Source organism: Bacillus sp. AM 13(2015), assembly GCF_001518755.1.
In the GTDB taxonomy this organism is placed as follows: Bacteria; Bacillota; Bacilli; order Bacillales; family Bacillaceae; genus Bacillus; species Bacillus safensis.
Genome location: NZ_LKCP01000070.1, coordinates 1 through 115,343 on the forward strand (window position 1 = coordinate 1; position 115,343 = coordinate 115,343).

The 115,343-nt window shown below is 41.6% G+C and carries 114 protein-coding genes and 4 pseudogenes (1 of these 118 running past the window's edge); 73 read left to right on the forward strand and 45 right to left on the reverse strand.

Features of this window, described 5'->3' with window-relative positions:
* The 21 genes and pseudogenes from prfA to AOQ70_RS11485 all read left to right on the forward strand — a co-directional run.
* The coding region (gene prfA, locus AOQ70_RS11385) for a peptide chain release factor 1 (protein ID WP_059376354.1) at positions 1–941 on the forward strand (941 nt) is incomplete at its 5' end.
* On the forward strand, positions 931–1,815 hold the full coding sequence (gene prmC / locus AOQ70_RS11390; protein WP_059376361.1) for a peptide chain release factor N(5)-glutamine methyltransferase: 885 nt from the start codon (positions 931–933) through the stop codon (positions 1,813–1,815). The genes prfA and prmC, both read left to right, overlap by 11 nt.
* Positions 1,816–1,956: 141 nt before the next feature.
* On the forward strand, positions 1,957–2,436 hold the full coding sequence (locus AOQ70_RS11395) for a hypothetical protein (RefSeq protein WP_024423739.1): 480 nt from the start codon (positions 1,957–1,959) through the stop codon (positions 2,434–2,436).
* A gap of 122 nt (positions 2,437–2,558) precedes the next feature.
* On the forward strand, positions 2,559–3,212 hold the full coding sequence (spoIIR, locus tag AOQ70_RS11400) for a stage II sporulation protein R (protein WP_024423738.1): 654 nt from the start codon (positions 2,559–2,561) through the stop codon (positions 3,210–3,212).
* Between the two features lie 64 nt (positions 3,213–3,276).
* Positions 3,277–3,720, forward strand: a complete 444-nt coding sequence (locus tag AOQ70_RS11405; RefSeq protein ID WP_059376369.1) for a GNAT family N-acetyltransferase — start codon at positions 3,277–3,279, stop codon at positions 3,718–3,720.
* A gap of 161 nt (positions 3,721–3,881) precedes the next feature.
* A complete protein-coding gene (locus AOQ70_RS11410) occupies positions 3,882–4,934 on the forward strand; it encodes an L-threonylcarbamoyladenylate synthase (RefSeq protein ID WP_082700845.1) in 1,053 nt (350 codons plus the stop codon).
* Between the two features lie 60 nt (positions 4,935–4,994).
* A complete protein-coding gene (locus AOQ70_RS11415; protein ID WP_059376373.1) occupies positions 4,995–5,549 on the forward strand; it encodes a manganese efflux pump MntP in 555 nt (184 codons plus the stop codon).
* Between the two features lie 63 nt (positions 5,550–5,612).
* The gene (locus AOQ70_RS11420; RefSeq protein WP_059376376.1) at positions 5,613–6,071 is read left to right on the forward strand and encodes a low molecular weight protein arginine phosphatase; all 459 of its coding nucleotides are present in this window, start codon (positions 5,613–5,615) and stop codon (positions 6,069–6,071) included.
* Between the two features lie 133 nt (positions 6,072–6,204).
* Positions 6,205–6,654, forward strand: a complete 450-nt coding sequence (rpiB, locus tag AOQ70_RS11425) for a ribose 5-phosphate isomerase B (RefSeq protein ID WP_003214714.1) — start codon at positions 6,205–6,207, stop codon at positions 6,652–6,654.
* 12 nt (positions 6,655–6,666) lie between these two features.
* Positions 6,667–7,206, forward strand: coding sequence for a TIGR01440 family protein (locus AOQ70_RS11430; RefSeq protein ID WP_039182113.1), 540 nt, complete (start codon positions 6,667–6,669; stop codon positions 7,204–7,206).
* A 177-nt stretch (positions 7,207–7,383) separates the two neighbouring features.
* Positions 7,384–8,631 carry a serine hydroxymethyltransferase gene (glyA, locus tag AOQ70_RS11435; RefSeq protein ID WP_034281450.1) on the forward strand — a complete coding sequence of 416 codons (1,248 nt, stop codon included), beginning with the start codon at positions 7,384–7,386 and terminating at the stop codon, positions 8,629–8,631.
* A gap of 147 nt (positions 8,632–8,778) precedes the next feature.
* Entirely contained in the window at positions 8,779–9,408 is a 630-nt protein-coding gene (upp, locus tag AOQ70_RS11440) for a uracil phosphoribosyltransferase (RefSeq protein ID WP_003214553.1), read from the forward strand.
* Positions 9,409–9,907: 499 nt separating this feature from the next.
* Complete coding sequence (locus AOQ70_RS11450) at positions 9,908–10,291, forward strand: ATP synthase subunit I (RefSeq protein WP_024423731.1); 384 nt, start codon at positions 9,908–9,910, stop codon at positions 10,289–10,291.
* Between the two features lie 7 nt (positions 10,292–10,298).
* Positions 10,299–11,033: a F0F1 ATP synthase subunit A gene (atpB, locus tag AOQ70_RS11455; protein ID WP_003215198.1), complete on the forward strand. Its 735-nt coding sequence runs from the start codon at positions 10,299–10,301 to the stop codon at positions 11,031–11,033.
* 48 nt (positions 11,034–11,081) lie between these two features.
* Entirely contained in the window at positions 11,082–11,294 is a 213-nt protein-coding gene (gene atpE, locus AOQ70_RS11460; RefSeq protein ID WP_003214968.1) for a F0F1 ATP synthase subunit C, read from the forward strand.
* A 120-nt stretch (positions 11,295–11,414) separates the two neighbouring features.
* A complete protein-coding gene (gene atpF / locus AOQ70_RS11465; protein ID WP_034281220.1) occupies positions 11,415–11,936 on the forward strand; it encodes a F0F1 ATP synthase subunit B in 522 nt (173 codons plus the stop codon).
* Positions 11,933–12,397: pseudogene (locus AOQ70_RS19960) on the forward strand (F0F1 ATP synthase subunit delta); the annotation flags it as partial. The gene atpF and the pseudogene AOQ70_RS19960, both read left to right, overlap by 4 nt.
* Before the next feature lie 96 nt (positions 12,398–12,493).
* Positions 12,494–14,002: a F0F1 ATP synthase subunit alpha gene (gene atpA, locus AOQ70_RS11470; protein ID WP_039182105.1), complete on the forward strand. Its 1,509-nt coding sequence runs from the start codon at positions 12,494–12,496 to the stop codon at positions 14,000–14,002.
* 88 nt (positions 14,003–14,090) lie between these two features.
* Positions 14,091–14,957, forward strand: coding sequence for a F0F1 ATP synthase subunit gamma (locus AOQ70_RS11475; protein ID WP_024423727.1), 867 nt, complete (start codon positions 14,091–14,093; stop codon positions 14,955–14,957).
* A gap of 24 nt (positions 14,958–14,981) precedes the next feature.
* Positions 14,982–16,403 carry a F0F1 ATP synthase subunit beta gene (gene atpD / locus AOQ70_RS11480; RefSeq protein ID WP_008354929.1) on the forward strand — a complete coding sequence of 474 codons (1,422 nt, stop codon included), beginning with the start codon at positions 14,982–14,984 and terminating at the stop codon, positions 16,401–16,403.
* A 24-nt stretch (positions 16,404–16,427) separates the two neighbouring features.
* On the forward strand, positions 16,428–16,823 hold the full coding sequence (locus AOQ70_RS11485) for a F0F1 ATP synthase subunit epsilon (RefSeq protein ID WP_003214592.1): 396 nt from the start codon (positions 16,428–16,430) through the stop codon (positions 16,821–16,823).
* A gap of 42 nt (positions 16,824–16,865) precedes the next feature.
* Here AOQ70_RS11485 and AOQ70_RS11490 read toward each other — a convergent pair whose 3' ends face one another.
* Positions 16,866–17,342 (reverse strand): hypothetical protein, encoded by a 477-nt coding sequence (locus tag AOQ70_RS11490; RefSeq protein ID WP_059376510.1) that lies wholly within the window; start codon positions 17,340–17,342, stop codon positions 16,866–16,868.
* Between the two features lie 170 nt (positions 17,343–17,512).
* Here AOQ70_RS11490 and AOQ70_RS11495 point away from each other — a divergent pair, with 170 nt between their 5' ends.
* From AOQ70_RS11495 to AOQ70_RS11520, 6 genes are all read left to right on the forward strand, one after another.
* Positions 17,513–17,743: a DUF1146 family protein gene (locus AOQ70_RS11495; RefSeq protein ID WP_024423724.1), complete on the forward strand. Its 231-nt coding sequence runs from the start codon at positions 17,513–17,515 to the stop codon at positions 17,741–17,743.
* 129 nt (positions 17,744–17,872) lie between these two features.
* On the forward strand, positions 17,873–18,607 hold the full coding sequence (locus AOQ70_RS11500) for a YwmB family TATA-box binding protein (protein WP_059376380.1): 735 nt from the start codon (positions 17,873–17,875) through the stop codon (positions 18,605–18,607).
* A 32-nt stretch (positions 18,608–18,639) separates the two neighbouring features.
* Positions 18,640–19,947, forward strand: coding sequence for a UDP-N-acetylglucosamine 1-carboxyvinyltransferase (murA, locus tag AOQ70_RS11505; protein WP_024423722.1), 1,308 nt, complete (start codon positions 18,640–18,642; stop codon positions 19,945–19,947).
* 258 nt (positions 19,948–20,205) lie between these two features.
* Positions 20,206–21,231 (forward strand): stage II sporulation protein D, encoded by a 1,026-nt coding sequence (gene spoIID / locus AOQ70_RS11510; protein WP_041087858.1) that lies wholly within the window; start codon positions 20,206–20,208, stop codon positions 21,229–21,231.
* Positions 21,232–21,553: 322 nt separating this feature from the next.
* Complete coding sequence (locus tag AOQ70_RS11515; protein ID WP_039182096.1) at positions 21,554–22,252, forward strand: VWA domain-containing protein; 699 nt, start codon at positions 21,554–21,556, stop codon at positions 22,250–22,252.
* Between the two features lie 83 nt (positions 22,253–22,335).
* Positions 22,336–23,013 carry a VWA domain-containing protein gene (locus tag AOQ70_RS11520; RefSeq protein WP_059376383.1) on the forward strand — a complete coding sequence of 226 codons (678 nt, stop codon included), beginning with the start codon at positions 22,336–22,338 and terminating at the stop codon, positions 23,011–23,013.
* A 50-nt stretch (positions 23,014–23,063) separates the two neighbouring features.
* Here AOQ70_RS11520 and AOQ70_RS11525 read toward each other — a convergent pair.
* Both AOQ70_RS11525 and AOQ70_RS11530 read right to left on the reverse strand, forming a co-directional pair.
* A pseudogene (locus AOQ70_RS11525) lies at positions 23,064–25,413 on the reverse strand (FdhF/YdeP family oxidoreductase).
* Positions 25,414–25,495: 82 nt separating this feature from the next.
* Positions 25,496–26,761 carry an L-lactate MFS transporter gene (locus AOQ70_RS11530; RefSeq protein ID WP_059376385.1) on the reverse strand — a complete coding sequence of 422 codons (1,266 nt, stop codon included), beginning with the start codon at positions 26,759–26,761 and terminating at the stop codon, positions 25,496–25,498.
* Positions 26,762–26,895: 134 nt separating this feature from the next.
* Between AOQ70_RS11530 and fdhD the strand changes: the two genes are divergently transcribed.
* Positions 26,896–27,684 (forward strand): formate dehydrogenase accessory sulfurtransferase FdhD, encoded by a 789-nt coding sequence (gene fdhD, locus AOQ70_RS11535; RefSeq protein ID WP_047202543.1) that lies wholly within the window; start codon positions 26,896–26,898, stop codon positions 27,682–27,684.
* A 10-nt stretch (positions 27,685–27,694) separates the two neighbouring features.
* On the forward strand, positions 27,695–28,702 hold the full coding sequence (gene moaA / locus AOQ70_RS11540) for a GTP 3',8-cyclase MoaA (RefSeq protein ID WP_059376387.1): 1,008 nt from the start codon (positions 27,695–27,697) through the stop codon (positions 28,700–28,702).
* Between the two features lie 254 nt (positions 28,703–28,956).
* Here moaA and rpsN read toward each other — a convergent pair whose 3' ends face one another.
* The 4 genes from rpsN to AOQ70_RS11560 form a co-directional block, all read right to left on the reverse strand.
* Entirely contained in the window at positions 28,957–29,226 is a 270-nt protein-coding gene (gene rpsN / locus AOQ70_RS11545; protein WP_025093900.1) for a 30S ribosomal protein S14, read from the reverse strand.
* A gap of 16 nt (positions 29,227–29,242) precedes the next feature.
* A complete protein-coding gene (locus tag AOQ70_RS11550; RefSeq protein ID WP_059376388.1) occupies positions 29,243–30,439 on the reverse strand; it encodes a GTP-binding protein in 1,197 nt (398 codons plus the stop codon).
* Positions 30,440–30,521: 82 nt separating this feature from the next.
* A complete protein-coding gene (gene rpmG / locus AOQ70_RS11555; protein ID WP_003214771.1) occupies positions 30,522–30,671 on the reverse strand; it encodes a 50S ribosomal protein L33 in 150 nt (49 codons plus the stop codon).
* A gap of 144 nt (positions 30,672–30,815) precedes the next feature.
* Positions 30,816–31,238: a DUF5362 family protein gene (locus tag AOQ70_RS11560; protein ID WP_039182073.1), complete on the reverse strand. Its 423-nt coding sequence runs from the start codon at positions 31,236–31,238 to the stop codon at positions 30,816–30,818.
* A gap of 525 nt (positions 31,239–31,763) precedes the next feature.
* Here AOQ70_RS11560 and AOQ70_RS11565 point away from each other — a divergent pair.
* Entirely contained in the window at positions 31,764–32,159 is a 396-nt protein-coding gene (locus AOQ70_RS11565) for a hypothetical protein (RefSeq protein WP_058838565.1), read from the forward strand.
* A gap of 46 nt (positions 32,160–32,205) precedes the next feature.
* On the opposite strand, the gene AOQ70_RS11570 is transcribed toward AOQ70_RS11565, so the two are convergent.
* Positions 32,206–32,715 (reverse strand): hypothetical protein, encoded by a 510-nt coding sequence (locus AOQ70_RS11570; protein WP_058838566.1) that lies wholly within the window; start codon positions 32,713–32,715, stop codon positions 32,206–32,208.
* A 98-nt stretch (positions 32,716–32,813) separates the two neighbouring features.
* On the opposite strand from AOQ70_RS11570, the gene AOQ70_RS11575 reads away from it, so the two are divergent.
* From AOQ70_RS11575 to AOQ70_RS11585, 3 genes are read left to right on the forward strand one after another with little or no spacing between them, the layout of a single operon-like run.
* Positions 32,814–34,613, forward strand: coding sequence for an ABC transporter ATP-binding protein (locus AOQ70_RS11575; protein ID WP_059376389.1), 1,800 nt, complete (start codon positions 32,814–32,816; stop codon positions 34,611–34,613).
* A gap of 1 nt (position 34,614) precedes the next feature.
* Entirely contained in the window at positions 34,615–35,172 is a 558-nt protein-coding gene (locus tag AOQ70_RS11580) for a MauE/DoxX family redox-associated membrane protein (RefSeq protein ID WP_059376392.1), read from the forward strand.
* A complete protein-coding gene (locus AOQ70_RS11585) occupies positions 35,169–35,699 on the forward strand; it encodes a TlpA family protein disulfide reductase (protein ID WP_059376394.1) in 531 nt (176 codons plus the stop codon). Before AOQ70_RS11580 ends, AOQ70_RS11585 begins: the two co-directional genes overlap by 4 nt.
* 32 nt (positions 35,700–35,731) lie before the next feature.
* Here AOQ70_RS11585 and AOQ70_RS11590 read toward each other — a convergent pair whose 3' ends face one another.
* Positions 35,732–36,241 carry a GNAT family N-acetyltransferase gene (locus AOQ70_RS11590; RefSeq protein WP_047202534.1) on the reverse strand — a complete coding sequence of 170 codons (510 nt, stop codon included), beginning with the start codon at positions 36,239–36,241 and terminating at the stop codon, positions 35,732–35,734.
* Between the two features lie 116 nt (positions 36,242–36,357).
* On the opposite strand from AOQ70_RS11590, the gene AOQ70_RS11595 reads away from it, so the two are divergent.
* Positions 36,358–37,254 (forward strand): peptidoglycan DD-metalloendopeptidase family protein, encoded by an 897-nt coding sequence (locus AOQ70_RS11595; RefSeq protein ID WP_059376397.1) that lies wholly within the window; start codon positions 36,358–36,360, stop codon positions 37,252–37,254.
* Between the two features lie 87 nt (positions 37,255–37,341).
* Here the strand turns inward: AOQ70_RS11595 and AOQ70_RS11600 are convergent, their stop codons facing one another.
* From AOQ70_RS11600 to AOQ70_RS11620, 5 genes and pseudogenes are all read right to left on the reverse strand, one after another.
* Positions 37,342–37,689 carry a P-II family nitrogen regulator gene (locus AOQ70_RS11600; protein ID WP_039182051.1) on the reverse strand — a complete coding sequence of 116 codons (348 nt, stop codon included), beginning with the start codon at positions 37,687–37,689 and terminating at the stop codon, positions 37,342–37,344.
* A 17-nt stretch (positions 37,690–37,706) separates the two neighbouring features.
* A complete protein-coding gene (locus AOQ70_RS11605) occupies positions 37,707–38,915 on the reverse strand; it encodes an ammonium transporter (protein ID WP_039182048.1) in 1,209 nt (402 codons plus the stop codon).
* 192 nt (positions 38,916–39,107) lie between these two features.
* The gene (locus AOQ70_RS11610) at positions 39,108–39,848 is read right to left on the reverse strand and encodes an amino acid ABC transporter ATP-binding protein (protein WP_059376398.1); all 741 of its coding nucleotides are present in this window, start codon (positions 39,846–39,848) and stop codon (positions 39,108–39,110) included.
* A gap of 10 nt (positions 39,849–39,858) precedes the next feature.
* Positions 39,859–40,537: pseudogene (locus AOQ70_RS11615) on the reverse strand (amino acid ABC transporter permease).
* A 41-nt stretch (positions 40,538–40,578) separates the two neighbouring features.
* Complete coding sequence (locus tag AOQ70_RS11620) at positions 40,579–41,466, reverse strand: transporter substrate-binding domain-containing protein (protein WP_058838573.1); 888 nt, start codon at positions 41,464–41,466, stop codon at positions 40,579–40,581.
* 170 nt (positions 41,467–41,636) lie between these two features.
* Here AOQ70_RS11620 and AOQ70_RS11625 point away from each other — a divergent pair, with 170 nt between their 5' ends.
* The gene (locus tag AOQ70_RS11625) at positions 41,637–43,025 is read left to right on the forward strand and encodes an MFS transporter (protein WP_059376399.1); all 1,389 of its coding nucleotides are present in this window, start codon (positions 41,637–41,639) and stop codon (positions 43,023–43,025) included.
* Positions 43,026–43,063: 38 nt separating this feature from the next.
* Here the strand turns inward: AOQ70_RS11625 and AOQ70_RS11630 are convergent, their stop codons facing one another.
* The 3 genes from AOQ70_RS11630 to AOQ70_RS11640 form a co-directional block, all read right to left on the reverse strand.
* Complete coding sequence (locus tag AOQ70_RS11630; RefSeq protein ID WP_059376403.1) at positions 43,064–43,663, reverse strand: undecaprenyl-diphosphatase; 600 nt, start codon at positions 43,661–43,663, stop codon at positions 43,064–43,066.
* A 114-nt stretch (positions 43,664–43,777) separates the two neighbouring features.
* Positions 43,778–44,965 carry an MFS transporter gene (locus tag AOQ70_RS11635; protein WP_039182032.1) on the reverse strand — a complete coding sequence of 396 codons (1,188 nt, stop codon included), beginning with the start codon at positions 44,963–44,965 and terminating at the stop codon, positions 43,778–43,780.
* A 15-nt stretch (positions 44,966–44,980) separates the two neighbouring features.
* Positions 44,981–45,394 (reverse strand): MarR family winged helix-turn-helix transcriptional regulator, encoded by a 414-nt coding sequence (locus AOQ70_RS11640; RefSeq protein WP_024423697.1) that lies wholly within the window; start codon positions 45,392–45,394, stop codon positions 44,981–44,983.
* A 347-nt stretch (positions 45,395–45,741) separates the two neighbouring features.
* On the opposite strand from AOQ70_RS11640, the gene spoIIID reads away from it, so the two are divergent.
* From spoIIID to AOQ70_RS11660, 4 genes are all read left to right on the forward strand, one after another.
* Positions 45,742–46,020, forward strand: a complete 279-nt coding sequence (spoIIID, locus tag AOQ70_RS11645) for a sporulation transcriptional regulator SpoIIID (protein ID WP_008343327.1) — start codon at positions 45,742–45,744, stop codon at positions 46,018–46,020.
* A 184-nt stretch (positions 46,021–46,204) separates the two neighbouring features.
* The gene (mbl, locus tag AOQ70_RS11650; protein ID WP_059376404.1) at positions 46,205–47,209 is read left to right on the forward strand and encodes a cell shape-determining protein Mbl; all 1,005 of its coding nucleotides are present in this window, start codon (positions 46,205–46,207) and stop codon (positions 47,207–47,209) included.
* Between the two features lie 124 nt (positions 47,210–47,333).
* Positions 47,334–48,173 carry a flagellar hook-basal body protein gene (locus tag AOQ70_RS11655; RefSeq protein WP_039182029.1) on the forward strand — a complete coding sequence of 280 codons (840 nt, stop codon included), beginning with the start codon at positions 47,334–47,336 and terminating at the stop codon, positions 48,171–48,173.
* 29 nt (positions 48,174–48,202) lie between these two features.
* Positions 48,203–49,021 (forward strand): flagellar hook-basal body protein, encoded by an 819-nt coding sequence (locus AOQ70_RS11660; RefSeq protein ID WP_059376406.1) that lies wholly within the window; start codon positions 48,203–48,205, stop codon positions 49,019–49,021.
* 14 nt (positions 49,022–49,035) lie between these two features.
* Here AOQ70_RS11660 and AOQ70_RS11665 read toward each other — a convergent pair whose 3' ends face one another.
* On the reverse strand, positions 49,036–50,091 hold the full coding sequence (locus tag AOQ70_RS11665) for a tetratricopeptide repeat protein (protein WP_059376409.1): 1,056 nt from the start codon (positions 50,089–50,091) through the stop codon (positions 49,036–49,038).
* Between the two features lie 219 nt (positions 50,092–50,310).
* Here AOQ70_RS11665 and fabZ point away from each other — a divergent pair, with 219 nt between their 5' ends.
* Both fabZ and mscL read left to right on the forward strand, forming a co-directional pair.
* Positions 50,311–50,745, forward strand: a complete 435-nt coding sequence (fabZ, locus tag AOQ70_RS11670; protein ID WP_012011512.1) for a 3-hydroxyacyl-ACP dehydratase FabZ — start codon at positions 50,311–50,313, stop codon at positions 50,743–50,745.
* Between the two features lie 127 nt (positions 50,746–50,872).
* Positions 50,873–51,268 (forward strand): large conductance mechanosensitive channel protein MscL, encoded by a 396-nt coding sequence (gene mscL / locus AOQ70_RS11675; RefSeq protein ID WP_024423693.1) that lies wholly within the window; start codon positions 50,873–50,875, stop codon positions 51,266–51,268.
* 26 nt (positions 51,269–51,294) lie between these two features.
* Here mscL and AOQ70_RS11680 read toward each other — a convergent pair whose 3' ends face one another.
* Complete coding sequence (locus AOQ70_RS11680) at positions 51,295–51,705, reverse strand: YwpF-like family protein (RefSeq protein ID WP_024423692.1); 411 nt, start codon at positions 51,703–51,705, stop codon at positions 51,295–51,297.
* Positions 51,706–51,822: 117 nt separating this feature from the next.
* On the opposite strand from AOQ70_RS11680, the gene AOQ70_RS11685 reads away from it, so the two are divergent.
* The 3 genes from AOQ70_RS11685 to AOQ70_RS11695 all read left to right on the forward strand — a co-directional run bounded on the left by AOQ70_RS11685 (position 51,823) and on the right by AOQ70_RS11695 (position 54,384).
* A complete protein-coding gene (locus AOQ70_RS11685) occupies positions 51,823–52,179 on the forward strand; it encodes a hypothetical protein (protein WP_041087904.1) in 357 nt (118 codons plus the stop codon).
* Between the two features lie 402 nt (positions 52,180–52,581).
* Positions 52,582–53,442: a Cof-type HAD-IIB family hydrolase gene (locus AOQ70_RS11690; protein ID WP_218963693.1), complete on the forward strand. Its 861-nt coding sequence runs from the start codon at positions 52,582–52,584 to the stop codon at positions 53,440–53,442.
* A gap of 153 nt (positions 53,443–53,595) precedes the next feature.
* The gene (locus AOQ70_RS11695; protein ID WP_039182012.1) at positions 53,596–54,384 is read left to right on the forward strand and encodes a PAS domain-containing protein; all 789 of its coding nucleotides are present in this window, start codon (positions 53,596–53,598) and stop codon (positions 54,382–54,384) included.
* A gap of 69 nt (positions 54,385–54,453) precedes the next feature.
* Here AOQ70_RS11695 and AOQ70_RS11700 read toward each other — a convergent pair whose 3' ends face one another.
* Together AOQ70_RS11700 and AOQ70_RS11705 are read right to left on the reverse strand one after the other, a co-directional pair.
* Positions 54,454–57,231, reverse strand: a complete 2,778-nt coding sequence (locus AOQ70_RS11700; protein ID WP_039182010.1) for a DEAD/DEAH box helicase — start codon at positions 57,229–57,231, stop codon at positions 54,454–54,456.
* Positions 57,218–58,825, reverse strand: coding sequence for an SWIM zinc finger family protein (locus tag AOQ70_RS11705; protein ID WP_059376411.1), 1,608 nt, complete (start codon positions 58,823–58,825; stop codon positions 57,218–57,220). Before AOQ70_RS11705 ends, AOQ70_RS11700 begins: the two co-directional genes overlap by 14 nt.
* A 186-nt stretch (positions 58,826–59,011) precedes the next feature.
* Between AOQ70_RS11705 and AOQ70_RS19735 the strand changes: the two genes are divergently transcribed.
* Both AOQ70_RS19735 and AOQ70_RS11710 read left to right on the forward strand, forming a co-directional pair.
* The gene (locus tag AOQ70_RS19735; RefSeq protein WP_003214884.1) at positions 59,012–59,155 is read left to right on the forward strand and encodes a hypothetical protein; all 144 of its coding nucleotides are present in this window, start codon (positions 59,012–59,014) and stop codon (positions 59,153–59,155) included.
* 116 nt (positions 59,156–59,271) lie between these two features.
* Positions 59,272–60,591, forward strand: a complete 1,320-nt coding sequence (locus AOQ70_RS11710) for a UDP-glucose dehydrogenase family protein (protein WP_059376412.1) — start codon at positions 59,272–59,274, stop codon at positions 60,589–60,591.
* A gap of 33 nt (positions 60,592–60,624) precedes the next feature.
* Here the strand turns inward: AOQ70_RS11710 and AOQ70_RS11715 are convergent, their stop codons facing one another.
* From AOQ70_RS11715 to alsS, 5 genes are all read right to left on the reverse strand, one after another.
* Positions 60,625–61,164 carry a chromate transporter gene (locus AOQ70_RS11715; RefSeq protein ID WP_249115323.1) on the reverse strand — a complete coding sequence of 180 codons (540 nt, stop codon included), beginning with the start codon at positions 61,162–61,164 and terminating at the stop codon, positions 60,625–60,627.
* Positions 61,161–61,742: a chromate transporter gene (locus AOQ70_RS11720; protein WP_082700847.1), complete on the reverse strand. Its 582-nt coding sequence runs from the start codon at positions 61,740–61,742 to the stop codon at positions 61,161–61,163. Before AOQ70_RS11720 ends, AOQ70_RS11715 begins: the two co-directional genes overlap by 4 nt.
* 16 nt (positions 61,743–61,758) lie before the next feature.
* A complete protein-coding gene (locus tag AOQ70_RS11725; protein WP_039183339.1) occupies positions 61,759–62,235 on the reverse strand; it encodes an Lrp/AsnC family transcriptional regulator in 477 nt (158 codons plus the stop codon).
* Positions 62,236–62,387: 152 nt separating this feature from the next.
* Entirely contained in the window at positions 62,388–63,158 is a 771-nt protein-coding gene (budA, locus tag AOQ70_RS11730; protein ID WP_059376415.1) for an acetolactate decarboxylase, read from the reverse strand.
* Positions 63,159–63,193: 35 nt separating this feature from the next.
* Positions 63,194–64,894: an acetolactate synthase AlsS gene (gene alsS, locus AOQ70_RS11735; RefSeq protein ID WP_059376416.1), complete on the reverse strand. Its 1,701-nt coding sequence runs from the start codon at positions 64,892–64,894 to the stop codon at positions 63,194–63,196.
* Between the two features lie 149 nt (positions 64,895–65,043).
* Between alsS and alsR the strand changes: the two genes are divergently transcribed.
* The 4 genes from alsR to AOQ70_RS11755 all read left to right on the forward strand — a co-directional run bounded on the left by alsR (position 65,044) and on the right by AOQ70_RS11755 (position 68,254).
* Positions 65,044–65,931 (forward strand): acetoin biosynthesis transcriptional regulator AlsR, encoded by an 888-nt coding sequence (alsR, locus tag AOQ70_RS11740; protein ID WP_039181993.1) that lies wholly within the window; start codon positions 65,044–65,046, stop codon positions 65,929–65,931.
* A gap of 74 nt (positions 65,932–66,005) precedes the next feature.
* A complete protein-coding gene (locus AOQ70_RS11745; protein WP_047202606.1) occupies positions 66,006–66,608 on the forward strand; it encodes a flavin reductase family protein in 603 nt (200 codons plus the stop codon).
* A gap of 537 nt (positions 66,609–67,145) precedes the next feature.
* Positions 67,146–67,568: a hypothetical protein gene (locus AOQ70_RS11750; RefSeq protein ID WP_059376417.1), complete on the forward strand. Its 423-nt coding sequence runs from the start codon at positions 67,146–67,148 to the stop codon at positions 67,566–67,568.
* 65 nt (positions 67,569–67,633) lie between these two features.
* A complete protein-coding gene (locus tag AOQ70_RS11755) occupies positions 67,634–68,254 on the forward strand; it encodes a VanZ family protein (RefSeq protein WP_059376420.1) in 621 nt (206 codons plus the stop codon).
* 32 nt (positions 68,255–68,286) lie between these two features.
* Here the strand turns inward: AOQ70_RS11755 and rbsB are convergent, their stop codons facing one another.
* The 9 genes from rbsB to AOQ70_RS11800 all read right to left on the reverse strand — a co-directional run bounded on the left by rbsB (position 68,287) and on the right by AOQ70_RS11800 (position 77,738).
* Entirely contained in the window at positions 68,287–69,204 is a 918-nt protein-coding gene (rbsB, locus tag AOQ70_RS11760; RefSeq protein ID WP_059376423.1) for a ribose ABC transporter substrate-binding protein RbsB, read from the reverse strand.
* A gap of 13 nt (positions 69,205–69,217) precedes the next feature.
* Positions 69,218–70,171 carry a ribose ABC transporter permease RbsC gene (gene rbsC, locus AOQ70_RS11765; RefSeq protein ID WP_024423678.1) on the reverse strand — a complete coding sequence of 318 codons (954 nt, stop codon included), beginning with the start codon at positions 70,169–70,171 and terminating at the stop codon, positions 69,218–69,220.
* A gap of 1 nt (position 70,172) precedes the next feature.
* Positions 70,173–71,654, reverse strand: a complete 1,482-nt coding sequence (locus AOQ70_RS11770) for a sugar ABC transporter ATP-binding protein (RefSeq protein WP_058838585.1) — start codon at positions 71,652–71,654, stop codon at positions 70,173–70,175.
* A 15-nt stretch (positions 71,655–71,669) separates the two neighbouring features.
* Positions 71,670–72,062 carry a D-ribose pyranase gene (gene rbsD, locus AOQ70_RS11775; RefSeq protein WP_039181978.1) on the reverse strand — a complete coding sequence of 131 codons (393 nt, stop codon included), beginning with the start codon at positions 72,060–72,062 and terminating at the stop codon, positions 71,670–71,672.
* Entirely contained in the window at positions 72,059–72,937 is an 879-nt protein-coding gene (gene rbsK, locus AOQ70_RS11780) for a ribokinase (protein WP_059376425.1), read from the reverse strand. Before rbsK ends, rbsD begins: the two co-directional genes overlap by 4 nt.
* Entirely contained in the window at positions 72,934–73,920 is a 987-nt protein-coding gene (locus AOQ70_RS11785) for a LacI family DNA-binding transcriptional regulator (RefSeq protein WP_059376426.1), read from the reverse strand. The genes rbsK and AOQ70_RS11785 overlap by 4 nt, the downstream gene beginning before the upstream one ends.
* A gap of 117 nt (positions 73,921–74,037) precedes the next feature.
* Positions 74,038–75,180: a Ger(x)C family spore germination protein gene (locus tag AOQ70_RS11790; RefSeq protein ID WP_059376428.1), complete on the reverse strand. Its 1,143-nt coding sequence runs from the start codon at positions 75,178–75,180 to the stop codon at positions 74,038–74,040.
* A complete protein-coding gene (locus tag AOQ70_RS11795; protein ID WP_059376431.1) occupies positions 75,170–76,267 on the reverse strand; it encodes a GerAB/ArcD/ProY family transporter in 1,098 nt (365 codons plus the stop codon). The genes AOQ70_RS11790 and AOQ70_RS11795 overlap by 11 nt, the downstream gene beginning before the upstream one ends.
* A complete protein-coding gene (locus AOQ70_RS11800) occupies positions 76,257–77,738 on the reverse strand; it encodes a spore germination protein (RefSeq protein ID WP_059376433.1) in 1,482 nt (493 codons plus the stop codon). The genes AOQ70_RS11795 and AOQ70_RS11800 overlap by 11 nt, the downstream gene beginning before the upstream one ends.
* A gap of 747 nt (positions 77,739–78,485) precedes the next feature.
* Between AOQ70_RS11800 and pgsB the strand changes: the two genes are divergently transcribed.
* The 5 genes from pgsB (at position 78,486) to AOQ70_RS11820 (ending at position 82,816) form a co-directional block, all read left to right on the forward strand.
* A complete protein-coding gene (gene pgsB, locus AOQ70_RS11805) occupies positions 78,486–79,667 on the forward strand; it encodes a poly-gamma-glutamate synthase PgsB (RefSeq protein ID WP_039181962.1) in 1,182 nt (393 codons plus the stop codon).
* A 15-nt stretch (positions 79,668–79,682) separates the two neighbouring features.
* Positions 79,683–80,132, forward strand: coding sequence for a poly-gamma-glutamate biosynthesis protein PgsC (pgsC, locus tag AOQ70_RS11810; protein ID WP_007497520.1), 450 nt, complete (start codon positions 79,683–79,685; stop codon positions 80,130–80,132).
* An 18-nt stretch (positions 80,133–80,150) separates the two neighbouring features.
* Positions 80,151–81,317, forward strand: coding sequence for a CapA family protein (locus AOQ70_RS11815; protein ID WP_059376434.1), 1,167 nt, complete (start codon positions 80,151–80,153; stop codon positions 81,315–81,317).
* On the forward strand, positions 81,314–81,484 hold the full coding sequence (locus AOQ70_RS19740) for a hypothetical protein (protein WP_087976066.1): 171 nt from the start codon (positions 81,314–81,316) through the stop codon (positions 81,482–81,484). Before AOQ70_RS11815 ends, AOQ70_RS19740 begins: the two co-directional genes overlap by 4 nt.
* Before the next feature lie 108 nt (positions 81,485–81,592).
* Positions 81,593–82,816, forward strand: coding sequence for a C40 family peptidase (locus AOQ70_RS11820; RefSeq protein ID WP_039181956.1), 1,224 nt, complete (start codon positions 81,593–81,595; stop codon positions 82,814–82,816).
* Positions 82,817–82,872: 56 nt separating this feature from the next.
* Here the strand turns inward: AOQ70_RS11820 and AOQ70_RS11825 are convergent, their stop codons facing one another.
* On the reverse strand, positions 82,873–83,754 hold the full coding sequence (locus AOQ70_RS11825) for a Cof-type HAD-IIB family hydrolase (RefSeq protein ID WP_180272449.1): 882 nt from the start codon (positions 83,752–83,754) through the stop codon (positions 82,873–82,875).
* Positions 83,755–84,118: 364 nt separating this feature from the next.
* Positions 84,119–85,084, reverse strand: a complete 966-nt coding sequence (locus tag AOQ70_RS11830; RefSeq protein WP_039181951.1) for an LCP family protein — start codon at positions 85,082–85,084, stop codon at positions 84,119–84,121.
* A 257-nt stretch (positions 85,085–85,341) separates the two neighbouring features.
* Between AOQ70_RS11830 and AOQ70_RS11835 the strand changes: the two genes are divergently transcribed.
* Together AOQ70_RS11835 and AOQ70_RS11840 are read left to right on the forward strand one after the other, a co-directional pair.
* Positions 85,342–86,706, forward strand: coding sequence for a sugar porter family MFS transporter (locus AOQ70_RS11835; protein WP_126682393.1), 1,365 nt, complete (start codon positions 85,342–85,344; stop codon positions 86,704–86,706).
* 136 nt (positions 86,707–86,842) lie between these two features.
* Positions 86,843–88,240: a bifunctional glycosyltransferase family 2 protein/class I SAM-dependent methyltransferase gene (locus tag AOQ70_RS11840; RefSeq protein ID WP_039181944.1), complete on the forward strand. Its 1,398-nt coding sequence runs from the start codon at positions 86,843–86,845 to the stop codon at positions 88,238–88,240.
* 186 nt (positions 88,241–88,426) lie between these two features.
* Here the strand turns inward: AOQ70_RS11840 and AOQ70_RS11845 are convergent, their stop codons facing one another.
* The 5 genes from AOQ70_RS11845 to kduI all read right to left on the reverse strand — a co-directional run bounded on the left by AOQ70_RS11845 (position 88,427) and on the right by kduI (position 93,848).
* Positions 88,427–89,572 (reverse strand): Ger(x)C family spore germination protein, encoded by a 1,146-nt coding sequence (locus AOQ70_RS11845; RefSeq protein ID WP_047201907.1) that lies wholly within the window; start codon positions 89,570–89,572, stop codon positions 88,427–88,429.
* The gene (locus tag AOQ70_RS11850) at positions 89,569–90,669 is read right to left on the reverse strand and encodes a GerAB/ArcD/ProY family transporter (protein ID WP_039181939.1); all 1,101 of its coding nucleotides are present in this window, start codon (positions 90,667–90,669) and stop codon (positions 89,569–89,571) included. Before AOQ70_RS11850 ends, AOQ70_RS11845 begins: the two co-directional genes overlap by 4 nt.
* A 3-nt stretch (positions 90,670–90,672) precedes the next feature.
* On the reverse strand, positions 90,673–92,139 hold the full coding sequence (locus AOQ70_RS11855) for a spore germination protein (protein ID WP_059376436.1): 1,467 nt from the start codon (positions 92,137–92,139) through the stop codon (positions 90,673–90,675).
* 102 nt (positions 92,140–92,241) lie between these two features.
* Positions 92,242–93,015: a 2-dehydro-3-deoxy-D-gluconate 5-dehydrogenase KduD gene (gene kduD, locus AOQ70_RS11860; RefSeq protein ID WP_059376439.1), complete on the reverse strand. Its 774-nt coding sequence runs from the start codon at positions 93,013–93,015 to the stop codon at positions 92,242–92,244.
* A 5-nt stretch (positions 93,016–93,020) separates the two neighbouring features.
* Positions 93,021–93,848, reverse strand: a complete 828-nt coding sequence (gene kduI / locus AOQ70_RS11865; protein WP_059376440.1) for a 5-dehydro-4-deoxy-D-glucuronate isomerase — start codon at positions 93,846–93,848, stop codon at positions 93,021–93,023.
* Between the two features lie 258 nt (positions 93,849–94,106).
* On the opposite strand from kduI, the gene AOQ70_RS11870 reads away from it, so the two are divergent.
* The 13 genes from AOQ70_RS11870 (at position 94,107) to AOQ70_RS11925 (ending at position 108,354) form a co-directional block, all read left to right on the forward strand.
* Complete coding sequence (locus AOQ70_RS11870) at positions 94,107–95,117, forward strand: LacI family DNA-binding transcriptional regulator (RefSeq protein ID WP_039181927.1); 1,011 nt, start codon at positions 94,107–94,109, stop codon at positions 95,115–95,117.
* 86 nt (positions 95,118–95,203) lie between these two features.
* Entirely contained in the window at positions 95,204–96,220 is a 1,017-nt protein-coding gene (locus AOQ70_RS11875; protein ID WP_082700848.1) for a sugar kinase, read from the forward strand.
* Positions 96,192–96,791 carry a bifunctional 4-hydroxy-2-oxoglutarate aldolase/2-dehydro-3-deoxy-phosphogluconate aldolase gene (locus tag AOQ70_RS11880; protein WP_047201904.1) on the forward strand — a complete coding sequence of 200 codons (600 nt, stop codon included), beginning with the start codon at positions 96,192–96,194 and terminating at the stop codon, positions 96,789–96,791. The genes AOQ70_RS11875 and AOQ70_RS11880 overlap by 29 nt, the downstream gene beginning before the upstream one ends.
* Positions 96,792–96,912: 121 nt before the next feature.
* Entirely contained in the window at positions 96,913–97,368 is a 456-nt protein-coding gene (locus tag AOQ70_RS11885; protein WP_059376441.1) for a GNAT family N-acetyltransferase, read from the forward strand.
* A gap of 67 nt (positions 97,369–97,435) precedes the next feature.
* Positions 97,436–98,437 (forward strand): sugar-binding protein, encoded by a 1,002-nt coding sequence (locus tag AOQ70_RS11890; protein WP_059376443.1) that lies wholly within the window; start codon positions 97,436–97,438, stop codon positions 98,435–98,437.
* Complete coding sequence (locus AOQ70_RS11895) at positions 98,434–99,876, forward strand: sensor histidine kinase (RefSeq protein WP_059376445.1); 1,443 nt, start codon at positions 98,434–98,436, stop codon at positions 99,874–99,876. The genes AOQ70_RS11890 and AOQ70_RS11895 overlap by 4 nt, the downstream gene beginning before the upstream one ends.
* Positions 99,870–100,310, forward strand: coding sequence for a response regulator (locus AOQ70_RS19965; RefSeq protein WP_231730867.1), 441 nt, complete (start codon positions 99,870–99,872; stop codon positions 100,308–100,310). The genes AOQ70_RS11895 and AOQ70_RS19965 overlap by 7 nt, the downstream gene beginning before the upstream one ends.
* Positions 100,307–101,287 (forward strand): helix-turn-helix domain-containing protein, encoded by a 981-nt coding sequence (locus tag AOQ70_RS11900; protein ID WP_231730868.1) that lies wholly within the window; start codon positions 100,307–100,309, stop codon positions 101,285–101,287. The genes AOQ70_RS19965 and AOQ70_RS11900 overlap by 4 nt, the downstream gene beginning before the upstream one ends.
* A 103-nt stretch (positions 101,288–101,390) precedes the next feature.
* Positions 101,391–102,656 (forward strand): ABC transporter substrate-binding protein, encoded by a 1,266-nt coding sequence (locus AOQ70_RS11905; protein ID WP_047201899.1) that lies wholly within the window; start codon positions 101,391–101,393, stop codon positions 102,654–102,656.
* A gap of 55 nt (positions 102,657–102,711) precedes the next feature.
* On the forward strand, positions 102,712–103,683 hold the full coding sequence (locus tag AOQ70_RS11910) for a carbohydrate ABC transporter permease (RefSeq protein WP_180272448.1): 972 nt from the start codon (positions 102,712–102,714) through the stop codon (positions 103,681–103,683).
* Positions 103,680–104,501 (forward strand): carbohydrate ABC transporter permease, encoded by an 822-nt coding sequence (locus AOQ70_RS11915; protein WP_039181910.1) that lies wholly within the window; start codon positions 103,680–103,682, stop codon positions 104,499–104,501. The genes AOQ70_RS11910 and AOQ70_RS11915 overlap by 4 nt, the downstream gene beginning before the upstream one ends.
* 147 nt (positions 104,502–104,648) lie before the next feature.
* Entirely contained in the window at positions 104,649–105,599 is a 951-nt protein-coding gene (manA, locus tag AOQ70_RS11920; protein ID WP_059376448.1) for a mannose-6-phosphate isomerase, class I, read from the forward strand.
* A 124-nt stretch (positions 105,600–105,723) separates the two neighbouring features.
* Positions 105,724–108,354 carry a glucosaminidase domain-containing protein gene (locus tag AOQ70_RS11925; protein WP_059376451.1) on the forward strand — a complete coding sequence of 877 codons (2,631 nt, stop codon included), beginning with the start codon at positions 105,724–105,726 and terminating at the stop codon, positions 108,352–108,354.
* 17 nt (positions 108,355–108,371) lie between these two features.
* Here AOQ70_RS11925 and AOQ70_RS11930 read toward each other — a convergent pair whose 3' ends face one another.
* Together AOQ70_RS11930 and AOQ70_RS11935 are read right to left on the reverse strand one after the other, a co-directional pair.
* A complete protein-coding gene (locus AOQ70_RS11930; protein ID WP_082700849.1) occupies positions 108,372–109,562 on the reverse strand; it encodes a CDP-glycerol glycerophosphotransferase family protein in 1,191 nt (396 codons plus the stop codon).
* Between the two features lie 11 nt (positions 109,563–109,573).
* Positions 109,574–110,344, reverse strand: coding sequence for a WecB/TagA/CpsF family glycosyltransferase (locus AOQ70_RS11935; RefSeq protein ID WP_039181899.1), 771 nt, complete (start codon positions 110,342–110,344; stop codon positions 109,574–109,576).
* A gap of 359 nt (positions 110,345–110,703) precedes the next feature.
* Between AOQ70_RS11935 and tagD the strand changes: the two genes are divergently transcribed.
* From tagD to AOQ70_RS11950, 3 genes and pseudogenes are all read left to right on the forward strand, one after another.
* On the forward strand, positions 110,704–111,093 hold the full coding sequence (gene tagD / locus AOQ70_RS11940) for a glycerol-3-phosphate cytidylyltransferase (protein WP_008343212.1): 390 nt from the start codon (positions 110,704–110,706) through the stop codon (positions 111,091–111,093).
* 97 nt (positions 111,094–111,190) lie between these two features.
* Positions 111,191–112,657 (forward strand): alpha-glucosyltransferase N-terminal domain-containing protein, encoded by a 1,467-nt coding sequence (locus AOQ70_RS11945; protein WP_059376454.1) that lies wholly within the window; start codon positions 111,191–111,193, stop codon positions 112,655–112,657.
* 43 nt (positions 112,658–112,700) lie between these two features.
* Positions 112,701–114,991 (forward strand): annotated as a pseudogene (locus AOQ70_RS11950) (CDP-glycerol glycerophosphotransferase family protein).
* 146 nt (positions 114,992–115,137) lie between these two features.
* Here the strand turns inward: AOQ70_RS11950 and AOQ70_RS11955 are convergent.
* Positions 115,138–115,343, reverse strand: partial view of a CDP-glycerol glycerophosphotransferase family protein gene (locus AOQ70_RS11955; RefSeq protein ID WP_059376462.1) — the end only. Its footprint extends 2,800 nt past the window's final position; the window shows 206 of its 3,006 coding nt (coding positions 2,801–3,006); its start codon lies beyond the right edge, outside the window; the stop codon is at positions 115,138–115,140.

The window sequence follows — 115,343 nt, forward strand, 5'->3', positions numbered from 1 at the left end:
AAACTGTTGAGGTATATAGACAATATCGTGCGGCATACGACCAGCTGAATGATGCGAAAGCAATGCTCGAAGAGAAGCTGGATGCCGAGATGCGCGACATGGTCAAAGAAGAAATTTCAGAGCTCACTGAGGAAACGGAACGTTTAGAAGACGAGCTGAAAATTTTGCTGATCCCGAAAGATCCGAATGACAACAAAAACGTTATTGTGGAGGTTCGTGGTGCAGCGGGTGGAGAAGAAGCTGCTCTTTTTGCAGGAAACCTTTACCGCATGTACAGTCGTTATGCTGAAATGCAAGGCTGGAAAACGGAAGTGATGGAAGCGAGTGTCACTGGCACAGGCGGTTATAAAGAGATTATCTTTATGATCAGCGGGAAAGGCGCATACTCCAAACTAAAGTTTGAAAACGGCGCACACCGCGTGCAGCGTGTTCCAGAAACGGAATCAGGCGGACGGATTCATACATCAACTGCGACAGTCGCTGTATTACCTGAGGCTGAGGAAGTTGAAATTGATATCCATGAAAAAGACATCCGTGTCGATACTTTCACATCTAGCGGACCTGGCGGACAAAGTGTCAATACAACCATGTCTGCTGTTCGATTAACTCACCTTCCAACAGGTGTTGTTGTATCCTGTCAGGATGAGAAATCACAAATTAAAAACAAAGAAAAAGCCATGAAAGTACTGCGTGCGAGAATTTATGATAAATTCCAGCGTGAAGCACAGGCTGAATATGATCAAACACGTAAATCTGCGGTTGGAACAGGGGATCGTTCAGAGCGTATCCGTACGTACAACTTCCCGCAAAACCGTGTAACAGACCACCGCATCGGATTGACGATTCAAAAGCTTGATCAAATCTTAGAAGGAAAACTTGACGAGGTCATTGATGCACTAATTATGGAAGACCAAGCAAGAAAGCTTCAAGATGCGAAATAAAGAGCGAACAATCTTCGAAGCCCTTAAATGGGCTTCTTCTTTGTTAACGGAAGCTGGCAGAGACCAAAATGCAGCAGAACTCCTGTTGATGCATGTGCTTGGCTGGAGCAGAAGTGAGCTTCTTGCACGTTTTCATGATGCGCTGCCTGAGGAGCAAGATCAACTGTTCAGCAAATTTGTGACGCAGCATAAGGCAGGTGTTCCTGTTCAGCATTTAACGGGTGTTGAATTCTTTTACGGACGTCCTTTCGAGGTGAATAAGCATGTTCTTATTCCTCGTCCTGAAACGGAAGAAGTTGTGTTGGCGGCGCTCAATTTGGTAGGTGACGTTTTCCCGCCCGATCAGCCGCTCAAAGCAGTTGACGTTGGCACAGGAAGCGGCGCCATTGCGATTACGCTCGCTCTTGAAAAAAAATCACTATCTGTCACAGCGACTGATATCTCACAAGAAGCACTTGCGGTAGCAAAGCGGAATCAACAAGCGCTCGGTGCAGACGTTCATTTTTTACATGGAGATTTACTTGAACCGGTTATAGCTCAAGGTATTAAAGTAGATGTATTTATTTCCAATCCACCTTATATTGCGGCGGAAGAAATGGACAGTCTGTCTGAGGTTGTGACGAAGCATGAGCCGGTGAATGCGCTGACGGACGGACGTGATGGCTTGTGGTTTTATAAACGTCTTGTTCGTGATCTTCACAGCGTGCTGAGTGAACAGGCAGTTGTTGTCTTTGAAATTGGACATACGCAAGGTCAAGATGTCACAGCGCTTCTCGTGCAGGCTTTTCCTAAAGCGCATGTCTACACCGTCAAAGATATTAATGGAAAAGATCGAGCTGTTTGCGCACACATTCAAAACGGAAAGTCCGGCTGAATATAGCCGGACTATTTTATTATGTAAAGATGAAACTTATGGTAAAAGAGAAACGTATATATAGAAGAATGAACATTCTGATCATGATTTTTTACATAAATTTGTTTTGAAGGAGCGAATGGTGTGAACAAAAGGTATGCGATGGTGTTGGTCATCGTCAGTGTACTATTGATTGTGAGTGCTTGTGGTAAACCGAGCTTTAAAAAAGAGGCAGCAGCATTTGGAGAAAGCTATAAAAAAGCACAATACACAGTGAATCGAACGGATGACCTATCTGATATGAAAGAGAAGCTGAAGGTTTATTTAACCGAACATGAATATCAAGAATATACACAAGACAGCATGTTCCCGAGCATATTAGAAGCGGCGAAGGATCAAGATTGTCAAATTAAACTGAAGAAAATTATGTTTACGCCTTCAGATGAAAGCGATGACAGAATTGAATTTAACTATGAAATGGTGATCCAATTTATCGATCAAAAAGGAAAAGTCAAAAAAGAAATCGAGAAAAAAGGGGCCATGACTGTTATTAAAACAGAATCTGGTTTAAAAATCAGCCGAGATTGGGATGGGAGACTGTACCCTTCTGACTACCAATCCTCACTCAAAAGTCGTTCTTAAAGAGAACGGCTTTTTTGTTTTGACTCATAATCTATTAAAAAATTCATATTGACTGTTTATGAAATGAGTTTCCTGGACACAATGTTTGTAGCGAAGAGAAAAAGTGGGGGGAACACTCAATGTTGAAAAGTAAAACGATGATTTGTCTTTATATGTTTCTATTATTATGCGGTGCTTTTGCAAACCTTGGCAGAGAGGAGACAGCGGCTGCTTCTGCAAATCAGCCTGTTGTTATACCAGATGAAGCGATTCGATTACGCATTTTAGCAAATAGTGATCGTTCAGCGGATCAGGATGTGAAAAGAAGTATTCGTGACGAGGTCAATGCGAATATGACGGAGTGGGTCAAAGACCTCACATCCATTGAAGAAGCAAGACGTGTCATTCGATCAAAGCTGCCAGAAATCAATCGTATCGCCAAAGCGAAATTGAAGGAACAGCATATTGATCAATCTGTATCGGTCAGTTTTCAAAAAGCTTCATTTCCAACAAAACTCTATGGAAATTTCGTCTATCCTGCTGGGAAATATGAAGCCATTTTAATTACGCTTGGAGAAGGGGACGGAGCCAACTGGTGGTGTGTGTTATTCCCGCCGCTCTGTTTTATCGATTTTTCAAACGGAGAAGCCATTGCCTCACCAGAAGGCGATGATGATAAACAAGTGACAGCGCAGCAAACGAAAGAGTCTGTCAATGAAGTGGTGAAAGAAGAGGAAGAAGAGACAGGTGAAGTGAAGTTCTTTTTGTTCGAATGGGTCTCTAGTCTTTTCTCTTAAAAAAGGTATAAATCGGTTTTTGCCTCATAGAGTTGAAGTAAGAGATCAAAAAAGAGGTGAAAGCATGTATTATCAATTAAGAATAGCCACAGAGGAAGATGTCCCGTCGATCAATGCTTTTCTTGAAAAGGGACAAGCAAAAGGCGGAGTAACGCTTGCAGAGCGAACGACATTTGTCGTGATGGAAGATGCGGATGGTCAGCTGGCAGGCTGCTTAGGTCTTGAACAGCTCAATGAACAAGAGGGATTGCTGCGGTCGCTTGTCATATCAGATAAGCTCGGTCAGGGGCACATTGTCTCCTTGTTCCAAAGCGTTCAAACGCTCGGAGAAAAAATAGGTGTGGATACTTTTTATGTCGTTGCAAACCATTCCTCTTCCCATGATTTTTTGGCATTAATGGGCTTTACGCCTTTAGAAGAAATCCCAGAAAGCATATGGAGCTCTGCACATGCAAAAGAGACATTGGGGAAAGAACAGGCTGTGGTTCTGCAAAAAAAAGGCAGTTAATCACAAAACGATGGACTTATACACATACTTATCCACTATAAAACAAGCGTTATCCACAAATTGTGGACAACGCTTGTTTTATTGATCATCATCTTTTATACTTTCAAAAGGATAATTGAGATATATCAACAGTTTTATCTTTTTTAAAAGGAGTTTGTATGATGTTAAATACAAAAAGGTGGTCTGTGGATTTAGAAAAGGATTTATCCACATACTATCCACAAATTAAACAGGCGGCCGATCTGCTGCAGCAAAATGAAGTGGTTGCTTTCCCGACAGAGACCGTTTACGGACTCGGGGCAAATGCGAAAGAGACAGAAGCCGTGATGAAAATTTATGAAGCGAAAGGGCGTCCGAGTGATAATCCGTTGATTGTTCACATTGCGGAAGTTCAGCAGCTTCACGAATTTGCACAAATAGAAAGCGAAAAAGCGAAGGCGCTGATGGATGCCTTTTGGCCGGGCGCCTTAACCATCGTTCTTCCGTGTAAGCCGGGCACTTTATCCAAGCAGGTTACAGCAGGTTTATCCACAGTAGGTGTGAGAATGCCTGACCATCCCATTGCGCTTGAGCTCATCCGAGCAGCTGGTCTGCCAATTGCTGCACCAAGTGCGAACCGTTCAGGGAAACCTTCACCAACACAAGCCGACCATGTAGCGAGTGATCTCGAAGGAAGAATCGCTGGAATTGTGGATGGAGGTAAAACTGGAATTGGTGTTGAGTCAACGGTTGTATCCTGTGTCGGTGAGACCCCAGTGATTTTAAGACCGGGCGGAATTACAAAAGAAGCATTAGAAGAGGTTGTGGGGACGGTGAGTGTGGATCCAGGGCTGACAAAAAAGGACGAGGCGCCAGTATCGCCAGGTATGAAATACACACACTATGCACCTGAAGCCCAGATGTATATCTTTCATGGAAGTGATGAAGACATGCAGCGGCACATTCAGAAATACAAAGCTGAAGGTCTAAAAGTCGGAGTACTGACAACAGAAGAAAAGAAATCGCTGTTTGCGGCAGATGTTGTGTACAGCTGTGGATGGAGAGAAAAACCTGAAACGGTTGCTGCAAACCTCTATCGTGTACTGAGACAATTTGATGAAACGGATGTAGACTTGATTATTTCAGAAGCCTTTCCAGAGCAAGGAGTTGGTTCTGCCATTATGAACCGTCTGCAAAAAGCCGCAGGAGGGCGTACACTCCCTTCGTTCCAATAGTTCTAACCTTTCTTGGACAAACATAGGTTAAAGGAGAATGTGTGTCCAAGGGGGATTTACATGAACGAACTAGCTGGCGAATTGCTGACGCTCAGCATCATGGCTTTTGCACTTGGAATGGATGCTTTTTCGGTTGGACTTGGTATGGGGATGATTCAGCTGAGGTTCCGCCAGATCATTTATATTGGATTTGTTATTGGGATATTTCATATGTTTATGCCGCTTTTTGGGATGCTGACAGGTCAGCTCTTATCCGGATGGCTCGGTCTTCTTGCCACCTATATTGGCGGGGCGCTGCTTTTGGTGCTGGGACTGCAAATGATCGTTGCTTCTATCCGCAAAGAGGATAAGCCCTTTATCGCACCTGTTGGGACTGGTCTCGTTCTTTTTGCTACAAGTGTCAGCCTAGACAGCTTCTCTGTTGGTTTAAGCCTCGGGATTTACGGTTCCCAGGTGTGGATGACTATATTATTGTTTGGTTTTTTTAGTATGCTTCTCACATGGCTCGGATTATTACTCGGCAAACAGGTTCGGTCATGGGTGGGTTCATATAGCGGCGCGCTTGGCGGAATCATTTTACTAGCCTTTGGTATCAAATTATTATTTCCGCTCTAGCCAGTCTCCTTACATAACATGTAGAATGAAATGCTATATAATAGAAGAAAAGGAGGGCGAAAGATGAAAATCTTATTTGTTTGTACGGGAAATACATGCAGAAGTCCAATGGCTCAAGCCCTTTTTGCTTCCATTGCAGATGAAAAAGGTTTAGAGGTCACTGTAAAATCAGCGGGCATTTTTGCCTCCGATGAAGGGAAGGCGTCTCCTCAAGCGATCGAAGCATTATTTGAGAAAAGCATTCCACTGAATCACTCATCATCAAAATTGACAGAGGAGCTTCTGCGCGAAGCTCATTACGTCTTCACGATGACTATGCAGCATAAACAGTTGATTACTGAGCAGTATGCGCATGCAAAAGGCAAGGTCTTCACTTTAAAGGAATTTGCGACAGGAACAGAAGGTGATGTTTCCGACCCGTTTGGAGGAAGTCTTTCTGTTTATCAGGAAACTCGTGATGAACTTGAAGCCTTACTGTATCAGCTCGCTGAGAAATTGAAAAAAGATCATCATCATAGATAACCTGTAAAACCGTTGCGTCAACGGTTTTTCTGCTTTTGTTTGCAAATCACTAGGCAGAGGTTAAAATATAACTGTAAATAAAGAATGAATGTAAGATATAACAGATCAACTCACCCTTAGGAGGAATTGCCCGATGAAAGTAGCCATTGCATCCGATCACGGCGGAACGAATATTCGTGAAGAAATCAAACAACTGATGGATGAATTGAAGATTGAATACATTGATATGGGTTGTGAATGCGGATCAGGTTCTGTAGACTACCCAGATTATGCATTCCCTGTAGCCAATATGGTGGCAAACGGAGAAGTCGACCGCGGCATTTTAATTTGCGGGACAGGCATCGGCATGAGCATCTCGGCAAATAAAGTAAAAGGAATTCGCTGTGCATTAGCACATGATACATTTAGTGCTAAAGCAACTAGAGAACACAATGATACGAACGTTCTTGCAATGGGAGAGCGAGTGATTGGACCAGGATTAGCACGTGAGATTGCGCACATTTGGCTGACAACAGAGTTTACAGCAGGACGCCATGCTGTGCGGATTGGCAAAATTGCTGATTACGAAGAAAAGCACCTATAAGGAGCGCTTAATATGAACATTGGTCAAGATTGGCTTGAAATGTTAAAAGAGTTTCATCAAACAGTTGAATTGCGTGCCGGGCAAATCTTAGTTATTGGCTGTAGTACGTCAGAAGTGGCTGGTGAGCATATTGGTACTGCAGGAAGTGAGCAAATTGCTGCGTCCATCTATCAAGAATTGGATCAGTTAAGACGAGAGACCGGCATTGAGCTCGCCTTTCAATGCTGTGAGCATCTAAATCGTGCCCTAGTCGTTGAAGAAGAAGTGGCTTTCCGTTTTAACTTGGAGATTGTAGCTGCAGTACCTGTCCGTAAAGCGGGTGGTTCGATGGCGGCTCACGCGTATCAGCAAATGGAACATCCTGTATTGGTCGAATCCATTGAGGCGCATGCTGGAATTGATATCGGCGATACGTTAATTGGGATGCACTTAAAGAGAGTCGCTGTACCTGTCCGTCTCAGCCGTCATCAATTAGGACATGCACATGTGACTTTTGCGAAAACACGTCCGAAGCTGATTGGCGGAGAAAGAGCGGTTTATACAAGATCATAGCTTCGATATATTTCTAATATAATGTTGAATGATGAAGACGCTTTACCACTTGAATATTCGGGTTTTCATAAAAAAGAAGTCGATTTTCCAAAAAAAACTTTTACATTTTACTCAAAAACCGTGTACAATGAGATGGTGAAAACATCGAATGGAAATAGATTGGAGAGGATTTCGCTGATGAAACATTTACCTGAGCAAGACGCACAAGTATTCAAAGCAATTCAACTAGAGCGGAAACGCCAGCAGGACAAAATCGAATTAATTGCATCAGAAAACTTCGTAAGCGAAGCAGTCATGGAAGCACAGGGCTCTGTATTAACAAATAAATACGCTGAGGGTTATCCTGGTAAACGCTACTATGGCGGCTGTGAACATGTAGACGTTGTGGAAGATATCGCACGTGACCGCGCAAAAGAAATTTTTGGCGCTGAGTATGTGAACGTACAACCTCACTCAGGTGCTCAAGCGAACATGGCTGTTTACTTTACTATTCTTGAGCATGGCGATACAGTGCTGGGCATGAACTTATCACATGGCGGACATTTAACACACGGAAGCCCTGTAAACTTTAGTGGTGTACAGTACAACTTTGTAGAATATGGTGTAGATAAAGAAACTCAGCATATCGACTATCAAGATGTACTTGAAAAAGCACGTGAACATAAGCCGAAACTAATCGTTGCGGGTGCAAGTGCATACCCACGTCAAATTGATTTCAAAAAGTTCCGTGAGATTGCTGATGAAGTCGGTGCTTACTTTATGGTCGACATGGCTCACATTGCTGGTCTTGTTGCAGCAGGTCTTCATCCAAATCCAGTTCCTTACGCAGATTTTGTGACAACAACAACTCACAAAACATTACGCGGACCTCGCGGCGGAATGATTCTTTGCCGTGAAGAGTTTGGTAAAAAGATCGACAAATCGATCTTCCCTGGTATTCAAGGTGGACCACTCATGCATGTCATCTCTGCAAAAGCTGTTTCTTTCGGTGAAGTATTGAACGGAGATTTCAAAACATATGCACAAAACGTCATTGATAATGCAAAACAACTAGCTGAAACTCTTTTATCTGAAGATATTCAGCTTGTATCTGGCGGAACAGATAACCATCTTGTTCTCATTGACTTGCGTTCTCTTGGCATCACAGGAAAAATTGCAGAAAACGTTCTTGATGAAATCGGTATTACAGTGAACAAAAATGCAATTCCTTATGATCCAGAGAAACCATTTGTCACAAGTGGTGTACGTGTAGGGACAGCTGCAGTAACAAGCCGCGGTTTCGATCAAGAAGCGATGAAAGAAGTCGGTTCCATTATTGCACTTGCGCTAAAACATCATGAAGATGAAGCGAAATTAGAAGAGGCGAAAAAGCGTGTATCTGATCTTACGGCTCGTTTCCCTCTATATAACGAATTAGATTATTAAAAAACAGACCCATTTGCCTATTTTTGGCATGTGGGTTTTTTTTGTAGGATTTGCGAATCATATTGAAAGATGATGTCTTTTTATGTAGAATTGTAGGAAGTGTGCAAAGTTCACCGGAAGATGACAGAAAAGGAGTTGTAGCAAGCTATGGCAAAGGTTTATGTATTTGATCACCCGCTTATTCAGCACAAACTTACATATATTCGTGACGTTCATACAGGAACTAAAGAATTTAGAGAGTTAGTGGATGAAGTCGCAACATTAATGGCATTTGAAATCACAAGAGATTTACCGCTTGAAGAGGTAGATGTAGAAACACCTGTACAAGTAGCGAAATCAAACGTGATCTCAGGTAAAAAACTCGGTGTTGTGCCAATTTTAAGAGCAGGTCTTGGAATGGTAGACGGGATTTTGAAACTCATTCCAGCTGCTAAAGTGGGACATGTTGGTTTATACCGCGATCCGAAAACATTAAAGCCTGTTGAATATTATGTGAAGCTTCCATCTGATGTGGAAGAGCGTGAATTTATCGTAGTAGATCCAATGCTTGCAACTGGCGGCTCAGCAGTCGAAGCGTTAAACAGCTTGAAAAAACGCGGTGCGAAAAACATTCGCTTCATGTGTCTGATTGCTGCCCCTGAAGGTGTAGAAGAAATGCAAAAGCATCATCCAGATGTTGATATCTACATTGCAGCATTAGATGAGAAACTAAACGAAAAAGGTTACATCATTCCAGGTCTTGGTGATGCTGGTGACCGTATGTATGGAACGAAATAAGAAAGTCTTAATAAAAGCCCACATGCAAAACGTGCATGTGGGCTTTTTTGAAATATATGACAAACGGTTGATACCGTTCATAGAAAAATCATTGTATACTGAACATTGGCTGTTTTTTTCAATGAATGTCACATCTCTCCTAAAGTTTGATGAAATTGTGAACATTTTGTGTGCTCTATCACTATAGAAAAGTTTTTTAACTTTCAACCGATTGACACATCATAGACGCTATTGTATGCTAAACGAGGGTATTATGGTAAGGTTTTCATAGCCTATAGCACTCTACTAATCCTCATTGTGAACCCTTTAATAATCAGGGTTTGTATCAACGAATGAAGCAGCATCCCATAGATCTAAAGATTTCAAGTCTGATTGTGCAATTAGACCGATGGGTGATTGATTTTTTTCGAATAGGACGGCTTATCATAAGCGTCTTCTACGCAGTTTTCATCACCATTTATCACCTTTTTTACAATATTTTTCATCGGGAGTCAGATGAATGAACGATCCAAACGCGATTTTCCGCAGACAGAGTAAATACATGTTCTATCTATTGGCAATTTTTGTGTTTGGCTATGCCATGCCTGGTTTTAAACCACTGTTTCTTGGTTTCATTATCGGCACAATTTTTGCTTTCTTTAATTTATTCCTACTTATACGGAGAATGCACGCTTTTGATCGAGCGGTTAAAAAAGGAAAATCCATTCGTTCAATGGGAAGTACAGCCAGGTGGGCCAACGCGATTCTCGCAGTAGCGATTGCTTGGCGTTACCCTAATGAAGTTCATCTGGCAGGTGTTGTTATAGGATTAATGACAATATATCCTGTCATTATGATAGATTCCTTCATTCAACTTAAACGTTCTACTATGGAAGAGAGGTGAATACTCTTTGGGTCACAGTTCAAAAACTACAGAATTTTTAGGGTTAACGTTCAACTTATCCAATGTTCTCATGATTACGATTGCTAGTATCATCGTTCTTCTCATAGCGGTGCTGACTACTCGTGTTCTGTCTATTCGTCCGACTAAGGCGCAGAACTTCATGGAATGGATCGTTGATTTTGTTCGAAATATCATAGGTAGTTCGATGGACATGAAAACAGGAGCCCCATTTCTAGCGCTTGGCGTTACATTACTCATGTACATATTTGTTTCAAACATGCTTGGACTGCCATTCTCGATTACGGTCGATCACAACTTGTGGTGGAAATCACCAACTGCTGATCCTGCAATCACAATGACACTAGCAATTATGGTCATGGGTCTCACACACTACTATGGTGTCAAGGCAAAAGGAGTCAAGGAATATACGAAAGACTACTTTAGACCAATTCCGCTTTTAGTACCATTGAAACTTATTGAAGAATTTGCAAACACGCTAACACTTGGTTTGCGTCTTTACGGAAATATTTTCGCTGGAGAGATTCTTCTTGGGTTACTTGCAGGACTTGCGACCAATTTCTACACGCAAAACATTGCGCTTGGTATCGTTGGTACATTAGGTGCCATCGTGCCGATGATTGTATGGCAGGCATTCAGTTTGTTTGTCGGAACAATCCAGGCATTTATCTTCACCATGCTGACAATGGTGTACATTTCCCATAAAGTCAGCGACGAACACTAAAAAATTGAGAGTCCAAAAAGGACGTTATTTTAAAGGAGGAGCTTTTTAATGAATTTAATAGCAGCAGCAATTGCAATCGGTTTAGGAGCACTAGGAGCAGGTATTGGTAACGGTCTAATCGTATCTAAAACAGTTGAAGGAATCGCTCGTCAGCCAGAAGCTGGTAGAGAACTAAGAACACTTATGTTCATCGGGGTCGCTTTAGTTGAGGCACTTCCAATTATCGCTGTCGTTATCGCATTCTTGGCATTCTTTGGTTAATATGTGAGAAGCGTTCTAATATGAATTTTAATGGCGAAGATCAGATTAGTTCGAAACTTCGCCATTCCTTTATGTTTTGTTTCTTAACATATTATTTAAAGAAGGGAGTTGCCGTACTAAATGTCTCAGTTACCAGTGGTTTTAGGAGCAGGGGGCTTAAGCTTCAACGCCGGTGATATGTTATTCCAGCTTATCGCTATGCTCATTTTGCTTGCACTTTTAAAGAAATTTGCGCTTAAACCTTTATTAGGTATTATGAAGCAGCGTGAAGATTATATAGGAAATGAAATTTCAAGTGCTGAAGAAAAGCACGTTCAAGCTGAAAAGCTTCTTGAAGAACAACGTGTCTTATTGAAAGAAGCACGCGAAGAATCACATACACTCATCGAAAATGCGAAAAAGATTGGTGAAAAACAAAAAGAAGAGATCATTCAAGCAGCACGTCAAGAATCAGAGCGCTTGAAAGAGTCTGCTAGAACTGAAATCGTGAAAGAAAAAGAACAAGCTGTGGCTGCACTGCGTGAGCAGGTTGCATCACTATCTGTGCTGATTGCATCTAAAGTGATTGAAAAAGAACTTGATGAGCAGGCACAAGAGAAATTGATTCAAGAGTACCTTAAAGAGGCAGGCGAAAGCCGATGAGCGTAACTATTGTCTCTAAGCGTTACGCTTCTGCTCTTTTTGACATCGTTCTTGCTTCTTCGGCAGTAGACGAAACTGAAAAAGAGCTGAATGAGATCAAAAAAGTTCTAAAGGCTGACCAAGAACTCAATGACTTCCTTGTTCATCCAAAGATTACGGCAGACAAAAAGAAACAGTTGATTGCTGAAGCTTTCAAAGGTGTTTCTACTTATGTATTGCACACAATGTATTTACTGATTGACCGCGGACGCACGAATATTTTCTCTGAAATGACGTCTGAGTTTGTGAAACTTGCAAACCGTACGAAACAAATAGACGATGCGGTCGTGTATTCAGTGAAACCGCTGAGCGGTGCTGAAATCCAATCTTTATCTGAAGTATTTGCCAAAAAAGCCGGAGTCACATCACTGCGTGTTGAAAATGTGATTGACAAGGATCTAATAGGCGGAGTGAAAATCCGTATCGGAAACCGCATTTATGACGGCAGTGTCAGCGGAAGCTTTCCCGCATTGAACGTCAGCTTGCAGGCGAAAATCGTTAGAAGGGGTGAAACCTTAGTGAGTATCAAAGCTGAAGAGATTAGCGCGCTGATAAAGCAGCAAATCCAAAACTATCAATCAGAAATTGAAGTAAAAGATGTCGGTACAGTCATTCAAGTAGGGGACGGTATCGCGCGTGTACATGGCCTTGACAACATTATGGCAGGAGAGCTGGTTGAGTTCTCTAACGGTGTAATGGGTATGGCTCAAAACCTTGAGGAGTCTAACGTAGGTATCGTTATTTTAGGACCTTACAAAGATATCCGCGAAGGTGACGACGTAAAACGTACAGGTCGTATCATGGAGGTTCCAGTAGGTGAAGAGTTAATCGGACGTATTGTGAACCCGCTTGGTCAGCCTGTTGATGGACTAGGTCCAATCTTAACAAGCAAAACACGTCCAATCGAAAGTGAAGCACCTGGCGTTATGGATCGTAAATCTGTACATGAGCCGCTTCAAACAGGAATTAAAGCAATTGATGCCTTGATTCCAATCGGCCGCGGACAGCGTGAATTGATCATTGGTGACCGTCAAACAGGTAAAACATCTGTTGCAATCGATACGATTCTAAACCAAAAAGATCAAGACATGATCTGTATTTATGTAGCCATCGGACAAAAAGAATCAACGGTTCGTGGTGTTGTTGAAACACTTCGTAAGCATGGTGCGCTTGACTACACAATCGTTGTCACAGCTTCTGCATCACAGCCAGCTCCACTTCTTTACCTTGCTCCTTATGCAGGTGTAACGATGGGTGAGGAATTCATGTATAACGGCAAGCACGTACTTGTTGTCTATGATGACCTTTCTAAACAAGCGGCAGCTTACCGTGAGCTTTCATTATTGCTTCGTCGTCCTCCAGGTCGTGAGGCATTCCCTGGTGATGTTTTCTATCTTCACTCTCGTTTATTAGAGCGTGCAGCGAAGCTTAGTGATGAAAAGGGTGGCGGTTCTATCACAGCATTGCCTTTCGTAGAAACGCAAGCTGGTGATATCTCTGCATATATCCCAACAAACGTTATTTCCATCACAGATGGACAGATTTTCTTACAATCTGACCTCTTCTTCTCAGGCGTACGTCCAGCGGTAAACGCAGGATTGTCTGTATCTCGTGTAGGTGGTTCTGCACAAATCAAAGCGATGAAAAAGGTAGCAGGTACACTTCGTCTGGATCTTGCTTCTTATCGTGAGCTTGAAGCGTTCGCTCAGTTTGGATCTGATCTAGACCAAGCAACTCAAGCGAAATTAAACCGTGGTGCAAGAACAGTTGAAGTCTTAAAACAAGACTTAAACAAACCGCTTAAAGTTGAAAAACAAGTAGCGATTCTTTACGCACTAACAAGAGGATACTTAGACGATGTTGCCATTGCTGATGTTAAACGTTTTGAAGCTGAGTTATTCATGTACATTGAAGAAAACCATAAAGGCTTGTTTGACACAATCTCTCAAACAGGAAATATGCCTGCTGATGAAGAGTGGAAGACAGCAATCGAAGGCTTTAAACGTACGTTTGCACCAAGCAACTAATTAGTAATCTTTCCGAGAGAAAAAGATTCTCTTTTTCTCTCTTTTCACGTAAATGAACACGGATTCCTGAAAAAAGGTGGTGAAATCTTTGGCCTCATTACGCGATATAAAGTCAAGGATCACGTCAACGAAAAAATCGAGTCAGATCACAAAAGCGATGCAAATGGTATCAGCTGCGAAACTGAATCGTGCTGAAAACAATGCGAAGTCTTTTGTTCCTTACATGGAGAAAATCCAGGAAGTGGTTGCTGCAATCGCAACTGGAACAAGTGCTAAGCACCCAATGCTTCTTTCAAGACCTGTCAAGAAAACAGGGTATCTCGTCATTACATCTGATCGAGGGCTTGCAGGACCTTTTAACAGCTCGATTTTGCGTGCCGCTTACCAAACCATTCAATCTCGTCATCAATCCGCTGATGAATATGCGGTGATTGTCATTGGTAAAATCGGACGCGACTTCTTCAAAAAGCGTGGTATTCCAGTTATTTCTGAAGTAACAGGGCTTGGAGACGAAGTAGCGTTTGCTGATATTAAAGAATTAGCAAGCAGCACAGTTCAAATGTTCTCTGATGAAGCGTTTGACGAACTTTACATGTTCTACAACCACTTTGTCAGTGCGATTTCACAAGAAGTAACAGAGAAGAAATTATTGCCGCTAACGGACCTTTCGGCCGCAGCGACACCAAATAAACGTTCCGCATCTTATGAGTTTGAGCCTTCTGAAGAAGAAATTCTTGAAGTTCTCCTTCCTCAATATGCAGAGAGTTTGATTTTCGGTGCGCTTCTTGACAGCAAAGCAAGTGAACATGCTGCAAGAATGACAGCAATGAAGAGTGCAACAGACAACGCGAAAGAATTGATCGACAGCCTGACACTCTCTTACAACCGTGCTCGTCAAGCAGCGATTACACAAGAGATTACAGAAATTGTCGGCGGAGCAGCTGCCTTAGAATAGAAATAATTGTCAGGAGGGAATGCAATGAAAACAGGACGCATCAGTCAGATCATGGGACCAGTCGTAGACGTTCGTTTTGAAGACGGTCACTTGCCTGAGATTTATAATGCGATCAAAGTTTCGCATAAAGCGGAAAGCGAAAGTGAAGTTGATATCGACTTAACTTTAGAAGTAGCACTACATTTAGGTGATGATACAGTGAGAACCATCGCGATGGCATCAACAGACGGTGTGAAGCGCGGTATGGAAGCTGTAGACCTTGGAAAACCAATTTCAGTACCAGTTGGTAACGTAACACTTGGACGTGTATTCAACGTACTGGGAGATAACATTGACTTAGATGAGCCACTTGGTGTGGAAGCTCAAAGAGATCCAATCCACAGACAAGCGCCTTCTTTTGATCAACTTTCTACAGAAGTTGAAATTCTTGAAACAGGTATCAAAGTTGTTGACCTGCTTGCTCCTTACATCAAAGGTGGAAAGATCGGTCTATTCGGTGGAGCCGGTGTAGGTAAAACCGTTCTGATTCAAGAATTGATCAACAACATCGCACAAGAACACGGCGGTATTTCTGTATTCGCTGGTGTTGGAGAGCGTACACGTGAAGGAAACGACCTTTACTACGAAATGAAAGATTCTGGCGTTATCGAAAAAACAGCCATGGTCTTCGGCCAAATGAACGAGCCGCCGGGTGCACGTATGCGCGTTGCCCTAACTGGTTTGACAATGGCAGAGCATTTCCGTGATGAACAAGGTCAAGACGTATTGTTCTTCATCGATAACATCTATCGTTTTACACAAGCAGGTTCTGAAGTTTCAGCCCTTCTTGGACGTATGCCTTCAGCGGTAGGTTATCAGCCGACACTTGCAACAGAAATGGGTCAGCTGCAAGAGCGTATCACATCTACAAACGTAGGATCGGTTACATCGATTCAAGCGATCTATGTACCTGCGGATGACTATACAGATCCAGCTCCAGCAACTACGTTCGCTCACCTTGATGCAACGACAAACCTTGAGCGTAAGCTGACTGAAATGGGTATTTACCCAGCGGTTGATCCTCTTGCTTCAACATCTCGTGCACTTGCACCTGAGATCGTTGGCGAAGAGCATTATGCGATTGCACGTGAAGTACAGCAAACATTGCAGCGTTATAAAGAGCTGCAAGATATTATTGCCATTTTAGGTATGGATGAATTATCTGAGGACGATAAGCTTGTGGTACACAGAGCGCGTCGTGTTCAATTCTTCCTATCTCAAAACTTCCACGTAGCAGAGCAGTTCACTGGCCAAAAGGGTTCTTATGTGCCATTGAAAGAAACTGTTAAAGGCTTCAAGGAAATCTTATCTGGTAAATACGATCACCTTCCAGAAGATGCATTCCGTTTAGTTGGACGCATTGAAGAAGTGGTTGAAAAAGCCAAAGAGATGGGTGTAGAGGCCTAATCTGGTCCTTAGGAGGGTAAAAGCATGAAGACCGTTCAAGTCAATATCGTTACTCCCGACGGCCCAGTGTATCAAGCGGATGTGGAAATGGTCAGTGTAAGAGCAGAAAGCGGTGAGCTTGGTATTTTAGCTGGCCACGTTCCAATGGTTGCTCCGCTAAAAATCGGTGCAGTTCGCTTAAAACATAGTGGATCAACTGAATTGGTTGCAGTAAGTGGCGGATTTGTTGAAGTCCGCCCTGAACAAGTAACGATTCTTGCTCAGGCCGCTGAAACATCAGACAAAGTTGATGTTGATCGCGCTAAATCAGCGAAACAGCGTGCTGAAGAGCATTTGAACCACCCGAATGAAAGTGATGTACGCCGGGCGGAACTCGCATTAAAACGGGCGTTAAACCGTTTAAATGTAGCAGGGAAATAAAACAGAAAATCCTTCTTATCACTGTGATAAGAAGGATTTTTTTTAGGATGACATGAGAGATTGATACATCGACACATAAGGATGAGTTGCTTGCTTTTCTAAATATAACTGCTCGCAAAATTGCGTACTGCAGTGCCATGTTTTATTGTTTCTGCGTAAGCCAAGCGTATATTGGTGCGAAGAGTCCATATAAGGCCGCACTACCCAGTCAGCATCTGAATGATGACGGATGACAACCTCTCCTAAATACACACTCATCATCGCTTCTAATGCATCTATTGGCATTTTCCACTCAGCGAACAGCTGCTTGGTCAATGCTTCAAAGTATAGTGATTCTAAATGATACAGGCTTTCCTCAGAGTAATCCAAAGAAATGTTATGAAAATGACACAATTGTGCTAATTCTTCTAGCTGTGTCTGTCTATAATCAAAGTAGAAAGCAATGGCCTCCCATTCATGATCAAATGAGGGAACCAATTCTCCGTACAAATCAACAAAGTCAGGAAAAGAATCTTTCAATGTGTTCAGCTCCTTCCACACGCAGTATATCATCTCCTTGGCATCAGGATAAGAGGGGATTCACACTAAATGTAGCTCTTTTTTCCAAATGATTCATCTTTCCGATTTTCGAGGATATAATGAAAGGGAGTTTTCCTTTACAGAAATAAATAAAAGGAGGATTCAATTGTATGGAAGACGTAGGACAACAAGCAATCGTGGGCATTGTGATTCACCTATTTTTCATCGCGGTTACATGGTGGGCACTGCTTGCTGTAAATATTGATCCACTCATTAAAAAAGGGAAAATCGTTCAAGCAAGGCTGCTGATGATGCTCATTACTATTGCCATCGCATCTGCGGTCAGCAATTTCTTCCTTGATTACTTAAATTTCTCCAGACAAATTCCTTATATGTTCTAACATAAAAGGTTTGGTCACGGCCTTCTGCGGGAACGTAAAAAGAAGGGTCAAAAGGCGCGCCTTTTGTTGACTTTTCCACGTATGCATTGACCTCCTTGCGGCAACACTTGTAGCAAGGGGGAATGACAGGTGAGAAAGTATTTGAAAGGTTGGCCATTATTTGCGTTTATTCTTTTTTTTGTTCTGATGATTCAAGGTGTTCGTGCGGAAGAATCTTCTCCGCTCGCTCAAATAGCAGAAGGTTTGAAAAACCAGCAAATCGAAGTCGATGGATGGACCCTTCATGCCAAAACAAATGTAGATATTTCATCCGAACAATTTTCAAAAAAAGTGAAACGTTTGAAAGACGAACTACGACAGTATGAGTGGACCGAAAAAAAAGAACAACATGTCACCAAAGTCACAGGAATTTACAAAGATGAAAAAAATGATACAGAATCGAAAATTTTACTCGTGAAGACCGACACAAAATCAAATCAAAAGTCGTATTTATTATATGAGCAAAAAGGTGCTCGCCCACTGAATACCTGGGAGCATACATATGATCAGTTCGTACGTCATGCAAAAAGCATATTACAAGAGAAAATTGTAATTTTTACTTGTCTCGATGGTCATGTAAATGGTATGATGGATGTTGTTTTGCAAAAAAAAGCTGAAAAGTTAGCAAATGAATTTCAAGCAAAACCAGTTGAGTATCTCGTTGAGTCTAATTTTGTGTCGCTTTCCGCTTACACAGAGAAGTGGGAACAGTTCATTATGACTTCAAATGATAAAATGAATGTTCAAATTGCCATCAGAAGTTCGGAAATGAACGAAAATCATACGATTACGGTTGGCACACCAATCGTAACGACTGAATATTAATATAGAGAATTTGGGACGCGGAGGGGAAGACCTTGGAAAAAATCATCGTCCGCGGCGGTCAAAAGTTAAACGGCACAGTTAAAGTAGAAGGCGCAAAAAATGCCGTTTTACCAGTTATCGCTGCATCTTTGTTAGCAAGTACAGAAAAAAGCGTAATTTGTGATGTACCTACGCTCTCCGATGTATATACAATCAATGAAGTGTTACGTCATTTAGGAGCAGAAGTACATTTTGAAAATAACGAAGTATCAGTTGATGCATCTCATGCACTAGAAACTGAGGCTCCGTTTGAGTATGTCCGTAAAATGCGAGCATCCGTGCTTGTCATGGGACCACTTTTAGCAAGAACAGGTCATGCAAGAGTTGCATTACCTGGAGGCTGTGCAATTGGTTCAAGACCAATTGATCAGCATTTAAAAGGCTTTGAAGCAATGGGAGCTAAAATTCAAGTAGGTAATGGTTTCATCGAGGCTGAAGTAAAAGGCCGTTTAAAAGGTGCAAAAATCTATTTGGATTTCCCAAGTGTAGGGGCAACTGAAAACATCATCATGGCAGCAGCATTAGCGGAAGGAACAACAATTTTAGAAAACGTAGCAAAAGAACCTGAAATTGTTGATTTAGCAAACTACATCAATGCCATGGGCGGTAAGGTTCGCGGTGCTGGTACTGGTACAATCAAAATCGAAGGTGTGGAAACACTTCACGGTGCAAAACACAACATCATCCCTGACAGAATTGAAGCAGGTACTTTCATGGTGGCAGCAGCCATTACAGAAGGAAATGTTCTTGTAAAAGGCGCAGTGCCAGAGCACATGACATCACTTGTTGCCAAAATGGAAGAAATGGGTATTCAGATCATTGAAGAAGAAGAAGGTTTAAGAGTCATTGGACCATCTGAGCTCAAGCCAATCGATCTAAAAACAATGCCGCATCCTGGGTTCCCAACGGATATGCAATCTCAGATGATGGCGCTATTGCTTCGTGCGAACGGAACAAGCATGATCACAGAAACAGTGTTTGAAAACCGCTTTATGCATGCTGAAGAATTCCGCCGCATGAATGGCGATATTAAAATTGAGGGTCGCTCTGTCATTATCAATGGGCCGGTTCAACTTCAAGGTGCTGAAGTGGCAGCGACTGATTTAAGAGCAGGAGCAGCACTTGTACTTGCTGGATTAGTGGCAGAAGGTCATACACGTGTCACAGAGTTGAAGCATATTGACCGTGGTTATGTGAACTTCCACCAAAAGCTTGCAGCAATCGGTGCAGATATTGAAAGAGTAAACGATGAATCAGCAGATGTGACACAAGAACAAGTTGTATCAGATCTGAACGCGTAATCATAAAGAAATCAGTGTGTCCATTGGGCATGCTGATTTTTTTTTTTAGATTCATAGAATGCCTTATTTCACGAAGCTTATCATTAGTGTATCCAACCATCTTAAATTTTATTCATACAGACGAACAGTAAAATCCAATTGAAGAACAGCCTCATACCTTCATAAAAGACTTGTCCACTAAAAGAAAGAAGCTGTCATATTAGCTTGTCCCTGCCCATAGGATAAAAGAGATTCAATGACAAATGGGGGCAGCCAAATATGAAACCAATGATATGGACAATCGCAGGAATATGCATCATCATTTTAATGATTCCAACATTACTTGTGTTGCCGACATTCCAAGGGAAGCCGGCGGCCAGCCAGCACGTAGCAGCGGAACCATCAGTTAAAAAAGAAGTGAAGGGTTCAGTCAAATTGAAGCAATCACCCGTCGCTATCCCCGTCTATCGCTCTGCTCATCAGCAGGTAGAAAACATCCCCTTAGAAGAGTATGTGATCGGTGTCGTAGCATCTGAAATGCCAGCTGATTTTGAAATGGAAGCACTCAAGGCACAGGCGCTCGCAGCAAGAACGTATATCGTCAGACAAATGATCAGTGATAAGACCGTCAAATCACCTAAGGGCTCGCTTGTAGATGATACCCAAATGTTCCAGGTGTACAAAAACAAACAGGAACTCAAGAAAATTTGGGGGAAAGCGTACAATTGGAAATTAAAAAAAGTCACGGAAGCTGTTGCCAGCACACAAGGAAAAGTGCTGACTTATGACGAGAAACCAATTGATGCTTCATTCTTTTCAACAAGTAACGGAAAAACGGAAAATGCCGAAGCCTATTGGAAAAACGAAATCCCTTATTTGAAAAGTGTCTCAAGTAAATGGGACGAAAAATCGCCAAAATTTCAAAACAAGAAAACCATCTCGGTAAGTGAATTTCAGCAAAAATTAGGTGTGACGCTCACTCAGCAGGCTCAGGTCGGACAGATAGTAGAACGGACACCAGGAAACCAAGTAGCGAAAGCCGTGATCAACGGTAAAACACTGTCAGGACGAGACATTCGAGAATCACTAGGCCTTCATTCAGCGGACTTCACATGGGAACGCCAGGGCCAGCAGATTGTCATTACAACAAAAGGATATGGTCATGGTGTAGGCATGAGTCAATATGGTGCGCATTATATGGCGCAGGCTGGAAAAAAAGTAGATGCCATCGTGAAACATTATTATAAAGGAATTCAAATCGAATCAGCCGATCGTTTTCTCAACACGTATATGGCTAAAAAATAAAGCAAAGGTGCCTCAGAAATGGGGCATTTTTTTGTGTGGTCAAAGAGGTTTGAACAGAATGTGACAAATTGCGACTTAAGACGCACCGAAGGAAAACTTAAACATTTATGTCCCGATAAGAACTGATGGCCGATACAAAGCCCCTCAAAAGGAGGAGAAATCGAGAGGATAAAGGGTCTGTTAGGTGAAAATATCTAGACATCTGACAGAATTTTAGTGATTTTGATGAAAGAGAAAAAGGGACCGAGTCCTATACCATTCCAAGACAGAATATTTTACGATTAAGATGTTTCAATTAAATACATAAGGAGGAAGGAAAATTATGTTGAAAAAAGTATTCTCACTCGTAACCTTAGCTGTATTGACATTATCTATGTCAATCTCTTCACCAGTATTTGCAGAAGCATCTACAGTCAAAAAACATAATAAAGATGTAAGAGTCACAATCTTGCTTGATGCAAGTGGAAGCATGGCAAGAAAAGTTGAGGGAGAGCGCAAATTTGATCTCGCCAAACAAGAGGTATTTAAATTTGCTCAATCACTTCCAAAAGACGCTAAAATTCGTATGAGCTTGTTTGGTTCTGAAGGAAACAACAAAAATTCAGGTAAAGCTCAATCATGTGAAGTCATTAGAGGCGTTTACGGCGTACAGCCTTATGAAAAAGACAGCTTTGAAAATTCTTTAAACGGACTTGGACCAAATGGCTGGACACCAATTGCACGTGCACTTGAAAATGCAAAGCAAGCGGATGAGCAGCTTACTGAAGGAACAAAGCATATTGTGTACTTAATCACTGATGGTGAAGAAACTTGTGGCGGAGATCCAGTAAAAGTAGCAAAAGAATTGCATAACTCAAAAGGATCAACTGTTGTAAATGTGATCGGGTTAGACTTTAACGATGGCTATGAAGGTCAATTGAAGCAAGTAGCCAAAGCTGGTAAAGGCCATTACTACCAAGCAAGCACTGGTAAAGAAATGGGTTCTATCTTATCAGCAGAATCATTAAAACTACACGAATAACTTGCTGAACAAAAGGGAAACGATTGATTCATGCTTTCGTTTCTCTTTTTCTGTACAAAAGTAAAAAATGGAGGTTTTTATTGATGAAAAGAAATATCATATTAACCATTTTGGCTAGTCTTGTCCTGCTTCTTTCTTCACCAGCTCATGCTGTAACAAAACAAGAGCCGCCTGCTCATGTGGTGATATTACTCGATTTAAGCGGTAGCATGGCACAATCAGTTGAAGGTGAAAAGAAAATCGATATCGCCAAACGGTCTATTCAAAGCTTTGCGGGCATTTTATCAGAAGATACACAAGTTCTACTTCGTGTGTTTGGTCATGAAGGAACCAATAAAAATGCAGGGAAAGCCGTTTCTTGTTCAAGTTCTGAAGCTGTTTACGGATTTGGATCATATGAGCCATCAACATTTCAGCAAGCACTAAATGTGTATAAGCCAACCGGCTGGACACCACTTGCAAAAGCATTAACTGATACGAAACAAGATTTTGAAGATCACCAGGCTGAAGGGAAAAATATTGTTTATGTTGTCAGTGATGGTGAAGAAACTTGTGGTGGAAGCCCTTCACAAGCAGCAAAGGAATTACATGAAGAAGGAATAGATACAATCGTCAATATCATTGGGTTCGACGTAAATGAAAAAGAAGCAAAAAGTTTAAAATCTGTTGCAAAAGCGGGTGGAGGACATTATCAACCGGCTGCAAATGCCGAAGAATTGAACCGCATTCTTCAACAAGAAGCGAGCGCTTTTGGTCAGTAGAGAGTGAATGGCAGCTGGGGAAACAACCCCAGCTGTTTTTAAGTTGACGATTAATTCAAAGTCGTTTCTAATTCATCAATTCGTTTCTCCACGTAATGCTGATCCTTTCTTGCATGGAAAGTTTCGGCTTTTTCTAATATGGCAGCCGTATTATACTCGGGAATCTGTGAGTAACTCTCATACACACCTTTAGGAATTAAAACGTTCCCTTCTGGCCAATAAACTGCGATATTGCCACGTCTCAACTCTCCAAATTGAGCCACTCCTTGATAGGATCCATATTGATTAAAGAGAACAACTGGATCACCTTCTTGGACATAAAGCTCTTTTGCATCTTCTTCATTCATTAGGATAGAATGACGTTTTCCACCATTAAAGGCATCCTTTTCACTGTAGATCATGGAGTTGAATTGCTTTCCTCTTCTTGTCGTGATATTGAAATGTCCTTCAGTTTTTCGATATTGAGGCAGCTGAGCAGGAAGCAGATGCCCCTTTCCGTCTGACGTTGGACATACGCCATCTTCACAAAGCCAAGCGCCTCCCCATTGAAACACGTCTCCCTTATGCCGTAAATGCTGGATGCCATCATAGTTTCGATTGGCGATCGCTATCTCACGACGAATGTCTTCAGCTGTTTCAAAATGAATCAGCTCGGCATCATCTGGGCGGACCCTTTTCGCAAGATCAACATAAATGTCCCATTCTGCTCTGGCTTCCTCAATACGAGGTCCTTCAATTTCTGGACTGAAATATACCATGCGTTCTGTACTGGTTGATGTGCCGCCGCCTGGTTGTTCATATCTTGTCATAGCAGGCAGCACAATTACCGCCTCTTCAGCGTCTACCAGCGTAGAGGTATTCAAAATAATATCTTGGTGGACACGGAGTTCTAGTTCAGATAATGCTTTTTCAATCGCTTCTGGGTTTGGCATCGTTTCTAAAAAGTTTCCACCACTCGTAAACAGCATTTTGAGTTTTTGTGGATGATCTTTTGGGAGAGCCATCTTTTCAAAGGATTGCCCAATGGTGTCACCATGCCATTTAGGAATGTCAAATCCCCATATTTGTTCGATTCTTTCAATATTCTCTTCATCAAAATCACTACCCGGCAAAACGAATGGATCAGCGCCCATTTCACCGGAACCTTGGACACCGCTATGCCCCCGAATTGGCATGACACCACAATGTTTTCTGCCAATGAATCCTCGCAGCATGGCAAGGTTGGCAACCTGTGATATATTATCAGTTGCAAAGCGGTGCTGAGTAAGGCCCATACTCCAAATAAATACACCTGAATTAGCATTGGCAAGCAGTGTTGCAAAATCCTTCATTCTTTCTTTTGATAAACCTGATGATGCTTCTAGGTCCTCCCACTTCAACTGTGCGACATGCTGCTTTAAATCCTGTATGCCTGTTGTATGGTTTTGAATAAATTCGTGATCAAGAGCTGAATGGGGAGCATGCTGCTCCATGTCAAACCAATGCTTGATGACGCCGTTCATAAACGCAATATCTCCGCCTATATTGACTTGGTAAAAATCATCCGCAATTTTTGTCCCGAATAAAGCACTCTCTGGAATAGAAGGAACCCAGTACTTTTCCATGGCAGGCTCTTTATACGGATTGATGACGATAATTTTTGTCCCTTTCTTTTTAGCAGCGTACATATATTTAGTGGAAACAGGCTGATTGTTTGCTGCGACAGATCCCCAAAAAATTAATACATCCGTTCCAATCCAATCACTGTAATTACAGCTGGAAGCACCGATGCCAAGGGACCGTTTAAGAGCGGTTTTACTTGGTGAATGGCAAATGCGAGAAGCATTATCAATATGATTCGTCCCTATAAATCGAGCTGCCTTTGCAGCGGTATAATAAACTTCATTTGTAATTCCTCTGGCAGTTAAATAGAAAGCAAGCTGCCGTTTATCAATTGATTGAATTTTAGCTGCGATTTGATCTAGTGCATTATCCCAAGAAATACGTGTAAAGGCATTGTCACCTTTTTTTCGGAGCAATGGATAAGGAATTCGCCCAAGCTTGCGAAGAGAGGTGCTGTCCATTTGCTTTAGCTGATGAATATCTTCAAACCATTTTGGATCAATAGCTGGCATTGTGTTAAGACGAAGTACATTTAGTCTTGTAGTGCATATATGGGGTCCTGTGAGCGTTTGATCATACAGTCCTGAGACTGCCAAGGGCACAGCCGTCACAAACGCCCTGCGTTAAAATACGGTACGCGTAAGGAAGGTTATCTTTGTTCTCCCATGCCACTTTCATCGTATCTCGAATGTGTTTCGGTTTCACTTTGCCAAGCCCCATTGGTGCAAAAGAGGCCCATAGCTTTGGTGAGGGTTTTTTATTGAGTTTAACAGGCCCCTTATGTTTAGTTTTCCCCATGAGATCATCACCCTCCTATTACTTTGTAAAGCGTTTTCATATCTAAAAATTACCTTTAGATTGTGATTCTGTCAAATTCAAATTAAGGTCGGGCTGAGACAGAGGAAGCAGTAGATAGGCTTGTTTTTCTCAGCTGCTGAATATCCTTCCGAATAAGAAGTGATATGATAAAAGCGATGAAAAATAAGCCAGAGAACACCATAAGACTCTGTGTGTAATTACCTGTTATATCTCGGATGAAGGATGAAAATAGGGGTCCTGCTAAACCCGCAGCGGCCCAAGCCGTCAGAATATAACCGTGTATGGCACCAAGCTGCTTTGTACCAAACAAATCCCCAATATAAGCTGGAATTGAAGCAAATCCTCCTCCATAGCACGTATAAATGATCGCCATGACGATTGAAAAGATGAGCGGTTCTTTTAAATAGGGGAGTAAAGGAAAAGCAATGAGCTGGATACTGAAAAAAATCGTGTACGTATTCGGTCTTCCTATATAATCTGAGAACGATGCCCAGCCAATTCGTCCTAACCCATTAAAAGCACCTAAAATGCCCACAAGAGTAGCTGCAGCACCTGCAGTGAACCCAACACTTTCTTGAGCAAGAGGTGACGCTACTGAAATAATAGCAATTCCGCATGTGATATTAATAAAAAGCATAAGCCACAAATAATAAAAACGTCTTGTCTTGATCGCTTCATTTGCAGTAAGCTGTGATAAATCTTGAGGAATTTTTCCTTGCTTTGTTTTGAATGCATCAAATTGCTTGACGTCATCAGGTGTTGGTGGTGATAAATAAAGAGATGAGATCACCATGATGATAAAATAGGAGATTCCAAGAATATAAAAAGTATTTGCGATATTCACTTTTTCAATGAGAAATTGAATAATTGGGCTGCAAATAAGAGAAGCAAATCCAAACCCCATAATGGCTAAGCCGGTTGCAAGCCCTCTTCGATCCGGAAACCATTTGACTAGAGTTGATACAGGTGCAATATAGCCTACTCCTAAACCTATTCCAGCAAGTACACCATAAAATAAATAGAGGAGGGGCAGTGAGGACATGTGGACAGCGAATCCTGATCCAGTCATTCCGATGCCGAAGAAAATAGCTGAGAAGAGCCCCGATGCCTTTGGACCATACCTTTCAACGAAATGTCCCATGAAAGCAGCAGATAAACCTAAAAATAAAATAGCAATACTGAAGGTGAGACTTATTTCTGTTAATGACCACTGAAAGGCTTCATGTAAAGGATTCGTAAAAACACTCCAAGCATAAACAGACCCAATAGATAAATGAATTCCTACAGCACTTGTTGCAATGAGCCAGCGATTTTTCGATTTGTTCATTTTGTTCCCCCCATATAAAGCAATCAAGAAGTTTGATAAGATAGAAATATGTTACATTTTCATGACTTTTTAAAATAATATCACAATTTGATTGGATCATATAACTAAATTTGCATTGAAAGGAAGATCATATAATGAATCCTTCTGTTAAAAAGAAACGAGTCATACACCAATACCGTGAAGGCCAGTTTACATGCAAATCTGATGAAATTGTAGAAGAATTTCCTTTAACTGTGATGGTGAATGGAGAAGAATTTGTGACACTTGTTTGTTCACCAGAGCACTTGAAAGAATTGGTTATCGGCTTTTTGGCTTCAGAAGGGGTCATTCGATTTGAAAATGAGATTAAAAGGTTTACAATAGATGAAAGTATGGGTTTTGCCTATGTTGATTTAGTTCACTCAAGTGGATTTGATTCATCAGATTTTACAAAACGAGTGATTGGTTCATGCTGCGGGAAAGGAAGACACTTTTATTTTCTTCAAGATGTGAAGACGGCAAAAACAGCCATTGATCGAATTAGTATTTCTGCTGAAACCTGTATGCATCTCATGAAATGTTTGCAAGAAGAAAGTCAATTATTTCAACATACTGGCGGAGTGCATAATGCTGGACTGTGTGACACAGAGAAGCTATTCATCACTAGAACTGATATAGGAAGACATAATGCTTTAGATAAAATTTATGGATATTGTTTACTCCAGCGAATCCCACTTAGAGATAAAATTCTTGTGTTTAGCGGCCGGATATCGTCAGAAGTTCTATTGAAGGCAGCAAAACTAGGAGTCTCTATCGTCATTTCAAAATCAGCACCTACTGAGCTAGCGCTTCAAATGGCAGAAGAATTAAATATTACGACAGTTGGATTCGTCAGAGGGAAATCCTTTAATATTTACACTCATCCTCAGCGTATTACAGAATAGGAGGCAAAGTATGGACAGTATTTTAGATAAAAGACATCGACCATTGCGCGATTTAAGAATATCAGTAACTGATCGCTGTAACTTTAGATGTACGTACTGTATGCCTGCTGAAATTTTTGGACCAGATTATCCTTTCTTGAAAAAAGAAGAACTGCTTAGTTTCGAAGAAATTGAACGACTTGCTACCCTTTTTGTAAAGAATCTAGGTGTGGTAAAAATACGCATCACGGGCGGGGAACCTTTAATGCGGAAGGATCTGCCTGTCTTAATAGAAAAGCTCGCAAAAATTCCAGGGATTGAAGACATTGCGATGACAACCAATGGAACGATTTTACCTTTATATGCTGATCAGTTAAAGAGAGCTGGTCTTAATAGAGTCACCATTAGTTTAGATTCATTAAATCCCGATCGTTATAAGCAAATGAACGGAAGGCACATTTCTATCCAAAAAGTGTTTGATGGCATTGAGGCGGCAAAAAAGGCTGGACTTGCTATCAAGATTAATATGGTTGTTCAAAAAGGTGTGAATGATCAGGATGTCCTACCAATGGCGGCTTACTTTAGAAAAGAAGGACACGTTCTCAGGTTTATCGAGTTTATGGATGTCGGTAATACGAATAAATGGAATCTAGAACATGTCATGACAAAGAATGAAATAATTGAATTAATTAATTCAACATATCCTATCAAACCAGAACCTCCTCAATATACAGGTGAAGTAGCCAACCGATTTTTTTACAAAGATGGTTCAGGAGAGATAGGCATTATTTCTTCCGTTTCAGATGCTTTTTGCGGAACATGTAACAGAGCAAGGCTATCTGCACGCGGGGAATTGTTTACATGTCTGTTTGCATCATCGGGTTTTGATCTGAAACGGATGATTCGTACGACAAAAGATAATGAAGAGTTAGCAAACTTGTTAAAGGAACTATGGTCGAATAGACTTGATCAATATTCAGCTGAGAGAGAGCAGAAAAAAGATCAGAAAAAGGTTGAAATGTCATACATCGGTGGATAATGACAACAAAGTATCATGATCAGGTATTTTTGAAAAGAAGGAAAAATGGCGTAATCATTGTTGAAAATCCTTTTTTGCGAACAGGTTATTTTATCTTATGAACTCATTCATTATAAAAAACCAGCAGAGATTCTGCTGGTTTTTAAATGCCTATTTTGAACTTCAAAAAGCATGAGATAAGACTTGAAAATAGATTTTTCATCGTTTTGTGCCGCTTTACTTTTCCGAGTGCTGTGATAAGATCAAATCATTCTTTACCAGCTCGATTTTTTCACCCCAGGGATATGACCCTTATAGGCAAGCTCACGAAAAGCAATCCTAGACATTTTGAATTTCCTTAAGTAACCTCTTGGACGGCCGGTTAATTCACAACGGTTTTTTAAGCGGGTAGGGGAAGAGTCTCTAGGTAATTTCCGTAAAGCTTCATAGTCACCTTTTTCTTTTAACTCTTTCCTTAATTCTGCATACTTCAATACAAGCTGCTGCCGTTTTTTTTCTTTAGCAATCTTAGATTTCTTTGCCAATTAAAACCCTCCTGGCCTAATTTTGTATTTTCCATTGAAAGGGGTCCTCAAATGTAGTCCAATCTTGATCAAATTCCTCAGGTGTGAGCAAGCATTGATCAAGAGTGCGAATAATTTCTGCTTTAGGCAAATCCACACCGATAAACACAAGTTTTGTATGACGATCACCAAACTCTGCGTCCCACTCATCTAGAAGCTCTGGTTCCTGATTTAATATCCGTGTTTTTTCTTGCTCAGGCAAAGCAGCAATCCAGTATGCAATTGGTTCAATCGCAACAGATTTCCCAGCTTGTGAAATTAAAATTGTTAAATCATGATGTGTGGCAAGCCAAGTAAAACCTTTCGCACGAACGATCTGCTCAGGCATTTGATCTAACCAATTATTCAGCCTGCCTGTATGAAAAGGGAGTCTTCTTTCGTAAACAAAGGATGAAATTTGGTATTCTTCTGTTTCCGGCGTATGCTGAGCATGTTCTGCGTTAATCTCTTTGATCCATCCAGCAGAAGCACTTGATTTTTCAAAGTCGAATAAACCAGTATTCAAAATGTCATCTGGCTGTACTTTACCTTGTGAGGTTCTGATGATAGATGCTTCTGGTTGTAGTTTGTTCAGCACATGCTCAAGTCGATCTAACTCTGAGGATGATACTAGATCACATTTATTGATAATGAGCACGTCACAAAATTCAATTTGATCAATGAGTAAATCTGAAATTTCTCGTTCGTCGTCATCGGAAACCGCTTCTTTACGATCTAATAAACTCTCTCCTGACTGGAAATCAGTCCAGAAGCGATTTGCATCTACTACTGTGACCATCGTATCTAGACGGCAAAAGCGGGTCAAATCTATGCCCATTTCTTCATCAATATAAGAAAACGTTTGAGCGACGGGAATTGGTTCACTAATTCCAGTTGATTCAATGACAATATAATCGATATTACCTGCCTTACAAAGGCGTTCTACTTCAATTAACAAGTCTTCTCTCAAAGTGCAGCAAATACAACCGTTAGATAATTCAACTAGTTTCTCATCTGATCGAGAAAGCTCACCGCCTTGTTTGACTAGTTCTGCATCAATATTAATTTCGCTCATGTCATTGACGATCACAGCCACTTTTAATCCTTTGCGATTTTGAAGAACATGATTTAATATCGTTGTTTTTCCTGCTCCTAAAAAGCCACTTAATACTGTAACAGGTATACGCTTATTCATTTGTTTTTGTCCTTTTGAAAACGATCATTTTGTTTTCCGCCTCACTTAAAAAGTAATCATTACGATTTATAGTCTAAAAAATTTATTTTGTTTCTCTATGAAGGGTATATTTCTTTAATCGAGGAGAATATTTTTTTAACTCCAATCGGTCGGGATTCGTTCTTTTATTTTTTGTTGTGATGTAGTTTCTGTCACCTGTTTCAGTACAGGCTAACGTAATTTTCACGCGCATAAGTAATAGGATCCTCCTTTAATTCGTAATGGTTACGATTTGTATTTTAAAATGAACAAGACTGAATGTCAAGCATAGGGGGATAATCCAAGCCAAATGATAAAAACAAAAGGGGTATCGAACGACCATTGATACCCCACCCCATTAATAAAAGTCACCGAGTTCTTGTTCGTAATCACCTTCATACTGCTGGACATCATAAGGAATTTCTTGGAGGAAGGCTAACCCGCCTAGTATAAGCATCAAAACAATAGCAATGAATGAAAGAATAACTGCGGCAATACTTGAAATGGCAAACAGTGTCTGCATTTTCATCATCTTAGCGTATTGTTCTAATAATTCTTCGTAAGAAGTATCAGGAGCCTGAATCAATTGTTCAGCTGCTTTTACAGATTTTTGTACATGGATTCCCATCATAATGAGGAAGACGCCAAGGGCTGCAGGAAGAACAAGCCAAAAACCAATAAGAATAGCCAGACCGCCTGAAATATAGAGAAAGATACTACCAACCTTTCCCCACTTTACGATTGAATGAAGAGATTGAATGATTTTCTCAGTTTGTTGCATTGGTGTTCACTCCTTTATGTATTCACTCTTTATCATACTTGAGTAAGTAGTGCTTTAGGAAGAGTGAATGTTGATTAATGAAAATGTTTCTATCTTCACTTCACTATTTATGGATAAATAAATTATTTTCAAATAAGAAAAAAGTAACATTTACTATTAAAATTATCGACAAATTATGTCATAAATAAGATTGATAGTAAAAAATAATTAGTAAATTTATCAAAATATGTTGTTGGTTGTCTTTTAATTGGTTATTATTGTGTTGTATTACCATAAAAATTGGAAGGTGGAATTCATATGTTAGATCGTTTCTTAAACAAAATGACCAATGTTCAACCTGCAGCTGCAAGATGTATTTTGCAAAAATTAGTCACTTCATGCAAATCAGCACCGACTTGTTTCCTTCAAGGTGTTGGAACTTTCCGTTACTACGTGGATCGTGACACAGGTGAGATTTGTACTAGTCAAGAACGCGTTAGATGTGGCTGCTAAATTTAAGGATCTTATTTAATAGGATGTGAACGCATGAGCATATCTTCAATTTCGTTCTTAACAAATGCTATGCAGACGTCAAATAGGCGTCAAGCGGGTCAATCATCAAATTCTTTTTTAACCCAAGCGGCTCAAATTGTTCAAGGTGACCATTCTCCAGAAGAGAGAAAGGCATTATTTCAACAACTTACTTTAGTTCAGCAAGGTAAAGATTTGGAACTTCATGTTTCTAAATTAAAGGAACTAGAGAAAGAGGCTCAAAAAGAGACGTCTTCTTCGTCTGTTACTGTGAATCAGCATGGTGACCAAGTAGACATTTCAAATGAGGCACGGAGTGAGTTTGAACAAGCCGAGGAACAGGCTTCAGATGAAGCAAGTGAAGCTGCTGCAGGGGAAAAAGATCTAGATATTCACTCAGATCCACAATAAAAAAATGAGGCATGTGTTTGATATTCTTCACATGCCTCATTTATCTTTATTTTGCAGATATCCTTGAATAAAGACCATCCGGAAAAGGTGCTGCATATGAGATGATTTCATCTTCTTCTACCATGATGTAATACGGAAATTCTTCAATTTGGAATGTGTCTATCATTTGTTCGTCCACTGGGATAATTCGCATGTTGGTTTTATTATCACGATATAATTCTTGATCCTCTTTTTGCCCATTCTTTAGCAAAATACTAAATGAAATGTCTAATTTACGCTGCTTTTTCGTTTCTAGGAATTGTTCAAGTGATGGAATGCAATGCGGACATGATGTATCAGTGAAAATAAGCAGCTGCTGCTTACTGTTGGTTTGCAGTAAATCATTCACTGGAATAGGTGATGGTTTATCAAGCAGCGGATGCACTAGTTTTTGTCCAACATGCTGTATCGGTAAAATGATCAGTTCCATTTGTTGTTTTAAATAGATGATGACTCCGATCGTTAATAATAGGCTGCAAAGAATAAGAGTAAGCTGTAAAAGTAAGATTGAATTCATCGTATATCGTCCTCTCAGAGTGAAGTTACGCAAAGCTATCATAATACAAATATCAAAAATATGTCAATTATACTAAATGGTGTAAGGTGGAGCGTTTGATGAGTACAGTGAACCATTGTCTATATGCAATCTCCTATACTTGGAAAAGAAGTCGATCTTATCTTCTTCTGACCTTATTGATCCAAGTAATCGTTGGTTTTATGCCTTTGGCTAGTGTCTGGATTATTCAAACTTTGATTAATGAAATTATTTTATTCATGACGTCTTCAGGAGACATTCAAAAGGTTTTGTGGTTATTTGGACTGCAAATGGTCATCGTGGTTTTAGGATATGGGCTTCAATTCGTTCTTCAGCTTAGCCAGCAGAAAGCGACAAATTTGATTGGTCTGCATTTGAAGGGTGAATTGCTTCAAAAGGCGATCAGGCTGCCGTTTATTACATTTGAACACCCGTCTTTTTACAATGAAAGTCAACGTGTGATGAACAGTCATCAGCATGTTCTGAGTATGGTTAGAAGTATCTTTACAATCATGAGCGCATTGATTACTGTTGTATCACTTCTTATCTATATGATCGGTATCCATTGGGGCTTGGCGGTCATTCTGATCGTGTTTACCCTGCCTGTCTTGTGGATTGAGCTTTTCTTTGGAGGAGCGCGTTATCAATTAAACCGCATGTTAACTGCCAATGACCGCAGAGAAATGTATGTGTCCGATCTTGTCGCGCAACGAGATTCATTGAAGGAGATCCGTTTATATGGAATCGGGGATTATCTTCTTCAGAAATGGAAAGGTCATTATGTAAAAAGTGCAGATGAAAAATATAAACTGCTTAAGCGGCAAGTTCGCTGGGAGATGGCGGGCGGATTGCTTATGACATTTTCCTATGTATGCTGCGGTCTTTTTATTGTCTTTCTTATTTTTCAAAAAAAATTAGCTGCTGGGACATTTGTCGCTGTGCTGCAAGCGGTGCAAAACATCCAAAGTGGTTTTCAGGACTTAACAAGAGAATGTTCTAGTTTATATGAAACAAGTCTTTATATTGATGAAATGAGAGCTTTTCAAAAGAGAAAAGAAGAAATTCATGAGCAGGTAGAAGAGGGGGCATCGCTTCGGAAGATCGAGTCTATTCAGTCCATTACACTTGAAAATCTCTCATTTACTTATCCGAATATGAAAACACCTGCCATTGAGCATATACATTTTCATATCAATAAAGGTGAACGTATTGCATTGGTGGGGGATAACGGATCAGGTAAAACCACCTTGATCAAATGTTTGACCGGTTTATATGATCCAGATCAGCCGAATATGCAAAAAGTCAACGGTGAGTCTATTTCTACCATTCATAAAAAGTCATACCATGCGAGAATGGCTGTTCTTTTTCAAGATTTTATGAAGTACGAGTTCACTGTGAAAGAAAACATCGGGTTTGGCCGTATTGATCATATGGACGAGGAAGAGCGGATGATCTCAGCTGCACGGCAAGCAGGCATAGAGAAAAGAATTCATCAAATGGAAGAAATGTATGATGCGCAGCTTGGCCGATTTTTTGAAGAAGGCCATGAACTGTCTGGCGGACAATGGCAAAAGCTCGCGATGGCTAGAACCTTCTTTAGAGAGAGTGATTTTATCATTTTAGATGAACCGACTTCTGCTCTTGATCCACTCTCGGAAATTTCACTCATTCGAAAGCTATTCGATCACACGCAGGATCAGGGTGTCTTGTTTATCACACATCGAATGGGAGCGGCCCGTTTAGCAGACCGTATAATCGTAATGAAAGATGGTGCTTTCGTTGAAGAGGGGAACCATAATGAACTGATGGTGTTGAACGGAGAGTACAAAAGGCTTTACGAGGCACAATCTCAATTATTTCAACAAAAGGAGATGGCGTAAGGTGAGTGTCTTTTATTATATAGGTGTCTATTTACTAGGGATCATTTTTGCGGGTGCATGGTTTGATAAAGTGAAAAAACAGACGGCACATATGCAGCAGATGGATGCTTATCGGCTGTTGCCTCCTTCTTTCACGGCACCCATGTTTTATTTGTTTTTAACTGCTGAATTGGTTTGTACTGGTTATTTGTTCATATGGCACATGACTCTTGTACCTGCGATTGGTCTTACAGCACTTTTATGTATTTATACTGGAGCGGTGACCTTCAATTTATTGAGAGGACATCGTGATATTTCTTGCGGCTGTGGTGGACTGCTTGATAATGAACGCCTTCACTGGGGAATTGTGATTCGCAATGTGTCGATGCTGGCTCTTGTGATCGGATTGTTTTATGTGCATTCCTATGCAGAAACCATTCCATGGCAATATAACATCATTTGTTTTCTCATTGCCGTGGCTGTCTCTTTCATAATAGCGGTGAGTCAAGAAGTCTTAATGTTTAAAAGAAAATGGATCAATCAATTTGAATTATTTATAGAAGGAGACGATGTGAAATGACAGATATTCTATTGATTATTGTGTTATTCATTGTCATTGCTCAGCTGGCTGTGATATTTTTGCTTGCTCGTTTTATTGGAAAATTTATGAATAAGATTAAAACCCTTGATGGAATTGAATTAAAGGAAGCGGATGTGGGGGATCCTGCACCGTTATTTCGAAGCTATTCCCATTTAGGGGAGAAGGTCATTTTGAAGGAATATTTTCAAAGAGGGAGTGCTGTGATGCTGTTATTTGTAAATTCTACTTGTATGACGTGCAAAAGTATTTTGGCAGATCTGCAGCAGCAAATCGCTGGCGATGATACTCAATTCATTATTATTAATGGAGATGAGCAGGCGGATGATACGCCGATCCTTGAATTGCTTCCGTCCCAAGCTGTGTATACGCGTTCTTCACAAATTATGGAGTTGTATGGGGTAACGGTTGTTCCACAAGCAATTCTCATTGATGAACAAGGTATCATTCTGCAAAGAAAATCTCTTCAAAATGCGAAACAGTTTGAACAGCTGTTACATGCGTCATAAAAAAGCGTCTCTTTGTCAGGGAGACGCTCGTTTTATAATTCTTTTCCTAGGATATCTAAATCGTATCTGCTGCCGTCCATTTCTGCGATGCGTGGCAGGTGGCCCCATGTCTCAAAGCCGTGCTTTTTAAATAGTCGAATGCTGGCTTCGTTGTGCCCGAAAATAAAGGCAAGTAACGTTCGGATGCCTAATGAAGGTGCTAACTCAATGGCTTCTTGTAAGAAAAGTGAGCCTAAGCCTTTTCCACGATAGTCTTGGTTCAAATAGATACTCATTTCAACGGTCCCGTTGTATGCAGGTCTACCGTAAAATGTTTCAAAGCTCAGCCAGCCGTAGATAATTCCATCCTCATCTGTTTTCACATAGAGAGGTCTTTTTTCGGAATGATTCAAAAACCATTGCCGGCGGTCCTCAACAGAAACTGGTTCTGTATCAGCGGTCACTTCTCTTGAAGCAATGGTTGAATTGTAGATATCAACGATCGCTTTGAGGTCATCTTCTGTTGCTATGCGGTTGAAAGTTTTCACAATTAAGTCCCCCATCTTTTTTTCATTTATCATACATATTATTGATGCGATTGCGCAAAATAAAAAGAAAAATGATTTCGTGTGTATATATTTTTTGAAAAGTGTTCAGAATGTTGCTGAGGTGATGAAAAATGAGAGAGGAAGAAAAGAAACGTACTTCCAAAATCACAAAAGTTCAGCAATTTTTCCGTAAGCGCTGGGTATTCCCTGCTATTTACTTGGTCAGCGCAGCGGTCGTGTTAACAGCCGTTCTTTGGTATCAAGCTGTATCAAAAGATGTGAAAGACCAACTATCTGATGGAAATCAAACAGGGCAAGAACAGCACGATGATGCTGTTGAAGTTGGAAAGCCAATTGAAAATGTCGCAATGCCGGTCCAGAATTCTGATAATGTTTCTGTCGTGAAAAAGTTCTATGAAGCAGATGCTGACCAAAAAGAAAAAGAAGCAGCACTTGTAAACTATAATAACACCTATACCTTGAGCAAAGGTATTGATCTTGCAGATAAAGATGGCAAAGTGTTTGATGTCACAGCTGCTCTTAGTGGAACAGTGGTTCAAGCGAAAAAAGATCCAGTTCTTGGTCATGTCGTTGAAATTGAACATGAAGATGGATTATCAACTGTCTATCAATCGTTGTCACAAGTGAGTGTCAAAGAAGGCGATGAAGTGAAGCAGAATGATGTCATTGGTGCTTCTGGTAAAAACCTATATGGCGCTGAAAGCGGCAACCATGTGCATTTTGAAATTCGTATGGAAGGTTTAGCGCTTAATCCGCTTAGCTTCATTGACAAGCCTGTTTCTACGATTGAAAAAGCAGCGCAAGAAGTGACGGAACAAGCAAAAGAACCTGCTCAGCCAAAGACTGAGGAAAAAACGAAGGAACCTGCTGCTGAAGATAAAGCCAAAGAGCCAGCTGGAGAAAAATCAGAAGAAAAGTCTGATGAGAAGGGGAAATCCTCTGATCAAGAAAAGTCTTCTGATTCCTCTAAAGACAGCAGTCAGTCAGAAGAAACTAAACAATCTTAATGTCTTACAAGGTCCTCTGTGTATATAAAAATATGCAGAGGTTTTTTTCTGCTTAAAAAGATCCTCCGCCACTCGGCGGAGGATGAACTATAGGGCGGCAGGTCCTTCTTCACCTGTCCGAATGTTGATTGTATTCGCTATCTCATATATAAAAATTTTCCCATCCCCTGGTTCGCCTGTACGAAGTACCTTTTGAGCTGTTTCAACGACCTGTTCGACAGGTACTTTGCTTAGGACGATTTCGATCTTTAATCGTTCGTACACGTTGCTTTCTCTTTTGACGCCGCGGTATAGCTCTGTATGTCCCTTTTGTAAGCCGCAGCCGTGTACATTTGAAAAGGTAATCGAGGTGACACCAATCTTTCCAAGCTCCACCTTTAATGTTTCAAAATTAGCTGGACGTGTGACAATCTCCACTTTATACATTTTGCTCATAGAGACACCCCTTTTTCTTAATCTTGATAAGCTTTTTCACCGTGCATGGTTAAATCAAGACCCACGGATTCTTCTTCTTCGGTTGCACGAATTTTGAAGAAGACATTGACCAACTTGATGATCACGTATGTCACAACGGCAACAAAAGCGTACGTGGCAACAATCGCGACCACTTGCTTCCAAAGTAAGCTGGGATCTCCGTAAAATAAGCCATTCGCTCCACCGTCATTGACAGAGGTTGTGGCGAAAAGTCCTGTTGCAATTCCTCCCCAAGTACCGCCAATTCCGTGAAGGCCGAATGCGTCTAGTGCGTCATCATAGCCAAATTTGGCTTTGAGTGAAAAGACGCCCCAGAAACAGACGATCCCGCCAATGAATCCTATTATAATAGAAGCAAACGGTGTAACAAAGCCTGCGGCAGGTGTAATGGCGACAAGACCTGCGATGGCTCCAGAGATCGCGCCGAGCATGGTTGGTTTTTTGTTGATCATCCACTCTACTAACAGCCAGCCGATGATTCCTGCAGCAGCGGCTGTATTGGTGTTAATAAAGGCAAACATGGCCACGCTGTCTAATGTAAGAGCACTCCCCACGTTAAAACCAAACCAGCCAAACCAGATGACAGCTCCGCCGAGAAGAGTGTAGATCAAGTTATGCGGAGAAGAGCTTGCTGCGTCTTTACGCTTCCCGAGCACAATCGCCACGACAAGACCCGCAACACCGGATGAGATGTGAACCACGTTTCCGCCTGCGAAGTCAAGCGCACCCATCTCGCCAATCCAACCGCCGCCCCATACCCAGTGTGCGACTGGAGCGTATACAAATGTGACCCAAAGGAGTGTAAATACAACGACTGCTGAGTAGCGAATCCGTTCAGCGAAGGCACCTGAGATGATGGCTGTTGTTAAGACGGCAAAGGTCATTTGGAACATCATGAACAATGAATGTGGAATGGTCTCGCTATAGGAACCGGGTTCAAAGCCTACGCCTTTCAGGCCAACCCAGTCTAATCCTCCGATCCATGCATTGCCTGGTGCAAAAGCTAAGGAATAACCGAATACGATCCATACGATTGAAACGATCGCTAGTGACGTTAAGCTGTGCATGGTTGTGCTTAAAACGTTTTTACTTCTCACGAGTCCTCCGTAGAATAAAGCTAAACCCGGTGTCATTAACCACACGAGTAGTGCGCAGAAGAACATAAATACTGTATCACCCATTTGCATGCTGCATTCCCCCGAATCATTCAGAATTATTGTTTTCTTAATTCTTCATTATAGAGAGAAAAGTCATATATAACATATACGTGTAAGTTTATCTAACATGGTTTTTTGGTTAAGTTCAATATAAATGGATGAAAAGTTCGTAAAAAATGAGCAAAAACGTCAGTTAAGCACTAAAAATGAAGGGCGTTTGACCTATAAAATGGAGCTGAGAAACAGTTTTGTACGTTTCTCCCTAGGAGAATCAAACAATTCCGAAGGGACGCCTTCTTCGACGATGCGGCCCTCGTGCATGTAGACGACACGATCAGCAACTTCTTTCGCAAAGCCCATTTCATGTGTGACAATGACCATGGTCATGCCTTCTTTTGCGAGGCTTTTCATCGTTTGCAGTACCTCGCCTACAAGCTCTGGATCTAGGGCAGACGTAGGTTCGTCAAATAACATGACATCAGGCTTCATAGCGAGAGATCTGGCGATGGCTACACGCTGTTTTTGACCGCCTGATAGTTTAGAAGGATATACGTTGGCTTTATCCGCAAGTCCGACTTTTTCTAACAAGGCGCTGGCTTCGGCGATGGCTTGCTCTTTCTTTGTTTTTTTCACCATAATAGGTGCTTCAATGATATTTTCAAGAACAGTTTTGTGCGGAAAAAGATTAAAATGCTGAAACACCATTCCTATTTTTTGTCTCATTCCGTTCAATTGATCGCGCTTTGGATGAACAGGGCTGCCATCGATGATGATATCTCCGTCATTTTTTATTTCTAAAAAGTTCATACAGCGGAGCAGGGTGCTTTTTCCAGAACCGCTTGCGCCAATTAAGACGACTACATCATTTTCATAAACGGTGAGATCGATATCTTTTAAAACATGAAGCTCTCCAAAGTATTTATTGAGTTTTTCAACACGAATGACTTCCTTTGATTCTGTCATACTACTCCTCCTATTGGTCACTGGCTGATAATTTCTTCTCAAAGGTTTGGACAGCGAATGTTAACAGCAGGACAAGAACTAAGTAATAGACGGCTACAACAAGTAAATACGTCATATTATCAAAGCTGTTGGAGCCTTGCGTGGTGGCGATGTTAAATAGTTCATTCACACTAATAAAGGCGGCGAGTGATGAATCTTTTAAGCCGATAATGAACTGGTTGCCAAGAGGGGGTAGGGCGCGCCGCATCGCTTGTGGGAGAATGATGCGCCTCATGGTTAAAAAAACGACCCATGCCAAGAGAGCGTCCTGCCTCTTTTTGACCTTGATCGATGGATTGGATGGCGCCTCTAAATATTTCAGCTATATAGGCGCCATTATGAAAGGCGAGCGCAATGGATGCAGCCCAGAAGTCGGGTATATTCAATTCTGTGAGACCGAAATATAGGATGAAAATTTGAACAACAAGTGGTGTTCCGCGTACAAGAAAGATATAAGCATTGGCGATATAACCGAAAACGGCTATGCGGGATATTTTCAATAAAGCAAAGAAAAGCCCGATGAACATACCGATGAAGATGCTAATCACCGTGAGCTGTAAGGTGATCAGCATTCCTTCTAAGAAAATGCCTCTAGAATCAATGAGTGTCTGAAAAAAGTGTGCTAAGGTAGGCAAAACAATCATCTCCATTTGAAGAAAGTGCGCCTATAAAAAGGCGCACAATCGTGGTTTTAATCTTGTTTGACCGTGATGTCTTCATCAAAGTACTTTTCGCTAATTTGTTTTAATGTTCCGTCTTTTTTTAATGCATCAATCGCATCGTTGATCTCTTCTATGAGCTGTTCATTTTCTTTTGATACAGCAATTGCCTGCTCGCTTTGTCCGAGTCTTTCCTGCGCTTCGATTTTCAATTTTTTCTTCATCGCTTCTGCACCTGTGGCGAAATCTGTCACGACTGCATCGTGTTTTCCGTTGGCTAGTGCTTCTAAGGCGACGACATCACTATCGTAATATTTTGGTTCTTGCCCGCTATGTTCCTTTGCAATATCAGCGTAGGACGATCCTTTTGATACAGCAATTTCTTTGTTTTTTAAGTCATCAGCATGTTGAATGTCTGCTCCAGGTCTTGTGAAAATTTGCGGACCAGAGTAGTAATAGGGCTTAGAAAAAAGGACGTGTTTTTTTCGTTCCTCATTGATGGTATGACTGGCAACTGCCGCATCAAATTTACCTGCTTTCACACCTTCGACGATGCCTGCGAATTTATATTTTTTCTGTATAGGTTCGAGACCTAGTTTGTCACTAATCGCATTGCCTACGTCGATATCAAAGCCGGACATCTGATTTCCATCCATGTAACTAAACGGATGAAATTCCCCTGATGCTGCAAAAATAAATTTTCCATCCTCCAAAATTGGCGACCCTTTCGCTGTAGAATTACGTTTATCTCCGTTCCCATTTGTTTCGTTTGAACCACACGAAGACAGAAGTAATACTGCAACCGAGAAAAGGGCTGGGACCCAAAACCGTCTTTTTTTAATAATAAGCTTCTCCTCCTTTTCAGCCGTTCTCCCTGTAAGGAGAAAGTAGGCTTTTAAATATGAAATGAATATTACCATCTCTTCCTCATATTCTCAATTTTATATGTGCTTTTCCAAAAGCCGCCCTTTTTAAAATGTATGTCTAGCTTTTCCGAGAGAGAACTCGATTTGATCAGGGTAAAAAAGGGAATTGAATCTCATAATAACGGGAGGATGGGCAAAGAACATGCCAGAAAGAGGAGTAGTGTATGCACAAGTGGACAGACAATCGAAAAGTTTTTTTAACCGCTATTGCCTTTGGAACGATGTTGAATCCGTTGAATTCATCAATGATTGCTTTAGCCTTGCATCAAATTCAGCATGAATTCGGTTTGTCGTTTACGACTGTATCTTGGCTTATTTCTTCTTTTTATTTAGCCAGTGCAGTGACGCAGCCAGTGAGCGGCCGGATTGGGGATCATGTCATGAGCCGGAGAACCTTATTTTTATTCGGTCTCGTTCTTGTCGCAGTCTCAGCCATCTGCGCGCCGTTTGCCCCAACGTTTGCCGTACTGATTGTAATCCGTCTGCTACAGGCGATTGGAAGCAGTGCCATTTATCCCTCTGGAGTCGGACTCATTCGGGATCATATTCAAGAAAGACAGGCTTCTGCGTTAGCGGTATTATCCATTTTTGCTTCAGCGATGACGGCACTTGGGCCGACGCTTGGCGGATTTTTGATGACCATTGGCGGCTGGCCGGCTATCTTTTTAGTGAATCTGCCGTTTATTTTGATCAGTTTCTTTCTCGGTCTATTGTTGTTTCCGAAGGAGCAGAAGAAGAGAAAGCTGCGCATAGGCGAAACCGTGCGAACACTCGATTTGCCAGGGATGCTTCTTTTTACTGTCTGCATTGTTCTCCTGCTTTCATTTTTATTATCACTCGGTGATGGCATTCAATATGTTCAAGGCATTCTTTGTCTCCTGAGTGCAGGCGCTTTTATTTGGTGGGAGTATCAGGTGGATGAACCGTTTATTCAAATACGGATGTTCAGAGAAGAGCAGCGGCTGTCACTTGTGTATGTGCAATTTATCATCTTAAATATCTTTTTCTATTGTCTCTTTTTTGGTTTGCCGAGTTATTTTCAAGATGAGTTAGGCTGGCGTGTGGAGATGACGGGTCTTTTTATGCTGTGTATGTCAGGAGTGAGCATTATTGTGTCGCCTCTGACAGGAAAGTGGGTAGATCGCGGGGATGAACGCCATCCAGTTTTAGCGAGTGCAGTATTGATGCTGGCTGGAGCGTCTGCAATGACTTTCTTTTTTATTCCTGCGCCATTATGGGGGAAAGGATTGGTTCTAGCGCTGCTTGGACTCAGTTATGGAATTGGGAATGTTGCGCTTCAAGCTGCGATGCTCAAAGCAAGTCCTCAGCAAATGATTGGCACGTCCTCTGGACTTTTTCAAACATGCCGCTACCTTGGTTCCATTCTGTCATCTGCTGTGCTTGGCATGCTCTTTGGGGATGAAATTGCTGGTTCTCATTTTGCGCAATTAGGCTGGACGCTTATCATCATTTCTCTTATTGGCATTGGTGTCAGTCTTTATTTTTCCAGTATGGTTAGAGGGAGACAGCCAATAAAAAAAGCGGCACGATAAGTGAGAGAAGAATCTTCATCACGTTATCGCAAAACCGCTTAAGAATTGGACAGGTCTGAGCCCTGATCCTTTGTCTTCCTTCTGAAAATTTTCCCCACAATTGTCTCGTAAAATATCACGATACGATCAATAGGTGAGTCAAAGAACTTCCATAATTTATTCATGATAAAGACAACCACAATCGATACGACCAAGCTGCCTAAAACATCAAATGGATAATGGTGACCAACCCAGATGCGGGAGAATCCTGTGAGTAATCCAAAGACGAGCAAGATGTTGCCGAGCTTTTTATTACGGGATCGAATGGCTAATGAAAGAGCCAGTGCACCTGTTGTATGGTCACTTGGGAAGGAAGCGTCTGCTGAGTGCGGGATGAGTGTGTCGACTTTATGCGCCACAAACGGCCGCTCTTCATAATGAAACAATGTAATGGCAAAGTTGACGATAAGTGCTGCAATGCCTGTTACACCGGAAAAGAAGACATGCTTCTTAAATTTATGATTCCCTAAAAACCAGCAAATCAATAAGACAAGGGCATACACAAGTATGGCCTTTTTTGTAATGAAAATCATGGCCTGATCTAAAAACTCAGAATGGTGAGCCATCCCGTGTATGACTTTAAACAATTCGTAATTCAAAACATCACCTATACTTTCGCTTAATACCAACTATTTTTCAAAAAAGCCTGTATGCTCTATTTGAAATATCCTATATTTTAGCATGTTTTCGGTGAAGTTTAAAATAGTATCCTTTTATTCTGAAAGGGAGACCTTTTGTGCTTTTGCTTCCTGGGGTTTTCGTTCGCTCCAATAAAAAACGCCCATACTCAGTAAGACCACAATACCCGCAATGAGGTACACATTTGAAAAGTCTGTGAAGCTGACAAGGAGTCCAAAGACAAATGAGCCAGCAGCAATGCCCGTATCATACAGGGTGAAGAAAGTGGCCGTCGCATATCCTGTACGGTGGGCTGGTGAGTGCTGAATCGCAAGTGTTTGTAAACATGGCACGAGTGATCCGTAGCCAAGCCCAATCACAGCGCCTGATAGAAGAAGCATTGTGGCTGAATGTGTCGCTGTCAGCATCCATAAACCAATGGCAAAAAGAGCAATCGAAGGATAGATCACAACGTGAGCTCCAACTCGGTCAAAAAGTCTGCCTGTAAATGGACGTGATCCAAGCATTGCAGCCGCAAACACAATAAAGAAATAACTGCTTGCACCCATCAAATGGAGTGAATTTGCATAAACTGAAATAAATGAAATAATCGGCGAATAACAGAAGGAAATAATGATGCCGACGGCCGCTGTTTTTAATGCGCCTTTTTCAAACAGGTGAGAAAACGTGAATCGGAAGACGATGCTTCCTCCGTTTTCCGGCTCTGGCTGTCTAATCAGCATCGTAAAAGCGGCTCCGATCGTTACGATAATGGAAAAGAGAAGAAATAAGGAATGAAATCCTATTTTTCCTACTTGATTCAGTGCGATAAATGGACCGATGACAACAGCGAGGTTCATGGACATCACAAAGTATCCGAGTCCTTCCCCGCGTTTATGTTTCGGGATCATATCAGCCGCAATGGCACTGGCTACTGTCGTCAAAATACTAAAAAAGATCCCTTGTACGAAACGCAGTATAAGAAGCGTTTGGAATTGATCAATCGGGATGTATAAATAAGTGAGTAAGGCAAAGGCCGTAGAAGAGAAAATCGCCATCTGTTTTTTGCCGAATTTCTCAATAATGGCGCCCGAGAAAGGTCTTGTCACAATTGCAGATAATAAGAAGACCGTCACAAGGAGGCCGCCCTGTGATTCTGTTCCATTTAGTTCATCCATTGTGTAAATGGGCAGTAATGTCAAAAGGGCATAAAAAGAGGTGAACGTAAATAAATTCACCAGGACAATCATAATAAAGTCTTTTGTCCAAATACGTTCGTTCATGATGTGTGTCACTTCCTATTCAGTTGATAATTTGTGTAAAAGTGTATGGAGGAGTTGTTTTTCTTCGTAGGTAAAATCTGAAAGACATTCTTCTTCAAATTGTTCCATCGTGCGTTTGATTTCTTCAAATCGGGCTTTTGCATCATCTGTCATCACGATCAGATTCTCACGTTTGTCTTTTCCTTGTACACGTTTCACCCAGCCGTTTGCTTCTAAACGGGTGACGGTTCTGGTGATCGTCGGTGCTTCGACGTTCAAATATGTCCAGATATCTTTTTGGGTTTTCGGGCCGAATGTATCCAAACAAAAAAGCACAGTCCACTGGGACATGTACAAGTCATAAGCAGCAAGCGCTTCGTTCGCCTTTTTAGACAGCAGTCGTGCGCCTTGATGTATTTGATGTAAACACTCTCTATTTAACGTATCCATATGCTCACCTTTTTTAAATATTTAGCTAGGTAAATAAATTCACCTTTTCTATTTTACGTGCTGAATCCTTTCTTGTAAAGTGAAAATTTTCGCGCCCCGAAATGATTTTTTGTTTTGCCTTTTCTGATAAATCCCTTGTCCCATCTTCATTTTTAGCATATTCCCTATTCAATGCTAATACACTGTTACAAACCTGACAAAGAGAGTGTTTGAGGTGAGGGATCGTGTTTGGCATTTACTACCTAATGGATGAGAAATTACGACGAACAAGCGCCGCTGAAAATGGATAATCTTCATACGGATCTCATTTCACACTTCTCACATCCATTTTAGGGAGGTCGAGTGGTGTGCACGATTACATCAAAGAGCGAACAATCAAGATAGGAAAGTATATCGTGGAGACAAAGAAAACCGTTCGTGTTATTGCGAAAGAATTTGGAGTCTCTAAAAGTACTGTACACAAGGATCTAACAGAAAGACTGCCAGAAATTAATCCAGATCTGGCTAATGAAGTGAAGGAGATACTGGATTATCATAAATCAATCCGCCACTTGCGAGGAGGAGAAGCCACCAAGTTAAAGTATAAAAAAGAAGAAATTTTAGAAGGCGAGCCTGTGAAACAGTAAGCTTAGTTCTTTGTTCATAAACATGATATATATATCTTCCTCATATCGGTAGTTTCTAACCACAAATTTTGTAAAGACTTTTGTAAAGAAATATCTTTTTTTCTGCAAATTATGATAGAATATATAATTAGGGCAGAATGTGGTATTTGCTATGGAAACAGATTTTCAAGGAGGATATATATAGATGTTTGCTAGGGATATTGGAATTGATCTTGGTACTGCCAATGTACTGATTCATGTCAAAGGAAAAGGAATTGTGTTAAATGAACCATCTGTGGTAGCTCTTGACAAAAACAGCGGGAAAGTTTTGGCTGTTGGAGAAGAGGCTAGACGTATGGTTGGACGTACGCCTGGGAATATTGTTGCGATTCGTCCATTAAATAAAGATGGCGTAATTGCTGATTTTGAAGTAACTGAAGCGATGCTCAAGCATTTTATTAACAAATTAAATGTGAAAGGGCTATTCTCTAAGCCGCGTATGCTCATCTGCTGCCCGACAAACATTACATCTGTTGAGCAGAAGGCGATCAAAGAAGCTGCTGAAAAAAGCGGTGGTAAGCATGTATTTCTTGAAGAAGAGCCAAAAGTAGCAGCCATTGGTGCTGGTATGGATATTTTTCAGCCAAGTGGAAACATGGTCGTAGATATTGGAGGCGGAACGACAGATATCGCTGTCATCTCAATGGGTGACATTGTAACCGCCTCTTCTATTAAAATGGCTGGAGACAAATTTGATCTGGAAATTCTAAACTACATTAAAAAAGAGTACAAGCTGTTGATCGGTGAGCGCACGGCTGAGGATATTAAGATCCAAGTTGCAACGGTATTCCCAGACGCACGTCACGAAGAGATTTCAATTCGTGGACGAGACATGGTGACAGGATTACCAAGAACGATTACCGTCACAAGCAAAGAAGTAGAAGAAGCATTGCGTGAATCTGTATCTGCAATTGTTCAGGCTGCGAAACAAGTTCTTGAGAGAACACCGCCTGAATTATCAGCTGATATTATCGATCGCGGCGTCATCATTACAGGTGGCGGAGCTCTTCTAAATGGGCTTGATCAATTGCTTGCAGAAGAGCTGAAAGTACCGGTTTTCGTTGCTGAAAATCCAATGGACTGTGTAGCAGTTGGTACTGGTGTGATGCTTGATAATATGGACAAGCTGCCAAAGCGTAAACTCAGCTAATGATTTCCCTCATTCTTTTTAGAAAGAATGGGGGATTTTTATTAAAGAACCCTGCTAATTAGCCGATATATTTCATAGAAGATTGTGTTTAGGTCATGTGAAAGAATTTGAATGAGGTGAGCACGTGTTAAAAGGACTATACACCGCAACATCTGCCATGATTGCTCAAGAGCGGCGGACAGAAATGCTTTCAAATAATATCGCAAATGCGAATACGCCAGGTTATAAAGCAGATGAAGGAGCAATGCGTGCATTTCCAGAAATGCTGCTGAGCCGAATGGAATCAGGACGTTTCCAAACATCCTCAGGCAAAGGCTTTAGTGTTCCATTACAATCGCCGATTGGTGGAATCAATACTGGGACATATATGCAGGAATTAATCCCTCAATTTACACAGGGAACTTTAAAAACAACAGATCAGACAACAGATGTAGCACTAGTTGAAAATAATGTGCCGATCAATCCTGAGACCAATCAGAAATCAGCGCTATTTTATGCGGTCAACACACCAGAAGGCGTTCGTTATACGAAAAGCAGCTCCATTACATTGAACGCACAAAATCAGTTGACCATTAATGGACGTGCTCTTCTTTCCGTGACCGGCCAGCCGATTACGGTTCAGAGTGAGAATTTCAAAGTGAATGCAGATGGTACTGTCACTGAAAATGGCCAAAATCTTGGTCAAATTGATGTACGAGTTGCGATGGATACAAGAAATCTAGCGCGTGAAGGAAATGATTTATATCGTACAGCTGATAATCAGCCCCTCCCAAGTGCAGTCAATAACGGTCAAATGTCCTATACGTTAAGCCAAGGGGTATCGGAGCTGTCGAACGTCGATGTGACAAAATCATATACAGATATGACAACAGCCTACCGAGCATTTGAAACAAACCAAAAAGTGGTTCAGGCATATGATAAAAGCTTAGAAAAAGCAGTGAATGAAATTGGAAGAGTGTACTAATCAAGAAATAAAAAGAAAGGAGGATACTTATGCTTAGAACGATGATAAACGCAGCTGTCTCGATGAATGAAGTGCAAAAGCAGCTTGACATCATCAGCAACAACATCGCGAACAGTGAGACAACAGGGTACCGCGCGAAAAACACCCGTTTCTCAGAGCTGATCAGACAGCAGTTTAATCAGGTAGATGAAAAAAATGATCAGGTGGCAAACAGTCGTCTGACACCTGCTGGGTTAAGGCTTGGTACGGGGACAATGGTCAATGCGTCCATTAACTCGCTGCAAGGCTCAATTAAAGAAACTGGACGTGATCTTGATGTTGCATTCGGAGCGCCGTCGCAGTATTTGCAGGTCAACGCCGGCGGTAATATCCGTTATACAAGAGATGGTTCACTTTACTTACAGCCGGGCAATAACCGTAACCAAGTACAGCTTGTCACGAGCGAAGGCTATCCGATTCTTGATGAAAATGGGAATGCAATCGTCTTAAATGCGAATTTCCGTGATATTTCAATCGATAAAAATGGACGGCTTACGGCGATTTCAAGAGATAATCAACCGAATCAGCAAGTGAATCTAGGCGTTGTACAAGTCAACAATTCGTCAGCACTTGTCTCTGAAGGAGATAATTTGTTCTCAGTCGACGGAACCTATCAAGGCGCACTAACAGCACTAAATGGAGCAAACCGAGAGGCGATTCAGCTTCAGCAAGGTGCGCTGGAAACGTCAAATGTGGACATGTCGAAAGAATTAACAGACCTCATGACAACGCAGCGTTCCTATCAGTTGAACTCAAGATCTATTACGATGGGCGATCAGATGCTGGGATTAATTAATACAATTCGATAATCAGCAGGCTCGTATCAGCCTCTCATGATAAAAAAGGCGGCTCGCTCAAAGTCGCCCTTTTTTTTATAAAAATCTGAGACATCAGCAAGCAGATCCTCAAGATCAATCCAGGCTTCTTTTCGTTCAAGACATGTGACGAGCGTGGCGATCTGCTCATCTGCCTTTGGCGTTTGGCTGTAGAGAAGAGATAAGATTTGAAACTTCATTCTTAATATATCAAACTGCGAAGCAACGGCTTCTTTCAGCCCTTTTTGAATATACTTCATCCCTTCATCGGTTAAATTTTCTTTAAAGCAGGAACGCACAGTTTCGTATAGGCACGATACATAGGAGTGTGCTGACTTTCGGTATGCTGGGAGACGAAGCGCTTTTTTAAAGTAGTCCAGTGCTTCTTTGTGACGATTTTGTCTCGACTGAATAAAGCCAGCGTCATAATAAACGATACCGAGCAGCTCTTGATCATCAATCTTTTTCACGTAATCAATAATCTCAATGAAAATAGCTTCTGCTTCCTCATATTTTTTTTGGTCGCTATAGTTAAGAGCGAGTACAATTTTACACCGATAGATGCTGTGGATGTCTTCGTGCTTTGCAAAAATATCCATGGCTTTTTGAATATGACGAATCGATAACAACGAGTAACGGTTGTTATAATAAACACCGCTTGTACGGAAATGGAACTCTGCTTCTTCCAGCTCATCGTTAAGCAATGGCAGTCGTTCCTCTGCCTTTTCGAGATAATGAATCGCATCATTTTGGTCACTTTTTAAAGATTCATATAATCCGAGAAAGAAGTAAAAATAATATTGTAGTTCTTCGTTCATTTCATCTTTGTGTGGCAGCAGTTCGTGTTTGAGTTTTTCTAAGTCCTCTGTTTGATTCATCCAGAGCTGATGACGAAAAAGCACCAGCTGATAATGGAAATAGAGCTCCTGTTTTTTTGATAATTTACGTTTATATTTTAGTAGTGTTTTTTTGATTTCTTCAGCCTTCGAAAAATGTCGATGCTTCAGCATTGTATACCAGGAATGGAGAAGTTTTTTTATGGATTTATCGCTCATAAAATTCATTTTTACCCTCTTATTTATTCAATGATGTAATATATATTACCATATTTGTGAAAAAACAATGAGTGTAGTGTGGATTATATTTGATGACAATTGGTAATGGTAGATTCTATTTTTTACCATATACGCGAGGAGAATATTGAAAAATGCCAGCATTCATAATATACTTCTATAGGAATCACATGAAGATCAGCGATATAGAAAAGAAGGAGAGATCAAGATATGCTTGATGCTCAGCAAATTCAAGACATTATTCCACACCGTTATCCATTCTTATTGGTCGACCGTATTTTAGAGGTTGAGGGAGAAAAAAGAGCGGTTGGGATTAAAAATGTCACAGTAAATGAAGAATTTTTTAATGGCCATTTCCCAGGATACCCAGTCATGCCGGGTGTGCTTATTGTAGAAGCACTCGCACAGGTTTTTGGTGTGATTATGTTAGGCAAGGAAGAAAACAAAGGGAAAATTGGTTTGTTTGCAGGGATTGACGGCTGCCGCTTTAAAAGACAGGTCAAGCCTGGAGACCAGCTTCGTTTAGAGGTTGAAGTGACGCGCCTCCGCGGACCGGTTGCAAAAGGAAAAGCAGTAGCGACAGTAGATGGCGAAGTTGCATGTGAAGCAGAACTGACATTTTCTATCGGTCCTAAAGTATCATGATTTTCCTGGCGGTTCATCAAGCATGAATCGCTTTTTTATTTAGAAACGTTCAGTTAGAACGGATAAGGACTTGCAATTTAGACAAAAAAACGTCATATTAGACAAAAAAAGATGAAGGTGATAAAGGATGCTGAAAGAATTTAGAGAGTTTGCCGTCAAGGGCAATGTCATTGACTTGGCTGTAGGTGTCATCATTGGGGGAGCATTTGGCAAAATTGTCACTTCTCTTGTGAATGATTTAATCATGCCGCTTGTCGGTATTATTATTGGAGGGCATGATTTTAGCGGTTTATCCATTAAAATCGGAGCTGCTCAAATTTTATATGGAAACTTTATTCAAACAGTGGTTGATTTCTTAATTATCTCGTTTTCCATTTTTATCTTTATTCGTTATTTGAATAAGTTAAAACGGAAAAAGGTCGAGGAAGAAGAGGTTGTGGAAACGCCGGATCAAACGGAAGTTTTGCTAACTGAAATTAGAGATCTATTGAAAAATCAAAGCCAGTCTAAAGATGTGCAATAAAAAAGAGCGGCTGATCCCGCTCTTTTTTATGTGTTTTGTTTAAAAGCATCCAGTAGTTTTTCTCCTGAAAGCCCCTCTTTGACGAGGTCTTTTAATACTTCTTCAGTTTCTGTTCTGTAACGATTTGTAATCATTTTACCATCGAGTAATACAGAAATGTTTTCTTCTAAGGCAACGATGTTTTTGACTTGGACAGATAGGTGAACAGGGCGGTTGTTTTCTTTAGTGATCGTTACAAGAATCTTCACTTCTGTGTGCTGCTGAAAGAGTACCTCAAACACCTGTCTATGTTTCTTTGGAATGAGTGCCTCGATCATCCAGTGATTTTCACCGTCTTCTTTATTAATGATTAAACCGTCACGAAGGGGAATGCTGGACATTTTATCTTGCTGTGGATCAAGTTCAATTTTTAAATCAATCAGCCTAAAGGTTTTCATATTTATCACCTCACAAGCGTTCATTATTCGTAAGTATTATTATAGCATACAACATCTGTATAAATGAAACCGCTGCCTGCTTAGAACTAGCTGCACATGAGTGAAAGGAGATGTTTTATGGAGTCCTATCAATTGAGAAATATTCATATTGGCGAGGAGAAGGCAAAGAGTGATATACGTGTTTATTCGTGGGGAGACATTCTTTCATTTTGTGATGTCTATATGGAAGAAGGAGAGTCACTCACGTTTCAATATGTCACTGAGGATCAAATGGACTGCTTTGAGTTTCAGCTGTCGGTTCATGATGGACGGCTTTGTTTTTATTGGTTTGCGTGGGACGGATCTGATTATATTCACATGCCTTCTAGTAATTGGATTCATTCAGATATTTTTTATCAATTTATGAAAAATAAGTATTTCATCAAACAAAACAAGATGATGTTTTATACGCAAGCGGTAAAAAACAGAAATTAATGAGGATATAGAGAATTTGAAGGCCTATTTTGCTATTTTCACGTTTTGTCACATCAGGCCTTTCTCCGTAGACTAGGGGTAGCTGAAAGGAAAGGAGGCAAGTCCCGATCAAAAGGTAACGTCTATCATCTGACAGCCCCCCTCTAGCTAAAGCTGATAGATGCTGCCTTGTGCATATGAACACTGCGTAATAGAACCAATGCTTCTTTGTATAGGTCATGTGTCCCCTTATGAATCCCCTTTGTGTGTATCCGGTCATAATGCGTGGCCGGATACCCTTTTATTCACTGTTTAACCGATCAGCTCTTGCAAATAGTGGATACTCATTACATAATGATGATGGATTTTGTTAACGGTATATCGGTTGAAAATAAAGACAAAAAGGAGAGAATGATGACAAACATTCAATTAATCGCAACGGATTTAGATGGCACTTTATTGAACAGTGAACACAAAGTGAGTCAGGAAAACGAGCAGGCATTAAAGGAAGCAGCTGCGAATGGAATTGAGGTTGTCGTTTCAACAGGGAGAGCGTATTTTGATGTGAAGTCTATTTTTGACCAGCTTGGTATGAATACATGGGTGATTAGTGCCAATGGAGCTGTGATTCATGATCCAACTGGACAAGTGTACCATTCAGCTGCTTTACAAGAAGAAAAGGCTAAACACATATTGTCATGGCTGGAAGAACGTGATTATTATTATGAAGTCTTTACAAACGAAGCCATTTTCACACCGAATCGCGGCAGAGAGCTTCTTGCGATTGAAATGGACCGTTTAAAAAGTGCAAATCCAGAAACGGATCAAAATGTCTTAAAGCAAGCGGCAGAAGTTCAATACAGCCAGTCTGGTTTTTCTTATATTGATACATATAAAGAATTGTTTCGTGAGGATCGAAAGCTTTCATTTTACAACATTTTAGGTTTTTCTTTCTTTCAGGACAGATTGAAAGCCGGATGGGATATGTTTGGTGATGATTTAGATTTAACATTGGTCAGTTCGGCTGATCATAATTTTGAAATTGGTTCAAAGCACGCGTCTAAAGGGCAGGCATTAACAAGGCTGGCAGAAAGACTAGGTATTCCTTTAAGTAGGGCAGCGGCTGTAGGAGACAGTTTAAATGATGAATCAATGCTTCGAGCTGCTGGTGTTGGGGTTGCGATGGGGAATGCGAGGCAGGATATAAAAGAAATCGCTGATCACGTCACGTTATCAAACGATGAACATGGAGTGGCGCATATGATCCGGCACCTTTTGAAATAGATGAATCAGATGTCGCGGTATAAATCACATAGGATGAAGCGCATTCTACAAAAGAGGAATTCAGAACCACTTCTATTTACACATGATGTGGAACATCATATAATTTAATTAAGAATATAACCCGCTTGTAAGGAAAATAAGGAGAGTAAACGAATGGCGCTGGAATCTTATAAGTCCGAAAATCTGCATTTAATCAAGGAAGCCTTGGACTATACTCAGGTTGGCCTGACGGTGACGGACCCGTCTTTACCTGATAATCCTTTAATATATGTGAACAAGGGCTTTTTAGATATGACAGGCTATCAAGAAATCGAAGTATTGGGGAGGAATTGTCGTTTCCTTCAGGGAGATGAAACTGAACAAATCGCTCTCAAACAAATTAGAACAGCCATTGAGAACAAAGAGGCTGTCACTGTTCAGCTGAAAAATTATAAAAAATCTGGACAAATGTTTTGGAACGAGTTAAGTGTCGCTCCTCTTTGGATTGACGAAAATGAAGGGAAACGTCTTTATTTCGTTGGTCTGCAAAAGGATGTCACGAAAGAGAAGGAACAGCAAGAGCTTCTTGAGCAATCAATTGATGAAGTGCTGAATATTTCTGTCCCAATCGTTCCGGTGAAAGATGGGATCTCTGTGTTACCTATCATTGGTACATTAACAGCGCCAAGATTTGATAAGATCATTTCAACGGTCTCCACCTATATCTCTCAATCCAAGGATGATTATTTTATTGTCGATCTGTCCGGATTATTAGAAGTGGATTCATTTGTGGCAGATGCGATCTTTAAGCTGAACGATTTGATTTTAATGACGGGTACTGAACTCATTGTGACAGGAATTAAACCGAATCTTGCAATGAAAATGGGAGAAATGAGAGAGGACTTCCGTGAATTAAATACGTATATGAATGTGAAATCTGCATTGAAAAAACTGAACATTTAACTTACGTTTATATCAAATGAAAAAGAGGACTTTTCATGAAACTTGAGAAAAGTCCTCTTTTTGCTGTGATTAAGATGATTGAGCGGCAGCACTTAAGGTAAATAAATCTTCTAGTTCGTTTGTCGATAGCTCTGTAATCCAGCTCTCGCTTTGGATAATTTGATCATTTAATGTTTGTTTTGTTTCGAGCATTTGATCGATTTTTTCCTCGATTGTGCCCGTTGTGATCATCTTATGGACGTGAACAAATCGTTTTTGTCCAATCCGATAAGCTCGGTCTGTCGCTTGGTTTTCCACAGCAGGATTCCACCATCTATCGTAGTGAATGACATGGTTTGCGGCGGTTAGGTTGAGTCCTGTTCCTCCTGCTTTTAAAGAAAGAATTAAAATGTTGAATTCTTTCTTCTGGAAGCGGTCCACCATTTTGTCCCGCTCCTGTTTTGAGAGGCTGCCATTTAAAAATTGGACCGGTTCTCCAAACATCTTTTCTGCCAGCTGCTTGATCATGTTGCCCATTTCAATATACTGCGTAAAGATGAGGCAGCTTTCTCCTTGCTCATGTATCGCTTTTAACAGCTCTGCGAGTTTATCCATTTTTAACGAACGTTTCAGCAGTTTCACATCTGTTCCACTCTCTTTTAAATAGAGAGCAGGGTGATCACAAATCTGTTTGAGTCTGCCAAGCATACTTAAAATAATGGCTTTTCGCTGCATCCCTGTTAATGATGCCATATGTTCAAATGTATCCTTCACGAGCTGCTCATATAAAGACGCCTGCTCAGCGGATAGCGGAATGAATTCTTTTTCTTCGAGTTTTTCAGGAAGGTTCAGGGCAACCTCTTCATCTTGTTTTGTTCGTCTTAATAAAAATGGTTTGATCAGCTGCTGCAGCTGTTCAATTCTTTTTTCTTCACGGTCTTTTTCAATCGGAAGGACGAACTTCTTATGGAAGCCGGTCAGGCTGCCGAGATATCCTTTGTTGACGAAGTCGAATATGGACCAAAGCTCTGTCAAACGGTTTTCCATTGGTGTCCCGCTGAGGGCAATGTGATGTTGCCCTTTAAGCTGTCTAATCGCTCTCGATTGTTTCGTATGGGCGTTCTTGATGTTTTGGGCTTCGTCTAAGCAAATGGTATTCCACTTTGCTGCCGTTAATTCATCACGATCAGAATGTGAGAGTCCATAAGACGTCAGAACAATATCTGTTGACTCGTATGCTTTTGTGAAGTCCTCTCCCTGTGGACGCGATGGGCCATAATGCAGGGCAACCTTCAAATGTGGTGCGAATGTTTCGAGCTCTCGCTGCCAGTTTCCTAAAACAGAGGTCGGCGCAATGATGAGAGAGGGAGTGGCATTTTGCTCCTGCTCCTTCAAATACGTGAAATATGCGATCATTTGAATCGTTTTTCCAAGGCCCATATCATCTGCTAAACAAGCCCCAAATCCATGCGATCTTAAAAATAAAAGCCAGTTCACGCCATGCTGCTGATACGGACGCAGTATGCCTTTAAAGGACTCACTCATTTCGTAGGAAGGCAGCTCGTGCGTATCATTTAATTGGTGGACAAGCCCTCTTAATTGCGATGAAAGTTCAAATTGAATATGGGCAAATGCTGAACTGTCCAATAGCTCTGGAATCGATTCAGAGGAAGCTTCTTGATCTGCCAGTTCACGTGACAAAATATCAGACATGTGAAGTCCTTCGTTTTCGGCACGCTCCATCCACTTTTTCATTTGCTGGATGAAGGTAGGATCTATTTTGATCCATTGTCCTCGAATGTTGACAAGGCGTCGTTTGCTTTGGACAAGCTCGTTGAACTCATCTTCTGTCAGTTCAATGCCGTTTGTAGCAAAGCGCCAATTAAAGTCCATTAATGCGTCCATACCGACATGCGATTCGCCTCGCGGTGTAGAAGAGATCCTTGCTTTTAACATCATCGTGCTGTCTTTAACAATTTGCCACCACGATGGGAGCAGAATCTCAATACCCATATTAACAAGGGTTTCACTCGCTTCAGATAGGAAGAGCCACGCCTCTTCTTCTGACATGAGTGTGGTGCCAGATGTGAAAGAAAGCCAAGGGACAATTTGACTGAATCGTTCCAGCTCTCTTGAAATTTTATCTTGATACGGATGCCAAGACCTTTTCAATGAACGGATGCCTTCAAAAAAGTGAAGGTCACTGTTTTTCTTATCTCGCAAAAACAATTCGATTTTCCAATCATCTCCGTCAAAATCCGGCTCATTTAAGCGCAAGCCGACAGTGAACGGCGTCTCATCATCTATCCAGCCAATCGTCTCCAAGAAATCCTGCTCATCTAGAAAATGTCCTTGGAAGGTTGAGAGTGCAGGCGATTGTGCGTTCATGCGTTCCCACTTGTGCTGCAAGGCATCATCATACTGAATATAATCCTGTACAGCAAAGGAGAACCAATCAGCCGTATAACCATCTAATAGGCCTTCTTTGTCTTTAAACCGAAGCTCGCCTTTTGTCCATGCCTCGTAATCGGGAACGAAATCTTCGTCCTCGATAAATTCGTAAATGGTGGAGGCTGTTTTCATCAGGGGCTCCGTTTCATCCGTTAATGTCACATGACTAAACGTATTAAATGAATTTTTTCCTAGCAATTCAACGGTCATCCAAGGGCTTAACAGGAAGGCAGGTGTTCCAATAAAGCTGACATCTTCTAAGAATGTTCCGTAGAAAGAAGATTCGTGCCATTGGAAAAGCTGCCTCTTCATTTCATTAAGCGGAACAGGGTGTCCGTCCTCTGCTTGCGCTGAAATGGTGAAAGAGAAATCTTCTGTTTGTTCTGCATGAATGACAATTTGTTTATGGCGTGTCATCAATCAATTTTCCTTTCTTCATTTCCTCTTGGAACGCACGCAGCCGTTTTGTTGAATCTTGCAGCTGCTTTACATACCTTTCCCAAATCGTGGTTTTTTTTGTTTTATGATAAAGCGTGCGCAGTTTCTTCAGCATTTTCACAGACTCTCGATAAGCACTTCGATTCTTTTGATCGAGAAGCAGTGAGATTTCACGGTGGTACGATGGAATGAGGGCTTCTGGCTCCTCTTTTGCAATCTGTTTGATCAGATCCTTCTCCAGTTCACTAATGGAGAAACCAACAAGGCTGTGAATCTCAATCCATTCCGCATAACGCTGCTGTGCATACAATAGCTGACTGTATTCTGTAAACGCATAGGGCATACAGATTTGGAGATAGCGTTCATATAAATGATGATCCTTCGTCTGCTTAAAATATGCATCTAAATAAAAGAAGAAATCACTGACGGCTCCCCGCAGTTCTCTGTATGAAAGGTCGAGCTGGCAATATTCCTCTAATATATAGGTGATTTCGTGATACCAGAGCTTGAGCCGCTTCCAGTCCTTTCGGTTTGTGAGATCCTTCAGCCAATTGAGCACATTTGGCAGCATGTCGGCATTGAGCAGCTGTAATTGCTGAAAGAGGCTTTCATCTTCTTTCAGTAAATAATCCATGTGCATCAGCCCGATGGTACGTTCAACCGTTTGTTCTTTTTTCTGGGCGTTCTTTAGTAATTCTGTTTCTTTTTTGACCCATTTCCCTCTATTTAATATGGTGCCCCAAATCTCCATAAAGACCGCTACTCGTTCATGCTGGAAAGGTCCATTGATTTGAAGAAGTATGCGAACGGCAGTTGGTGTGTTTTCAAGAAACGGATCGAGGGAAAAGGAAAGGGCGTATGTCTTCAAATGATCCACTGAATCAAAAATAGTGTTCATGAGCTGTTCTACATATGGATTCATGGAATAAAAGTCTTTTTCGGCATCAAGGCGGCCGAGGTCGACGAGTTCATGAAGCCTCAGCCATACATCGATCGACGTATGAATCGCATACAAGCTCTTGAATTCAGGTGAAGCAGGTGCGTGTTTTTTTAGGATCGATAAATAGCCGTAATACAAATGCTGCGGTGTTTGCTGGTGCTTCGGTGTCCGTTTCAGCCAGAGGTTAAATTCCTCTTGGAAAAAAGTCAGCCAGCTTTGGAGTGATTGTTCGTCTGGGCGCTTCACTTGGAAGTGCTGGCGAATCAGTTCTTTGCTGCGCTGTAATTCATCCTTTTCTGACCAATTTTCTGTAAATCCGGTTACACTCTCTACTTGAGCGTATAGCGAAAAGAAGACAGCGAGAATGTGTTTACAAAGTCCATCTGCTGGACATGAGCAGCTGCTTCTCACAGGAAACAGCACATGAAGGTGGACTCTTGCTGCCACGACATCATGTACATAAGCTGACCATTCAGTATCAGACTCTTGCTTGAGCCGATATACGCTGTCCTGTCTATAAGTAATCAATGCTTTTTTGATGAGTTGTTTGTTTTCATCTGTTGCAGGAAGAAGTTCTTTGATCTGTTCGGCTGTTTGTTTGATTTCTTCTTCGTTGATGTTGTGCTGAAGCATTTGATCCGCTCCTAACCAAGTAAAAGATTCCAATTCTTTTATTATAGCTCAATGGGGATTTATAAAAAAGTTTTTCATGAAAATGGTCATAAATTTCAAAAGCTGTCGAATGATGTAATAGAGTATTGCATAAACCAACCTTACAGCATATAATAATGAAATTAGTGGAATCGAAAGGATACAGACATGGATAATAAGGGTTTAAATCAAGAGGAATTTTTAAAGATTTTGATGTACGCTCATGATATTGGTGAAAATTCAAATGATGTCACAACAAAAGAAATGCTTGAAAATCTGATTGCTCATATTCGAAATGGTCTTGTTTCATAAAAGTGACCTCCTGCTAGTGATGGCAGGGGGTTTTTGTATGCTTTTAAGAATGGAATGAAAGCTCCCGGCATACGATGTCATTACAAGCATAAGGAGTATGGGGAGCTGATGGTGTCATGAATATTGCGATTACAGGCTGTGGGTATGTGGGGCTTGTGACAGGTGTGTGTTTAGCGGAGGCAGGACATGATGTGGCGTGTATTGATATTGACCGCCGAAAGGTTATGCAGCTGAAACAGGGAACTCCCCCAATGTATGAGCCTGGGTTAAAAGAGCTATTGAAACGCAATCTTGAGCAGGGACGAATTCATTTTCACATAAATGGAGCGGAAGCCTACACGAAGGCAGATGTATTAATGATCGCGGTCGGCACCCCGCAGCAGGCAGATGGCCAAGCTGATTTACAGTTTGTGTTTCAAGCTGCGAAAGAGATGGGGATAAAAGCAAAATCAGGTGCGATTCTTGTGGTGAAAAGTACGGTGCCTGTCGGAACGGGGGATCAAATCGATCAGCTCATCCATCAAGAATTAGGACGGAAGGAACCATTAGCGATTGCATCTAACCCAGAATTTTTACGGGAAGGCTCTGCCATTTCAGATACATTGCGGGCGGACCGGCTTGTGATTGGCGCTGAAACAAAAGCCGTATTAGACCAGTTAGAGGAGATGTATGCTGATTTCCACCTTCCATTAGTGAAAACAGACCGTAAAAGTGCTGAAATGATCAAGTATGCATCAAATGCATTTCTTGCGACAAAAATCAGTTTTATGAATGAGATTGCCTCCATTTGTGAAAAAACAGGTGCTGATGTTGAATGGGTGGCGAAGGGAATGGGGCTTGATCAGCGGATCGGTTCTTCCTTTCTAAGAGCGGGCATTGGCTACGGAGGTTCTTGTTTTCCAAAGGATACAAATGCACTTGTCCAAATTGCAGGGCATGTGTCCCATGATTTTGAGCTATTAAAGGCTGTCATCAAAGTAAATAATGAGCAAAGGGCAGGTTTTACCCGAAATATTCAGGAGCGGCTGGGAGCAGCGCTTGAAGGGAAGCGAATTGCGCTTCTTGGTCTGTCCTTTAAACCGAATACAGACGATATGAGGGAGGCACCATCTATTCCGATCGCTCATGAGCTCCATCAATTAGGTGCGGAGCTTGTGGCGTATGATCCTGTTGCTGCCCGGCGTGCAGCTCGTGAACTGCCGGATCAAGTCTTATTCGCTCAGACGATTGAAGAAGCGATCAAGGATGCCGATGCGGTCTGTCTATTAACAGAGTGGGCGGATATTCAGTCATTTCCGCTCGCGTCCTACAAGAAATGGATGAAGCAGCCGCTTATTTTCGATGGACGAAACTGTCATACACTTGAAGCGGCAGAAGAAGCAGGGGTCGAGTATCATTCGATTGGGCGTAGATCAGTTTCTCCAATTTATATGTAAAAGAAAACCGATAACAGTGAATGTTATCGGTTTTTATGAATGCGGCAGAATGAATCCACCATATAAGAAAGCAGCCACAATAAGAAAGGCAGGGTGCAGCTTGAATTTGGTCATCAAGAAAAAGGAGATCGCGGCAATGGCGAGAGATTGTGTCCAGCCGATGGCTTTCACTGCATCTCCGCCGATTTCCCATGTTAGTAAAAGCATCATCATCGCAATGACAGGCTGTACGGATAAGGTCATGCCTTTTACGACGGGAGATTGGCGAAAACGGTCAATGAGCTTGAGCAATAAAATGAGTCCGGCAGCGGAAGGCAGGACAGTTGCAAGCAATGCCACGATAAAACCTGGCCAGCCCATGACGTCATAGCCGACATATGCTGCAATCTTCGTAGCGATTGGCCCCGGCAGTGCATTGGCTAAAGCCAGCATGTTGGAAAATCCTTCGTTCGTCATCCAATGAAAATGATTGACGATTTCTTCATAATTGAGCGGGATGGATGCAGGGCCTCCGCCATATCCTAATAGATTAGATAAAAAGAATGCCCAGAATAAAAAGAGAATCAGTATCATGAAGACACTCCTTTCTTTTTATTTGACCGATGCCAGCGATTTTTCAGCTTAAAATGAAAAGCGCCATAAAATAAAAAGATCATCACAATGATTCCTGGATGAATGGAGAGCACTTGCAGTCCGACAAAGGCAAGAAGGAATAGAGTGATCCCGAAGATCATGCCGAAGCCTTTCAGCGTTTTTTGTCCAAACTCATATGCCATGATGCCTAACAGAACGGCAATGACAGGGGTCACAGCACCAATCATATTTTGAATGATTTGTGAGGAGCTTAAGACGCTGACAAGTGTGACAAGGGCTACCATGGCGAGACATGTCGGTAAAATATGAGCAGCTGTTGCGACAATTGCGCCAGATACGCCCTTTAATCGATAGCCGAGGTATGCTGACATTTTTGTTGCGATTGGGCCTGGTAATGCATTGGCGATGGCGAGTGTTTCTCCAAATTCGTCATCGTTGATCCATTGATATTTCACTACCGCTTCATGGCGAATAAGCGGTATCACGGAAGGGCCTCCGCCAAAACCGAGAATCCCGGTTCGCACCATAGCGATAATGAGTTCGATATATGATTGCAAGTGGTTCAACTCCTGTCTACAATTTCATGCCCATACGGCTTTTGTATCGTTTAATGAGCATTTGGCAGTCCACACTGACAACGCCTTCTAGCGGGTATAGTTTTTTTGTCAGAAATGTTTCCATTTCCTGTTCATCTTGAAAAATGCCATGCATATGCAGCTTGCTTGGTCCTGTCATATGATAAAGACTCGTGACAGCTGTTTCCTGTTCAAGCTGAAGGGCAACCGCTTCTAAAAATTTTGGCTCTACCTCTACATTAAAGAAGACAGAGACATGAATGCCGACCTTCGCGGGGTTAATCACAGCGGTGAAACGTTCAATGACTCCTGCTTCAATGAGCTGCTGAATGCGGGCTTGTACGGCAACACGTGACAGACCGACCTGTTTGCCGAGATCTGTGTAAGACATACGTCCGTCCTCGTGTAATAGGGATAAAATTTGTTTATCTCTTTCGTCTAATGTTAAGTTCGGAATGCTATAGTCTTTTGACACCATATAACCACCTTTCTTCTGTTGATATTCTATCATATTTCATTACGTATAGAATGATTGATTTCTCATTTACTATCGAAACGAAAACGTTACGGGTGAAAAAACATCTTTATGCATAAAAAAACACCCCGTGCTCATCGGGGTGTCTTCATTTATTGATCCGGGCTGCTTTCTGCACTGGCAATTTGCTGTGCAAGGTCAGCTCGATCAATGTCGGCTTGAAAGAATTCCTGCGTATTCGGCAGGTGTAAATTCATATGACGTTTTTGAGATATGCGGATGGTGACTTGATCAACGGTGTAATCAAATACGTGTCCGCCAACACTTCGATCTTCATCAATAAAATGAAGGTGATATCCACTTACCGCAATGCCGTGTGCGTACTGCGGTGTACGGAAGCCTGCGATCGTACCTTGAATATCCTCGAAGTCAAAAATAGGCTGAGACTTGACTGCTTCTACCATCGGAACGTAAGGTTTTTCCTGTTTTTCAACCGTACGTGTTTGAACCTTTTTGAATGATCCATCAATGCGGATCGCATAAAAGATATTTTTACTTGGTAAAATGCGGTCAATTTCTTCTTCCAGTTCTTTGGACGTCATTGGTGCATCAATTCGATGAACAATATCTGTTTCAAAGAAAGCTAGAGAGCAGAATGGTGAATAATCTTGATCGGTGACTGGTGTCGCTGTTCCATCCGAGCGCAGCCGGTAGAATGCACCGTCAAAGCCGATCAGCTCCCCATCTAATTGATTAAATGTACCGATGCCGAAATCACCGTGTTCAGGAATATGTGCGAGGGAGAAATCTCCATCATATACGGCTTCAAGCAAGGAGGTCATCGTTGATACTTGATAGACCTCCTGCTGTTTGTCATGCTGTCTTGTGTCATTCTGTTGATTCATTGGGTGCATCATACCCATATCCGCTCACTCCTTTAATGTAATGTATCGAAGTCTTATCTGACGTTCGCTGTGTGTTTTTTGCGATAGACTTCTGGCCATTTTTGACTGGCGAGGTCAGGGTTATCTTGATAGTCAATCGGAATATCAATGATCACGGGTCCTTCTATGTTTATACCCTTTTGAAGGACGGTTGAAAGCTCCTCAGGTGAGTTGACCCGTAATCCAGTTGCTCCAAAGCTTTCCGCATATTTCACTAAATCGATCTGACCGAATTCAACGCATGATGTACGGTCATATTTCATTTCCTGCTGGAACGCAACCATGTCGTATGTGCTGTCGTTCCAAACAAGGTGAACGAGGTTTGTCTTTTTGCGGACAGCTGTTTCTAACTCCATTGCGGAGAAGAGAAAACCGCCATCACCCGAAACCGAAATAATCTTTTCATCTGGATTCAATATAGAAGCCGCAATTGCCCATGGTAATGCGACGCCTAATGTTTGCATGCCGTTACTCACCAAGAATGAGTTCGGTTCATAGACGCGGAAGTGACGGGACATCCAAATCGCGTGGGATCCGATATCACATGTGACCTTTGTGTCATCAGGAATCAGGCGTCTCAATGTATGAATGACATCCAGCGGGTGAGATCGATGACTTTCTCTTTCTGGTGCCTTTTCAATGTCGATTAATAGCTCCTGTAATTCAGTGACTAATTCTATGTTCTCTTTGCATAGAGAAAGAGGAACACTGTCATGCGCTAGATGTTTGACGGTTTCAGAAATATTGCCTACAAGCTCAAGCGCTGGCTCATAAAAATGATCAATATCTGCCTGCATGTCATCAACATGGATGATCTGGCGCTGCTGCGGCTGAAGATTCCAATGCTTCGGATCATACTCGATTGGATCAAAGCCTATGGTCAAAAGGACATCTGCTTGTTCAATGAGAAGGTCCCCCGGCTGATTACGGAATAAGCCGATTCTACCTACATATTGAGACTCGAGCTCTCTTGAGAGAACGCCGGCTCCTTGGTACGTTTCAACAAATGGGATACCAAGTGTTTTTAATAATGCTCTTGTGGCATTTGCAGCAGCTGGACGACTGGCTTTCATTCCCACAATCGCAATAGGTAAGTGTGCATTTTGAATTTTGGCGATAGCCGAACTGATGAGAGCATCCGGTGCAGGACCTAATTCTGGAGAAGGGTGAGCAGACACTGCTGTTTGTGTGGTGTGTTCTGTCACGACATCTTGAGGAAAGCTGATAAATGCTGCTCCAGCCTGCCCTTTTTGTGCCGCGCGAAAAGCATTTGTTAATGCTTCTGGTATATTATGAACGTCTTGTACTTCAACACTATATTTGGTGACTGGTTTGAATAATGCCGCATTGTCGAGTGATTGATGTGTTCGTTTCAGCCGATCTGCACGAATGACGTTTCCAGCGATTGCGACAACAGGATCACCTTCTGTATTGGCTGTTAATAGACCTGTTGCTAAATTAGATGCACCAGGACCTGATGTGACGAGACAAACACCTGGTTTGCCGGTTAAACGTCCGACAGCAGCTGCCATAAAGGCTGCATTTTGTTCGTGTCTGCATAGGACAAGCTCTGGACCTCTGTCTTTTAATACATCAAATACAGCGTCAATTTTTGCACCTGGAATGGCAAAAACATGGGTCACACCTTGAGCGATCAGCGTATCGACAATCAACTCTGCTCCTCGTCTTGTTAGGGGTTGTGCTTGAGATTTCATTTACCCCGCACTCCTTTCGGCAAGTAAAATTTTTATGAAAATATATTTTCATGATATGATTTACTATACATTTCATAAAATAAAATTTCCAATATATGTTTAACGAAGTTTTGATATGTTTCACGAATAAGTGTGTGAGGAGTGAAAGGATGGAACTGAGACATTTGCAGTATTTTGTCACAGTAGCGGAGGAGCTGCATTTCGGCAGAGCAGCCGCACGGTTGAATATGACACAGCCTCCACTTAGTCAGCAAATTAAGCAGTTTGAGGAAGAATTGGGTTTTCCTTTATTTCACCGGTCGAAACGGGTGGTGGAGCTAACAGCTGCTGGAAAGGTCTTTTTACATGAGATTAGGGGAGTGCTGCAACAGCTTGATAAAGCGGTTGATCATGCCCGTCACACAGCAAGAGGAGAGCTGGGGAAAATCATCATAGGTTTTGTTGGAACGGCGACGTATGATATTCTGCCGCCCGTTGTACGTGAATTCAGGGAGCTGTATCCCTCTGTCAGTATCGAGCTGCAGCAGCTTTCTGTTCCGCAGCAGCTAGAGGCACTGTTAAATGGTGAGATTGATATCGGTTTCTTACATCCTACAGCGCCGCATGAAGAACTAGTCAGTCGTTTGATGAAGCAAAGTGAATGTATTTTTGCGATTCCAAAAAATCATCGATTGGCTCAACAAGAGACTGTCACGATTGAAGATATCCGTCATGAACCGATTATTTCTTTATCACAGGAATCGTGGCCATCCCTTTATCAGCACTTTGTCCTGCTATGTGAAAAGTACGGATTTTCTCCAAATATCGTGCAGGAAGCGGCGGAATATCAAATGATCATTGGCCTTGTCACAGCAGGGATCGGTATTGCAGTGATTCCAAAATCAGCCCGGCGTTTATTTAATCTGGATGTTGTTTATCGAGCCATTGAGGGTGAACAGCTTCTGGCGGAATGGACGATTTCCTATAGACGGGAAAATCATAATCCCGCTTTATTTCATCTTGTCCACCATATCCTGCATCGCACCGAGCTGGAATAAGAGGTATAGGGAACGGGTTATGGTATGATGTCGTTACATTAAAAGGAGGCGTACCTGAATTGATTACATTGCAAATGGATCAGCTGTCACGAAAAGAGGCATATAAATTATTATCTGGATCTATCGTTCCAAGACCAATTGCGTTTATTACAAGTCTATCTAAAGAAAATGTCGTCAATGCCGCACCATTTAGTTTCTTTAATGTCATCAGTGGACACCCACCGCTCATTGCCGTTTCTATCGGTCGACGTGAAGGTCAGATGAAAGATACTGCGCAGCATATTATCGATAGGGAAGAGTTTGTCATTCATGTGAGTGATGAAGCCATAATAGAAGATATTAATGAAACAGCTGCTACGCTGCCGCAGGAAGAGAGTGAGCTGGATCGAACCGGTCTTCATCAAGTAGAGAGTCATGTCATTTCAGTGCCGGGGATCAAGGAAGCGCGCATTCGTTTTGAATGTCAGCTGGAAAAACATCTCACCTTTCAAAATGATGAAGGGGAGATCACGGTCGATCATATCATTGGCCGGGTTGTATGTGCACATTTAGATGAGGGTGTTTATGATGTAGAAAAAGGCTATGTTTCTACTAATGAACTGAAACCAGTCGCGCGACTAGCAGGTAATGATTATGCCCATTTAGGCACGTCATTTGTGCTGAAAAGACCACAGTAATCAAAAAACCCCCGAGTGATGCTCGGGGGTTTTTGGTTTTTTGATTGTTTTTTGTTCGAATTTTAAGAAATAACCGGTTGAATTGCTGAAATAATAATGATAAACCAGTTCAATACATTATTTTTATATATAAACATTAAGCAATACTCTGAAATTTTCCGTTGAATAAAAGGATATATTTCTCGATACTGTATCATCCTGAGTAAGATCATGTAGATGCAGTGAAAATGTTGATTTTAACAGCAACGACAGATAAATACAATACTATAACAAACATCATACCATGAGATATAATGAAAATGATTTATAATAAATTAAGATTTTAATGACTCAAAGAGAGGCGAATCTAATAATGAAAATTATAAATCTGTTATAATACTTATAGTATTATAGAATAGTCTAAATAGAACAAATTTAGATTAAATAGACTTTATAAGATAAATATGTAAATTCGGGGTTTTATTTAATATATATATATGGTATTATAAATTTTGGTATTGATGGTAATCAAAATTTATAGAGAAGGTGTTGTAAAAGTTGAAAAAATCAAGTTTATTTTCAGTAGTAATGTTAGTATTATTTTCTTTTGTGATGGTTGTCCCGACATTTGCTAAAACTAATCAATATAGTTTTACGATGGAAAAAAGAGCTGTGAATGGATCAGATTTAGGGAAATATTATACTCTAAGTAAAGGATCAGCTAAAATTTCAGGAAGTCAATGGCAATCTAAAAAATTACCTAATGCAAAGGGACCTAATTTAGTATATTATGAACTAAGAAACAAGACAACCGGCAATATGTTTGGTACAGTTACTTCTAGGCCTAATGCGAATGGGAGTAGTAATAAAGTCTCTGGTACATTTAAAGGTCTAGGTGGAGGAAATAAATATTATTTGTTTATATATAAAATAGAAATAGATGGAAGGCATTTGAAAGGTTCTGGGAAAGTATATAATTAATAAAACAGAAGAGAATTTATTTATAAATTCTCTTCTGTTTTATTTACTTAGGAGAGCTATACATTATGATTATATTTTTTGAAGGCTGGATACTCTATAGTTTTTTATTTATATATATAGTTTTTGCTGCATTACTCAAATTTAAGTATAATAAAAGTTATACATATCTATTGTTCTTTTCAATTATGACCTTTTATGTATATCATGTTATAAACTTAACTCAATTCCCAATTACTATTGATGACACTCAAAGAGAAAATTTTAAAGAAGTATTCGGTGAAAAAAATAATGTTTTAGTAGAAATGAATTTAATTCCTTTTAGTGAAGGTGTTAGTTTAGCCAGTCTTTATAATGTATTCATGACGATACCTTTAGGTTTTGGTTTACCATTTCTAATTAAGGCAACATTTAAAAAGATATTTTCAGTAGGTTTGTTAGTTGGCATACTATTTGAAAGTTTTCAATTGATTGTTGGATTATATGCGGGTTATTCCTTTAGAGTGGTAGATATCGATGATATAATTTATAACCTTTTAGGCACAATAATTGGATATGTATTCGTGTTTAAACTATTTATATTGTTTTTCAAACTAATATTGAGTAAATTTGAAATAGATTTCAATCCAATTATTAGTCATATTTATGAAGCAGGCCAGCCATTAAAAAATAAGGCTGTAGATAAATAGAAAACCCCCGAGGGAAATCGGGGGTTTTCTGTTTATTTCTTCTGTTCTAGTTTCAGTGGAGCTGCGATGTTCTTTTGTACTTTTTTCCCTTTTAATACGTCGTTTGCAGCACCGACTGCCAGTTGACCGATCAGCTCTGGCTGCTGTGCAACTGTTGCAGAGAGTTTTCCTGCTTTGATTGAGTTGAGTGCATCTTCGTTCCCATCAAAGCCAACGACAAGAATGTCTTTCCCAGAGCTTTGAATCGCCTCTAGCGCGCCAAGTGCCATTTCATCATTGTGGGCAAAAACGGCTTTGATGTCAGGGTTTCCTTGAAGGAGGTTTTCCATGACATTCAGTCCTTTTGTCCGGTCGAAGTCAGCAGCTTGTTTTGCTGTCACTTTTAGGTCTTTATCTGCTATTTGATGGAATCCTTTTCCGCGCTCACGTGTAGCGGAAGCACCTGGTACGCCTTCTAATTCAGCGACTTTTGCTCCTTTGCCGAGCTTGTCGATGATAAAGTTAGCTGCCATTTCGCCGCCTTTGACGTTATCTGAGGCGACAAGTGCTTCTACCTTTCCACTTTCGGCTGAGCGGTCTAATGTGATGACAGGTATATCAGAAGCGTTCGCTGATTCGACAGCGGTTGATATGGCAGATGAATCCGCTGGGTTGATGAGCAATGCGTCGACACCTTGCTGAATTAAATCTTCTACATCACTTGTTTGTTTAGCTGAATCATTTTGTGCATCTGCAATCACGACGTCAATGCCTAGCTTTTTCGCTTCTTTTGTCACACCGTTTTTCAAAGAAACGAAGAATGGGTTATTTAATGTCGAGATTGACAGCCCAATCTTGATGTCTTTTTTCTTGCCATCTTTTGATGACTTGGCCCACTCAGGTGGTTCAAGTGAGCAGGCAGAAAGCATGAACAATGAGAGAGTCAGGATGAGAATAAGATATTTTTTCATAGCAGCTGCCTCCTTAAGCAGATTTCTTTCTGTCTAGCAGGACTGCAATCAAGATGACAATCCCTTTCACAACAGATTGATAGAATGATGAAACACCAAGTAAGTTCATACCATTGTTCAGGACACCGATAATAAGTACCCCGATGAGTGTGCCGACAATTCGTCCTCTTCCGCCGGACAGGCTTGTCCCGCCAAGTACGACGGCAGCAATGGCGTCAAGCTCATAGGACGTACCAGCTGTTGGCTGTGCAGAATTCAGACGAGATGTTAAGATCGCACCTGCTAAGGCAGACATGAAGCCTGCTAATGAATAGATCATAATTTTCACGCGCGGTACTTTGATGCCTGAGATGAGAGCCGCTTTTTCATTCCCACCAATCGCATATGTTCTTCTGCCGAAAGGCGTTTTGTGAAGCAGTACCCAAAGGACGATAAAGGTGAGAAGCATCGTGATCGCTGGAACAGGAATGCCTAAGAAATATCCGCGGCCAAATAATTGGAATGCATAGTTAGAGCCAAGCCCAGTAATCGGGTTTCCATCTGTATAAACGAGTGTCAAACCTCTGAAAATCGTCATTGTCGCAAGTGTTGCGATAAAAGGGGCCATTTTTCCTTTTGTGATTAAAAGACCGTTGATCATCCCAAGAACGGCACCGATGATACAGCCGACGATAATGGCTAAAATCGGGTCCATGCCAGAAACGATAAAGCCGGCAGTCAGGGCACTGGACAGTGCAAGAATGGCACCGACTGATAAATCAATACCTCCAGTTAAAATAACAAACGTCATCCCAAAGGCAATGAGGGCATTAATGGAGATTTGTCTCAGTAAGTTTAAGATGTTTAAAGGTTCTAAAAAGGCCGGGTTTAAAATAGAAACAATGGCGACAAGGATGATGAGTCCTAAGAATGGCCCAAGCTTTTGCATGATGTGATCAAATCGTCCATTTGAAGTAAGTGGTTTCATGTTACTTCCCTCCTGTAGCTAGTGTCATAATTCGTTCCTGTGTTGCTTCTGTTTTGTCTAATTCTCCGCTGATGGTTCCTTCATGAATGACGAGTACTCGATCGCTCATCCCGAGTATCTCTGGGAGTTCAGAGGAGACCATTAAAATGGCAACGCCTCGATCAGTCAGTTCATTCATTAACTGATAGATTTCTCGTTTCGCTCCGACGTCGACACCTCGTGTCGGTTCATCTAAAATCAAGACCTTTGGCTGTATGCCGATCCATTTGGCGATGACGACTTTTTGCTGATTTCCACCAGACAGGCTTCGGGCAGAAATGTCAGAGGAAGCCGTTTTAATCGTCAGTCGTTTGATGAGCAGGTCGACAAAATCCTGTTCATTTTTCTTATCAATCAGTCCCTTTGGAGAGAAGCTTTTTAAGTTTGGCAGACCGATGTTTTCTCGGATGGATGCATCAAGCATGAGCCCTTCATCCTTGCGATCTTCTGTGATAAAGCCGATACCGAGCTTGACAGCATCACTTGGTTTTTTAATAACAGCCTTTTTTCCGTGAACCCAGATTTCTCCTTGGTCAAGAGGATCAAGGCCAAAGAGTGATCGCATCATTTCGGTCCGGCCAGCCCCCATTAAGCCTGCAACACCGACGATTTCTCCAGCTTTAACTGAGAAACTGATATCTTGAAATTGTCCTTTTTTCGTTGCTTGTTTCACCTCGAGGATAATATCTCCTGTAGAAGGCGTACGCTCAGGATATCGATCTGTCAATTCACGGCCGACCATTTTTTTGACGACTTCATGGAAATTCGTTTCAGGTATGGCTTTCGTATCGACCGTTTTCCCATCACGCATGATCGTAATCCGGTCACAGATTGCAAAGATTTCCTCCATACGGTGAGAAATATAGACGATGGAAACGCCTTCTTTTTTGAGAGATTCAATGACCTGGAAGAGCTTTTCAATTTCACGTTCCGTTAGAGCTGCTGTCGGCTCATCCATGATGATGACTTTCGCATCGGTCATTAATGCCTTTGCAATCTCAATCATTTGTTTTTGTCCAACAGAACAGCTTCCTGCCTCTTGATCAAGCGAGAGATTCACAGACAACCGGTCCAGCTGCTTTTGCGCGAGGACCTTCATTTTCTTTGTGTCTAGCAGCCCGAGCTTCGTATAGATTTCTTTCCCGATGAAGAGGTTCTCCAGGACGGTCATATCCGGCCATATATTGAGCTCCTGATGAATGAAGGCAATGCCGTGCTGTTCCGCTTCTTTTGGATTTTTGAAAGCGGTTTCTTTTCCGTCGATTTGTATCGTTCCTTGATCTAAAGAATAAAGACCTGTAAGCAGGTTCATTAAAGTTGATTTTCCCGCACCATTTTCACCCATGAGTGCGTGGACTTCGCCTGTGACGAGGTCAAAGGAGACCCCGGAGAGAACGGTGTTTTTCCCAAAAGCCTTATGGATGTTATGCATCTCTATGTTCATATCTGGCTCCTCCTTTTAAAAGATGACACCGGCATGAAGAATGCAGTTTGCGTATGGGGTGGCTTCACCCGTTCGAATGACTGCTTTTGCCTGTTTGGTCATGTCTTTGAACGTCTCGTGGTCTACTTCATGTAATGGTTTTGAGAACGCTTTCTTAAGAAATAAATGATCTCGTTCATTGGCCTCTTTGATTTCACTAGCCACAGTCATGTTTTCAACAGCCATTTCCTGAAGAAGGAGGGAGGTGACCTCCTGAAAGGACGGTGTGCCGATTGATAATGCCAGATCGATTTTGACTGGACCTTCTGGAATAGGGAGACCGCAGTCTGCGATGACGATTGTATCTGTATGGCCAAGGTCAGCAAGCACCTTGGCGATATGGCTGTTTAGGATGCCGTTTTTTTTCATTTCTTTTTCTCCAATTCTTCTCTTGTTGGCATGCCGCCTTGTGCGCCAAACTTTGTGACAGACATTGATGCTGCAAGGTTGGCAAAGGCAAGTGCGTCATAGAGGGATTTGCCTTCTGTTAGGGCGACAGCCAAGGCTCCGTTAAAGGTATCGCCAGCTCCTGTTGTGTCGACTGCTTCGACAGGTACACCTGGAACTAACACTTCTTTCGATCCATCAAAATATCGAACCCCATTTTTCCCTTCTGTGACTAGTAATTTGTTAGGGTATTGACGCAAGGCATCTTCAATTGGCAGACCATCAAACATCAGAACAGCTTCGTGTTCATTCGGCGTAATGTAAGCAGCCTGATCTAAAACCTGCTGCGATACTTTGCGGGCTGGTGCAGGGTTTAAAATCACAGGGATTTCTTTTTCACTGCAAATGGAGCAGACCGCTTCGACCGTTTCTTCAGGTATTTCCTGCTGGATAAGAACCATCCCAATATCATCAATTGTAGAAAGAGCATCATTTACATAGTCAGGAGTGACCTCATTATTTGCCCCTTTGACCACGACAATGCTGTTATCACCTTCTGCTAAAATGATATGAGCTGTGCCGCTCTCCATTTCGGTAACCGGTTTCATATATGAGGTGCGGACACCTTGTTTTTGTAAATTGCTCAGAATTTCCTGACCATAGGCGTCATCACCAACTCGGCCGACCATATATACATCTGCACCGAGTCTGGCACTTGCGACTGCTTGATTGGCACCTTTTCCGCCTGGGACCGTTTTAAACGATTCGCCTAAAACCGTTTCCCCGGCATTTGGCCGTTTATCTGATGTGACGACTAAATCCATTGAACAGCTTCCTACTACAACAATATGACTCATTGTGAATCCACCTTTCTTGTGGTCTCTCGTTCAATAAAAGAGACGGGCATTTGAATAACTGGCTGATCTATCGGTTGTTTCTGAATCGCTTTGATTAACAGCTGTGCCGCTTCTTTCCCCATCTCATAGGCGGGTTGCCTAATGGTCGATAAGGAAGGGAAAAGCAGCTCGCTTTGCGGAATATCATCAAATCCAATGATTTGAACGTCTCCTGGAATGGCTTTTCCAATACGAAGCGCTTCATGGATGACCGCTGTTGCGACGATGTCATTGCTGGCAATGATCCCATCTGTTTCAGGGTACAGCTGGAAGAGGGCTTTGGCGCTTTTTCGGGCTTCTTGAAAGGAAAAGGAAGCATTAGACATCACATGAAAGTCGACACCTGTATCCGTGAGAACATCGAGTGCGCCCTTGAAGCGCTGCCGAGCTGTTTGTAGATGGGCAGGTCCTTTTAGCAGTGTGATCTGCCGGCTGCCGCGTCTAATTAATTCCATTGCGGCCATTTTCCCGCCAGCTGCAGCATCTGCAAAAACAGAAGGTGCATGTGGAACGGTTCGATCTAAAAACACAACAGGTAAATCATCATCGTTGTATATAGCTGATTCAGGTTCATTTGTGACTGCGATGACACCGACCACTTGATTTTGTTTAAAGGTTTGTAAGTAGGCCATTTCCTTCTCTCGATCCTCATCACTGTTCCCGAATAATAACCGAAAACCGTGCGCATGAATCTCATCCTCAACACCTCTAGCTAGTTGAGGAAAGAAGGGGTTTGTGATATCAGGCAAGATTAAGCCGATTAAGCGTGATTCTCTTTTGAAAAGGGATCTAGCCACTTCATTGGGAAAGTAGTTCAACTCCTGCATCGCTTGTGTCACGCGGGTTTTCGTATCTGAATGGACGTATCCAGTATCATTGAGCACGCGTGAAACAGTGGCAACAGACACTTGTGCAGCTTTTGCAACATCTTTAATGGTAGCCAATGGAGAGCCTCCCTTCATGAATGTGTAACCGTTTACACACATAGATTATCACGAAAGCATCAAAATGACAATCTAAAAAAAATAAAAAAAGAAAAGAAAGATGACTTCTTCCTTTTCTTAACTAATAATACCTGTTTGTGTAATGTTCACTTTCACTTTTGGAATGATTTTCACCTTCGGATAATCGGTGACCCAGTTCATTTTCATATACTCATCATAGTGTCTTACCCGATATTTTCTGCCAAGGCTGAGAACGTCAGAATTCGCTTCTTGCAGGGCGGCAATGACTTTTTCAGCGTCTTTTGTGAAAATAGCTGATAGCCTTTTATTTAACATTTCAATTTTTTTATCTGTATCTAAATTGTCTTTCGGGTATTCAATAACAGAGGTGGTGAATTCAAACTCAAGAGAGAAGGTTAAGTTTCGGTGATCAGGATTGACGATTTTAATGTCTCTCTTTGAATCGGTTACTTGAACGGTGATGTAATTGTTCTCTTTTAATTTCATATCACTTCTTACTTTTTTCGTGAAGTTTGCATAGCTGCCCATTTTTCCATCCATAATGGTGAGCAGAATGGCATCCTGGGCATAGAGTTCACCTTTCTTTTTCTCATTATCAAATAAGGCAACCCCCCTCACACTCGTTAACTTTTTTGACTTATCGTAGTAGAGTAACGGCAGTGTGAAATCCTCACCGGTTTGCAGCATTTTGGACCGGATATTTTGAATGTTCTTAGGTGAAACTTGTGAGGAGCGTGATGCAGAAGTGATCAGGTTGTTTAAATAGTCGCTCACAATAAGTTTTTCCTTGAGCAGTTGATTGATTAAATCTACACAGCTCCCGCCTTGCACCACTGCCAAGTTTGCGAGTAAAGGGCTTTTGGGATCGCGGTAAAACATATCTAAGTAAGGGAGCAGCCGGTTTTGGGCAAATTCATCACCGATCAGCAGCACACGCATTTTCGACATATCGATTTTTTGGTCTACACTCCGGCTAAAGTTGCTTCTTGCTTTTCTTAAAGTAGGCGCATCGGTTGTGAGAACAGTGGTTAAATAACTGCCGGTATTTCCTTGCTGCATACTTTGAGACTGCTGCACCTTTCGATAGGTAATCGAATATCTCGCATTGTCATCCTCTCCTTGATCAACAGCTGAAGTTAAAACAAGAGAGATGTCTTTTAATAGGTTTTGATCCCAGCAGCCTGGCATGAAAATGAGAGAAACACACATAAGCAGTGTCAACATGTACTTATGACGCATGTGATTTCACCTTCTTTTTGCGGTGTTTGATCAAGATAATAACGGCCATCATGATCGGAAGTGTGTAAATAAATGAATATTGTGCAACAGTGGTAAAGTCATTAAAGCGCTGAATTCTAAAGTTATCAGTTGAAAGATAACAGCTTGCAGCATAAATCAAAATGGCAAAATAGTAGACATATTTTTTGTGATTTTTTTTCTTCAGCATACTGGATACACCATTTGCACAAAAGTACAGATAATTACTCAGTGTAGCTAGAATGACAAAGACCCAAAAGCTTAGAAAAATTAAATCCGTCCGCTCAATGACACCGAACGTAATGGTTTTTAAAAGGTACAAAACAGGATTCGGGATGACATTAAGCTCAGCCGGGCTGAAAAACATAAAACAAATTAATGTAATAAATAGGTAGTAAAGTGTCGTACATATATTTGAAATGGTCATCACTTTATATCGTTCCTTAATGGAGCCCTTCATTAGTGGAGAGATGACCAGAATCATCTCAAATCCATTCATTGACAATACCACATCCTTCAATCCAATTTGGAGTTGAGAAACATCCGTTTGGAAAAAAGGCATGAGATAATCAATATTGGTTCCTTTCAATGCATAGAACATCAATAGAGAGAGCATGAGCAAAAAGGGCGTTAAGATAAAGTTGAATCTGACAATGGCTGTAATTTGCTCCTTTGCGATATAGATAATGCATATCATGAGTAATAGGTTAATGACCCAGTTTGGTGTAAGCGGGAGCACCCATATGCCAAGAATCCTTGTGAATATTGAAAGCACAACGATACAAACCGAGGCAAAGTATACCGTATAGAGCGTGACCAAGATGCGTCCAATCCATTTTCCAAAGACCTCAATCAGCACTTGGAAAAATGACGTTTCAGGATACTTGTAGATGATATAAAGAAAAATCGTATTGATGATCTGTATAAAAAAACACGCTAAAATAATCGCCATCCAGCCATCGTGTCCTATGTCTTTCATCAGCAAATGGGGGAGAGCTAAAATTCCAACACCAATTTGAGATTGGATAATAAAAAAAACAGCTTGAGGTGGAGATATTTTATTTTTCATCTTTCTTTTTCCACCCTCTCAGTTGTTCAATTTGTTTGCTCTTTTGCGGATTTAAATAAACAGGTCGGTTCTTGTACATCCACATTGGGAGTCGAACCACAGTATCTTTTAAGTCCTGCCAGTTAAATGGAGCAACAGGTGATAAATATGGTACCCCTAGTGATTCTAAGCGGCATAAATTCATGAGCATAATGGCGAGCCCAAATGAAATGCCAATAAATCCAAACATCGATGCCATAAACATGAGCGGAAAACGAAGCATCCTGATGGTGGACGTCATTTCAAACGACGGAAGTACAAATGAAGCCACAGCTGTTACAGCGACTACAATCACTTGGACATTCGAAATAAGTCCTGCTTGTACAACCGCATCCCCAATAACCAAACCACCTACGATTCCAATGGTCTGCCCGATTGGTTTAGGCAGACGCACTCCAGCCTCACGTATGAGTTCAATCGTGATCTCCATCAAAATAGCCTCTATTAATGGAGGAAAGGGAATTCCGATAATAGAGTTCTTCATCGTAATGGCTAGTTCATCTGGGACAACCTCATAATGAAACGCAATAACAGCAATATAAAAAGATGGCAATATAACTGCGATAATGCAGGCAAGATAACGCAAAATTCGAATAAACGTAGCAGGAATCCAGCGGCTGTTATAATCATCCGGTGACTGAAAGAAGCTAAAGAACGTGATAGGCAGAATGATGGCCATTGGACTACCATCCATGAGTACGACTATTCTGCCTTCAAGGATCGCAGATCTCACCTTATCAGGGCGTTCTGTATCAATCAGCTGCGGGAAAATAGAAAATGAATCCTCCTCAATTGCCTCAACGATAGAGCCAGGACTTAACAGTGTGTCTACTTTAATAGAAGAAATCCGTCTGTTGACCTCTTCGACCTTTTCTTGATTGGCAATATCAGATATATAAACCGTTGCAAGCTTTGTTTCCGATTTTGTACCGATCTTATGATATTGAATGGCGAGCTTCCGATCATTTAAATGGGAACGCAGTAAGTAGATATTGGTATCAAGACTTTCAACAAATCCATCATGTGCGCCTGCGATAATACTTTCCGAAGAAGGTTCAGAAATAGAGCGCAGCGGAGGCTGTCCAACAGCAAATAGCTTAATTTGTGAGGAGTTTTCATCAAGAAAGGCAATACTTCCTGCAATAATACTGTCTGTGATCAGCGTCAAGTCGCCTGTTTCAAGTGTGCTAAGAGATTTTGTATAATCCTGCTTTCCAGGAGGGCCTAACAAGTTGCCGATGATGAAATCATTTAGTTTTCCTTCATCTATTCTTGTTTTTATAAAAAGCAGCGCAGATTTCGTCTCATTCACCATTAATTCTCGGTATTCAAAATCACCGCTTTGCTGAAATGTTTTTTTCAGGATCCGGATTTTTTCCTCGAAGCTGCCTGATAAAAAATGCAGGCGAGTTTGCTCATTGGTGTTTGGCATCTTTAGCCTCCTCTCACAGATTTTTTAACCATAGTGTAAGCGGAGATGCGAATTTTATTCGTCACCTTTGGTGAAAGCATGACATGAGCTGACAACTTTCAACTAAATTCATATTAAAAATGTTAAGAAATGATGAATCTTGATAAAAACAAATGAATAATGTTTCATTGTTTAGGTCATAAGGTGCGAATCTCGTAAAGAGAAGGTACACCTAAATGATCAATGTTTTACATCTTATCCCAATTTTTCGTGACCTAAAAATAAGCAGATGACTTGATTTTTTTAGAGGTGACCTTTGTCATAGGTCAACACACAGCAATCTGACCAATGAGAATGACTTTCTAACCTGTTCGTTCAAAAATATAAAACATTCCAAAACACGCACTATTTATTTAAAGCGCTGATATGACTGATGTTATAGAGAATAAAAGGCTTTAAAACATTGATTCAAAATACATCTTAATAATTGTCGAAAAATTTAGGGAGAAAAGGACAAAAGATTTTCGGATCATTGATGTTAACGCTTTCTCTTGAATTCAGCAGAAATTCAGGCTGATTTTTGTCCGTCTTTTGGCCTTTTCATTTAAAGGATAGGTAGGCAAAAAAGCCTTTTGATTAGAGGAATTTGGCATACGAGGAAGTGAAAGATTATGTTACATAATACCGATTGTGATTTTATGCTGAACCTATATACTGTTGATTGAATTTACATATCACACTCATAAAAAAAGGAGATGTAGATAAGCGATGTGGTTAATCGTTATAGCCTGTGTCATCATGTTAGGGATTGGCTTTATTGAAAAGAAGCGTCATCAGAAAAATATCGATGCCCTGCCGGTGCGCGTCAATATTAATGGTATTCGCGGAAAGTCTACCGTCACAAGATTGACAACCGGTATCTTAATGGAGGCAGGTTATAAAACTGTCGGTAAAACAACGGGAACGGATGCAAGAATGATTTATTGGGATACGCCAGAGGAGAAACCGATTAAAAGGAAACCGCAAGGACCGAATATCGGAGAGCAGAAGGAAGTTATGAGAGAAACAGTTGAAAGAGGAGCAAATGCCATCGTCAGTGAATGTATGGCGGTAAATCCAGATTACCAAATTATCTTTCAGGAAGAGCTGCTTCAAGCAAACATTGGCGTAATCGTAAACGTTCTTGAAGATCATATGGACGTCATGGGGCCAACACTTGATGAAATAGCAGAAGCCTTTACAGCGACAATTCCTTACAATGGACACTTGGTTATTACGGATAGTGAATATACGGATTTCTTTAAAGAGATTGCGAAAAAACGCAACACAGAAGTCATTGTTGCAGATAATTCCAAGATTTCTGATGAGTTTTTGCGGAAATTTGAGTACATGGTTTTCCCAGATAATGCTTCACTGGCACTTGGTGTTGCCCAAGCATTAGGGATTGATGAAGATACGGCATTCAGAGGAATGTTAAATGCGCCACCTGATCCAGGAGCGATGAGAATTCTTCCATTAATGGACGCGAAAACACCTGGACACTTTGTAAATGGATTTGCGGCAAATGACGCATCCTCTACATTGAACATTTGGAAGCGTGTGAAAGAAATTGGATATCCAACAGATGAACCGATTATTATTATGAACTGCCGTGCGGATCGAGTAGATAGAACGATCCAGTTTGCGGAGGATGTACTTCCTTATATTGAAGCAAGTGACCTTGTCTTAATTGGTGAAACAACAGATCCAATTGTGAAGGCATATGAGGAAGGGAAAATTCCGGCTGACCACTTACACAACCTTGAATATCAATCTACAGAACAAATTATGAATATGCTTGAGAAAAAGCTTCATAATCGAGTGGTTTATGGAGTCGGCAATATCCATGGTGCCGCTGAACCGTTAATCGAAAAAATTCAAGAATACAAAATTAAGCAGCTTGTCAGCTAGGAGGAAATATAGAAAATGTTCGGATCAGATCTTTATATCTCGTTAATTTTAGGTGTTCTACTCAGTTTAATCTTTGCAGAAAAAACAGGAATCGTACCAGCTGGACTTGTTGTTCCGGGTTATCTGGCGCTCGTATTTAACCAGCCAGTCTTCATTTTAGTCGTCTTATCTGTCAGCTTGCTTACGTATGTGATCGTTCGTTTTGGCTTATCAAAATTCATGATTTTATACGGACGCAGAAAGTTTGCTGCGATGTTGATTACAGGGATTGCCTTAAAACTCATATTTGATTTCTTCTATCCAGTGGTCCCATTTGAAATAGCAGAATTCCGCGGAATTGGAATCATCGTCCCTGGATTGATTGCGAATACGATTCAAAAGCAAGGTCTTACAATTACCCTTGGAAGCACGTTACTTCTAAGTGGTGCAACATTTGCCATCATGTATGTTTACTATCTATTTTAAGATAAGGTGTGTCCAATGATGAATAAAAAATTGAGCTTTCAGGAAAAGCTGCTGAAAATCACAAAGAACCAAAAGAAAAAGACGAATAAACACGTACTCATTGCTTTACCGATCGTCATTGCTTGTACATTTCTATTTACGTTTATCGGGAAAGCACAAGTGCCAACTGTACAAAAGAATCCAGAAAACATCCTGACCGCTTCGTTTGTCGGTGACATTATGTTTGGAAGAAACGTAGAGAAAGTAACAGAACGCTATGGTAAAGAGCATCTCTTTCGCTATGCCAAGCCATATTTTGATGTGTCAGATTATGTGACAGGAAACTTTGAGCATCCAGTCGCATCAGATAAAGAACAGGCAGCCCAAAAGAATATTCATTTAAAAACAGATGAAGATTCTGTCCAAGCATTGAAGGATTTAAATTTCTCTGTCTTAAACTTTGCCAATAACCATGCGGCAGACTATGGTGAAAAAGGGCTGAATAATACAATCGATGCCTTTGAACAAACTGACATGGATTATACAGGTGCAGGTCGTAACCTCCAAGATGCGAAGCAGAACATTTCATACAAAGAAGTAAATGGTGTCAAAATTGCAACGCTTGGTTTTACAGATGTGTATGGGAAAGATTTCAAAGCAACGAATCGCCATGCGGGTATTCTGCCAGCCGATCCATCTATCTTTATTCCGATGATTTCGCAGGCTGCTGAAAAGGCAGATCTCGTCGTTGTTCATGCTCACTGGGGACAGGAGTACAACAATGAAGTAAACGACAGACAAAAAGAATTGGCAAGAGCGATGTCTAAGGCCGGTGCTGATATCATTATCGGTGCTCACCCGCACGTCCTTGAACCGATGGAAGTTTATAATGGAACGGCGATTTTCTATAGCCTAGGAAACTTTATTTTTGACCAAGGCTGGTCAAGAACACGTGATTCTGCACTTGTTCAGTATCATCTGAATGAAGATGGAAAAGCGACATTTGAAGTTGTCCCAATGTACATCAAAGAAGCAACACCTGCCCCAGTAAAAGCAGGATCTCTTGAATCAAAAGCGATTATCCGTATGCTGACCAATGGAACGAATGCGGATTGGAAAGAAAAAGACGGACACATTTTCTTTGAAGTAGATCACGCTGATAAAGTTAAAAACTTAAAAGAAAACGGAGGGAAAGAGAAGAAATGAAATTCCTAAAAGCAAGCTGGCCGTTTGTTGCGTTAATCTTAGTCTTTGTCTTTATGTCTGCTTTTAAATTTAGTGACAGTCTGACAGATCACGAGAAACAAAAGATCTCGGTTGAAATGCAGAAAATTGAACAGCAAAAGCAGTCAAAAGCGGAAGCAGGTAAATAACCTAAATAGGAGAAAGGGCACGCACATCGCGTGTTCTTTTTTTGTCGAAAAAGGGTGTAAAATGAATGGTGTCATGCCGAAACTATAGAAGATAGGAGGGAAAGGATCATGAAATGGAAAGGAATGTTGATCGGAGGGTGTGCGCTTGTAGGGCTGATGTTCATGTCTCAACCAGCGGTATCTGCTCAAACACCATCTCTTTTGGAGCAAGCGGAAAAGCTGATTGGAACGCCTTATCATAAAGGAGGAACCGATCCAAAAACGGGCTTTGATGCATCTGGGTTTATTCAATATGTGTACAAGACATCCGAAACATTTGATTTGCCGCGGAAGGTAATTGACCAATATCAGATTGGAAAAAAGGTATCATGGGAGAAAGCGCAGCCCGGTGACCTTGTGTATTTCCGAAGTCTTGAAGAAACGAAGGATATCCCAACACATGTGGCGTTGTACGCGGGGAACGATCAGGTCATCCATATTACGCTTAGTCAAGGTGTGGTGAAAACGGATGTCAGCAAAAGCAAATATTGGACTGATCGATTTTATGCGGTCAAACGCTTGCCCGGCACACAAAACATTTCTGATGACCCTCTTGTGAAAGATGCGATGACCTATTTAGGTATTCCTTATGTATTTGGAGGAACCGATCCAAAGACTGGATTCGACTGCTCAGGATTTTTACAGTATTTATTTGAAAAATCACTTGGTATTTATTTACCTCGAAGTGCTGAACAGCAGTGGACCGTTGGAGAAAAAGTGGCATTAGACGATATTCGCCCTGGGGATTTTGTCTTTTTTAGCAACACATATAAGCCAGGAATTTCTCATGTAGGTATGTATATTGGAGGCGATCGCTTTATTCATGCGAGCCGTTCTGAAAGTGTGACAATTTCTTATTTGTCTGAATCGTATTGGCGCGAAAAATGGACAGGTGCCAAACGATTAACAGATCTGGAGCTTTCGAAAGAGGACCCTATCGTATCAAAAGCTGCTACGTATATTGGCGAAGTCCCTTATGTCAAAGGCGGTACGAACCCAAAACAAGGATTTGATACAGCAGGGTTCACGCAGTACGTGTATCAAGAAGTGCTTGGCATTGAGTTGCCTCGCTATGCATCAGGTCAAGTCAAAGCAGGTACGCCTGTGAAACGTTCTGAGCTTCAGCCGGGAGATCTTGTCTTCTTTAGCGGGACATCATTGATGCCGGCAATTTATGCAGGATCAAATCAAGTCATTCATGTGACTGTTTCAAACGGTGTTGTCTTAACCAATATGAAAACAAGTACGTACTGGAAGGACAAATATGAAACGGCTGTTAGAATCAAAAAATAAAGAAAAAGCCCGATCAATACTTGTATCGGACTTCTCGACTTCTCTCTAGGCGCTGATCAGACAAGCGTCTTTTTTTCATGGAATTGATTTTGTAAAAGAAGATCAATAAAATAAGCGACACCATCTTCATGATTCCCTTTTGTGATGTAAGTGCTCTTTTCTTTAATGACATCAACCGCATTCCCCATTGCAATGCGGTGGCCTGATTCTTCAAACATAGAAAGGTCGTTTGGGCTGTCACCAATTGCATAAATATGTGAGCGGTCTACACCATAATGGGCTGCGAGTTTTTTCAGGGCATGTCCTTTTCCAGACTCTTTTGGCAGTACCTCAATAATATGTTTTCCAGACGAGGTCAATGAAAGCTCGGGCATGTCTGCCAGAAGATTTCGTGCTTCGGTCAGTTTGTTCATATCAAACGAGAAGCAGAGTAATTTATAGGTCGGTTCATTCGACTCAAAAATTTGACGGATATCATCCACTGGTTTGATGCCAAATTGTTTAAATTGCGTCATGGCTCCTTCCCATAGATCAGCGAGATCCTCATTTGGGTTTGCGCTTTCGATCAGATCAAATTCTGCTTTTAGTTTCTCTTTTCCATCGTAAGGAGAGAGGAGAGCATCGTCCGTATAGACTTCAAAGTAAATGTTTCGTTCCACTAATGCCTTAGCAGCGCGCTTGCCCGCTTCTTGGTCCAATGTGATTCGGCTGAAAAGCTCGTATCCTTCTGTATGGACAGTCCCGCCGTTTGCCGCAATAATGGGGATGTCCAAATCGCCAAGCAGCTCCTTTACATCAAAAGTTGCCCGCCCTGTACAGATGGTCACAATATATCCCGCTTCCTTCGCACGAATCAATGCCTCTCGGTTTTGAGCGGATATTTCACTTTTTGTATTTAAAAGTGTACCGTCTAGATCAATCGCAATCATTTTTTTCATCGCTGTCAAATCCTCCTTCATTCATGCAATAGCCTCTTCAAAGTATGTACGATTTCCTTCATTCTCATAAAAAAAGGATGGTTGATTCCTCACTATCAAGGCTAAACAAAAATGAGCGAATGATCAAGGAAATAAGAAAAAGCGCCCCTTAGGGACGCTTCCAGCGTGTAGACAAACCCTCGCATTCGGTGTCAGGTCTGCGCTCCGGTACTCACGAATCTCAAATTCGCTCTGTTCCGGTGCTCGCCCTTCCTAGGGCTGCAAAGGTTTTCTATCACGCTGAAAAGAAGACAAAGGGCTAAAATCAAGATCATTTTAGCCCTTTGGTCAACAATCTAAAAGCGCCCCAAAGGGACGCTTCTATTTATGATAATTCAAGCTGCTTCTTCAATTCAGTCTTCACTTCGTTCAGCTGGTTTTGATCCAATTGGAAATAATAAACCCCGTTTGGCTGGTAATCAGATCCTTTAAGCTGGATAGTATCAACCGATTTCAATGAAGTTAAAAGCGGGAAAAGACCGACTAACTCCTTCATAGAAAGGGTGGTTGACACATTATCGCCGAGTGTATCAATGATATTGTCGTATGACGGAATAGATGTTAAAGATTTTGATTTATCAAAAATGGCTTTTAACACTTCCATTTGACGCTGTCCACGCATTAAGTCACTATCTGCTTTTCTCGTTCTCACATAGGCGAGCGCTTGATCACCATCTAGTGTATGAGTTCCAGTTTGAAGCACAACCTTGCCTTTTGTATCTTTTTTAATCTGTTTCACAAGGTAATCGTCCTTGATGTTAATAGGAACACCGTTTAATTCGTTGACGATTTCTTTAAATGCTACAAAATTACTTTGGATGACAAAATCGACCGGAATATCTAGTAAATCTTCAACTGTACTTACTGTTAAATCTGCACCGCCAAATGCGTGTGCGTGAGTAATTTTATCAAAACCGTGGCCTGGAATATTAACGTATGAGTCCCTGGGAATGCTTAATAATTTAACGGTTTTGTTTGTGCGGTTAATAGTTGCCAACACCATTGCATCGCTTCGTGCTTGTTTCACTGTTTCGCCCGGTCTGCTATCAATTCCAAGCAGCAAGACAGAAAAGCTGTCTTTTCCTGGATCGAATGCTTCAATCCGTTTCACAGATTGTGCGCCGCGATCAAGAGATACTTGAGCCTTTTTGGCAGCAGTTGTTACTTTGTAGTAGGCGTAGCCAGTAACAGAAGCGGTCGTCAGTAAAAGAATACCAAATATAAAAAGAGTGACTTTCACCCATGGTTTTAAACGCTTTTTCCCTTTGCGTTTACTTCGTGATTGATCCATATATTTTAAACCCTCGCTATGATTTTATAGTAAAGATGTCCTTCTTTATGCTTACAAACTAAAACAAATATACCTTAAAACGGGATATAGTGCGACATTTTTTTCACTAACGCTTAATTGACGTATCCTTCTCGTAAAAAGTTTCAAAGATATACAAATGAAATATATTTGTCATAAAACATCGAAATGTTTGAAATGACAGGAAGTGAGGAAAATGACTTTTCATAGAGTACAGAGACAAAAGTGGGGTTATGAACATGAAAAATCGGAATGGATGGCTTTATTTCTTCGGCGCCCTTGGCGGTGCTTTATATGGCTATGATACAGGTGTCATCTCTGGCGCCATCTTATTTATGAAAGAGGATTTAGGTTTAAATGCTTTTACAGAGGGGCTTGTCGTCAGCTCGATTTTAATCGGAGCGATGCTTGGTTCCTCTCTTTCTGGAAAGCTGACAGACCAATTTGGGCGGAAAAAAGCCATCATCGCCGCAGCGATTTTGTTTATTATCGGCGGATTTGGTACAGCTCTTGCCCCTAATACGGAAGTGATGGTCTTATTCCGAATTGTACTAGGGCTCGCTGTCGGGTGCTCGACAACGATTGTTCCATTATATTTATCTGAACTTGCGCCAAAAGAATCACGAGGGGCACTATCCTCTTTAAACCAGCTCATGATCACATTTGGTATTCTTCTAGCCTATATTGTGAACTACGCTTTAGCGGATGCAGAGGCATGGCGCTTGATGCTTGGAATTGCGGTTGTTCCTTCTGTTCTTTTATTATCTGGAATTTTGTTTATGCCGGAAAGTCCCCGCTGGCTGTTTGTCCACGGACAGGCTGATCGTGCGAAGGAGATATTATCTAAACTCAGAAAAAGTAAGCAAGAAGTGGAAGAAGAAATTTCGGATATTCAAAAGGCGGAAAGTGAAGAAAAAGGCGGTTTTAAGGAATTATTTGAGCCATGGGTACGCCCAGCATTGATTGCCGGTGTCGGCCTAGCCTTTCTGCAGCAGTTTATCGGTACAAATACAATCATTTACTATGCACCAAAAACATTCACAAGTGTTGGCTTTGGAAATTCTGCGGCGATTTTAGGCACTGTCGGAATTGGTGCAGTGAATGTCATCATGACGTTTGTTGCCATCAAAATCATTGACCGTGTAGGGCGGAAAGCGCTGCTCCTATTTGGGAATGCAGGAATGGTCCTTAGTTTAATTGTCCTGTCAGTGGTCAACCGATTTTTCGAAGGGTCGACAGCTGCAGGATGGACAACCGTTATTTGTTTAGGTCTCTTTATCGTCATCTTTGCTGTCAGTTGGGGGCCAGTCGTTTGGGTGATGCTTCCAGAGCTGTTCCCGGTACATGTAAGAGGAATCGGTACAGGTGTATCGACCTTCCTCCTTCATACAGGAAATTTAATCATCTCGCTTACATTCCCAGCTTTATTAAGCGCGATTGGTATCAGTAATCTCTTCCTCATCTATGCGGTCATCGGCGTAGGCGCCTTCTTATTTGTGAGGTACTTGGTGACCGAAACGAAGGGGAAAAGTCTTGAAGAAATTGAAGAAGATTTAAAAAAGAGAAATCGTGCCGTCGCAGGTGACGAAGGGAAAACAGTGTGAACAATGGCCAGCTGCCGTATGCAGCTGGTTTTTCTATGTTAAACAAACGTTTAATCAAGAAAGGACATTCCCTCATCTTCTGAACGTGCTTCCTATCACATACATATGGAACAGGCGGGCGAAAGGTGGAAATGAGATGAAAGGGAAAACAAGCATTGTCATGCTGACGTACAACGAACTCCATTTAACGAAAACATGTATCGAAAGCATTAAACAGCATACGAGCAGCGACCAATATGAACTCATCATCGTTGATAATGCGTCAACTGACGGCACGAAGGAATATGTAAGAGAGCTGGATGATGTGATTTTCATTGATAATGAAAAGAATGAAGGCTTTGCAAAGGGATGTAATCAAGGGGCAAAAGAAGCTTCAGGAGACAGCATTCTCTTTTTAAATAATGACACGATCGTGACGGAAAATTGGCTTCCTCCATTAAAAGAGGCGCTATTCGCATCAGAACAGATTGGGATGGTGGGGCCAGTCTCCAATTATGTAAGCGGCCCTCAGATGGTCCAGCCGTCGTATACAGATGTGAAGGAGCTCCCAGCGTTTGCTAAGGAATATACGTCTAAGAGAAAAGGTCAGAGAACTTATGTGCACCGGCTTGTAGGGTTTTGCTTGCTCGTGAAAAGAAAGCTGATCGAGGATGTGGGGTTATTTGATGAGCGGTTTGTATATGGATCATTTGAGGATGACGATCTTTGCTTACGTTCATTACTGCAAGGGTATCAGCTGCAAATTGTGCATGATTCCTTTGTGCATCATCATGGTCATGCTACCTTCAATGCCAATCAAGAAACGAACATCTCTACACTGTTTACTGAAAACAGACTTCGATTTTTAGATAAGTGGGGCATAGATCTAAATTTGATCACCCCTCATCCGTATTTTACGGAATTACTCCCTGAGGAAGCTGCATGTGTGCTGGATGTTGGGTGCGGTGCAGGAGCTACCGGGCTTGAACTAATGAATCGTCAGTCTGTACAGATGTACGGGGTAGAGGCGGATGCATTAAAAGCAGCTGTCGCAAAGGCGTATTACGAAGAAGTGATTGAGGCAAATGCGGATGAATACCCATGGTCAGAGAAAGAGGCCTTTTTTGATGCGGTCATTTTTTCAGATGTTTTAGAGCATGTGTCAGACCCTTGGCACATCATTGAGCAAGCACACGCATCTTTAAAGCCAGACGGTATCATCATTTGCTGCCTGCCTAACATGATGCATGCAGAGGTGCTTCTTCCTTTGATGACAGGGGACTTTACGTATCAAGATGTAGGAATTTTAGATCGAACCCATATGCGGTTCTTCACACCAAACACCATGCGTGCGCTTTTCCCAGACCAATTGTTTGAACGCGTGATCGAGCAGCGGGTCAATGTACAGATTGATCAAAACGTTCAATTGTTTTTTGATGAGGTGGCAAGAATAGGAGCATCACTTGGCTTTCAAACAAAATCGTTGTCTGACCAAGTGACTTTGTATCAGCTTCTCATTGTCGTACGTAAAAAAGACGGCTCCTCATCGGGATAACCACTTCAGCGTGTAGCCAAATCCTCGCATTCGCCCGCAGGTCTGCGCTCCGGTGCTCGTCCTTCCTAGGGCTGCAAAGGTTTTCTATCACGCTGAAAAGAAGACAAAGGGCTAAAATCAAGATCATTTTAGCCCTTTGTCAACAGTATGAGGGCGGCCCCCCACCGGGATAACCGCCTTTTGGCATTACCATTTAAAGCTTTTTGTTGCGCCTTCTGCACCAAAGTTCAAAATGCTGACTTTGACATCGTAATCGATGGCTGCTTCTTGGAATAGCCTATCCCACTCGGTACCGTGCTGATCCCAATAGTCGGGATATTTCATACGGAACTGCTGGTTTAAAAATATGGGATCAACGCCGACTTCTTTTTGCACATGATTTACTGCTTTTTGAATGCGTTCTTTAATTTTATGAGCAAAGATACGCTCAAATCGTTTGATGTACTGCTCATCGAATGAGTTTTCAGGAGGATATTGATCCTCAGACAATTTTCCATTTGTTTGTATGCTAATTTTAAAGGATACCTTTCCGTCTTTCAGATAGGGCTTGACCTTAGTTTTTGCTTTTTTTATTTCATACGTGATCGGATAACCTTTGTAGGTGGCAGGTACAACGCCGCCAGTGATACGGCCCATTACCCAGTTTAAAGATTGGACATCTTTTGCTGGGATAAAACCAATCAGCTTTCTCGTTTTCCCATGTATGATTCCTGCCCCATCATAAATAATTTCACTGTTGATCACATCTACACTTTGTACGAGGAAGCTAACGCCCATCTGAAAGTAATCAGACGACCGGCCTATACGTGTTGGCGGTGCGATCTTCCCGTTAAAGCTTCGGTTTTTGGATGTTTCAAAGATATGCTCAACCGGTACCTTCTGTTGAGACTTTAACTTTTGATTGATGACTTTTGACGCATCTCCTCGTGACACGAGGAGATAGCTGCTGCGCCGAACCTCATCATCTCGAATAAAATGATTAAGTGTTCCTTGAATATCGTGATGCTCTGCTTGATTTCTGCCAAACAAGAAGATTTTCATGTGATCACTATAGATCGGCGGGTCCTTCAAGGCGACATTACTGACAGCCTCAAGCACATTTTTTCCTTTGGAGACAACATTCACATAGCCGGGAGAATCGGCTTCTTGTGTTCCACTTGATTTCGGTACAAGGTTTTGGTAGGTCAGCTTAACTCCATTGTCATCTTCCTCATCAATACCAACCCCGCGTACAAACGATAGTTTTTCAATATCCTTTAAGTCCCAGCAGCCTGCTGATAGAAGGAAAAGACAGCAGGAAAAAAAGAATAACAGTATACGCCTGCCTCTCATGTAGAACGACCTCCCCATTTTTTGCGTATCATCAGCAGGATAGCAGTAATAAAAGGAATGGCTAAAACCGCAAACAATGCGTAGCCGAGTAAAGTAGAGTAGTAAAAGACTTCGTTGATATTTCTAGGGAAAAGTGAGAGTGCTGATGTAATCAAAAATAACAGCCATAACAGTCTCGTTATATTGGTTGTTTTAAAAACAGTGAAGCAGCCTTTAATCGCAAACTGGAAAAAACCCAGCATACAAATGAACTGCTGGCACGTCCAGATCGTCAGTAAGAAAATATCAAATCGTTCGATAAACACCCCTTCAAGTTCAAGCGCTTGTATAAGAGAAACCGTCGGCCAAGTGAGAGATTTCGTTTCACCAACGGTCATGGAGCCAATCACTATAAAGAGTGTGAGGGAATATACAAGAGAAGTAATTCCAACCCCGATCGCAGCCGCCCATTTTGCCTTAGACCATTTGTCTTTATAAATGAGCGGGACAACAAACAAAATCACTTCAAACCCTGTAAATTGAATAAAGGTTTGAGAGAAAAGGTTACTAAAATCTTTAAAACCATGCGCCATCACAGGGCGCAAATAATTAAAATCAAATATTTTTAAACAAAACAGCATGAGCGCTATGTAAATGACCATGGTGATCGGATAAATATAGGTCACCATTTTGACGACTGGAAAAATACCGCTTTTCAAATGATAGATCGCCACGAGTAAAAAAATCATCACAATCACGGTCATGGGAGTCGATTGCAGCAGGAAAAACTGAACCACTTCCCCAAGGACACGTGCCTCAAAGCCGACAATGCCTAGTAAATAGGCGATCAGCATTAAATTAAAGATTGTGCCAAAGAATGCCCCTGCTCCTTTTGTATTTGACTCGAAAATGGTGTCTGGTGCATTCTTTTCGGCAATCCAGCCCAACAAAAAAGCAACGAAAGCAAAGATGACGCCCTGTATTAATACAATGATCCAGCCATCAGGGTATCCTGAATTGGCAGAACTGCGTGGAATGGTTAAAATTCCAGCGCCTATCATTGTAGAGCTGCAGAGAATGGTTACTTGTAACAATGATAGCCTTTCAGGTCTGTACATCGTTTAATCTCCTTGTCTTTTGAGATTTTTTATTTTTGCTGTTTTTGGTCTGGATTTAAATAGCCCGATTGGTAAACGAACGTACGTATCCTTTAAATCTGAAAACGGTGAAGACAACACAGGTGTGAAATAGTCAAAACCAAAGGTCTTTAACTGCATCAAGTGACAAAGCACAAATAAATAACACATGATTAAACCGTATAATCCAAACAGTGCTGAACTAAAAATGGCCATAAACCGCAAAATACGCAGTGGGAAACTAAAGTCATATGACGGTGCCGTGAAGTCAGCCAGTGCGGTCAGCGACACAATAATCACCATTAAGGCACTGACGATATTGGCTTGAACAGCTGCCTGACCAATAATAACCCCACCAATGAGCCCAATTGTCTGTCCGATGGCTCTTGGAAGCCGTAGTCCAGCTTCCCGCAGCAGCTCTATCGTAAAAGACATGAGAATGGCTTCGACAACAGGAGGGAAGGGAACATTCTGCCGGCTGCCTGCGATGGTGAGTGCCATTCTTGTCGGTAATAAACCGGGATGATAAGAGACAAGTGCAATGTAAAGCCCGGGTAAAAAAATCGTGAGCAGCACGGCAATATAACGAAGTAAACGCAAAAGAGTCGCGCTTGTCCACCTCTGATAATAATCCTCTGGTGATTGCATCAAAGCTGTAAGTGTCATAGGTAAAATGAGGGCAAAAGGAGTCCCATCGAGCAAAATCGAGACTTTGCCTTCAAGCACAGATGCAATCACCCGGTCAGGACGTTCTGTGTTTTGAATCTGTGGAAAAATGGAGATGTGACTGTCCTCAATCAACTGTTCAATATAGCCGGTTTCAGGGATGTCATCCATTTTGATTTCGGCCATGCGTGATAGAACATCTTCTACTAGTTTAGGATCAGCAATATCACGAACATACACAAGAGCAGCGGATTTTTTATTGCGAGTACCGATACTCACCTTTTGAATCACAAGATTTGGGTCGTTTGCCCGTTCGCGGAGTAAAGCCGTGTTTTTTTCAAGATTCTCAATAAATCCGATCCGTGGGCCTCTTACAAGAACTTCAGATTGCGGCTCTTCTACTTCCCTAAATTGAAAAAGATTTGTATGGAGTGCAAGTGCTTGAGCCGCTCCATCTACAAATAAAATAGCCTTGCCGCTATATAACTGCTCGATGGCAAGGTTCATATCATCCAGCACATCACTTTGAATGCCAAAGAACGTTTTTGAAAGGGAGGGAAGTGTAGTAGAATCAACCTCAGTGAGGTCCAGTTCCTTTTGCATTGGTGAAATGATTTGCTTAGAAAGTAACTCAAATTCTGTGAGTCCTTCAATGTACACGAGACATGCAGACATAGTGGAAGGACCAAATGAAAAAGAGTGGAACACGATATCATCACTTCTTCCGGCAAAGCTTTTGACACGCTTAATGACGGACGCTATATCTTGTTCAATACGACTTTTCATAATACCTCACCCTCATCACATGTTTTTTATAGAGTGACTCGGAAGGTGGAGAATTATACAAATAGAAAAAAGAGAATCCCGGATAGGAATTCTCTCGTCTTTTTATCTTGCAAGCCAGCCGCCATCAACGGCTAAAATATGACCGTTCATATAATCAGAAGCTGGTGAGCTAAGGAAAACAGCAGCACCTGCTAGATCCTCAGGTTTTCCCCAGCGCCCGGCGGGAATTCGTTTGAGAATCTCTTCATTTCGATTTTCATCGTCCCGAATGGCTTGTGTGTTATTGGTCGCAATATACCCAGGCGCAATCGCATTCACTTGAATATGCTGGCTCGCCCATTCATTGGCAAAAGCTTTCGTCAGCCCTGCGACAGCATGCTTGCTTGCTGTATAGGCGGGGACAAAGACGCCGCCTTGAAACGATAGAAGGGAGGCGATATTGACAATTTTCCCTTGCCCGTTTTTCAGCATTTGCTGTCCAACCTTTTGCGTGAGGAAAAAAAGACTGTTGATATTCACATCCATGACCGTATGCCAATCTTCCTCTGAATAGTGAGCCGCTTGCTCTCTTTTAATCGTTCCAGCATTATTGATTAAAATATCAATCGTATGCTTTTTTAATATGGCGTCGACATCCTGTTTTGCAGTTTGAGGATCGGAAAAGTCAACCTGAACCGCATGAAATGATCGGCCTGCCTGTTCGACAATTGCCTTTGTTTCTTCAAGCGGTGTGTGGTGATAAGTGCCGATGATATCTGCACCTGATTGGGCAAGCGCCACGGCAATGCCTTGCCCAATGCCGGTTCCAGGACCTGTCACAAGGGCTGTTTTTCCTTCAAGGGAAAAGAGGGACGCTGCATATGATGTTGTCATCATCCTCGTTACCTCAACTGATCCATTGGGACAAAGTCCATATCTTTGAACGTATAGTTTTCGCCCGCCATTGCCCAAATAAATGAATAATTCGCTGTACCTGAACCTGAATGAATGGACCAGGCAGGTGAAATGACTGCTTCCTCATTTGCCACAACAAGATGTCTTGTTTCAGATGGCTCCCCCATAAAATGAAAGACTCGTGCATCCTCTTCGATATCAAGATATAAATACACTTCCATCCGGCGATCGTGAATATGAGCAGGCATCGTGTTCCACGTGTTATTGGTTTCCAGCTGAGTGATTCCCATCATGAGCTGACAGCTTTGGATGCCGTCTGCATGGATGACTTGATACAGGTTTCGTACATTGGAAGCAGCTGCTTCCCCTAAGTGGTTTGGTGTTAATTCAGCGATGGCTGCTTTTTGCGTAGGGTACGCTCTATGAGCCGTGGCTGAAACTAGATAGAACTTGGCCTCGTGGCCTGATGAACTAGCAAACTGTACATCTTTGTGACCAAGACCAATATATAAGAAATCTTTATGCTCCAGCACAAAGGCCTCACCATCAACAGTGACTGTTCCTTGTCCGCCGACATTCACAATCCCGATTTCACGTCTTTCAAGAAAATACTCCGTCCGTAAAAAGTCCCCAGCATCTAGTGTGATTGGCTCTGCTGCTGGCATGGCTCCGCCAATCACCACGCGGTCCTCATGTGAGTAATAGAGCTTTAATTCACCACTGACAAATAGCGTAGGAATATGAAAATGACGACGAAGTTCCTCTGTTGTAAAACGTTTGACCTGTTCAGGATGTACAGCATAACGATTTTCCATTTGGATAAGCCTCCCTTTCCATCTGAAACAAATATTGATATTTATTTGGTATCGGTTTCAAGGAAAATTCTAGAGGAAAAAGAGAGCGCCGTCAACCGTTAATTTGAAATCGCTTTCTTTTTATGTGATTAGACGAATTTTTGCCATCATCATGCAAAAAAATCTTCTGAAATGCCATCAATTATGATATGCTCTTTTTAAGTTTATTTGAAATCGGTTTCGAACCAAATGAGAAGATCAATTGTGGGAGTTTTTTGAATGAAAGAGAAAAAGCAAACGAAAGTGACCATTAATGAAGTAGCAGCTTATGCAGGGGTCTCAAAATCAACTGTATCCAGATATATCAATGGCAGAACAAATGAAATTTCATCTGAAAAGGTAAAAAAAATCAAGAAGGCCATTGAGGAACTACATTATCGTCCGAGTCAGCTTGCTCAAGGACTAAAAGTCAGAAAAAGCAAGGTCATTGGGTTTATTGTAGCCGACATTACGAATCCATTCTCTGTGGCAACACTTCGCGGAGTTGAAGAGATTTGTGATGAATATGGATACAGTATCATGGTGTGCAACACAGATAATCGTCCAGAAAAAGAACGGGAAATGCTCCTTAAGCTGAATGCACATTATATTGAAGGGCTCATCATCAATACAACAGGACAGAACAATGACATTCTGGAGGAGTTTAAGAAAAACGGTGTGCCGATTGTTCTTGTGGACCGGAAATTGCCTGAACTAAAAGTCGACACAGTGACCACGAACAACCGTGATATCACAATCCGGCTGCTTCAACAAATGTATGAGAAAGGCTATGATCACATCGCATTCTTTACTGAGCCCGTCGATGGAATCAGTCCTCGTGAAGAACGAAAGGAAGCATATGAACAGACAGCTTTGAGTAAACATAAGAAGCCAATCATTGCAGAAATTGATTTAAAGCAAAAGGAACAAATGCGCGAAGAGATTGTCCGTTTTCTACAATCAAACGAACAGAAAAAAGCGATTTTAGCAGGCAATGGATTACTCATGCTGAAGCTGATTAGTGAACTTGTAGAGCTTGGGATGAAGATTCCTGATGAGATCGGCATTGCAGGGTTTGATGATACAGAATGGTATAAGCTGATTGGACCTGGAATCACTACAGTTGCCCAGCCTTCTCATGAAATGGGGAAAGCAGCCATGCAAAAAATCAAGACACGGCTTGAAGGGGATGAAAGTGCGCCCCAAACGATTCAGCTTGATGGTGAAATCATTGTAAGGAAATCTTTATAAATGATAGGCAGAGAAGAGTATACAGACGTGCATGCTCTCTCTTTTTCAACTGATTTGAAACCGGTACCAAGAAAGGGGAGAAATGAGTGAAAGCATTGGATGCGGTCACATTTGGGGAATCAATGGCGATGTTTTATGCAAAGGAAGTTGGGGAGCTTCATCAAGTGCATACATTCCAAAAGGCGCTTGCTGGTGCAGAAAGTAACGTGGCTGTCGGTTTGGCGAGGCTGGGCTTTCATGTGGGCTGGATGAGCAAAGTCGGAGCAGATTCACTTGGTACATTTATTTTAGAAGAGCTTCAAAAAGAAGGGGTCGATACAAGTGCAGTGCTCCTTTCAAATGATGGGTCTCAAACGGGCATCTTACTTAAATCAAAAGTGATCGATGGAGACCCTGACGTCACGTATTATCGGAAAGGCTCTGCTGCGAGCACAATGAGTCCAAGCGACTTTCCCGCCACCTATTTCAAACAGGCAGGCCACCTTCATATGACTGGTATTCCTCCTGCCCTATCCAGTGAAATGAGAGCGTTTTCTATTCGTGCCCTTCAAGAAATGAAAGCAGCGGGCAGAACCATTTCATTTGATCCAAATCTTCGGCTTCAGCTATGGGAAGAGGAGGAGGACATGATTCAGACGGTGAATCAAATCGCTTCGCAAGTGGATTGGTTTTTTCCAGGTCTTGCAGAAGGGCAAAGGCTCACGGGTTGTCACGAGCCAGAAGAGATTGCAGATGTTTATTTGCAAAAAGGTGTCAAGCTAGTGGTCATTAAGCTAGGGGCAGAAGGTGCCTTTTATAAAAGTGCAGCCGGACAAGGAATGGTGAATGGATTTTATGTGCAGGATGTCGTAGATACAGTCGGAGCTGGTGACGGATTTGCAGTGGGGGTCATCAGCGGCTTACTTGACGGCTTATCAAATGAAAAATCCGTGACAAGAGGCAATGCGGTTGGGGCACTTGCAGTGATGTCTCCTGGCGATAAGGATGGACTGCCTACCCGGGAGGAGCTTCAAGCTTTTATGAAAGAAGCCAAGCGATATCAAAGGCGGGATTATATGAAAGGGGATGAGAGATATGGGAAAGTCAGCAAGTTTGAGCGTTAAAAAGCAGCTCGCGTCTTGTAAGTTGATCGCGGTGGTGAGAGCGGGTAGTGAAAGAGAAGGCATTGAAATGATTGAGCGTTTAAAGAAAAAAGGGGTCCGTGCCATTGAAGTGACGTATACCACGCCAAATGCTGAACGCATTATCGCATCCTTTCAGCAGGAGCAAGATCTCATTGTAGGAGCTGGAACGATTACGACACTGGAGCAGGCACAATCAGCTGTTGAGGCAGGCTCACAGTTTATCGTCAGTCCAGGATATCTTCCTATGATTGGAGAACATCTCTCATTTTACGACACACTCTATGTACCAGGGGTTCTCACCCCAAGTGAAATCATGCAGGCGAAAGCAGATGGCTACGGCTTGCTCAAGCTTTTTCCAAGCGGCTCCTTCGGTTTATCCTATATGAAAAACCTGCAAGGTCCATTTCCAGAGATTGAATTTATTCCTACGGGTGGCATTCATCCAGCTGATGTTCCGAAGTGGCTTCAAGCAGGCGCAGTGGCTGTCGGTGTCGGAAGTCAGCTTGAAAACAGTACAGCAGAGGAATTACAAGCCGTTCTTTCCTCATAAATACTTGTAAAACGAACAAACAATTGGAATTGTAGATGCCAGTTGTTTGTTCGTTTATCTGACATAACAGCAGATAACCATGCAACTCTTCACGTACAATGATCGTGAAGGAGTGATGGAAATGTACATTCTACAAGATGAACTCACGGATGGACGAATTGATCAGCTGATTACTGCACATATAGAAGAAATGAAGGTGCATTCGCCGCCCGAAAGCATTCATGCCCTTCCATTAACTGATTTAAAAAAACAGAATGTCACCGTGTGGAGTGTGCGAGATGGAGAGGAGCTTCTTGGCTGCGGAGCGTTAAAAGAACTGTCAAGTGAACATGGGGAAATCAAATCGATGAGAACCGCCGCCTTTCATATGCGGAAAGGTGTAGCGAGGTATATGCTGAATCATCTTCTCCAAGAGGCAAAACGGCGCGGGTATACACGTGTCAGCTTAGAGACAGGGGCAATGGCTTTCTTTGAACCAGCAAGAAAACTATATGAAAGCGCTGGGTTTCAGTATGGCCCGCCTTTTGGTACATATCAAGAAGATCCAAACAGTTTATTTATGACAAAGGAATTATAGAGGTCGAGAGAGTATGCTTATAAGCAGCTCTTTTTTTATGCTGAAATAGTGAAAGGAGGAGGACAAGGTGAAATTATCTAAGTGGATTGGAATGAGCGCATTTCTCACATTTTGTGCGGTATCTGTCATTTTTTTAACGTTATTAGGTCAAGATTTATTTAAAATTGAAAGCGCTTCCGATGAAACAGCGTCAACGTATCAATACCATTTTGTCCTTGTACCGGAGGAACTTGATAACGAATATTGGCAGCTTGTACAAAAAGGAGCTGCTGATGCGGCAGACGTTCATCACGTGTATCTAGAATATTTGGGCCCAAAGCAAGCGGATGTAGACGATCATCTGAAAACCATTGATATGGCGATCGCTGGGCATGTTGATGGCATTATGACGCAGGGACTTGATGCGAAAAAATACAAACCGCTTTTTCAGAAGGCGAGGGAAAAAGGAATTGATGTCGTCACCGTCGATACGGATGCAGAAGGGAGCAAACGTCAAGTGTATGTAGGAACGGACAATTACTATTCAGGCTTTATCGCAGGGCAGGCACTCATCGCAGATACAAAAGGTGAACAGTATGTAGGAATTGTCACAGGCAGGCTGGATGCCATTCATCAAAAGCTGCGCGTCAAAGGCTTTCGAGATGCCGTCTCCGCTGAAAAACGCATTCATATTGCTGGAATAGAAGAATCAGCCATTACGAAGTCAGGTGCCTCAGGTGCCGCTTATAAACTATTAAACGATCATGCGAAGCTCACCGCATTTTATGGCACAAGTGCATTAGATGGTGCAGGCATCATTCAAGCAATCGCACAGTATCAATCATCCACTGATTTTTATGTGCTTGCATTTGACACATTGCCTGATACGATTCAGGCGCTTGATGATGGAACGATTGATGCCGTGGTCGTGCAGCATCCTTATGAAATGGGCTATCAAGCGGTTGAATCGCTTGTTCGTTTGCAAAAAGGTGAAAAAGAAGAACCGCTTCAGTACACGGGAACGAGTGTGATCCGGCGCGGGGATCTGCCTCTTCAGCAAACAGACAGAAAGCAGGGGATGCAGCCATGAGAAAGATTCGAAGTAAGCTGTTATTGGCATTTTTAATCCTTGTGCTTCTTGGCAACGTAGCCGCTTTTTTTGTCTACTGGAGCAGTTCAAAAATCACATCAGAATATAGCAGGAGCTTCCGTTCTTTTCTGCTGCTCAATGATATATCGACAGAAGCGAAAACGATGTATGAAAAAGTCAATGCCTATGCCATTGAAAAGGATCGGAAGTTTGCCAAAGAATACCTTACGTCAAAACAAAAAATGAAATCCTACGATCAAGCGCTACGAAAGGATGCCGGGCTTCATGCTGCGATTCCTTCTATTGAAAAATATCAATATATGATACGGACGCTCATCAATGAAAGTGATGCAACCATGACACATGTAAAAGCAGGGAAAATCGAAGAATATGCTGCAAGTGTGAAGGAAGTGAGAACCGTCTCCTCCTATATACAAGAGCAGACGATGACCCTGCTTGATGATGAATTATCTGAATATCAAGTACTCTATCAATCTCTTCAAAAAAGGCATCATACCTATGCGCTCTTTACCTTGTGCCTGGTTACGTTATCAATCGGGCTCGCATTATGGATGGCGTATATGATTGCTGGCGGGATATCAAGACCCATCGTTCATCTGTCCCGAAGCGTAAAAGAAGTATCAGAAGGAAATTTTGATGGAGCGAATTTGCATGTCACCTCAAAGGATGAAATTTCTGTTTTAAATGAAGCCTTTCAGCGAATGCGGCAAGAGATGAAAATGATGATTGAAGAGATCAAACAAAAGGCAGCATTGGATCAAAAAATCAAAGACATGAAGCTAAAAACGCTGCAAAACCAAATGAACCCGCATTTTTTATTTAACACATTAAACATCGTTTCGCGGATGGCTTACTTAGAATCAGCCGAAGCGACATCGAGGTTGATTCAATCCGTTTCCACGCTGATGCGGTATTCGCTGTCTGCTCTGAGTACATCCGTTACATTGGAACAAGAAGTGAAAGTGGTGAAAGAGTATTTTCATATACAAGAAACGAGATTTGCCGATCGTATTACGTGCAAAACGTCCATCGATGAATCGTGTTTATCTGTACATATCCCAAGTATCACCTTACAGCCGCTTGTCGAAAATGCCTTCATTCATGGCGTCGAACCAAAGGAGGAAGAGGGACTTGTCGAGCTCTCGATCTATCAAGAAGGCGGCTATGTGATGATTCGGATTCGGGACAATGGGATGGGCATCAATGAATTGGAGAAAAGAAAATTGCTATCAGAAAAAGAAGAGGAAGATCCGAACATCCTGAGTAAAGGCCACTCGACAGGAATCGGTCTTCGAAATGTGATGTCAAGACTGCGTTTGTTTTACGGGGTGCAAAATGCCCTTCAAATTGATTCAAAGCCAAACGAAGGCACCACCATACAATTGGCTATTCCGATGAAGGAGGGACCGGCATGCTGAACGTGCTGATTGTCGATGATGAAAAAATAGAACGACTAGCGATGCGGAAGTTCTTAACCGAATGGGTTCCAGAGTGTCATATAGCAGGAGAAGCGGAAAATGGAAAGAAGGCGGTTGAATTCGTGCGATCTGAGCCCATTCATCTTGTGCTCATGGATATCCAGATGCCTGGCATGGATGGACTGACGGCGATCAAACAGATCAAAGCAAGCAGTCCTCATACAAAATTCATTATGCTGACAGCCTACGATACATTCGATTACGCCAAGCAAGCGATGCAGGAAGGGGTGAAACAATACCTTGTTAAACCAGCTGATAAAGACGAAACCATCGCAGCCATTCGATTTGTAGCAGCAGAAATAAAGCAGGAGCGTCTCAGCGGCAGGCGGCAGCGGCCGATCAACAGTCAAAGTGGCTTGAAGCCCATATCATGAACGGTCAATCCTATACCTCCATGGAGTTTCAACAACTATTTTCCGAATATGAAGCAGGTCTTATCATCGCGGTGCAGCGGACGGGCGGGGATCAGCTGTTGAACGATTTACTGAAATCTGCACAATTTCATACGGTGCCGGTTCAGATGGGGGGTGAACTGTTTACATGCTTCATTTATAGTCAGCAAGGACCAGGTCAGCTTAAGGCAGAGGTGCTGCAAGCCATTCGAGCTGCCATGACAAATGGTCAGCCTTCACCTGTCGTTGGCATAGGGCACCCAGTCTCAAACCCGCTTCATCTTCAGAAAAGTGCAGCAGAGGCGAAGCTTTCCTATTATCAGCGAAAAAAGAGTGGCGGCGTTGTTCGTTATGGCTTTTACCAAACAGACATAAAGCCCGATCCATTGATTCATCTGCCGGAGCTTGCAGACAGCATGATGCAGGCGCTCGAGGAAGGGAGAAGAGAGGATGCGCTGGCTTTATTTGATGCCTTTCAATTAGAGGGGGCGACGATTTCACAAGTAAAGGAACTGCTGATTCTCTTCAAATCACGTCTCCGTACAGATCTATCAATATTGACAATCAGCACCGCAGCTGAATGCCGTCAGTGCTGTGAACACCTATGTGACGTGTATGAAGCGAGAACCCAGACCATCAATGACATTGAGCGGGCAAAACGTTACATCAAAACGCATTATTGTGAACAGATCACACTTGAGCAAACGGCCGCTTATGTTGATTTAAGTCCAACCTATTTCACAAAACGTTTTAAAGACGAGACGGGTCTGACATTTAAAGAGTATGTGACAACCTGCCGGCTGGATAAAATCAAAAAGCTCCTCAAGGACAGCTCGCTTAGCTTAAAAGAAATTACCTATCAAGCAGGATATACAGATCCTAATTACGTCAGCCGTGTGTTTAAGAAGATGGTCGGCTGTTCACCGAAGGAATATCGAAAACAGGCCGTAAAAAAATGAAGAATTTCATAAAAAAAGTGCAGAAGTTTGCCTGAAAAAAAGCAAGGATCTGCCATTATACTTATTTTGATAACGCTTACAAAATAGGGATGGGGGATCAATCATGAAGGTCAAATTAGGCTTTACACTGCTTGCACTCTGTATGCTGATCGTTACTGCCTGCAGTTCATCGACGAACTCAGAGGCAAAAAAAGAAGGCGGAACGGAAAAGCTCGAAATTTTCTCTTGGTGGACAGGAGCGGGTGAGGAAGACGGGCTGAAGGCACTCATCCAGTTGTTTGAAGAGAAGAATAAAGATATTCCAATTGAAAATGCAGCTGTCGCAGGTGGTGCTGGTACGAATGCAAAGGCTGTTCTGACTAGCCGTATGCAGGGGAATGATCCGCCTGCAACGTTTCAAGTGCATGGCGGGGCGGAGCTGAATGAGAGCTGGGTCGCGGCAGGCAAAATGGAGCCGCTGGATGATTTGTATGAAAAAGAAGGCTGGAAAGACAAATTTCCAGAATCACTGATTGATCTTGTCAGCAAGGATGGAAAAATCTATTCCGTGCCAGTAAACATTCACAGGGGCAATGTGCTTTGGTATAACAAGAAGGTATTTGATGATGCAGGCTTAGAGCCGCCAGCGACATTTGATGAATTTTTCAAAACAGCAGATGCATTAAAGAAAAAAGGAATCACACCACTTGCGCTTGGAGATAAGGAGCCTTGGGCAGCGACTCATTTGTTTGAAAGTGTTTTGCTTGGTGTATTAGGGGCAGATGGTTATCAAAAACTTTGGGCTGGCGACATGAAAATGGATGACCCGAAAGTGAAGGAAGCGGCAGACATCTTTGGGCGCATGCTCGAATACGTCAATGATGATCACAGCTCACGTAACTGGCAGGATGCCTCACAGCTCGTGGCAAAAGGGGAAGCAGCAATGAATGTCATGGGCGACTGGGCGAAGGGGTACTTTGTGAATGATCTTGATTTGAAGGTCAATCAAGACTTTGGATACACGGCGACTCCTGAAACGGAAGGAAGCTTTATGGTGATCACCGATACATTTGGACTGCCAAAGGGTGTGAAACAGCCAGAAAACGTGAAGAAATTCTTATCTGTTTTAGGATCTGTGGAAGGACAGGATGCGTTTAATCCGCTAAAAGGATCGATTCCAGCACGTGTGGATGCAGATGTATCAAAATATGATGAATACGGAAAATCGGCGATGAAGGCATTTAAAGAGTCAAAGCTGGCGCCGTCTCTTGCTCATGGCTCAGCTGCTGAAGAAGGGTTTGTGACGAAAGCGAATCAAGCCGTCAATATCTTCGTGACACAAAAAGACAGCAGCCAGTTTGTATCATCTTTAAAAGATGCAATGAAATAAAGACGAAAGAGGCGGCGGCTAGGCACCGCCTCTTTTTTAAAAGGAGTGTAGCTTCATGCGCATGGACACATCGCCGATGACAAAAACATCTATGCCCAAGGTCAAACGTATGCGGAAAAAATGGAATGGAGATCAGCTGCTGGCGCTGCTCTTTTTAGCCCCGTCAGCGGTTTTATTATTCATCTTTGTTTACGGCTTTATTGGCTGGACAGGATATGTGTCATTATCAAACTGGACCACGCTTGTTCCTGATTTCTCTTTCGCAGGTCTTCGCAATTATGCCATGCTGTTTCAAGATTTCCGCTTTCAGTCAGATCTTCGAAACACGGTCTTTTTTACTCTATTTTTTATTGGGGCTGTCATTGTCTCTGGTCTTGCACTTGCGATTTTACTAGATCAGAAGATCAAGGGGGAATCTCTTTTTCGGAATTTATTCTTCTTTCCGATGGCCCTTTCCTTCGTTGTCACAGGGGTTGTATGGCAATGGATTTTAAACCCGTCAACAGGGGTGAATTTATTTTTGAAAACGCTCGGTATCCAGCCTAAATGGTACACGGATACGAACATTTTGGCCGGATTTGTCTGGGGGAAAATTGAGTTTGGTGTACCTGCGGCCATGATTGCCGTCGTGATTGCAGCTGTTTGGCAAATGACAGGCTTCTCTCTGGCAATGTATTTGGCGGGTCTGCGAGGAATTCCAGAGGAAGTAAGAGAGGCTGCTAGAATGGATGGTGCATCGGAGTGGCAGATTTACTGGAAAATCATTTTTCCTCTTTTAAAACCGATTACTGCAAGTGTTGTGATCATCATGGCTCATATTTCATTAAAGATTTTCGATTTGATTTACTCGATGACAGGACCGGGTGCGAACTTTGTCACCGATGTCCCGGGCGTGTATATGTTTGAAATGACCTTTAGAGGAAACCATTATGCAGGCGGTGCCGCCATTGCGATTGTCATGCTGATCTCTGTTGCGGTCTTTATCGTGCCATACCTCTTGTCGAGCCGGAAGGGGGCTTCATCATGACAGCCAGATGGTTTGTCCGACCAGTTCTTTATGCTTTATTGATTTTGTGCAGTCTATTTTTTTTGATGCCAGTTTATGTCATGCTCGTCACAAGCTTGAAGCCATTAGGTGAAGTCACCCTTGAACGAATGTGGTCGCTGCCATCCACAATCGATTTTTCAAGCTATCAAATCGCGTTTGAAAAGCTGGCGCCTAATTTAATGAATTCTCTTTATCTAGTCATTCCTGCTACTTTATTGTCCGCTGTATTAGGTGCAATGAATGGCTATGTATTATCAAAATGGCGTTTCAAAGGATCAGAAGTCGTCTTTACGCTGATGCTCTTTGGGATGTTTATTCCATATCAAAGTATTCTAATTCCACTTATTCAATTTTTGCGTGAAGTCGGATTGTATAATTCAATTCCAGGGCTTGTGCTTGTCCATGTCGTATACGGACTTCCGATCACAACGCTCATGTTCCGAAATTTCTATGTGAGCATCCCAGATGAAATGATTGAATCGGCGAAAATGGATGGCGCAGGGTTTATAGGGATTTTCAGATATATGATTCTTCCGCTTTCGATCACAGGATTTGTTGTGGTCGCCATTTGGCAGTTCACAAATGTGTGGAATGAATTTTTATTTGCAGTCACGATGACCACTGCGGAGCATCAGCCGGTGATGGTTGCCTTGCAAAATCTATCAGGCAGTCAAATTGTGCAATGGAACGTCCAAATGGCAGGAGCGATATTGGCTGCGCTGCCGACACTACTCGTCTATATTCTTCTTGGAAAATACTTTGTCAAAGGGCTTCTTGCTGGCTCTGTCAAAGGGTAAAACAATTTTTGTGTTATCGTTTTCATTCGGTGTACTGAAAGGATTGACTTCTCTTTAGATAGCGTCATAATAAAAGTTGAGACTTACTAGTTTTCATCAAGCTAGGTAAGGATTATCAAAGGGTAGCAAAGGGAGGAGTCATCCTGAATGAAGCAGTCACCAATTTTTTTACTGCCTGAATTGAAGGAAAGAATATGGGGAGGTACAGCCTTAAGGGATCAATTTGGCTACGATATTCCTTCTGATCAAACGGGAGAATGCTGGGCAATTTCTGCTCATCCAAACGGACCAAGTGTCGTGCAAGACGGTCCATATAAAGGGAAAACGCTGATCGAACTTTGGGACAATCATAGAGAATTGTTCGGGGGGATAGAAGGCGATCGCTTCCCGCTGTTAACCAAAATTTTAGATGCAAACCAAGACTTGTCTGTTCAAGTACATCCAGATGATGATTATGCGGAAAGACATGAAAATGGCGAGCTTGGAAAAACAGAGTGCTGGTATATCATTGACTGCAAAGAAGGAGCGGAAATGATCTATGGGCACAATGCAAGAACAAGAACTGAGCTTGTCACCATGATGAATAGCGGAGATTGGGAAGGTCTTTTGCGACGGGTGAAAATTAAGCCTGGTGATTTTTATTATGTGCCAAGCGGTACCATTCATGCACTTTGCGAAGGAACGCTTGTCCTTGAAACCCAGCAAAGCTCAGATACAACCTATCGCGTATATGATTATGAACGAAAAGACCAAGATGGCAACGAACGTGAACTTCATTTTGCACAAGCAATTGATGTCACGACGGTTCCTCATGTAGACGGTTATGCAGATGAATCAGTTGAAACACGCCGAGGAGTGACCATTCGTACATTTGTCGAAGCAGAATACTTCTCTGTGTATAAATGGGAAATTGATCAAAAAGTAGAGCTTTCGCAGGATTATCCGTTTTTGCTATGCAGTGTGATTGATGGAGAAGGGTCTTTAGAGCATGACGGAAACACATATCCACTGCCAAAGGGCACTCATTTTATTCTGCCGGCTGAAACAGGAAGCTTCTCAATTGAAGGATCTTGTGAACTGATTGTGTCGCATATATAAGGCAAAGAGGACTTCGAGGGGGTCCTCTATTTTTCTATTGCATAAATGACTTGAAAGAGTACTTGTTTTTGTCGATAAAGAGATTAGTAGACTATTATGCAAAGTTAAGAGAGGGACAGGGAACGTGAAAAAAACCATCAAGATTATGTTACTCGCAGCTGCCTTTGGTATGACATTACACACGGGTAAAGAAGCGCAAGCAGCCTCCTATGTCGACCAATCCATTTATACGATGAACACCACAAAGGTATTTACAACAGAAGCAGAAGTGAAAAAAGCAGTGGAAACACTGAAGAAGGACAAAAAGTGGACAGCCACTTACCAAACCTCAGGAAATACGTCGAGCTATCAGCTCACTGCCTCAGGATATGAGTCACAAGCAGCAGCGAGTGCAAGTGCAGCTGCATTAAAAAAAGAGGTGGGCATGAGCGGTACGGTGTCTCCAGTAGGTGACCGCCTTCCTTTACAAAAGGTCGTATCTGACCCAGTTAACGATGAAAGTCAGGCGAAAAAGCTCTCACTTGAGCTAACAAAAACATCTGGGCTCAATAGCTCCTATGAAGTTATCAATCAAAGCAGGCCTTCTTATCAGGTCATATCAGGAACCATTGATTCTGAAACGAAAGTGAAAAATATTCAAACCGAGTTGCAAAAGCAGGCAGGCGTCACCAGTACATACCAAACCGAAAACAAAGCTGGCACTGTATATCAGCTGATTTCAAGCGGTATTGTTGGACAAAGTAAGGCAAATACCATTCTGCAAGGTTTTCAGAAGGCATCCGGTCTAAAACCAGTGCTTCAAACGGTAACACCGGGTAAGCCGTATTACATCGTCACATCCGCTGCACAAGCGAACCAGTCGAAAGCACAGACACTCCTTACTCAGCTGCAAAAAGAAGCAAAAATCAGCGGGAAGATTCAAAAGACAGGAGCCTTAAAAAATGTCTACAGCTTGGAATCAGGCTATTTCAAAGACAACAAACAAGCAACTTCAGCTGCGGCTCAAATTAAGAAGCAAACCGGTGCTGCCGGTACTGTGCAGCGAGTGGGAAAAACAAAAAATTATATCGTAAAGCTCAATCAATTGAACGATACAGCTTACGCAAAAACGATAGCTTTTTTCAAGAAAAAGAAATGGCGCTACACATCTAAAAAGATTTCTTCTACACAGCCATATCAAGTAGTGACGGGGAATCTTTTAGGAGATGATCAAGCGAAAAAAGCAGCAGCTTTCTTCCAAAAGAAAAAAGTATCTGCGACAACGAAAAAAACAGGCAAGGTATCTGACAGCACATATCGACTTGTCGTCAATCAAGCAGTAGACAAAGCGAAAGTGGATAAAGGTGCCGCATACTTAAAATCGCAAAAAATGACAAGCAGTATCACAACAGGTAAGGGACAGGCTGTCAGCAAAACATATAGTCTTAAGACAACACCTGTATATGAACAAACTAAAGTGAAGCAGGCTCAAGAGATCATCAAGAAAAATGGCATTGGCAGCAGTACAAAAACGCTGACTGAAGCGGTCAAGCAATACCGTATCACGACAGAGCCGACAGTGAATCAGACAAAACTGAATCAAGCACTCAGCTATTTGACGAAACAAAAAATGAAGGCTGTTGCCCAAAAAACAGGTGCAGTCGATTATGCTCAATATCAGATCAAAACAGGTGCTATCTCAACAGCTGCACTGCGTGACCAAGGCATGGCATTTTTCAAAAAACGGAATGAAAACGCTGCGTATACAACAACAACGAAACCAACTTACAAAATTAACATTACGCAGCAATTTACAGGATTACCAACTGTAAATGAAGCCATTGCATTTGTGAAAAGCCAATATGGCTGGACTGCCACAGCCGTAAAAATTAAAAATGGCCCAATGGTCATGCAAACGAACTACAACCTCACTGTCAATGAGATGGTAAACAAACAAATGAAGGTGTCACCACAGACAGATGGTGCGGCCTATGTCTATGCAGCATATGTAGACCAAGCAACATCGACAGTGAATACAGATGGCTTAAATGTCCGTTCAACACCTGATTCGAGCTCTGCAAGCAACATTGTGGCACAGCTGAATAAAGGAGCAAAAGTGAAACAGCTTGGAAAAGAAGGAAACTGGATCAGGATCAACCTCGGCTGGAGAAATGCAAGTGCAGCAGAGGTGCAAAAATATGTAGATCCAGCCAATATTGCAGAAGGCACGCAATCTTATTTTCAATTTCTGAAACTCTCTGAAGCTGCGAATCTCAATCCGGCAGAGGTCAATACAAAGATTTTAGCAGGCAAAGGGATTCTTGCTGGAAAAGGACAAGCCTTTATTACAGCAGCAAAAACGTATCATATCAACGAAATTTATCTTATTTCTCATGCGTTGCTTGAAACGGGTAACGGAAGTTCCATTCTAGCGAATGGTACAATGTTTAATGGAAAGAAAGTATATAACATGTATGGCATTGGTGCATATGACAGCAATCCGAATTATCTCGGTGCAAAGTATGCGTATGAACAGCAATGGTTCACACCAGAGGCTGCGATTATTGGCGGGGCAAAATTCATTGGCAACAGCTACATCAATAATGCGACATACAAACAAGATACGATTTATAAAATGCGCTGGTCTGCTACAGCAACTCATCAATATGCAACAGATATTGGCTGGGCTTCTAAGCAAGTCACTCGTATGTATAGTTTGTATAACCTGCTTGATGACTATACGCTGTATTACGATATCCCAGTGTATAACAAATAAAAAAACGTCCGTGCTTCCTATTGAGAAGCCGGACGTTTTTTTTGTAAGAGCAGCTGCTGTTCAATGAATGAAAGGAGCTGCTGACTTGATTGTCCCTTTGAATATTGGTTCCATTCCTCAGCAAAGGTTTTGATTCGTTCTTTATTGGTTGATCCGTTTAGGTGTAAAAGCTCCTGCAAGAGCATTTCTTGCGTGACGCAAGCCTTTCCAGGAATGATGTCTTCATACCGATCAACTAAGCCGCGTTTCTCCCGGTAAGTGTCTAAGTCATAAGTGAAGAACAAGACAGGCTTTTCGAGCAGTGCATATTCAAACACAATCGACGAATAATCTGTCACTAGGACATCACAAGCACAAAGCAATGGATAGAGCGGCTGATCGGACACATCAAATATCCATTCACCGTCTGTTTCTGCTTTCGCTAAATGTTTGACTGCAGGATGAAGCTTGACGAGCAGAATATAATCGCCATTCAGCTCAGTTTGCAATTGCTCTTTTGAAAAAGGCAGGACAAGACTGTCCATTGCAAAGTCTCGATAGGTCGGTGTATAGAGCAGGATCTTTTTCCCTTTTGGGATATCATTCAGCTTTAAGGAAGGCTGATGCTGTTCATAGTACAGATCCGTCAGTGGTACACCAGTTGGTAAAAAGCGTTCATCATTGGCTCCAAACGAGGTCTTGAAAATCTCACGCATGTGATCTGAGCCTGTTACGATATAGTCGAAAGACGCATAGACACGTTTGAAGCGCTCGATGTCACGGGGACTTCGATCAGAATTTGAAGCATCTTCAAGCCCGAACTTTTTCAAAGCGCCATTGGCATGCCATACTTGAATACAGGTGGTAGAAGGCCGTTTTCTAAGCACACTCGTCATGAAAAAGTAATTATCCGTCACGACAACCTTGCTTTTAAACATCGTATACATACATTGAATGAGATGGAGAGGATTTTTTTCATGAAAATAGCGAAATGACAGATGAGGCCCGTCCTTTTCTATCGCAGAAGCATGCTTCGTATAGAGGACAGTAAGCTTCATTGTCATGTTCGCCTGTTGTTGATAAGTATGAATGAGAGCAGCCGCATTCTCTTGGAACGAAACAAGCAGCGTCACCTGGTTTTCACGCGGTTTCACGCCGCTCATCAGCCATCCAATGAAAGAAATAAAAGCTGCGTAACATGAAATCATCATTGAGCGTATATTCATCATTTGTCAGTCTCTCACAGCTGCTTCGTCTGATCCTTTACCTGCTCAGGATAGTAACGTTTTTTTCCTTTGCTTTCCTTCAATACGGCAAAAGCGTACTTAGGAATATTCAGCATTCGTTTCCATCTCCATGGATTCACAATCAATCTATACAGCCATTCTGTATTTGTCTTAATCATCCAGCGTGGTGCACGCTTCACCGTTCCGCTAAATACATCAAAGCTTCCGCCTAAACCGATGCAAACAGCCTGCGGGAATAAATGGCGGTATTCGTAAATAAAGTTCTCTTGGTTTGGATAACCTAATGCAACGAACACCATATCAGGTTTCGAGCGCGCAATTTGCTTTGCTACGAAACGTTTATCTGCTTGATAGCCGTCACAGCTTCCGGCAAGGACCACATTTGGATATTCCGTATCAATTCGCTGTTTCACAGCCTCAAGCACTTCTTTTTTCGCACCATATAAAAAGATTCTTTTAGACTGCTTGTTTGCTAGATCAAGCATAGACATGAAGACATCAAAGCCGGCAATTCTTGACTTAAGCGGACTTTGGGTCATGCGAGACATCAACACGACGCCTACGCCATCCGGCAGTACATAATCCGCAGATGAGACGACTTGATGGTACGCATGATCCTTCATGACGGCATAGCCTATCTCTGGATTGACAGTTGCAATCATGGCGCCTCTTTTCTGAGAAATATGATGCTGGTTCATATAGCTGATAAATTCATCTAAGTCGCCGTTTACATAAGAAAGGTTAGAGACCACTTCTGTTTGCATTGTTTAGACCTCCTTTTTAACTTGTTATCTATGAACGTTCATTGTAAATTCATTCTTCGCCTACTCATCATTTTATCACAGATGCTCCATGAAATATTAACAATAACTTTACAAACCTTTAAATTTCATGACATTTTCATCATTTCATCTGGACGATCCTTTGTGAAACATTGATTCCTCGGACTTTTCCTCCTGCGCCCAATAAATTGGAAATAGTTTGTCTTTACATCCGCTTAACGTTTGGTGGGCGCTGTGATATAATGAGGTTCCGAAGAGCGAATCGAATATCACAGAATTACGGATAAATTACTGCACGAATGCAGTCGAATAAGGATTGAAGAAAGGAGTTTATGTTTGCAATGAAGAAAGTTATTACTTACGGTACATTTGATTTATTACACTGGGGGCACATTAAGCTGCTAGAGCGTGCAAAGCAGCTCGGAGATTACTTAGTGGTGGCCATCTCTACAGACGAGTTTAATTTACAAAAATCAAAAAAAGCTTATCACAGCTACGAGCATAGAAAGCTGATTCTTGAAACCATTCGTTATGTAGACGAAGTCATTCCAGAAAACAGCTGGGATCAAAAAGTCCGTGACGTGCAAGAGCACGATATCGATGTGTTTGTCATGGGAGATGACTGGGAAGGTAAATTCGATTTCTTAAAAGAACATTGCGAAGTCGTATACTTGAAGAGAACAGAAGGCATCTCGACAACACAAATTAAGGAAGAAATTGCGGGACTTTAATAGATCGAAAAAAAGTACTTCTTATCTTTTGGTGAGAAGTACTTTTTCATGTAAAATACAATGAGCAAGTCATCATTATTTTTAAGGAGAGCTTCCTTTGTTTCAAAATTGGATGAAGAAAAAAGTTGAAGATACATTGGATCAATCTGAACAACATGAAAAGCTGGCATCAGTGGACATGCCTGATATGGATTACTACTTTATTATGGGTGATGTGCCAAAACAGGATGAGAGCTTAACGAAATCTTTAAAGACAAGAATTAAGCCCTTGGCTGATCAGCATAAGCGTACTGCAATTTTAACTTTAAATTACGATGCAAATGTGAAAGAACGTATTCACAGCTTGGAGGAGACAATTCCTAACCAAGTGGACATCTTGAATGTATTTGAACACTATATCTTACCGCTAAGCGGAAGTAAAAGACGTTATTTAGAATTTATTGCCGGTGAATCACCACATCAGATCAATGAAGCTATTTTTCCCGAAGATGAATCCACGATTCAAGTGACGAGATATGAATTGCCTGCTTCCCCCATTTGTTATATTGATCAATATAATGAAAAGCAGCAACTAGTGAAGAGGGAAGAATACAATTGGCAGGGCGTTTTGTGCAGAGTACAAAGCTTTGTTCCACATACAGGTGCTCTATACTTAGAGGAATTAATCAGTGCCGACGGAAGCATTTATATGGAGATCATTTATTCTGGTGATGCAAAAAAGAATCCAGTTCGGCATATCAATTGGTATAAAAAAACAGGAATTCAAACATTTACAAAGAAGACGGATATTAAACAATTATGGCTATCCAGCATTCAATCACAAAATGACCGTTTGAAACTGATGATCACAGAGGACCGTGATCAAGACCGCCACCTGTTTAAAATCGATCAGCCTGAAACCACCTATTACGCTGCATTTGTGCATCACGCACATTATGAAGAAGATCTGCATCAAGTTAATTCTCAATATGGAGAATTATTTAAACAAATAAGAAAACAGCAAGTGGATGCTGTCTTTTTTGGGGATACTGAGCATAAAGAAGATGTCGAGAAAGTCTTGGGAGAACAAGCTTATTTTTATCTTGTTCCTTCTGACGAAGAGACTGTTTGGAATACGGCCATTCATCATATGCTCGAAAATCGTAAGCATAAAGATGAACTGAGAGGGATCGTTGACAGCATGAAATGGGTCCTGCGTGATTTAAGCTCTGAGCATCATGTTCTTCACCTTCAACTCGATGTAAAAGATGAAATGAGTCATGCGGATCATGTGCAAATTGATTTTGCAGGATATGATCGAGTGAATGGAGCTGAAATCATCTCTCAAACAATCGATGAAAACCATCTAGTCAGCTTCCCAATTGGCCATTTTCAAACAAAGAAAAACATTGAAATCAACCAAACGAAATTTGTGGATTTTTACATTCGTTTTAAAACAGAAGAACTTCAAGAGGTTTTGCAGCGTCTAGAAATAGAAGGCGAGCTGCTTACGAATAAACCATCGTCCATCGATGGATGGTCATATCAAACGAAGCAAGGAAACTATTCTTGGAAAGTGAAATAGCCATATAACGGTAAGATTTCTGAACAGAGGAGATTAACGATTAATGATTGAAGAGGGAATTCATAAGAAGAAGAGTGTTGTTGAAGGGTTAAAAAATCACCATGAGAAACTAGAAATGCTGATTCGCATCGATGATGACATGCCATTAACAGATAGGGAATTTTATTTGTTTATGAGGGAAAGAGTATCAAAACAAGAGCTTTTCCTTCCGCTTGTTCATCAAGAAGAGAATCTATTCAAATTGGTATTGAGTGAATCATCGCTGCCGCTTGCGTTAGAGCAAGGCCAGACATATAACTTGTATGTCACGGACTATTTAAGCACAAACCAAGAAGAGGATGAGGACGAGCTTGAGGACTCAGCTTATGATTCTGATTCCGAAGAAGAGGAAGAAGAAGTAAAAGAAGCAGATATCAATACAGATAATGAATCTGAAGAGAAAACGTCAAACTATAAACGCCGTTTAAAAATGGAAGTAGAAAAGCCTGAGCTGACTTTTTTAGAAAATAAAGACACCATGCTGTATATCATTCCATACCGCACAGACAAAGGGAATGCTTCTTTGAAAATCAAGCGTGAGCTAAAGGTTGTGAAATTCAATCAAATCGAGCTCAACAAAGGATGTATGTTATCTTTATCCGGGTATGCAGGTGTTCTAAGTGCAGAACATCCATATGAGATCAAAGAAGCAAAACTTCTATTGAAGAAAAATGGTGAAGAACCAATTGAACATCGTTTTCCGGTCAATATCACCCATATAAAAGATGAAGTGATCAAATACCGTGATGATCAACAGGTACCACAGCTTTATCAATTTTTAGCAGAAATTCCTTTAGAGGAATTGCCCTATTCCTTGAACAGACGCCTTGTATATCGCTTCTATCTTGAATTTATCTGCGACGTGAACGGAGTAGAGGAAACATTAACAACCACTTCTTTAGTGCTTGGAGACCGCTCGAACAAACTCAAAGGACTTGTTCAAATTCATAAGAGAAACGATGTACCGATTCGATATGAAGTGTACCGAAAGAAAAAAAGACAAACGCTTGGCATCCGTATTAATGACTACACCATGAAAACACGTGCCAAGTATTACGTCAAAAGCAAGTGGAAGAAATTCAAAAAGAAGATCGGTAAAATCAAAAAAGTCCGTAACCGCCTTGTGACAAGAACGTTTAAAACGACCTTTAAACTGGCGAGTAAGCTGTCTGTGAAAAAGAAAACTGTTGTTTTTGAAAGCTTTAACGGAAAACAATTCAGTTGTAATCCGCGTGGTATTTACGAGTATATGAAAGAAAATCACCCTGAATATACACTGATCTGGAGCGTTAAAAAGGGTCATGAAGCACCGTTTAAGGAAAAAGGCATCTATTATATCAATCGTCTGTCATTGAAATGGATTTTTGCGATGGCAAGAGCTGAGTATTGGGTCGTAAACAGCCGTCTGCCGCTATGGGTTCCAAAGCCAGATCACACAACATACTTGCAGACTTGGCATGGTACGCCGTTAAAACGACTGGCAATGGACATGGACGAGGTGCATATGCCTGGAACAAACACGAAGAAATACAAAAAGAATTTCACGAAAGAAGCATCGAATTGGGATTATCTCATCTCTCCTAATGCCTACTCGACTGAAATCTTTACACGTGCGTTCCAATTCCAAAAGACCATGATTGAGTCAGGATATCCGAGAAATGACTTCCTTCACAATCAAAACAATGAAGAAACGATGAGAGCACTGAAACAAAAAATGAACCTGCCGCTCGATAAAAAATTGATCTTATACGCACCGACATGGAGAGACGATCAATTTTATAAAAAAGGGCAGTACAAATTTGATTTAGACCTTGATCTGCATGAGCTCAGAGCTGCTATCGGAGATGAATATATTATCATTCTGCGTATGCACTATCTAGTTGCTGAAAACTTTGATTTAGGGCCGTATGAAGCTTTGCCTATGACTTCTCTCATTACGAAGACATTAGAGACCTTTATATGATTTCAGATCTGCTCATCACAGATTACTCATCTGTTTTCTTTGACTATGCAAACTATGCAAACCTCAAACGTCCGATGCTGTTCTATGTGCCTGACATTGAAACATATCGAGATAAGCTAAGAGGCTTCTATTTCGACTTTGAACAAGAAGCACCTGGACCGCTTGTAAAAGAGACAGCACGTGTGATTGACTGGGTCAGAGAAACAGAACAGCCGACCTTTACACTACCAGATTCATTTGCGCCGTTTTATGAGAAATTCTGCTACTTAGAGACTGGAGAATCTTCGAAGCGGGTCGTTGAAGTAGTGTTTGATAAAAAACATAATGCTTAAAAATCTTGCATTATTGTATGAACAAGATTTTGATCAAGAGACAAACACCTTTAAGTTGATTTCACTTAAAGGTGTTTTTTTATCTCGATTAGTAAACAAAAAAGCCAGTCGATTGTCTCGAACTGGCATCTTCAAAAAATAAATATTTAATTAGAAAAGTTTCTTTTGTGTATGTTTCTTTTTAGATGTCTTTTCATTGACTTAAGAGCTTTGAGCGTTTTTCGAGATTTACTTTTTAACACTTTTACTTTTTTAACACTGATTGTGAAAATATAGTTTCGGACTAGTGTTTGAATGGTCGCTATTTTTATATTTTGAAGAGTTTCTTTAGAAATTCTTGCTAAGGAAGCAA

What these genes read in the sequence shown, in the direction of transcription:
- AOQ70_RS11850 (WP_039181939.1), bottom strand. Translation starts at nt 90,669, where the DNA reads ATGTACAGACCTGAAAGGCTATCATTGTTACAAGTAACCATTCTCTGC.
- alsR (WP_039181993.1), top strand. Translation starts at nt 65,044, where the DNA reads ATGGAACTGAGACATTTGCAGTATTTTGTCACAGTAGCGGAGGAGCTG.
- budA (WP_059376415.1), bottom strand. Translation starts at nt 63,158, where the DNA reads ATGGGTATGATGCACCCAATGAATCAACAGAATGACACAAGACAGCAT.
- AOQ70_RS11450 (WP_024423731.1), top strand. Translation starts at nt 9,908, where the DNA reads ATGAACGATCCAAACGCGATTTTCCGCAGACAGAGTAAATACATGTTC.
- prmC (WP_059376361.1), top strand. Translation starts at nt 931, where the DNA reads ATGCGAAATAAAGAGCGAACAATCTTCGAAGCCCTTAAATGGGCTTCT.
- AOQ70_RS19965 (WP_231730867.1), top strand. Translation starts at nt 99,870, where the DNA reads ATGCTGAACGTGCTGATTGTCGATGATGAAAAAATAGAACGACTAGCG.
- AOQ70_RS11680 (WP_024423692.1), bottom strand. Translation starts at nt 51,705, where the DNA reads ATGAAAACCTTTAGGCTGATTGATTTAAAAATTGAACTTGATCCACAG.
- AOQ70_RS11635 (WP_039182032.1), bottom strand. Translation starts at nt 44,965, where the DNA reads ATGAACGAACGTATTTGGACAAAAGACTTTATTATGATTGTCCTGGTG.
- AOQ70_RS11915 (WP_039181910.1), top strand. Translation starts at nt 103,680, where the DNA reads ATGACAGCCAGATGGTTTGTCCGACCAGTTCTTTATGCTTTATTGATT.
- AOQ70_RS11600 (WP_039182051.1), bottom strand. Translation starts at nt 37,689, where the DNA reads ATGAGCAAAATGTATAAAGTGGAGATTGTCACACGTCCAGCTAATTTT.
- rbsB (WP_059376423.1), bottom strand. Translation starts at nt 69,204, where the DNA reads ATGAAAAAATATCTTATTCTCATCCTGACTCTCTCATTGTTCATGCTT.
- glyA (WP_034281450.1), top strand. Translation starts at nt 7,384, where the DNA reads ATGAAACATTTACCTGAGCAAGACGCACAAGTATTCAAAGCAATTCAA.
- AOQ70_RS11830 (WP_039181951.1), bottom strand. Translation starts at nt 85,084, where the DNA reads ATGGATCAATCACGAAGTAAACGCAAAGGGAAAAAGCGTTTAAAACCA.
- AOQ70_RS11770 (WP_058838585.1), bottom strand. Translation starts at nt 71,654, where the DNA reads ATGAACATAGAGATGCATAACATCCATAAGGCTTTTGGGAAAAACACC.
- AOQ70_RS11595 (WP_059376397.1), top strand. Translation starts at nt 36,358, where the DNA reads ATGAGAGAGGAAGAAAAGAAACGTACTTCCAAAATCACAAAAGTTCAG.
- AOQ70_RS19740 (WP_087976066.1), top strand. Translation starts at nt 81,314, where the DNA reads ATGAAATTCCTAAAAGCAAGCTGGCCGTTTGTTGCGTTAATCTTAGTC.
- AOQ70_RS11570 (WP_058838566.1), bottom strand. Translation starts at nt 32,715, where the DNA reads ATGAATTCAATCTTACTTTTACAGCTTACTCTTATTCTTTGCAGCCTA.
- fabZ (WP_012011512.1), top strand. Translation starts at nt 50,311, where the DNA reads ATGCTTGATGCTCAGCAAATTCAAGACATTATTCCACACCGTTATCCA.
- AOQ70_RS11705 (WP_059376411.1), bottom strand. Translation starts at nt 58,825, where the DNA reads ATGCTTCAGCACAACATCAACGAAGAAGAAATCAAACAAACAGCCGAA.
- AOQ70_RS11575 (WP_059376389.1), top strand. Translation starts at nt 32,814, where the DNA reads ATGAGTACAGTGAACCATTGTCTATATGCAATCTCCTATACTTGGAAA.
- AOQ70_RS11700 (WP_039182010.1), bottom strand. Translation starts at nt 57,231, where the DNA reads ATGACACGCCATAAACAAATTGTCATTCATGCAGAACAAACAGAAGAT.
- AOQ70_RS11800 (WP_059376433.1), bottom strand. Translation starts at nt 77,738, where the DNA reads ATGCCAAACACCAATGAGCAAACTCGCCTGCATTTTTTATCAGGCAGC.
- AOQ70_RS11880 (WP_047201904.1), top strand. Translation starts at nt 96,192, where the DNA reads ATGGGAAAGTCAGCAAGTTTGAGCGTTAAAAAGCAGCTCGCGTCTTGT.
- spoIID (WP_041087858.1), top strand. Translation starts at nt 20,206, where the DNA reads ATGAAACCAATGATATGGACAATCGCAGGAATATGCATCATCATTTTA.
- AOQ70_RS11885 (WP_059376441.1), top strand. Translation starts at nt 96,913, where the DNA reads ATGTACATTCTACAAGATGAACTCACGGATGGACGAATTGATCAGCTG.
- AOQ70_RS11910 (WP_180272448.1), top strand. Translation starts at nt 102,712, where the DNA reads ATGCGCATGGACACATCGCCGATGACAAAAACATCTATGCCCAAGGTC.
- AOQ70_RS11900 (WP_231730868.1), top strand. Translation starts at nt 100,307, where the DNA reads ATGAACGGTCAATCCTATACCTCCATGGAGTTTCAACAACTATTTTCC.
- AOQ70_RS11405 (WP_059376369.1), top strand. Translation starts at nt 3,277, where the DNA reads ATGTATTATCAATTAAGAATAGCCACAGAGGAAGATGTCCCGTCGATC.
- AOQ70_RS11825 (WP_180272449.1), bottom strand. Translation starts at nt 83,754, where the DNA reads ATGAAAAAAATGATTGCGATTGATCTAGACGGTACACTTTTAAATACA.
- manA (WP_059376448.1), top strand. Translation starts at nt 104,649, where the DNA reads ATGAAGCAGTCACCAATTTTTTTACTGCCTGAATTGAAGGAAAGAATA.
- AOQ70_RS11530 (WP_059376385.1), bottom strand. Translation starts at nt 26,761, where the DNA reads ATGAACAAATCGAAAAATCGCTGGCTCATTGCAACAAGTGCTGTAGGA.
- AOQ70_RS11855 (WP_059376436.1), bottom strand. Translation starts at nt 92,139, where the DNA reads ATGAAAAGTCGTATTGAACAAGATATAGCGTCCGTCATTAAGCGTGTC.
- AOQ70_RS11550 (WP_059376388.1), bottom strand. Translation starts at nt 30,439, where the DNA reads ATGAATAAGCGTATACCTGTTACAGTATTAAGTGGCTTTTTAGGAGCA.
- AOQ70_RS11640 (WP_024423697.1), bottom strand. Translation starts at nt 45,394, where the DNA reads ATGGATACGTTAAATAGAGAGTGTTTACATCAAATACATCAAGGCGCA.
- rpmG (WP_003214771.1), bottom strand. Translation starts at nt 30,671, where the DNA reads ATGCGCGTGAAAATTACGTTAGCCTGTACTGAAACAGGTGACAGAAAC.
- AOQ70_RS19735 (WP_003214884.1), top strand. Translation starts at nt 59,012, where the DNA reads ATGGATAATAAGGGTTTAAATCAAGAGGAATTTTTAAAGATTTTGATG.
- AOQ70_RS11610 (WP_059376398.1), bottom strand. Translation starts at nt 39,848, where the DNA reads ATGACAGAATCAAAGGAAGTCATTCGTGTTGAAAAACTCAATAAATAC.
- moaA (WP_059376387.1), top strand. Translation starts at nt 27,695, where the DNA reads ATGGACAGTATTTTAGATAAAAGACATCGACCATTGCGCGATTTAAGA.
- AOQ70_RS11605 (WP_039182048.1), bottom strand. Translation starts at nt 38,915, where the DNA reads ATGCAAATGGGTGATACAGTATTTATGTTCTTCTGCGCACTACTCGTG.
- AOQ70_RS11560 (WP_039182073.1), bottom strand. Translation starts at nt 31,238, where the DNA reads ATGCAACAAACTGAGAAAATCATTCAATCTCTTCATTCAATCGTAAAG.
- AOQ70_RS11585 (WP_059376394.1), top strand. Translation starts at nt 35,169, where the DNA reads ATGACAGATATTCTATTGATTATTGTGTTATTCATTGTCATTGCTCAG.
- rbsC (WP_024423678.1), bottom strand. Translation starts at nt 70,171, where the DNA reads ATGAAACCACTTACTTCAAATGGACGATTTGATCACATCATGCAAAAG.
- rbsK (WP_059376425.1), bottom strand. Translation starts at nt 72,937, where the DNA reads ATGAGTCATATTGTTGTAGTAGGAAGCTGTTCAATGGATTTAGTCGTC.
- AOQ70_RS11685 (WP_041087904.1), top strand. Translation starts at nt 51,823, where the DNA reads ATGGAGTCCTATCAATTGAGAAATATTCATATTGGCGAGGAGAAGGCA.
- rpiB (WP_003214714.1), top strand. Translation starts at nt 6,205, where the DNA reads ATGAAAGTAGCCATTGCATCCGATCACGGCGGAACGAATATTCGTGAA.
- AOQ70_RS11840 (WP_039181944.1), top strand. Translation starts at nt 86,843, where the DNA reads ATGAAAGGGAAAACAAGCATTGTCATGCTGACGTACAACGAACTCCAT.
- AOQ70_RS11745 (WP_047202606.1), top strand. Translation starts at nt 66,006, where the DNA reads ATGGATCAGCTGTCACGAAAAGAGGCATATAAATTATTATCTGGATCT.
- AOQ70_RS11520 (WP_059376383.1), top strand. Translation starts at nt 22,336, where the DNA reads ATGAAAAGAAATATCATATTAACCATTTTGGCTAGTCTTGTCCTGCTT.
- AOQ70_RS11935 (WP_039181899.1), bottom strand. Translation starts at nt 110,344, where the DNA reads ATGCAAACAGAAGTGGTCTCTAACCTTTCTTATGTAAACGGCGACTTA.
- AOQ70_RS11715 (WP_249115323.1), bottom strand. Translation starts at nt 61,164, where the DNA reads ATGATACTGATTCTCTTTTTATTCTGGGCATTCTTTTTATCTAATCTA.
- kduI (WP_059376440.1), bottom strand. Translation starts at nt 93,848, where the DNA reads ATGGAAAATCGTTATGCTGTACATCCTGAACAGGTCAAACGTTTTACA.
- AOQ70_RS11820 (WP_039181956.1), top strand. Translation starts at nt 81,593, where the DNA reads ATGAAATGGAAAGGAATGTTGATCGGAGGGTGTGCGCTTGTAGGGCTG.
- alsS (WP_059376416.1), bottom strand. Translation starts at nt 64,894, where the DNA reads ATGAAATCTCAAGCACAACCCCTAACAAGACGAGGAGCAGAGTTGATT.
- AOQ70_RS11710 (WP_059376412.1), top strand. Translation starts at nt 59,272, where the DNA reads ATGAATATTGCGATTACAGGCTGTGGGTATGTGGGGCTTGTGACAGGT.
- mbl (WP_059376404.1), top strand. Translation starts at nt 46,205, where the DNA reads ATGTTTGCTAGGGATATTGGAATTGATCTTGGTACTGCCAATGTACTG.
- tagD (WP_008343212.1), top strand. Translation starts at nt 110,704, where the DNA reads ATGAAGAAAGTTATTACTTACGGTACATTTGATTTATTACACTGGGGG.
- AOQ70_RS11870 (WP_039181927.1), top strand. Translation starts at nt 94,107, where the DNA reads ATGAAAGAGAAAAAGCAAACGAAAGTGACCATTAATGAAGTAGCAGCT.
- AOQ70_RS11905 (WP_047201899.1), top strand. Translation starts at nt 101,391, where the DNA reads ATGAAGGTCAAATTAGGCTTTACACTGCTTGCACTCTGTATGCTGATC.
- atpD (WP_008354929.1), top strand. Translation starts at nt 14,982, where the DNA reads ATGAAAACAGGACGCATCAGTCAGATCATGGGACCAGTCGTAGACGTT.
- atpF (WP_034281220.1), top strand. Translation starts at nt 11,415, where the DNA reads ATGTCTCAGTTACCAGTGGTTTTAGGAGCAGGGGGCTTAAGCTTCAAC.
- AOQ70_RS11395 (WP_024423739.1), top strand. Translation starts at nt 1,957, where the DNA reads ATGGTGTTGGTCATCGTCAGTGTACTATTGATTGTGAGTGCTTGTGGT.
- pgsB (WP_039181962.1), top strand. Translation starts at nt 78,486, where the DNA reads ATGTGGTTAATCGTTATAGCCTGTGTCATCATGTTAGGGATTGGCTTT.
- AOQ70_RS11415 (WP_059376373.1), top strand. Translation starts at nt 4,995, where the DNA reads ATGAACGAACTAGCTGGCGAATTGCTGACGCTCAGCATCATGGCTTTT.
- AOQ70_RS11895 (WP_059376445.1), top strand. Translation starts at nt 98,434, where the DNA reads ATGAGAAAGATTCGAAGTAAGCTGTTATTGGCATTTTTAATCCTTGTG.
- pgsC (WP_007497520.1), top strand. Translation starts at nt 79,683, where the DNA reads ATGTTCGGATCAGATCTTTATATCTCGTTAATTTTAGGTGTTCTACTC.
- AOQ70_RS11695 (WP_039182012.1), top strand. Translation starts at nt 53,596, where the DNA reads ATGGCGCTGGAATCTTATAAGTCCGAAAATCTGCATTTAATCAAGGAA.
- AOQ70_RS11815 (WP_059376434.1), top strand. Translation starts at nt 80,151, where the DNA reads ATGAATAAAAAATTGAGCTTTCAGGAAAAGCTGCTGAAAATCACAAAG.
- AOQ70_RS11590 (WP_047202534.1), bottom strand. Translation starts at nt 36,241, where the DNA reads ATGGGGGACTTAATTGTGAAAACTTTCAACCGCATAGCAACAGAAGAT.
- upp (WP_003214553.1), top strand. Translation starts at nt 8,779, where the DNA reads ATGGCAAAGGTTTATGTATTTGATCACCCGCTTATTCAGCACAAACTT.
- AOQ70_RS11495 (WP_024423724.1), top strand. Translation starts at nt 17,513, where the DNA reads ATGGAAGACGTAGGACAACAAGCAATCGTGGGCATTGTGATTCACCTA.
- AOQ70_RS11930 (WP_082700849.1), bottom strand. Translation starts at nt 109,562, where the DNA reads ATGATGAATATACGCTCAATGATGATTTCATGTTACGCAGCTTTTATT.
- AOQ70_RS11565 (WP_058838565.1), top strand. Translation starts at nt 31,764, where the DNA reads ATGAGCATATCTTCAATTTCGTTCTTAACAAATGCTATGCAGACGTCA.
- AOQ70_RS11620 (WP_058838573.1), bottom strand. Translation starts at nt 41,466, where the DNA reads ATGGTAATATTCATTTCATATTTAAAAGCCTACTTTCTCCTTACAGGG.
- AOQ70_RS11755 (WP_059376420.1), top strand. Translation starts at nt 67,634, where the DNA reads ATGATTATATTTTTTGAAGGCTGGATACTCTATAGTTTTTTATTTATA.
- AOQ70_RS11665 (WP_059376409.1), bottom strand. Translation starts at nt 50,091, where the DNA reads ATGAATTTTATGAGCGATAAATCCATAAAAAAACTTCTCCATTCCTGG.
- AOQ70_RS11845 (WP_047201907.1), bottom strand. Translation starts at nt 89,572, where the DNA reads ATGAGAGGCAGGCGTATACTGTTATTCTTTTTTTCCTGCTGTCTTTTC.
- AOQ70_RS11515 (WP_039182096.1), top strand. Translation starts at nt 21,554, where the DNA reads ATGTTGAAAAAAGTATTCTCACTCGTAACCTTAGCTGTATTGACATTA.
- atpE (WP_003214968.1), top strand. Translation starts at nt 11,082, where the DNA reads ATGAATTTAATAGCAGCAGCAATTGCAATCGGTTTAGGAGCACTAGGA.
- fdhD (WP_047202543.1), top strand. Translation starts at nt 26,896, where the DNA reads ATGAATCCTTCTGTTAAAAAGAAACGAGTCATACACCAATACCGTGAA.
- AOQ70_RS11660 (WP_059376406.1), top strand. Translation starts at nt 48,203, where the DNA reads ATGCTTAGAACGATGATAAACGCAGCTGTCTCGATGAATGAAGTGCAA.
- mscL (WP_024423693.1), top strand. Translation starts at nt 50,873, where the DNA reads ATGCTGAAAGAATTTAGAGAGTTTGCCGTCAAGGGCAATGTCATTGAC.
- AOQ70_RS11485 (WP_003214592.1), top strand. Translation starts at nt 16,428, where the DNA reads ATGAAGACCGTTCAAGTCAATATCGTTACTCCCGACGGCCCAGTGTAT.
- AOQ70_RS11625 (WP_059376399.1), top strand. Translation starts at nt 41,637, where the DNA reads ATGCACAAGTGGACAGACAATCGAAAAGTTTTTTTAACCGCTATTGCC.
- AOQ70_RS11410 (WP_082700845.1), top strand. Translation starts at nt 3,882, where the DNA reads ATGTTAAATACAAAAAGGTGGTCTGTGGATTTAGAAAAGGATTTATCC.
- rbsD (WP_039181978.1), bottom strand. Translation starts at nt 72,062, where the DNA reads ATGAAAAAAAACGGCATCCTAAACAGCCATATCGCCAAGGTGCTTGCT.
- AOQ70_RS11790 (WP_059376428.1), bottom strand. Translation starts at nt 75,180, where the DNA reads ATGCGTCATAAGTACATGTTGACACTGCTTATGTGTGTTTCTCTCATT.
- AOQ70_RS11430 (WP_039182113.1), top strand. Translation starts at nt 6,667, where the DNA reads ATGAACATTGGTCAAGATTGGCTTGAAATGTTAAAAGAGTTTCATCAA.
- AOQ70_RS11835 (WP_126682393.1), top strand. Translation starts at nt 85,342, where the DNA reads ATGAAAAATCGGAATGGATGGCTTTATTTCTTCGGCGCCCTTGGCGGT.
- AOQ70_RS11795 (WP_059376431.1), bottom strand. Translation starts at nt 76,267, where the DNA reads ATGAAAAATAAAATATCTCCACCTCAAGCTGTTTTTTTTATTATCCAA.
- AOQ70_RS11420 (WP_059376376.1), top strand. Translation starts at nt 5,613, where the DNA reads ATGAAAATCTTATTTGTTTGTACGGGAAATACATGCAGAAGTCCAATG.
- kduD (WP_059376439.1), bottom strand. Translation starts at nt 93,015, where the DNA reads ATGATGACAACATCATATGCAGCGTCCCTCTTTTCCCTTGAAGGAAAA.